Annotated in this window: 112 protein-coding genes, 3 tRNA genes and 1 pseudogene (1 of these 116 running past the window's edge); 79 read left to right on the top strand and 37 right to left on the bottom strand. The window is 55.6% G+C overall.

Annotated features, from left to right (window positions below):
• The first annotated feature begins 183 nt into the window (after positions 1-183).
• A complete protein-coding gene (locus tag N7V53_RS09405) occupies positions 184-3834 on the top strand; it encodes a glycosyltransferase (protein ID WP_279793193.1) in 3651 nt (1216 codons plus the stop codon).
• A gap of 66 nt (positions 3835-3900) precedes the next feature.
• Here N7V53_RS09405 and N7V53_RS09410 read toward each other — a convergent pair whose 3' ends face one another.
• Entirely contained in the window at positions 3901-7467 is a 3567-nt protein-coding gene (locus tag N7V53_RS09410) for a glycosyltransferase (protein WP_279793194.1), read from the bottom strand.
• 191 nt (positions 7468-7658) lie between these two features.
• Positions 7659-8456, bottom strand: coding sequence for a class I SAM-dependent methyltransferase (locus tag N7V53_RS09415; protein WP_235180448.1), 798 nt, complete (start codon positions 8454-8456; stop codon positions 7659-7661).
• Positions 8457-8759: 303 nt separating this feature from the next.
• Here N7V53_RS09415 and N7V53_RS09420 point away from each other — a divergent pair, with 303 nt between their 5' ends.
• Positions 8760-9911, top strand: coding sequence for a DegT/DnrJ/EryC1/StrS family aminotransferase (locus N7V53_RS09420; RefSeq protein WP_034813178.1), 1152 nt, complete (start codon positions 8760-8762; stop codon positions 9909-9911).
• 32 nt (positions 9912-9943) lie between these two features.
• Here the strand turns inward: N7V53_RS09420 and N7V53_RS09425 are convergent, their stop codons facing one another.
• The 9 genes from N7V53_RS09425 to N7V53_RS09465 all read right to left on the bottom strand — a co-directional run bounded on the left by N7V53_RS09425 (position 9944) and on the right by N7V53_RS09465 (position 18256).
• Complete coding sequence (locus tag N7V53_RS09425) at positions 9944-11068, bottom strand: FkbM family methyltransferase (protein WP_279793195.1); 1125 nt, start codon at positions 11066-11068, stop codon at positions 9944-9946.
• Positions 11069-11108: 40 nt separating this feature from the next.
• Positions 11109-12308, bottom strand: coding sequence for an acyl-CoA reductase (locus N7V53_RS09430; protein ID WP_279793196.1), 1200 nt, complete (start codon positions 12306-12308; stop codon positions 11109-11111).
• Positions 12292-13377 (bottom strand): acyl-protein synthetase, encoded by a 1086-nt coding sequence (locus N7V53_RS09435; protein ID WP_279793197.1) that lies wholly within the window; start codon positions 13375-13377, stop codon positions 12292-12294. Before N7V53_RS09435 ends, N7V53_RS09430 begins: the two co-directional genes overlap by 17 nt.
• On the bottom strand, positions 13361-14743 hold the full coding sequence (locus tag N7V53_RS09440; RefSeq protein WP_279793198.1) for an AMP-binding protein: 1383 nt from the start codon (positions 14741-14743) through the stop codon (positions 13361-13363). Before N7V53_RS09440 ends, N7V53_RS09435 begins: the two co-directional genes overlap by 17 nt.
• Positions 14740-15705 carry a transketolase C-terminal domain-containing protein gene (locus tag N7V53_RS09445; RefSeq protein ID WP_279793199.1) on the bottom strand — a complete coding sequence of 322 codons (966 nt, stop codon included), beginning with the start codon at positions 15703-15705 and terminating at the stop codon, positions 14740-14742. The genes N7V53_RS09440 and N7V53_RS09445 overlap by 4 nt, the downstream gene beginning before the upstream one ends.
• On the bottom strand, positions 15698-16516 hold the full coding sequence (locus N7V53_RS09450) for a transketolase (RefSeq protein WP_042717709.1): 819 nt from the start codon (positions 16514-16516) through the stop codon (positions 15698-15700). The genes N7V53_RS09445 and N7V53_RS09450 overlap by 8 nt, the downstream gene beginning before the upstream one ends.
• Positions 16513-17256, bottom strand: coding sequence for an SDR family NAD(P)-dependent oxidoreductase (locus N7V53_RS09455; protein ID WP_023480103.1), 744 nt, complete (start codon positions 17254-17256; stop codon positions 16513-16515). The genes N7V53_RS09450 and N7V53_RS09455 overlap by 4 nt, the downstream gene beginning before the upstream one ends.
• 68 nt (positions 17257-17324) lie before the next feature.
• The gene (locus N7V53_RS09460; RefSeq protein ID WP_023480037.1) at positions 17325-17567 is read right to left on the bottom strand and encodes a hypothetical protein; all 243 of its coding nucleotides are present in this window, start codon (positions 17565-17567) and stop codon (positions 17325-17327) included.
• A 41-nt stretch (positions 17568-17608) separates the two neighbouring features.
• Positions 17609-18256, bottom strand: a complete 648-nt coding sequence (locus tag N7V53_RS09465; RefSeq protein WP_279793200.1) for an acetyltransferase — start codon at positions 18254-18256, stop codon at positions 17609-17611.
• Between the two features lie 478 nt (positions 18257-18734).
• On the opposite strand from N7V53_RS09465, the gene N7V53_RS09470 reads away from it, so the two are divergent.
• The 7 genes from N7V53_RS09470 (at position 18735) to sdiA (ending at position 24472) form a co-directional block, all read left to right on the top strand.
• Positions 18735-19454, top strand: a complete 720-nt coding sequence (locus N7V53_RS09470) for an RNA polymerase sigma factor FliA (protein ID WP_023480141.1) — start codon at positions 18735-18737, stop codon at positions 19452-19454.
• 62 nt (positions 19455-19516) lie between these two features.
• Positions 19517-20068 (top strand): flagella biosynthesis regulatory protein FliZ, encoded by a 552-nt coding sequence (gene fliZ / locus N7V53_RS09475; RefSeq protein WP_042717714.1) that lies wholly within the window; start codon positions 19517-19519, stop codon positions 20066-20068.
• A gap of 80 nt (positions 20069-20148) precedes the next feature.
• Positions 20149-20949: a cystine ABC transporter substrate-binding protein gene (tcyJ, locus tag N7V53_RS09480; protein WP_124967959.1), complete on the top strand. Its 801-nt coding sequence runs from the start codon at positions 20149-20151 to the stop codon at positions 20947-20949.
• Between the two features lie 107 nt (positions 20950-21056).
• Positions 21057-22043 carry a D-cysteine desulfhydrase gene (dcyD, locus tag N7V53_RS09485; RefSeq protein WP_279793202.1) on the top strand — a complete coding sequence of 329 codons (987 nt, stop codon included), beginning with the start codon at positions 21057-21059 and terminating at the stop codon, positions 22041-22043.
• Between the two features lie 19 nt (positions 22044-22062).
• The gene (gene tcyL / locus N7V53_RS09490; RefSeq protein ID WP_279793203.1) at positions 22063-22731 is read left to right on the top strand and encodes a cystine ABC transporter permease; all 669 of its coding nucleotides are present in this window, start codon (positions 22063-22065) and stop codon (positions 22729-22731) included.
• Positions 22728-23480, top strand: a complete 753-nt coding sequence (gene tcyN / locus N7V53_RS09495) for an L-cystine ABC transporter ATP-binding protein TcyN (protein ID WP_279793204.1) — start codon at positions 22728-22730, stop codon at positions 23478-23480. Before tcyL ends, tcyN begins: the two co-directional genes overlap by 4 nt.
• Before the next feature lie 269 nt (positions 23481-23749).
• On the top strand, positions 23750-24472 hold the full coding sequence (gene sdiA / locus N7V53_RS09500; protein WP_042712095.1) for a transcriptional regulator SdiA: 723 nt from the start codon (positions 23750-23752) through the stop codon (positions 24470-24472).
• A 65-nt stretch (positions 24473-24537) separates the two neighbouring features.
• Here sdiA and N7V53_RS09505 read toward each other — a convergent pair whose 3' ends face one another.
• The gene (locus N7V53_RS09505; RefSeq protein WP_042712094.1) at positions 24538-24762 is read right to left on the bottom strand and encodes a DUF2594 family protein; all 225 of its coding nucleotides are present in this window, start codon (positions 24760-24762) and stop codon (positions 24538-24540) included.
• A 461-nt stretch (positions 24763-25223) separates the two neighbouring features.
• Here N7V53_RS09505 and uvrY point away from each other — a divergent pair, with 461 nt between their 5' ends.
• The 9 genes from uvrY (at position 25224) to N7V53_RS09550 (ending at position 30467) form a co-directional block, all read left to right on the top strand.
• Positions 25224-25880, top strand: a complete 657-nt coding sequence (uvrY, locus tag N7V53_RS09510) for a UvrY/SirA/GacA family response regulator transcription factor (RefSeq protein ID WP_042712093.1) — start codon at positions 25224-25226, stop codon at positions 25878-25880.
• Complete coding sequence (uvrC, locus tag N7V53_RS09515) at positions 25877-27709, top strand: excinuclease ABC subunit UvrC (RefSeq protein ID WP_124967963.1); 1833 nt, start codon at positions 25877-25879, stop codon at positions 27707-27709. Before uvrY ends, uvrC begins: the two co-directional genes overlap by 4 nt.
• A 56-nt stretch (positions 27710-27765) precedes the next feature.
• The gene (gene pgsA / locus N7V53_RS09520; protein WP_023480080.1) at positions 27766-28314 is read left to right on the top strand and encodes a CDP-diacylglycerol--glycerol-3-phosphate 3-phosphatidyltransferase; all 549 of its coding nucleotides are present in this window, start codon (positions 27766-27768) and stop codon (positions 28312-28314) included.
• A gap of 148 nt (positions 28315-28462) precedes the next feature.
• Positions 28463-28538: transfer RNA gene (locus tag N7V53_RS09525), tRNA-Gly, on the top strand.
• Positions 28539-28592: 54 nt separating this feature from the next.
• Positions 28593-28666: transfer RNA gene (locus tag N7V53_RS09530), tRNA-Cys, on the top strand.
• Between the two features lie 12 nt (positions 28667-28678).
• Positions 28679-28765: transfer RNA gene (locus tag N7V53_RS09535), tRNA-Leu, on the top strand.
• A 39-nt stretch (positions 28766-28804) separates the two neighbouring features.
• A complete protein-coding gene (locus tag N7V53_RS09540; RefSeq protein ID WP_279793206.1) occupies positions 28805-28936 on the top strand; it encodes a hypothetical protein in 132 nt (43 codons plus the stop codon).
• Between the two features lie 218 nt (positions 28937-29154).
• Positions 29155-30021: a DUF3289 family protein gene (locus tag N7V53_RS09545; protein ID WP_279793207.1), complete on the top strand. Its 867-nt coding sequence runs from the start codon at positions 29155-29157 to the stop codon at positions 30019-30021.
• Positions 30018-30467 (top strand): DUF943 family protein, encoded by a 450-nt coding sequence (locus tag N7V53_RS09550; RefSeq protein WP_279793208.1) that lies wholly within the window; start codon positions 30018-30020, stop codon positions 30465-30467. The genes N7V53_RS09545 and N7V53_RS09550 overlap by 4 nt, the downstream gene beginning before the upstream one ends.
• A gap of 47 nt (positions 30468-30514) precedes the next feature.
• Here N7V53_RS09550 and tyrP read toward each other — a convergent pair whose 3' ends face one another.
• The 3 genes from tyrP to yecR all read right to left on the bottom strand — a co-directional run bounded on the left by tyrP (position 30515) and on the right by yecR (position 33018).
• Positions 30515-31726, bottom strand: a complete 1212-nt coding sequence (gene tyrP, locus N7V53_RS09555; RefSeq protein WP_279793209.1) for a tyrosine transporter TyrP — start codon at positions 31724-31726, stop codon at positions 30515-30517.
• 252 nt (positions 31727-31978) lie between these two features.
• Complete coding sequence (gene ftnA, locus N7V53_RS09560) at positions 31979-32476, bottom strand: non-heme ferritin (protein ID WP_023480186.1); 498 nt, start codon at positions 32474-32476, stop codon at positions 31979-31981.
• Between the two features lie 209 nt (positions 32477-32685).
• A complete protein-coding gene (gene yecR / locus N7V53_RS09565) occupies positions 32686-33018 on the bottom strand; it encodes a YecR family lipoprotein (RefSeq protein WP_023480136.1) in 333 nt (110 codons plus the stop codon).
• A gap of 239 nt (positions 33019-33257) precedes the next feature.
• Here yecR and N7V53_RS09570 point away from each other — a divergent pair, with 239 nt between their 5' ends.
• Complete coding sequence (locus tag N7V53_RS09570; RefSeq protein WP_023480165.1) at positions 33258-33896, top strand: RpiB/LacA/LacB family sugar-phosphate isomerase; 639 nt, start codon at positions 33258-33260, stop codon at positions 33894-33896.
• A gap of 107 nt (positions 33897-34003) precedes the next feature.
• On the opposite strand, the gene N7V53_RS09575 is transcribed toward N7V53_RS09570, so the two are convergent.
• Both N7V53_RS09575 and N7V53_RS09580 read right to left on the bottom strand, forming a co-directional pair.
• Entirely contained in the window at positions 34004-34138 is a 135-nt protein-coding gene (locus N7V53_RS09575) for a hypothetical protein (protein WP_279793210.1), read from the bottom strand.
• Between the two features lie 13 nt (positions 34139-34151).
• Positions 34152-35573, bottom strand: coding sequence for an MFS transporter (locus N7V53_RS09580; RefSeq protein ID WP_279793211.1), 1422 nt, complete (start codon positions 35571-35573; stop codon positions 34152-34154).
• Between the two features lie 214 nt (positions 35574-35787).
• Here N7V53_RS09580 and azuC point away from each other — a divergent pair, with 214 nt between their 5' ends.
• The 8 genes from azuC (at position 35788) to otsA (ending at position 43188) form a co-directional block, all read left to right on the top strand.
• The gene (gene azuC / locus N7V53_RS09585; protein ID WP_017458329.1) at positions 35788-35871 is read left to right on the top strand and encodes a stress response protein AzuC; all 84 of its coding nucleotides are present in this window, start codon (positions 35788-35790) and stop codon (positions 35869-35871) included.
• A 117-nt stretch (positions 35872-35988) separates the two neighbouring features.
• Positions 35989-36240, top strand: a complete 252-nt coding sequence (locus N7V53_RS09590) for a DUF2766 family protein (protein WP_023480161.1) — start codon at positions 35989-35991, stop codon at positions 36238-36240.
• Between the two features lie 117 nt (positions 36241-36357).
• Positions 36358-36915 carry a DJ-1 family glyoxalase III gene (locus N7V53_RS09595; RefSeq protein WP_279793213.1) on the top strand — a complete coding sequence of 186 codons (558 nt, stop codon included), beginning with the start codon at positions 36358-36360 and terminating at the stop codon, positions 36913-36915.
• Between the two features lie 318 nt (positions 36916-37233).
• The gene (locus tag N7V53_RS09600) at positions 37234-38214 is read left to right on the top strand and encodes an arabinose ABC transporter substrate-binding protein (RefSeq protein WP_128482714.1); all 981 of its coding nucleotides are present in this window, start codon (positions 37234-37236) and stop codon (positions 38212-38214) included.
• Positions 38215-38284: 70 nt separating this feature from the next.
• Positions 38285-39799: an L-arabinose ABC transporter ATP-binding protein AraG gene (araG, locus tag N7V53_RS09605; protein WP_054803254.1), complete on the top strand. Its 1515-nt coding sequence runs from the start codon at positions 38285-38287 to the stop codon at positions 39797-39799.
• A 14-nt stretch (positions 39800-39813) separates the two neighbouring features.
• Positions 39814-40797: an L-arabinose ABC transporter permease AraH gene (araH, locus tag N7V53_RS09610; protein ID WP_023480059.1), complete on the top strand. Its 984-nt coding sequence runs from the start codon at positions 39814-39816 to the stop codon at positions 40795-40797.
• A 185-nt stretch (positions 40798-40982) separates the two neighbouring features.
• Positions 40983-41789 carry a trehalose-phosphatase gene (gene otsB, locus N7V53_RS09615; RefSeq protein ID WP_023480150.1) on the top strand — a complete coding sequence of 269 codons (807 nt, stop codon included), beginning with the start codon at positions 40983-40985 and terminating at the stop codon, positions 41787-41789.
• The gene (gene otsA / locus N7V53_RS09620; protein WP_279793214.1) at positions 41764-43188 is read left to right on the top strand and encodes an alpha,alpha-trehalose-phosphate synthase; all 1425 of its coding nucleotides are present in this window, start codon (positions 41764-41766) and stop codon (positions 43186-43188) included. The genes otsB and otsA overlap by 26 nt, the downstream gene beginning before the upstream one ends.
• A 41-nt stretch (positions 43189-43229) precedes the next feature.
• Here otsA and uspC read toward each other — a convergent pair whose 3' ends face one another.
• Positions 43230-43655, bottom strand: coding sequence for a universal stress protein UspC (uspC, locus tag N7V53_RS09625; protein WP_279793215.1), 426 nt, complete (start codon positions 43653-43655; stop codon positions 43230-43232).
• A 778-nt stretch (positions 43656-44433) separates the two neighbouring features.
• Here uspC and flhD point away from each other — a divergent pair.
• The 21 genes from flhD (at position 44434) to N7V53_RS09730 (ending at position 67247) form a co-directional block, all read left to right on the top strand.
• Positions 44434-44784, top strand: a complete 351-nt coding sequence (flhD, locus tag N7V53_RS09630) for a flagellar transcriptional regulator FlhD (RefSeq protein WP_023480187.1) — start codon at positions 44434-44436, stop codon at positions 44782-44784.
• 2 nt (positions 44785-44786) lie between these two features.
• Positions 44787-45365: a flagellar transcriptional regulator FlhC gene (gene flhC, locus N7V53_RS09635; protein ID WP_279793216.1), complete on the top strand. Its 579-nt coding sequence runs from the start codon at positions 44787-44789 to the stop codon at positions 45363-45365.
• A gap of 127 nt (positions 45366-45492) precedes the next feature.
• Positions 45493-46380, top strand: a complete 888-nt coding sequence (motA, locus tag N7V53_RS09640) for a flagellar motor stator protein MotA (protein ID WP_034813190.1) — start codon at positions 45493-45495, stop codon at positions 46378-46380.
• Positions 46377-47336, top strand: coding sequence for a flagellar motor protein MotB (motB, locus tag N7V53_RS09645; protein ID WP_023480067.1), 960 nt, complete (start codon positions 46377-46379; stop codon positions 47334-47336). The genes motA and motB overlap by 4 nt, the downstream gene beginning before the upstream one ends.
• Positions 47337-47346: 10 nt before the next feature.
• A complete protein-coding gene (gene cheA, locus N7V53_RS09650) occupies positions 47347-49380 on the top strand; it encodes a chemotaxis protein CheA (RefSeq protein ID WP_235180450.1) in 2034 nt (677 codons plus the stop codon).
• A gap of 22 nt (positions 49381-49402) precedes the next feature.
• Positions 49403-49906, top strand: coding sequence for a chemotaxis protein CheW (cheW, locus tag N7V53_RS09655; RefSeq protein ID WP_023480148.1), 504 nt, complete (start codon positions 49403-49405; stop codon positions 49904-49906).
• Positions 49907-50288: 382 nt separating this feature from the next.
• Entirely contained in the window at positions 50289-50858 is a 570-nt protein-coding gene (locus tag N7V53_RS09660; RefSeq protein WP_094420761.1) for a spore coat protein U domain-containing protein, read from the top strand.
• A 91-nt stretch (positions 50859-50949) separates the two neighbouring features.
• Entirely contained in the window at positions 50950-51423 is a 474-nt protein-coding gene (locus N7V53_RS09665) for a spore coat U domain-containing protein (RefSeq protein ID WP_050019360.1), read from the top strand.
• 13 nt (positions 51424-51436) lie between these two features.
• Positions 51437-52201 carry a molecular chaperone gene (locus N7V53_RS09670; protein ID WP_279793218.1) on the top strand — a complete coding sequence of 255 codons (765 nt, stop codon included), beginning with the start codon at positions 51437-51439 and terminating at the stop codon, positions 52199-52201.
• The gene (locus N7V53_RS09675) at positions 52177-54570 is read left to right on the top strand and encodes a fimbria/pilus outer membrane usher protein (protein ID WP_279793219.1); all 2394 of its coding nucleotides are present in this window, start codon (positions 52177-52179) and stop codon (positions 54568-54570) included. Before N7V53_RS09670 ends, N7V53_RS09675 begins: the two co-directional genes overlap by 25 nt.
• The gene (locus N7V53_RS09680) at positions 54570-55532 is read left to right on the top strand and encodes a spore coat U domain-containing protein (protein WP_279793220.1); all 963 of its coding nucleotides are present in this window, start codon (positions 54570-54572) and stop codon (positions 55530-55532) included. The genes N7V53_RS09675 and N7V53_RS09680 overlap by 1 nt, the downstream gene beginning before the upstream one ends.
• Before the next feature lie 90 nt (positions 55533-55622).
• A complete protein-coding gene (gene tar / locus N7V53_RS09685; RefSeq protein WP_023480126.1) occupies positions 55623-57284 on the top strand; it encodes a methyl-accepting chemotaxis protein II in 1662 nt (553 codons plus the stop codon).
• A 125-nt stretch (positions 57285-57409) separates the two neighbouring features.
• A complete protein-coding gene (gene cheR / locus N7V53_RS09690) occupies positions 57410-58279 on the top strand; it encodes a protein-glutamate O-methyltransferase CheR (protein ID WP_023480021.1) in 870 nt (289 codons plus the stop codon).
• Complete coding sequence (locus N7V53_RS09695; protein WP_023480154.1) at positions 58276-59325, top strand: chemotaxis response regulator protein-glutamate methylesterase; 1050 nt, start codon at positions 58276-58278, stop codon at positions 59323-59325. Before cheR ends, N7V53_RS09695 begins: the two co-directional genes overlap by 4 nt.
• 16 nt (positions 59326-59341) lie before the next feature.
• Positions 59342-59731 (top strand): chemotaxis response regulator CheY, encoded by a 390-nt coding sequence (gene cheY, locus N7V53_RS09700; protein ID WP_023480048.1) that lies wholly within the window; start codon positions 59342-59344, stop codon positions 59729-59731.
• A gap of 11 nt (positions 59732-59742) precedes the next feature.
• Complete coding sequence (cheZ, locus tag N7V53_RS09705; protein ID WP_054803260.1) at positions 59743-60387, top strand: protein phosphatase CheZ; 645 nt, start codon at positions 59743-59745, stop codon at positions 60385-60387.
• 208 nt (positions 60388-60595) lie between these two features.
• Positions 60596-61747 carry a flagellar biosynthesis protein FlhB gene (gene flhB, locus N7V53_RS09710; RefSeq protein WP_124968036.1) on the top strand — a complete coding sequence of 384 codons (1152 nt, stop codon included), beginning with the start codon at positions 60596-60598 and terminating at the stop codon, positions 61745-61747.
• Positions 61740-63818: a flagellar biosynthesis protein FlhA gene (gene flhA / locus N7V53_RS09715; protein WP_124968037.1), complete on the top strand. Its 2079-nt coding sequence runs from the start codon at positions 61740-61742 to the stop codon at positions 63816-63818. Before flhB ends, flhA begins: the two co-directional genes overlap by 8 nt.
• Complete coding sequence (locus N7V53_RS09720) at positions 63818-64231, top strand: flagellar protein FlhE (RefSeq protein ID WP_023480170.1); 414 nt, start codon at positions 63818-63820, stop codon at positions 64229-64231. The genes flhA and N7V53_RS09720 overlap by 1 nt, the downstream gene beginning before the upstream one ends.
• A 291-nt stretch (positions 64232-64522) precedes the next feature.
• Positions 64523-66097: an MFS transporter gene (locus tag N7V53_RS09725; RefSeq protein WP_279793222.1), complete on the top strand. Its 1575-nt coding sequence runs from the start codon at positions 64523-64525 to the stop codon at positions 66095-66097.
• 10 nt (positions 66098-66107) lie between these two features.
• Positions 66108-67247, top strand: a complete 1140-nt coding sequence (locus N7V53_RS09730) for a glycoside hydrolase family 105 protein (RefSeq protein WP_279793223.1) — start codon at positions 66108-66110, stop codon at positions 67245-67247.
• Positions 67248-67685: 438 nt separating this feature from the next.
• Here N7V53_RS09730 and argS read toward each other — a convergent pair whose 3' ends face one another.
• Positions 67686-69419: an arginine--tRNA ligase gene (argS, locus tag N7V53_RS09735; protein ID WP_023480142.1), complete on the bottom strand. Its 1734-nt coding sequence runs from the start codon at positions 69417-69419 to the stop codon at positions 67686-67688.
• 145 nt (positions 69420-69564) lie between these two features.
• Here argS and N7V53_RS09740 point away from each other — a divergent pair, with 145 nt between their 5' ends.
• On the top strand, positions 69565-70125 hold the full coding sequence (locus tag N7V53_RS09740; protein WP_279793224.1) for a VOC family protein: 561 nt from the start codon (positions 69565-69567) through the stop codon (positions 70123-70125).
• Positions 70126-70177: 52 nt separating this feature from the next.
• The gene (cutC, locus tag N7V53_RS09745; RefSeq protein ID WP_279793225.1) at positions 70178-70921 is read left to right on the top strand and encodes a copper homeostasis protein CutC; all 744 of its coding nucleotides are present in this window, start codon (positions 70178-70180) and stop codon (positions 70919-70921) included.
• Between the two features lie 82 nt (positions 70922-71003).
• Here the strand turns inward: cutC and cmoB are convergent, their stop codons facing one another.
• Genes cmoB through N7V53_RS09770 form a run of 5 tightly spaced genes read right to left on the bottom strand, consistent with a single transcriptional unit; the run spans position 71004 to position 74581 of the window.
• Positions 71004-71975, bottom strand: coding sequence for a tRNA 5-methoxyuridine(34)/uridine 5-oxyacetic acid(34) synthase CmoB (gene cmoB / locus N7V53_RS09750; RefSeq protein ID WP_279793226.1), 972 nt, complete (start codon positions 71973-71975; stop codon positions 71004-71006).
• Positions 71972-72712 (bottom strand): carboxy-S-adenosyl-L-methionine synthase CmoA, encoded by a 741-nt coding sequence (cmoA, locus tag N7V53_RS09755; RefSeq protein ID WP_042714256.1) that lies wholly within the window; start codon positions 72710-72712, stop codon positions 71972-71974. Before cmoA ends, cmoB begins: the two co-directional genes overlap by 4 nt.
• Before the next feature lie 39 nt (positions 72713-72751).
• On the bottom strand, positions 72752-73147 hold the full coding sequence (locus tag N7V53_RS09760) for an MAPEG family protein (protein WP_023480063.1): 396 nt from the start codon (positions 73145-73147) through the stop codon (positions 72752-72754).
• A gap of 52 nt (positions 73148-73199) precedes the next feature.
• Positions 73200-74018 (bottom strand): DUF72 domain-containing protein, encoded by an 819-nt coding sequence (locus N7V53_RS09765; protein ID WP_279793227.1) that lies wholly within the window; start codon positions 74016-74018, stop codon positions 73200-73202.
• Complete coding sequence (locus tag N7V53_RS09770; RefSeq protein ID WP_279793228.1) at positions 74015-74581, bottom strand: hydrolase; 567 nt, start codon at positions 74579-74581, stop codon at positions 74015-74017. The genes N7V53_RS09765 and N7V53_RS09770 overlap by 4 nt, the downstream gene beginning before the upstream one ends.
• Before the next feature lie 267 nt (positions 74582-74848).
• Here N7V53_RS09770 and aspS point away from each other — a divergent pair, with 267 nt between their 5' ends.
• The 6 genes from aspS (at position 74849) to ruvB (ending at position 80308) form a co-directional block, all read left to right on the top strand.
• Positions 74849-76627 (top strand): aspartate--tRNA ligase, encoded by a 1779-nt coding sequence (gene aspS, locus N7V53_RS09775; RefSeq protein ID WP_279793230.1) that lies wholly within the window; start codon positions 74849-74851, stop codon positions 76625-76627.
• A 1-nt stretch (position 76628) separates the two neighbouring features.
• Positions 76629-77072, top strand: a complete 444-nt coding sequence (nudB, locus tag N7V53_RS09780; protein ID WP_279793232.1) for a dihydroneopterin triphosphate diphosphatase — start codon at positions 76629-76631, stop codon at positions 77070-77072.
• A gap of 27 nt (positions 77073-77099) precedes the next feature.
• A complete protein-coding gene (locus N7V53_RS09785; RefSeq protein WP_023480072.1) occupies positions 77100-77840 on the top strand; it encodes a YebC/PmpR family DNA-binding transcriptional regulator in 741 nt (246 codons plus the stop codon).
• A 157-nt stretch (positions 77841-77997) separates the two neighbouring features.
• Entirely contained in the window at positions 77998-78519 is a 522-nt protein-coding gene (gene ruvC / locus N7V53_RS09790; RefSeq protein ID WP_023480016.1) for a crossover junction endodeoxyribonuclease RuvC, read from the top strand.
• Positions 78520-78677: 158 nt separating this feature from the next.
• Complete coding sequence (gene ruvA, locus N7V53_RS09795; RefSeq protein WP_279793233.1) at positions 78678-79289, top strand: Holliday junction branch migration protein RuvA; 612 nt, start codon at positions 78678-78680, stop codon at positions 79287-79289.
• An 8-nt stretch (positions 79290-79297) separates the two neighbouring features.
• Positions 79298-80308: a Holliday junction branch migration DNA helicase RuvB gene (gene ruvB, locus N7V53_RS09800; RefSeq protein ID WP_023480019.1), complete on the top strand. Its 1011-nt coding sequence runs from the start codon at positions 79298-79300 to the stop codon at positions 80306-80308.
• 43 nt (positions 80309-80351) lie between these two features.
• Here ruvB and znuB read toward each other — a convergent pair whose 3' ends face one another.
• Complete coding sequence (gene znuB, locus N7V53_RS09805; RefSeq protein WP_023480094.1) at positions 80352-81137, bottom strand: zinc ABC transporter permease subunit ZnuB; 786 nt, start codon at positions 81135-81137, stop codon at positions 80352-80354.
• Entirely contained in the window at positions 81134-81889 is a 756-nt protein-coding gene (gene znuC / locus N7V53_RS09810; protein ID WP_279793234.1) for a zinc ABC transporter ATP-binding protein ZnuC, read from the bottom strand. The genes znuB and znuC overlap by 4 nt, the downstream gene beginning before the upstream one ends.
• 78 nt (positions 81890-81967) lie before the next feature.
• Between znuC and znuA the strand changes: the two genes are divergently transcribed.
• From znuA to lpxM, 3 genes are all read left to right on the top strand, one after another.
• Positions 81968-82912, top strand: coding sequence for a zinc ABC transporter substrate-binding protein ZnuA (znuA, locus tag N7V53_RS09815; RefSeq protein ID WP_023480042.1), 945 nt, complete (start codon positions 81968-81970; stop codon positions 82910-82912).
• A 15-nt stretch (positions 82913-82927) separates the two neighbouring features.
• Positions 82928-84253 carry a murein DD-endopeptidase MepM gene (gene mepM, locus N7V53_RS09820; protein WP_023480075.1) on the top strand — a complete coding sequence of 442 codons (1326 nt, stop codon included), beginning with the start codon at positions 82928-82930 and terminating at the stop codon, positions 84251-84253.
• A 126-nt stretch (positions 84254-84379) separates the two neighbouring features.
• A complete protein-coding gene (gene lpxM, locus N7V53_RS09825) occupies positions 84380-85351 on the top strand; it encodes a lauroyl-Kdo(2)-lipid IV(A) myristoyltransferase (RefSeq protein WP_023480137.1) in 972 nt (323 codons plus the stop codon).
• 52 nt (positions 85352-85403) lie between these two features.
• Here the strand turns inward: lpxM and pyk are convergent, their stop codons facing one another.
• Together pyk and N7V53_RS09835 are read right to left on the bottom strand one after the other, a co-directional pair.
• Positions 85404-86846 carry a pyruvate kinase gene (pyk, locus tag N7V53_RS09830; RefSeq protein WP_023480062.1) on the bottom strand — a complete coding sequence of 481 codons (1443 nt, stop codon included), beginning with the start codon at positions 86844-86846 and terminating at the stop codon, positions 85404-85406.
• Between the two features lie 122 nt (positions 86847-86968).
• On the bottom strand, positions 86969-87838 hold the full coding sequence (locus N7V53_RS09835) for a MurR/RpiR family transcriptional regulator (protein WP_023480183.1): 870 nt from the start codon (positions 87836-87838) through the stop codon (positions 86969-86971).
• A 342-nt stretch (positions 87839-88180) separates the two neighbouring features.
• On the opposite strand from N7V53_RS09835, the gene zwf reads away from it, so the two are divergent.
• The 3 genes from zwf (at position 88181) to kdgA (ending at position 92377) form a co-directional block, all read left to right on the top strand.
• Positions 88181-89656: a glucose-6-phosphate dehydrogenase gene (gene zwf / locus N7V53_RS09840; RefSeq protein WP_023480117.1), complete on the top strand. Its 1476-nt coding sequence runs from the start codon at positions 88181-88183 to the stop codon at positions 89654-89656.
• 231 nt (positions 89657-89887) lie between these two features.
• The gene (edd, locus tag N7V53_RS09845; protein WP_279793237.1) at positions 89888-91699 is read left to right on the top strand and encodes a phosphogluconate dehydratase; all 1812 of its coding nucleotides are present in this window, start codon (positions 89888-89890) and stop codon (positions 91697-91699) included.
• A 36-nt stretch (positions 91700-91735) separates the two neighbouring features.
• Positions 91736-92377 (top strand): bifunctional 4-hydroxy-2-oxoglutarate aldolase/2-dehydro-3-deoxy-phosphogluconate aldolase, encoded by a 642-nt coding sequence (kdgA, locus tag N7V53_RS09850; RefSeq protein ID WP_279793238.1) that lies wholly within the window; start codon positions 91736-91738, stop codon positions 92375-92377.
• Positions 92378-92440: 63 nt separating this feature from the next.
• On the opposite strand, the gene purT is transcribed toward kdgA, so the two are convergent.
• Positions 92441-93619, bottom strand: a complete 1179-nt coding sequence (purT, locus tag N7V53_RS09855) for a formate-dependent phosphoribosylglycinamide formyltransferase (RefSeq protein WP_279793239.1) — start codon at positions 93617-93619, stop codon at positions 92441-92443.
• A gap of 128 nt (positions 93620-93747) precedes the next feature.
• On the opposite strand from purT, the gene N7V53_RS09860 reads away from it, so the two are divergent.
• From N7V53_RS09860 to ptrB, 4 genes are all read left to right on the top strand, one after another.
• Positions 93748-94086: a YebG family protein gene (locus N7V53_RS09860; RefSeq protein WP_279793240.1), complete on the top strand. Its 339-nt coding sequence runs from the start codon at positions 93748-93750 to the stop codon at positions 94084-94086.
• Positions 94087-94144: 58 nt separating this feature from the next.
• Complete coding sequence (gene yebF / locus N7V53_RS09865) at positions 94145-94495, top strand: protein YebF (protein WP_279793241.1); 351 nt, start codon at positions 94145-94147, stop codon at positions 94493-94495.
• 92 nt (positions 94496-94587) lie between these two features.
• Positions 94588-95253 (top strand): tellurite resistance TerB family protein, encoded by a 666-nt coding sequence (locus N7V53_RS09870; protein ID WP_279793563.1) that lies wholly within the window; start codon positions 94588-94590, stop codon positions 95251-95253.
• A 79-nt stretch (positions 95254-95332) separates the two neighbouring features.
• The gene (gene ptrB, locus N7V53_RS09875) at positions 95333-97387 is read left to right on the top strand and encodes an oligopeptidase B (protein ID WP_279793242.1); all 2055 of its coding nucleotides are present in this window, start codon (positions 95333-95335) and stop codon (positions 97385-97387) included.
• Here ptrB and exoX read toward each other — a convergent pair whose 3' ends face one another.
• Entirely contained in the window at positions 97388-98050 is a 663-nt protein-coding gene (gene exoX, locus N7V53_RS09880; protein ID WP_023480129.1) for an exodeoxyribonuclease X, read from the bottom strand.
• Positions 98051-98061: 11 nt separating this feature from the next.
• A complete protein-coding gene (locus tag N7V53_RS09885) occupies positions 98062-98292 on the bottom strand; it encodes a DNA polymerase III subunit theta (protein WP_034813210.1) in 231 nt (76 codons plus the stop codon).
• A 136-nt stretch (positions 98293-98428) separates the two neighbouring features.
• Here N7V53_RS09885 and yobA point away from each other — a divergent pair, with 136 nt between their 5' ends.
• From yobA to pphA, 4 genes are all read left to right on the top strand, one after another.
• Positions 98429-98803: a CopC domain-containing protein YobA gene (gene yobA, locus N7V53_RS09890; RefSeq protein WP_023480070.1), complete on the top strand. Its 375-nt coding sequence runs from the start codon at positions 98429-98431 to the stop codon at positions 98801-98803.
• 1 nt (position 98804) lies between these two features.
• Complete coding sequence (gene copD / locus N7V53_RS09895) at positions 98805-99674, top strand: copper homeostasis membrane protein CopD (protein WP_279793243.1); 870 nt, start codon at positions 98805-98807, stop codon at positions 99672-99674.
• A gap of 18 nt (positions 99675-99692) precedes the next feature.
• Positions 99693-100037 carry a YebY family protein gene (locus tag N7V53_RS09900; RefSeq protein WP_023480140.1) on the top strand — a complete coding sequence of 115 codons (345 nt, stop codon included), beginning with the start codon at positions 99693-99695 and terminating at the stop codon, positions 100035-100037.
• 500 nt (positions 100038-100537) lie between these two features.
• Positions 100538-101182, top strand: a complete 645-nt coding sequence (pphA, locus tag N7V53_RS09905) for a protein-serine/threonine phosphatase (protein ID WP_279793245.1) — start codon at positions 100538-100540, stop codon at positions 101180-101182.
• Here the strand turns inward: pphA and N7V53_RS09910 are convergent, their stop codons facing one another.
• From N7V53_RS09910 to yebS, 5 genes are all read right to left on the bottom strand, one after another.
• On the bottom strand, positions 101183-101374 hold the full coding sequence (locus tag N7V53_RS09910) for a YebW family protein (RefSeq protein WP_023480173.1): 192 nt from the start codon (positions 101372-101374) through the stop codon (positions 101183-101185).
• A gap of 105 nt (positions 101375-101479) precedes the next feature.
• Entirely contained in the window at positions 101480-101719 is a 240-nt protein-coding gene (locus N7V53_RS09915) for a YebV family protein (RefSeq protein WP_023480127.1), read from the bottom strand.
• A gap of 114 nt (positions 101720-101833) precedes the next feature.
• Positions 101834-103273 (bottom strand): 16S rRNA (cytosine(1407)-C(5))-methyltransferase RsmF, encoded by a 1440-nt coding sequence (gene rsmF / locus N7V53_RS09920; protein WP_279793248.1) that lies wholly within the window; start codon positions 103271-103273, stop codon positions 101834-101836.
• Between the two features lie 77 nt (positions 103274-103350).
• Complete coding sequence (locus N7V53_RS09925; protein WP_279793249.1) at positions 103351-105984, bottom strand: PqiB family protein; 2634 nt, start codon at positions 105982-105984, stop codon at positions 103351-103353.
• Complete coding sequence (gene yebS / locus N7V53_RS09930) at positions 105953-107236, bottom strand: membrane integrity lipid transport subunit YebS (RefSeq protein WP_124968062.1); 1284 nt, start codon at positions 107234-107236, stop codon at positions 105953-105955. The genes N7V53_RS09925 and yebS overlap by 32 nt, the downstream gene beginning before the upstream one ends.
• Positions 107237-107367: 131 nt before the next feature.
• Between yebS and N7V53_RS09935 the strand changes: the two genes are divergently transcribed.
• The 5 genes from N7V53_RS09935 (at position 107368) to kdgR (ending at position 112851) form a co-directional block, all read left to right on the top strand.
• Positions 107368-107865 (top strand): GAF domain-containing protein, encoded by a 498-nt coding sequence (locus N7V53_RS09935; RefSeq protein ID WP_034813241.1) that lies wholly within the window; start codon positions 107368-107370, stop codon positions 107863-107865.
• A gap of 96 nt (positions 107866-107961) precedes the next feature.
• Positions 107962-108657, top strand: a complete 696-nt coding sequence (proQ, locus tag N7V53_RS09940; protein ID WP_023480122.1) for an RNA chaperone ProQ — start codon at positions 107962-107964, stop codon at positions 108655-108657.
• 19 nt (positions 108658-108676) lie between these two features.
• Positions 108677-110725: a carboxy terminal-processing peptidase gene (gene prc, locus N7V53_RS09945; RefSeq protein WP_279793252.1), complete on the top strand. Its 2049-nt coding sequence runs from the start codon at positions 108677-108679 to the stop codon at positions 110723-110725.
• Between the two features lie 195 nt (positions 110726-110920).
• A complete protein-coding gene (htpX, locus tag N7V53_RS09950; RefSeq protein ID WP_094419640.1) occupies positions 110921-111802 on the top strand; it encodes a protease HtpX in 882 nt (293 codons plus the stop codon).
• Positions 111803-112059: 257 nt separating this feature from the next.
• Positions 112060-112851 (top strand): DNA-binding transcriptional regulator KdgR, encoded by a 792-nt coding sequence (gene kdgR, locus N7V53_RS09955; RefSeq protein WP_023480031.1) that lies wholly within the window; start codon positions 112060-112062, stop codon positions 112849-112851.
• Positions 112852-112899: 48 nt separating this feature from the next.
• On the opposite strand, the gene N7V53_RS09960 is transcribed toward kdgR, so the two are convergent.
• A complete protein-coding gene (locus N7V53_RS09960; RefSeq protein WP_023480149.1) occupies positions 112900-113139 on the bottom strand; it encodes a YobH family protein in 240 nt (79 codons plus the stop codon).
• Positions 113140-113301: 162 nt separating this feature from the next.
• Between N7V53_RS09960 and mgrB the strand changes: the two genes are divergently transcribed.
• From mgrB to N7V53_RS09980, 4 genes and pseudogenes are all read left to right on the top strand, one after another.
• Positions 113302-113445, top strand: coding sequence for a PhoP/PhoQ regulator MgrB (gene mgrB / locus N7V53_RS09965; RefSeq protein ID WP_023480134.1), 144 nt, complete (start codon positions 113302-113304; stop codon positions 113443-113445).
• A gap of 74 nt (positions 113446-113519) precedes the next feature.
• Positions 113520-113810, top strand: a complete 291-nt coding sequence (locus tag N7V53_RS09970) for a YebO family protein (RefSeq protein WP_023480174.1) — start codon at positions 113520-113522, stop codon at positions 113808-113810.
• Between the two features lie 18 nt (positions 113811-113828).
• The gene (locus tag N7V53_RS09975; RefSeq protein ID WP_279793255.1) at positions 113829-114818 is read left to right on the top strand and encodes an MBL fold metallo-hydrolase; all 990 of its coding nucleotides are present in this window, start codon (positions 113829-113831) and stop codon (positions 114816-114818) included.
• A 511-nt stretch (positions 114819-115329) separates the two neighbouring features.
• Positions 115330-115343 (top strand): annotated as a pseudogene (locus N7V53_RS09980) (DUF2627 domain-containing protein) (its annotated part continues 98 nt past the right edge of the window); the annotation flags it as partial.

Genomic DNA, 115343 nt, shown 5'->3' on the forward strand with positions numbered 1-115343 from the left:
GCACAGTACAAAAAGCGCCGCTTGCCGGCGCTTTTTTTATGCAACACGCCAGACAATCGCCAGATTTAAGCCCTTTTCAATAACGTTATTTCCCCCTCGAAACGCAGCCATTCCCGCACAATAACCATAACTACACTTGCGCCCGCCGTAGCGGGACGAGGTAAAACCGGTTGAGGATGACGGATGCACACCATATTAATCAGTATTGATAGCTTCGACGCGTTCACGCAGCCTGCGGCTGAACTTATTGATATTGCTGACGCGCTAATCGAATCCGGCTGGCGAGTCGAGGTCATTTGCCCGACGGCGGGTAAAGCGTTGGGTCACGAAATTGCGCGTCTGACGGCAACAGGCCGCTTCGCGCTTATCACCGATAAGCAGGGCGAGCCTGCCAGCCATTACCACGTTATCTGGATTTACCGCGGCTTTTTCAGTGAGAAGTTACTCGACGCTTTGAGCGCCGGACGTCTGAGCGGCGCGATGATCTTCCGGCACTACAGCGATTACAATGACATCTACATTCCCTGGGGTGTCGCGCTGGAAAACCGTCTCGCTGCCGTGACGCTCAATCTCTCGCCGCGCACCTCCGCCATGTTATTGCAAACGGGGATCGATCCGGCCCAGCTTAAAACCATGCCGTGGTGCGTGCCGCGCCGCTTTGCGCAATATGTGCGTACGCGTGAGCCGCAAAAACTTACCCGTGCGCTCTTTATGGCACCGTCGATGTCAACAGAGATGTATGAGGTTCAGTCCCGGGCGTGGGAAGCGGGCATCAAGATTGAGTGGTTCGATCTCAGCCAGCAGGTTGAGCGTATCGAGCCCGCCGGGCTGGAGCAGTACGACGTCATCATCGGCAACGAAGAGAGTGTGGCGAAAGCGCTGGCGCTCGGCATTCCGCTGTTTCTGGTCAACCAGGGCTATGTGGAAGGCTACCTGGGTGACAATAACGTCGCTCAGCATGAGGCGGAACATTTTAGCGCGCTCACGCTGCGCAACTGTCCGGATGCCGAGGAGTGGGTCGACCTGCTGCAAAACGGCTATGCCGAAGCACTGAAATGGACCCAGGCTCAGCGGGTGCATTTCGCCACTAAATGGACACTGGAGACCCAGCTCGACAGCCTGCTGGCGCAACCTTTGTCAGAGAAGCCGCTGCTGATCGATGATAAAGAGCGCTACACCCTGCATTTTCACAGCAAAGCGGTGCTGGCCCAGCAGCAGACCAGCGATTACTCTCTTACCCGCTGGTTTGACGATCGTAAGCTCAGCGATGCCCGCCGCGAGGCGCTGCTCTCCTTTGCCGCAGCGTATCCGCACAAAGCCACCCTCGGCGTCATTATTCTTGGCGAAGGTGCGCAGGCGGCGAAAACCAGAGCGTCGGTTGAGAGCCAGTCGCTGTCACCCCTCAGCATTGATGTGATTGCCGAAGAGAGCGGCTGGCCTGCGGCCGTGAACGCGCTGCTTACCACGCGCGAAGCCGGGGCGATGCTGTTTATCCCTGCGGGCTATACCTTACGCGACGACGCGCTGTTGCGTTTCGTCGGGCAAGCGCTGCATCAGCCAGACGCCTTGCTCTTCTACTGCGATGAGATGACGCAGGGTGAGGGCAACGATCCTGAGCTGACGCTGCGCCCGGAAGTGAATATTGATTTACTGCGCGGTTTTCCCTATATCGGGCGCGTGCTGCTCTTCTCACGTGAAGCGGCGCAACAGTTGGGTGGCCTCAATTCACACTATCCGCAGGCGGCGATGATCGATCTGCTGTGGCGCTTTGTTGAAGCGCAGGGGGCACAGGCGCTGGGGCGCGTGGCGGAAGTTCTGGTGGAGAACCCGCAAAAAGCAGCAGCCTGGTATGCGGATCCAGCGGTGATCGACGAGTGCGGCGAGGTGCTGCTTGCGCATTTGCAGCGCCTCGGTATCAACGCCTCGCTGGAGGAGGGCAACGCCCCGGCGATAAAACGCCTTCGCTACCACTGGGGTGTCACGCCGCTTATCTCCATTATTATTCCGACCCGCGATCGCTTTGCACTGCTTAAGCGCTGCATTGAGAGCCTGATGGAGAAGACGCGTTACCCGCACTATGAAGTGCTGATCGTAGATAACCAGTCTGTCGAGGAGGATGCCTGTCGTTTTCTTAACGATCTTGCCGGGCTTGGCATCGATCAGGTGCGCATTCTGCGTTATGACGCGGCGTTTAACTACGCGGGGATCAATAATGCTGCGGCCCAGCAGGCGCGCGGCGATGTGCTGGTGTTCCTCAATAATGATTGTGAAATCATCGACGGCGACTGGCTTGATAGCTTACTGGAGCAGACGCTGCGCCCGGAAGTGGCACTGGTTGGCGCCAGGCTTGAGTACCAGGATGGCCGTATTCAGCACGGCGGGTATCTCCTCGGCGTACAGCATGGCGTTGAAGTTGCTTTCGACGGTGCCGACAGCCAGAGCAGCGGGTTTAACCACTTCCTGAAAACGCCGCGTAACCTGGCGGCGGTCAGCGCGGCCTGCATGATGGTGCGTAAAGAGGTGTTTTACGCCCTTAATGGCTTTACCGAGGAGAAGTACCCGCTCTATTTTGCCGACGTTGATCTTGGCTTGCGGGCGCAAAAGCTCGGCTATCTCAATGTCTGGACACCTTACGCCCGCGTCAAACATATGGGCGGGGCGACGCGTCTGCTGGGCAGTAAAATCGGCGTGCAGGAGCGCCCGTTGCTGGAGGATTATGCGACGCTGCGCAAAGAGTGGCAGCAGGGGCTGCTGGCAGAACCCTCTTACCATCCGTTAATGCAAAAGATGGGCAAAGCCTTCACCCTCAGCGACAGCATGGCCCGGCTACACCCGCCATTGCCCGGGCGGCCGCTGCCGGTGGTAATGGCGCATCATATTAACTGGGTTGGCGGCGGGCATCACCGTGTCATGCAGCCGTTTAAAGCGATGGAGCGCCATTTGATGCTGGAGGGCGGACTGATCAACACCATTCCCGGTGTGATGGAGGCCGCACAATTACAGCCGGATGTTATTCTGCTGGAACTGATTACCGGCAGTCGCTTCCCGGATATTTTCAGGCAGTTACGCGAAGTAAGCGCTGCAAAAATCGTGCTGGAGTATGATGACTACCTGCTGAACGTACCGTTAAAGAATGGCAACCGGCAGCATTTCCCTCAGCAAATGATTAAAAGCTTCAGAAAAGTGGTGGACAGCGCCGACTGGCTGGTGGTCTCGACCGCCCCGCTGGCGGAGGCTTACAGCCGTTTCCATTCTGACATCCGTATTGCGCAAAACCGCCTGGCACCTCATCAGTGGGGGCATTTACGCAGTGAACGCGGGGTGGGGAAAAAGGTGCGCGTCGGCTGGGCAGGCGGCAGTTCGCACAGCGGCGATCTGGAGATCCTGCTGCCGCTTATCAAGGCGCTTGAAGGGCAGGTTGAGTGGGTCTTTATGGGCATGAAGCCGCGCAATGTGCAGTGCGAGTTCCATCCCGGCGTGCCTTTCGAACTCTACCCGGAAAAGCTGGCGAGTCTCAATCTTGATCTCGCGCTGGTGCCGCTGGAAATCAACCAGTTCAACGAGTGTAAAAGTAATCTGCGCCTGCTGGAGATTGGCACCTGTGGCGTGCCGATTATTGCCACCAATATTGAACCGTACCGCTGTGATCTTCCGGTGACGCTGGTGGAAAACCGCTTTAAAGAGTGGATGAACGCCGTGCAGGCCTATATTAACGACGCGGATTTACGCCATCGCCATGGCGACGCGCTGCGCGAAGCCGTGCATCAGCACTGGTATCTACGTGACAGCGGGCTGGACGAGTGGCGTCACGCCTGGTTGCCGACAGAAAAGTAGCGCGCTAATACGTAAAAAGGGAGGCCAGATGGCCTCCTTTTTTATTAGCGTCTATCGCAACCTGGCTTAATCAGGCAGCCAGATACGGGCCTGCTGAAGCAGCGTCTCCTCATCCCAGAACCCCTTCTCCCGCACATACGCATGCAATGCATCACCAAGGGCTGCTGAGGCAGCGCGATCGTTGAGGTGGTTTTCAATTGCCTCGCGCCACAGTTTAGGTTTGTTCTCCACGCGCGTAACGGCAGCAACATCCCGGGTAGAGAGAAGATCGCTACAGATAACCGGCACGCCGCAGGCACCATATTCCAGCACCCGACGCGGGCTGATAGTGCGATTCCACAGATTATCCGCCATCGGCAGTAAAGCGAGATCCAGATTGAGGCTGGCCAGCTTCTGCGCAAAAAAGGGCGCTTGCACCGTGACGTGATACTCGGTCACCAGCGGGCGCAATGAGGGCGGGCAGTAGCCATAGAAGACCCACTCAACGCGATCCGCCAACTGACCAATCACCTTGTGAATCACTTCCAGATCGCCGACATCGGCGGCGCTGCCGATCCAGCCAATGCGCATTTTATCGCCGGTAGCGCGCAGCGTATTGAGCGCTGACCACAGGCGCGGATCGAGGCGAGCGGGCATAACGCGGATATCGCTATGCAGACCCGCGCACTGCTCCGCCAGCACATCGCTGGCGACCACCAGCCGATCAACATGGCTTAAAGTGGCGCGCAAGGCTGCCGCTACCGCCTGCGGCGGATCGTTGCGCTCCGCCGCGTTCGCCGGCATGGCGGGCAACCAGCCGTCGAGGTCGAACACTTTAAAAAGGGCATCCCCCTGCGGCAATCGTCTTAACCACTCCTGCGTACCGTCACTGATCTGGCGATGAACAATTAACGCATCGGGCGCGAAGCGAGCCAGGTCGACGTAGCTACTGGCACGGTAATTGATCTGCCCTTCAACCAGCCCCACTTCATGCATCAGCGAGAGCGGCATATCAAGACGCTGCTGACTCTCGGGCAAGCTGCGTAGCGGGAAAGAGACCAGGCGCGGGATCGGTTTCCAGTGCAGCGGCTGCCAGCTGTTATGGCGATCTACCTCAAACTGGAATCCGGCGCCATCCTGGGAGAGGTTAGGGTTATAAGCCGGATCGTTGGCGATGATCGGCAACCATTTGCGGTACATGGTGTCCTGTTCAGCCATAAAACGCTGGCGCTTTTTCTCCTGCACCGTTTTATCGACGTGAGTCTGGCTGACGCTACCCTCATGCATCACCACCGCGTGCGGTGTCCATACCTCTAAATAGCCCGCTTCACGTACTTTCAGACAGAGATCAACATCGTTATAGGAGACGGTAAATTGCGCCTCGTCTAACCCGCCGACCTGCTCATACACAGATTTGCGGATCAGCAAACAGGCGGCGGTCAGCACATTGTAGTTCTGGTCGACACGCAGACGGTTCATGTAGCCGCTGCGATCGTTTTCGCTACCGATAAAGGGGTGATCCGCCGGGCCACGCAGCCCGAGCACCACGCCAGCGTGCTGAATCTTTCCGTCGGGGTAGAGCAGTTTTGCACCGGTGATACCCACTTCCGGTCGCAGAGCGTGGTTGAGAAGATTATCCAGCCAGTCGGGGTTAATGATCGCGGTATCGTTATTCAGCAGTACCAGGTAGTCACCGCGTGCTTCCCGCGCCGCCATATTGTTGATGGCAGAGTAGTTAAAAGGATGCGGATAGCGCAGAACGCGGATGCGTTCAGGATCGATGACCGAGATCCCCTCCAGCCACTGCAATGCTTCCGGGGTTTCGCTGTTGTTATCGACAATCAGCAGCTCGTAATTACGGTAGCGCGTTTTTTCCAGCAGGCTGGTGACACAGGCGATCAGGATGCGCAGCTGATCTTTGGTCGGGATGATAATCGACACCAGCGGCTGTTCCTGATGATGGTAGCGCAGAGCGTAAAGCCCTTCGCCGGTCACCGCCACCTGACCCTGAGCGTAGCCGCGCTGGTGCAAATGCCCGGTTAAAATGGCCAGCTCTTCCGGCCGGGTGACAATCTCCGGCAGGTGGCCGAGAAGAAATGGCTCCGGAAGGTGTCCGGCAAAACCGATCCCTTTCTGCTCAATCAGGCGCACGATGTACTCAAATTGCCACGCCTGCGCATAGTGCGGGTTGAAACCGCCCAGCTCACGCAGCGTGCGGGTACGAAATAGCCAGTGGCGAGCCATTTCCGCCGGGTAGCTCAGCAGTAAATCGAGATTAAAGTCAGGGCGAAACGCCGTGGAGTGGATATCGCCTTCATGCTGATAGAGTTCGTCACCGTAGAGCGCATCACAACTTTCCGCACCGTCCAGCGCCAGATCGAACATCAGCATGCCGCTGGGAAGCAGCGTTTCGCCAGCCTCAAGGAACAGCACCCAGTCTGTTGCATGGTCGTTAAGAAAGGCGTTAATGCGCTGCACCGTTTGCGCTTGCGCCGCGACAACAGTGATGGTGTCCGGCGCGGTATGTGGCGCGGTTTCGCCTACCGCAACCGCTTCAAGCGTTAGCCCGTAGCCGGTGTAGCCGTTGATGCTGTCAAGCGTGCGCCGGGTAGCCACCGGATCGCGGTCAGCGTGCAGGATAAACACCGTCAGGGTTTGCGCAATGCCGCGCGCCTTTGCATACGCTTCGGCATAACCGCAGTGCTGGGCAGGAAGCGTACGCTGTTGCAGCCACTGCTGAATTTGATAGCTCTGATAATGGCGGTTTGAGAGATGCGTTGCGTGCAGCATGCCGTGAATGATGTTTTCCGACTGGAACGCTTCAGGGGCGTTCAGCGGTGCCACTTTGACGACGCAGTTCTCCTCTTTGTTGCCTTTGTACCACCCCATTTCGCGAATAAGCTGCGGGAAGCGGGTGTAGGTACGGTTGATCATCTCACGGTACTTCTCTTCGCGTGCCCACTGGCTGCTCTGATTTTCCGAGATGCGAAACGCGGCGAGAGCGTCAGCAACAAACGCCAGATTGCCATGGCGCAACAGCTTGACGTAGAGGGCGACATCGGCGAGGAAAGGCATCGATTCGCCATTTAATTTAAACAGCTCATCTTTATATGCCAGCAGATCGTCGCGATAGCAGAGCACGGTGCTCGGCTCACCGATAAAGTTCACCTGGTGATCGCCAAGGAAAGCCACTACGTCCGCGCCATCTATCACCACGTCGCAACCGAAAGGGAAGGCGGTGGCATTAATATCAGCAAGCGGTTTACCCGCTTCGTCGATACGCGTACGTCGGCAGGAAGCCAGACGGTTTATCGGGGAGGCCTCTATCGCCGCGACCAGCCGGGTTACACACTCCTGATAAATAATGTCATCGTCGTAGAGAAATTTAATGTATTTCCCCTGGGCTTCCTGAATACAGCGACGGACATTGTTCTCTTCACCCAGCTGCGTCTCATTTTTAAAGTAACGGATGGGCATTGCGGCCTGACGCGCGTAACGCTCTGAGAGAAGGCGGATGGTGTCATCGCGACTGTCGTCGCAGATAATAATCTCGCAGTTTGGCCAGCTTTGATTGAGCGCGCTAAGAAGCGCCGTTTCAAAAAAGTCAGGCTTATAAGCTGGAATGGTAATACTTACCAGAGCGTGTTGGTTCATTCTGTATCCGTGTCGAGCCACCTGCGGGCGCAGGGGGCATGATGGGTTCAGAATGAACGCTGTCATACGCCCCTTTATTCAGCCGCTACATCGCTGAATGTTTCTGCGCCTGTTCTGCTGATGGTGGGTAACAAACATTGCCAGTCAGTCGCCTGGCTGGCTGTGAAGGCGCGCAGTTGCGGCCTTATTGATTAGCGGGTTTTCCAGTAATCCATAAAGCCCTCTTTGCCGAACAGCCAAAGGGTTTGCAGTTCATTATTGATGTTGTCGACCAGCGGTTTGATTTCGCTATAGGGCTGGCGCAGCAATACCCAGGATTTACTTTTCGGGCTGTAGAGAGAGGATTGATACCCCCACTGCTCCATCAGAATGCTCATACTCTTATTGGTGTGCACCACCGTATGTACCGGGACATCGGTGTAGAACCAGTCCGGATCGCACGGCACGCGATCCACCACCACGGTATGAATCAGCAGCGAGCCATTATCCGCCACCAGCGCGTTGACATCGTCGAGATCCTGGCGGGTCAGCACATGTTCGAACATGGCGGAGTTGATCACCATTGACCAGGCACCCTTCTGCGGCTCATCAATATAGCGGTGTTCCGGGTTGCGCACATATTTGTCGTAGCAGGGGATTTCACGGTTGAAATATTTGCGCTGAATATGGCTCAGCGTGCCATAACCGGAGGCGTAGTCGAGCATGCTGGTGGTATCGATAATGTTATTGCGTGCCAGCAACTCAATCATTAATGCTTGCTCAACATAGGGCGGCTGATTAAACCCTGTGGTATCGCGGCCACCGGTTTCGCTGTAGTGGTGGAAATCAATATTTAATTTTTCCCACTCTTCATGGCTCAGCTCTTTATGCGTCTGTGAACTCAAAAAGCCGCAATGGGGACACTCATAAAACTGCACCGGCACCAGCTTGCGGGTAAAACTCTCGGTTGACGGCGCGCAATAGTTATCTTTTTGAAAATAAAATTTCATTTCCGTGTCGCAGATAAGGCAAGTGTTTGTTTTCATGAAGATCCTGATAATTTCGCCATAAGGGTGAGAAAAGAGGGTGGCGGTAGCGGAGTGTACTCAGTCAGCCTGGTCGCCAGTCTATAGGATGAATTTGACATAATTTGCGCATATTCAGCCGCTAAATATCCGCTGTTTTGCCCCTCTTTTTATGGGATAGCGCGCTCGTATCGATAATTAGCACCTGAAATAGGGTTTGTTTTACCGATAAGCCCGCCGGGCTCTCGCTATGATGCATATCTACCCTTTATTCCTGTAGGTCCGCGTATGGGCGATAACATCTTTGTCACAAGTCCTCTGTTGCCTCCTCTTGAGGAGTTCATTCCTTATATGGAGCAGATTTGGCGTAATCGCATCCTCACCAACGGGGGGGATTTTCACCAGCAACTGGAGGCTGAGCTTGCCGACTATCTGGGGGTGAAACATGTATGCCTCTTTTCAAACGGTACGCTGGCGCTGCTTACCGCGTTACAGGCATTGCGCGTGACGGGCGAGGTGATTACCACCCCTTATTCGTTTGTCGCCACCTCACATACGCTGCTGTGGAATGGGTTAACGCCTGTCTTTGCGGACATCAATCCCCAGACGTTTAATATCAGCCCGGAGTGCATCGAAGGGCTCATCACCCCGCAAACCACCGCGATCATGCCGGTGCACTGTTACGGTATTCCCTGCGAAATCGACAAGATCCAGCAGATTGCCGATATCTATGGCCTGAAAGTTATCTATGATGCTGCCCACGCTTTCGGCGTTCGTCAGAATGGCACCAGCATCCTCAATCACGGCGACTTATCCGTGCTGAGTTTCCATGCCACCAAAGTGTTTAACACCTTTGAAGGCGGGGCGATCATCTGCCACGATGCGCGGACAAAACAGCGCATTGATTACCTGAAAAACTTCGGTTTTGCCGGCGAGACACGCGTTGTCGCCCCCGGTATCAACGCCAAGATGAATGAGATGGAAGCGGCATTTGGTCTGTTACAGCTGAAATATATTGATGGCGCATTGGCCGCGCGCAAAACGATCTACCAGCGCTACTGTGAAGGCTTGCAGGATGTGGCGGGTATTACGTGGTTTGATGCTGGTGGACGTTTTGAGTGGAACCACGCTTATTATCCGGTGCTGGTCGAAGGGGATTACCCCATGGCGCGCGACGCGCTCTACGAGGCGCTGAAAGAGGAGGGGATCTACTCCCGTCGCTATTTTTACCCGCTGATTAGCTCCTTCGCCATGTATCGCCACTTACCGTCAGCGGCACCTGAACACCTGCCGGCGGCAAACGTTATTGCCGAGAAGATCCTCTGTCTGCCGATCTACCCCGACTTAACGGAAGCAGAACAGCAGCGCGTGATTGATGTGGTGCGTAAACATGCGCACCATAAAGGTAAGCCAGGCGGCCCGGTAAAAGAGGTGGCCTGAACAAAAAAGCTCTGTTTTCACAGAGCTTTTTTTTATCCTTTTATCCTCGCCGGTGGCACCGCATAGAGCACCAGTTCATAGGCCAGCCGCGGATGGTGCGCACGCAAATAGAAGCGATAATCGCTGTGCAACTGCTGGATAAAGTGCGGAATGGAGAGCAGATCGCCCGGTTTATGATAAAGGCTGATGGCCAGTATCGGTTGCCAGCGAGCGATCGTCTCCTGCGCCCCCTCGAGCGCAGCCAGCTCAGCCCCTTCGATATCCATCTTAATAAAGCTCACCCGCTCACCTGCGGTAACATCATCAATTTTCATCAAATCGATCTTGTCGCCATCCGCACTCTCGCTCAATGACGAGGAGAAGGAGTTAGAAGCATTAAAATAGAGCGTGGTGGCTTCATTCCATACACCGGCCTGGAAATGGAGACACTGCGGCAGCGCGGCGGTATTTTTTTTCAACTGGGCAAACGTCGTGCTGTCCGGCTCGAAAGCGTAAATTCGCCCGGCATCGCTCGCGCCAACGCGGGCCAGCGCGCGGGTAAACGCGTTGATGCTGTCGCCGTCAAAGGCCCCGCAGTCAATAAACACTTCATTATCTTTCAGAGCAATAATCTCTTGCGGAAAGTAGTGCTGCGGGTGGTACAGCGCGCCATATTCGCCTTCGCATGCGCTGATGCGCTGGTTCAGGTAGGCCAGTAAAGTCGCTTTTGAGGTTTCATCCGCCAACTGCTCATAGAGTGCGGTTAACGGCTGCTGCTGCGCCTCGCACCAGGCGAAAGTAAAGTACTCTTTGGTGTTCACGCCCATAAACGCGCAATCAAAGAACAGCATCTCGTGGGCGTTCTGGCTCAGGCTGGCTTTCAGCGCCTCGTCGACAAACTGCATGGCGACAATGTAGTTATAGCGTCTGCCCGTCTGCGCCAGCGCTTCAAAGGAGACCAGCGGGCGGCCATTAAACTCACTGCCAGGGCGCAGGTAGTCGCGGCCAATCGCCACTTCATCAACGGGCATCTGTTCACGCTGCATAAATGCCCAGGTCTCTTGTGCCGCATAGCCCGCGCCGCAAAGCACAATGGGATCGCCATTGGCCTGCATCCGCGCCACGCTATCGATAAAGGTGTTACGGCGGGCAGAAATCAGATTCAGGATTGAGGTCATCGCCATCTCCGGGGCATGAATTAAAAAAGTAGAGCCGGGCTTAAATGCCGGCGGCAATGCGTCTGGTCAGCATCGCGACCAGATCATAGCCATCCCAGTGCAAAGTGAAGTCCAGCGTATGGCCAAACGGGACAATGCGATCCACCCCTTTCGGCCTGTGGGTGGCAAGCCACTGATCAACGCTCTCTTTCTCGACGCCGAACAGCGCCAGCGTTTGGCAACGTTCGCCGCAGATCGAGGTGATCTCATCCAGCGAAGCCGCCTCAAACTCCATGAAAAAACCGCAGTTGCCGCGCAGCGCCATGACCTCTTCTGTCAGTTCCGGCAGGTCTATGCGAAGCAGTAAATTATCGTCGTCAGAGGCCTTTCTGACCCCCGGGTAGTGCGCCGCCAATTGATACAGACGACTCAGTTTATCGACGGCCGCCACCGGCTCCAGGGTATAACGCGGTGCGGCATAGTCGCGAAAGTGTTGCCAGAAGAGCGTCCGGGCGTGAGCTGCATCTTGCCCCAGCCACACCACCAGCGCAGGTGAGGAGCAGGCATTCTGATCGTTGAGCAGGGTATCGTTAAAGAACGCCTGCGCCAGCGCGGCTTTGTTCTCATGCGCCAGGTAGCGTTCGGCGTCGATCACCGCCAGCGAGTAGCGATCGGCAAAGGCGATATCGAGCGCACGCACCGGGAGCGGCGAGCGGCGAATCTGGGCGATGGTTTCATCCCCACCCCAGATAATCCGCGTATCGCACAGCGCCGAGAGCGCATCATTAATGGCTTGTTGACGCCCGTAGCGCAGCAGACAAATCCAGGGTGCAAGCGCCGGGTGTTCTGCCAGCGCGGCGGATAATAAGCGCACAATTATCGTCACCTGCGGGTGATCGCGCCCCGGTAAGCGCACGATATTGGCATTGCCGGTCAGCAACCCGCTAAACAGCGAATAGGCAAAATTCGCCGCGACATTGCCCGGCGCGATATGAAATGCCACGCCGCGACCAAAGCGCTGGGCGAGATCGCCGCTACTGGCGCGCATCTGCGCCAGCGACGCCGGTCGACACCAGAAGCCGAGGCTCACCACATCGGGCCACGCCTTCGCTTCGCTGTCTCGCAGCGTCAGGCGCGAAAAGGTGTGCAGAAATTCCAGCACCGGCGCGGCAAAGGGAGCAAACGGCGCCAGTGTCGGCATCGCCCGCAGCTGTGCTTCATCGCCAATGGCAAAGGTTATGCCGTCAAAATGTTGCTGCATACGTGTCGCTACACCCTCGTAATTCCGCTTTTTTCAGCCGGCCAAACAGGTGGAAATACTTCCCTTTGCGCCCGCAGGGGCAGTCATCTTCACCCAGCAGCACGCCCTCATCTTCCGTCAGCAGGGAGTGACCCGGATAGGACTCCGGGAGCAGGGAGAGCACCTGAACGATCCCGCGCTCTCCGACCGGCGCGCAGGAGAAATCGGCTGCGTTACGGATAATCACATCGGAGAAAATGGAGCTGTGCAGATGTCCCTCTTCGCACTGCATCGAAATAGAGCCGGTCTGCTCCACCATGCCGTAGTAATCATGCACCGCGGGCAGCCCGCAAACAGCCTGTAAACGACGGGCAAACTCAGCCGGTGAGACCGCTTCGTTTTGCAGCTTTTTCCAGCCGCCGCCATGGATCAGCAGCGCGTTATCCAGCGCCAGTCTCTTTCCGCTGGCCGCCAGCGCTTTATAAAAGTGCTGCCAGACCATAAAGGTGAAGCCAAACATCAGGATGCGCTTGCCGCGATGTTTTTCCAGGAACGCCTCGATCGCCGCAACATTCAGGTTCATCTCTTCATCCAGCGCCCATGCGCGATCGGCACCAAAGAGGGAGAAACCGAGAATGCCTGCGCCGCGCGCCGAGAAGTGCAGGCGATCTTTAAGCACCTCCGGCGAGTCGATAATCAGCATCGGCATCCGTCCGGCACCGGTAAAGTGACTGACAATCTTTACCAGCGTTTTTTGCTGCATCGCCGCGGTGGTCTTATCGAGAAAAATGCGCGACACCTGCTGGCCGGTGGTGCCGGAAGAGGTCATGGTTTTTACCACCTCTTCATCCGCCACGCTTTTGAGCGTTAACGTTTTAAACAGCGAGACCGGCAGGAAAGGGATCTCTTCAGGCGCGTTAATCGCCTGCGGCGCAATACCCTGTGCATCCAGCATCCGACGATAGGGCGCGCAGTGCGCATAGTGATGGGCGGTCAACGCTTTCAGCCGCGCCAGCTGCAACGCGCGTTTCTCCTCGCGCGCCAGCGAGTAGGGGGCGATGGCCAGCATCTCATCAAGAGTGAGGGACATGTTCTTTCAGCCTGTGATAGAGCGTCTTACCCGCCGGGTTTTTGGGAATGTCAGCCAGGATAGTTGTCTGAAACGCGCTGGCATGCAGATGGCTTACCTGGGCGGCATACTGTTTCACCGCGGCGGCCAGCGACGTATCGGTAAGAAAGATACAGAGCAGATCGTCGCGTCCATCGCAGGCGAGGCTGACATCCGGGAAGGCGGTTTTTAACAGCGCTTCCATCTCATCCAGACCCACGCGGTTACCGAATATTTTCAAAAAACGCTTTTTGCGCCCGACAATGCGATAGAAGCCCGCCTCATCAAAGGTGGCGATATCGCCGGTGTGCAACGTGCCTGCAAACTGGTCGCCGAGCGCTAAATCTTCGCCCCGTTCGGCGTAGCCCAGCGCCACGTTATCGCCGCGATAAATCAGTTCACCCTGCGTATTCGGCGTGGTGATGGGTTGGTTTGTCTCATCCAGCAACAGAAACTCGCCGCCCGGAATCGGTTTACCGATAAAACCGTAACGCGCGTCGGCCTCTTCCGGCGGCAGCCAGGCCATACGCGAGGTCGCTTCTGCGGCACCGTACATCACGATAAAACGCTTTCCGCTCTGGCGGGCAAACTCGGTGTACTCCTGCTGCAACGCTGGCGAAAGCTTGCCCCCGGCCTGGGTCAGGGTGCGCAGATCCGGCAGATCCATGCGCATAAAACGCAGCTTGCGCAGCATCTCCCAGGTGTAGGGCACCCCGGCGAAGGAGCTGGCGCGCATCTCGCGGACAAAGTTCCACAGCTCGCGCTGCATCACACTATGCCCCGTCAGGAGTAGGGTAGCGCCAGCATGTAAATGGCTGTTGATGATCGATAAGCCGTAGACATAGTTGATCGGCAGGCTTACCAGCCCGCGCTCATCGCCATCAATCTGTAAATAGTGCGCGATACTGGCGGCGTTGCTCTGCAAATTATGTTTACTCAGGCGCACCAGTTTCGGGCTGCCGGTCGAGCCGGAGGTCGACATTAGCAGCGCCAGATCGTCATGCAGCGGCCAGGGCGTGAGCCCGGTGGCCGTCAACTGATAGCCCGTCTCCTGCGGTTGCCAGAGCAGTGCCGGGCGGTAGGTATCAATTAATTGTTGCGCCAGCGACTCATCAAGCGCGCTGTCGAGCAGCAGGGCGACCGCATCTGCTTGCAGGCAGGCGAGATAGCCGATTACCGCGTCGGCCTGGTTCTGGCAAAAGAGAAAAACCAGCGAGCGGGCGGGAAGCTTACCGGCCAGCGCATTAACTCTGGCAGTCAGCTCGCCATAGCTGAGTTGCTGCCCGCGATCGTCGATCAGCGCCAGCCGCGCAGCATCGTGTTGTTGCGTCTGCCAGAAGGGGATCATTGCAGTGCGTCCACAATCCGCTCGCACACCTGCCCGGCGGTCAGGCCGCTCTGCTCCAGCATCCAGCCGTAGTCGCCAGCGTGCGGATAACCCTGCGGGATACCGAAGATCATCTGTCGCGGCCGCTGCGCCTGATTAGCGATGCACTCCGCCACGGCGCTGCCAAGACCACCGATCACGCTGTGCTCTTCCAGCGTTACCAGTAATTTTTTCCCCAGCTGCGCGCTGATGGCGGCTTCATCCAGCGGCTTGATGGTGTGCATATCAATCACCGTGGCGTCAATGCCGCGTTCGGCTAATTGTGTGGCGCAGGTGAGGGCAACATGCACCATGCTGCCGGTGGCGATAAGCGCAATGTCGTCGCCTTCGCGCAGGGTAATCGCTTTACCGGGGATCAGTTCAAAATCTTCTTTATAGACGATGGGCGCGCGCATACCACCGGTAAGGCGGAGATAGACCGGGCCATCGTAGGCCAGCGCCGCCTGGGTCATTTTGACCGTGGCGGTACAATCTGCCGGGGAGAAAATGGCGATGTTGGAGACCGAGCGCAGCATTGCCAGCTCTTCGATACCGTGGTGCGTGGCACCAAACATGCCTGTCGCCAGACCTGAGGCCAGCCCGACCAGCTTAACGTTCTCCTGCATATAACCGAGGTTAAGACGCACCTGTTCTGCCGCGCGCAGCGTCAGAAAGTTAGGAAACGAGGTGGCGAACGGCACAAAGCCGCTGGAAGCCAGACCTGCGGCGACGCCCACCAGATTCTGCTCAGCGATGCCGGTATTAAAGAAGCGTTCGGGATACGTAGTGCTAAAACGATCGAGGCCCGAGGATTTACAGAGATCACCGGAGAGCGCCACGATGCGCGGATCGTCGTGCGCCAGCTCAAGCAGCGTCATGCCAAAGGTGCCGCGCGAGCCGAGCATTGACCAGGAGCGGATAGCCGCAGGTTTAAACTCAATCATCTTCGCCTCCGTGCAGCCCGGTAAGCGCATCAGAGAGCTGCTGTGCCGAGACGCGGTTACGGTGAAACTCTTTACTGTTTTCCATAAACGACACCCCTTTGCCTTTGACCGTGTTGGCGATAATCACCTTCGGTTTACCGTTGTGCGGTGCGGCGAAGGCCGCTTGCAGTGCGTCAATATCGTGCCCATCACAGACAATGGTTTCCCAGTGGCAGGCGCGCCACAGCGCTTCCAGATCCATCTGCATCACCTCGGCGGTAAAACCATCGGATTGCAGGCCATTACGGTCAACGATCAGCGTCAGATTATCGATCTTATGATGCGCTGCCATAAACGCCCCTTCCCAGATAGCCCCCTCGTTGCACTCGCCGTCGCCGACCAGCACATAGGTGTGCCACGTTTCGCCGTTCAGGCGGCGTCCAAGCGCCAGCCCGGTCGCGAAGGAGAGCCCCTGCGCCAGGCTGCCGCCGGAGAAGTCGATACCATATTCCGGGTGTTTGGTCGGGTGAACCTGTAGCACCGAGCCGTTGATCTCAAACTCATTGAGCTGCGCCTCGGTAATAATGCCGAATTCGCACAGCGTGGCGTATAGCCCCAGCGCCGCGTGGCCTTTACTGAGGATAAAAACATCCCGTTGCTTGCTGGTGATCTGCTGCGCATCGTAACGCATCACGCTGCCGTACAGCGTACTCAGGATGTCGGTCATCGACAGTGCAGGGGAGACATGCACGCCATCGCTCGGCGCGTGGTGTGCCACATTAACGATACGGCGACGGATGCGTCGCGCCGCGTTCTGAATTTTATGCGTCATTTGAGACCACCATCGACACGAATTGTTTGGCCTGTGATATAGCTCGAGAGATCGCTGGCGAGAAAAAGCGCTAGCTGGGCAATCTCAGAAGGGGAACCTGCCCGGCGCAGATCGGTGCGTTTTTTCGCCTCTTCTACCACTTCAGCGGGCATGGTTTGCAGCATATCTGTTTCGGTTATGCCGGGGGCAATGGCGTTAGCGCGGATGCCTTTTTCGCCCAGCTCCGCCGCTATCGATGCGGTCATGGCAACCAGCGCGGCTTTTGAAGCGCCATAGGCTGCTTTACCGGGGTTGCCATCTTCCGCTGCCGTTGAGGCGATATTAATGATGCTGCCGCGCTGCTGGCGCAGCATGAGTTTTGAGATGTATTGCGTGAAGAGAAAAACAGAGAAAAAATTCACTTCAAATTGCGTACGTAACTGCGTCTCGCTGGTCATCTGAAAGAGGCTATTGCAGGCCACGCCAGCGTTATTGATAAGCGCATCAATGGGACGTTTATCCGCCATGATCTGCCTGACCGCTGTTTTCATCGCCGCGGTGTCGGTGATATCAAAGCCGAGTGGCCAGATATTAACCTGATGCAGGTCGGCAATCTCACTCATCTGGCCGGTAAACGCGTCATCAGCCTGTCGGGCATGGGCATAAATATTTGCCCCGTTCGCGGCGAAGAGTTTGACCATCTCCAGCCCCATCCCCCGGCGACAGCCAGTGATAATTACGTTTTTTCCTTGCATCAACATTTCTGGCTTCCTCAACGACCGATGCGTTAGCGACATGCGGGGTCTGGACGAATCAACGTGTTAACTGATTAGCTTTGCAGTTCAACATCATATTTTTTCAGGATCGCTTTGCCTTTTTCCCATGAGGAGAACTCAATGATGTCATCGGTATCCATCATGATTTCAAACGCATCTTCCAGAGAGGCGATAAGGGTCATATGACCTACGGAGTCCCATGAGGGAGTATCCTGGTACTGATAGCCCGGCAGGATCTCTTCAGTAACCTCGAAGGTTTCAATAAAAATACGGTTATACGTTTCCAGATTGGACATCACGGTCTCCAGATGGCAGCAAGCTTGATGACTATTCAGGTTTACCTGAATACTTTTTTATCTTCATTTGCGCGCATGACGCGCGCCGGATTCCCCAGTGCAATTACCGAGGAGCCAATATCATTAAAAACAATCGCGCCCATACTGATGATGGTATCGTCGCCGATAGTTGTCGTTTCCCGGATAGCCGCATTGAGGCCGATGTAGGTGCGGGTACCAATCAGGCAGTTGCCGCCGAGATTGGCGTACGCGGAGATCACGCTATCGTCACCAATCACACAATCATGGCCGACGTTGCAGTTAGGCTGCAGATAGACATTTTTACCGATGGTACAGTCGCAGGAGACATAGGCGCGATCGCAGACGATCGTCCCTTCGCCGAAGGTGACATCATCACTGACGCGTGCCAGAGGATGGATCAGCGTCGCCAGTCGGAATCCTGCATTCAGGGCTTTTTGCGCCATTTGATGACGCACATTAGGCTCGCCCACGCCGACAACCACCTCATACTCCTCGGGCGAGATATCCTGCAGTGTGACGACAGGTTGGCCCTTTAACTGGCGATGGGGATCAATATCATCAATAAAGCAGACGCCGCTCCAGCGTGATTCGGCTGCATTGAGCTGTTTGACCAACTCATACACTTCTCTGCCGAGACCACCTGCACCATAGATTGCCAGTTTCATCATATCCTCGAGATGCGGTATTGCCGGGCGATGATTTGGCGAACAATGCGTCACGCTGTCGCGTTCGCTCGCGCGCAAAGAGTAATAGCCCGGATCAGGGCTTTAATGTAAATGAGCGGAGGGGGGAGTCAGGGGAGGAATAACCATCATTTTTCCTCGCTTATCAACGGATAGGGCAGGGTGAAAAAACGCGATTTTATGAATAATTTCATTTAAGTCAGCGGCTTTGGCTGATGACTTAGTAAAAACAGGCGTATCGTTGAATGGTTTTGTGCCATGAGGGAAAAATTTTTTATATGCGCAAGCGCTTCTATTATCTCCTTGATTGATTGGATTTTTCTTCAAGGGAGGTAGGTTTTAAAGGGCGAAATTTCTCTATTGGTGTAAATAACCTGCCATTTCACCCACTATTCATCCGATTAAAACAACTATAGAAACGGATAATTACGCCGATAACTCAATTAACGCAGGGCCGTTTATCGTGAATTCACTCTATACCGCTGATGGTGTAATGGATAAACACTCGCTGTGGCAACGTTATGTTCCTCTAGTGCGTCATGAAGCATTGCGCCTGCAGGTGCGTTTGCCAGCAAGTGTGGAACTGGACGACCTGCTACAGGCGGGCGGCATCGGTCTATTGAATGCAGTAGATCGTTATGACGCTCTGCAAGGAACGGCATTTACCACTTACGCAGTACAGCGTATTCGTGGGGCTATGTTGGACGAGTTGCGCAGCCGCGATTGGGTGCCACGCAGTGTCCGACGTAATGCCCGCGAAGTGGCGCAGGCAATGGGGCAACTAGAGCAAGAGCTGGGACGTAACGCGTCGGAAACTGAAGTGGCGCAGCGTCTTGGTATTCCCGTTGAGGAGTACCGTCAGATGTTGCTCGATACGAACAATAGCCAGCTTTTCTCCTATGACGAATGGCGGGAAGAGCACGGCGACAGTATCGAGCTGGTGACGGAAGATCATCAACAGGAAAACCCGTTATTCCAGTTAATGGAGAGTAATTTACGCCACCGGGTGATGGAAGCGATTGAGTCGCTGCCCGAGCGTGAACAACTTGTCCTGACGCTGTACTACCAGGAGGAGCTGAATCTCAAAGAGATCGGTGCCGTACTGGAAGTCGGGGAATCGCGTGTCAGCCAGCTCCATAGCCAGGCCATTAAGCGCTTACGTACCAAGCTGGGTAAGTTATAGGTTGGTGATACTGCATCGCCCCTGGTAAATGCCGAACAACGCATTGACAACCAGGAGTTATCATGACGGTGCAGCAATCGAAAAGACGGCCATTAAGCCGCTACCTGAAAGACTTTAAACACAGCCAAACGCATTGTGCTCACTGCCACAAACTGCTCGACCGCATTACACTGGTACGCCGCGGCGAGATCGTCAACAAAATTGCGATTTCGCGGCTGGACATGCTGCTGGATGAAGCCGCGTGGCTACAAGAGCAAAAAGAGTGGGTTGCACTCTGTCGCTTTTGTGGCGATCTGCACTGCAAAGAGCAGAGCGACTTCTTCGATATCATCGGCTTTAAACAATACCTTTTCGAACAGACTGAGATGAGCCACGGTACGGTGCGCGAATATGTCGTGCGTCTTCGCCGCCTCGGCAACCATCTCACTGAACTGAATATCTCCCGCCAACTGCTGGAAGAGGGGTTCCTTGATGAGAACCTCGAACCCTGGCTACCTGCGACCAGCACCAATAACTACCGCATCGCTTTGCGCAAATATGCCCAGTTTAAAGCCCAACAACGCTTTACTGGCGCGCAAAAGATCGCTGTCGGCGCGACATCTGATATATATTAAAAAAGAACGTGTTATCAGGCCGCGGCTGGGCTTCACGCTCAGACGCGGCGCGCTATAGCGAATCTCTTAGTGGGGGAAGAATGAAACTAGCACTTTTGGGTCGTCAGGCATTGATGGGTGTTATGGCTGTCGCGCTGGTGGCCGGTATGAGCGTCAAAACCTTTGCCGCAGAAAATCTGCTGAATAAAGTCAAAGAGCGCGGCACATTATTAGTTGGGCTGGAGGGCACCTATCCGCCGTTCAGCTTTCAGGGTGATGATGGCAAGCTGACCGGGTTTGAAGTGGAGTTCGCCGAAGCACTGGCGCAGCATCTGGGCGTAAAAGCATCGCTGAAGCCCACAAAGTGGGACGGCATGCTGGCCTCGCTGGACTCAAAGCGCATCGACGTGGTGATAAACCAGGTGACCATCTCCGACGAGCGCAAGAAAAAGTATGACTTCTCAACGCCTTACACCGTGTCCGGTATTCAGGCGCTGGTGAAAAAAGGCAATGAAGGCAGCATCAAAACGCCTGCCGATCTGAAAGGCAAGAAAGTCGGCGTTGGTCTTGGCACCAACTACGAAGAGTGGCTGCGCAAAAACGTGCAGGGTGTCGATATTCGTACCTATGATGATGACCCGACCAAATACCAGGATCTGCGCGTAGGCCGTATTGACGCCATTCTGGTCGACCGCCTGGCGGCGCTGGATCTGGTGAAGAAAACCAAAGATACGCTGGCGGTCGCCGGTGATGCCTTCTCCCGTCAGGAGTCTGGCGTGGCGGTGCGCAAAGGTAATGATGACCTGCTGAAAGCGATCGATGCGGCCATTGCCGAGATGCAGAAAGATGGCACCATGAAGGCGCTGTCGGAAAAATGGTTTGGCGCAGATGTAACGAAGTAATCGTGCTCTGCTAAAAAAAGGCGCTTAATCAAGCGCCTTTTTTATTGCGGCGGATATTTCCGTGCATAATAAAACCATTACGTATCTTTGCGGCTTCAGGAGGTTGTATGCCCTTACACAATTTAACCCGCTTTCCCCGCCTCGAGTTTATCGGCGCGCCGACGCCGCTCGACTATTTGCCGCGCTTATCGGATTACGTTGGACGCGACATTTATATCAAACGCGATGATGTGACGCCGCTGGCAATGGGCGGCAACAAGCTGCGCAAGCTGGAGTTTCTTGCCGCCGATGCGCTGCGCGAAGGGGCCGATACGCTGGTCACCGCTGGCGCGATCCAGTCCAACCACGTGCGCCAGACGGCGGCGGTTGCGGCGAAGCTCGGCCTGCACTGCGTCGCGCTGCTGGAAAACCCGACCGGCACTCGTGCGGAAAACTACCTCACCAACGGCAACCGCCTGCTGCTCGATCTCTTTAACGCGCAGATTGAGATGTGCGACGCACTTACCGACCCCGCAGCCCAACTTGGCGAACTGGCAACGCGCATTGAAGCGCAGGGTTTTCGCCCCTATGTTGTGCCGGTGGGCGGCTCTAACGCGCTGGGGGCGATGGGCTACGTCGAGAGCGCGCTGGAGATCGCACAGCAGTGTGAAGGCGTGCTCGGGCTCTCCTCGGTGGTGGTCGCCTCCGGCAGCGCCGGTACCCATGCCGGGCTGGCGGTGGGGCTTGAACAGCTGATGCCGGACGTAGAGCTGATTGGCGTTACCGTCTCGCGCAGCGTCGCGGAGCAAAAACCGAAGGTGGTAACGCTGCAACAGGAGATTGCCCGTCAGCTTGAGCTACAGGCGCAGGCGGAAATCCTGCTGTGGGATGAGTACTACGCGCCGGGCTACGGGCTGCCGAATGATGAAGGGATGGAAGCGGTAAAACTGCTGGCGCGCCTTGAAGGGATCCTGCTCGATCCGGTTTATACCGGCAAAGCGATGGCCGGTCTGCTTGATGGCATTGAGCAGAAGCGCTTTAAAGATAACGGCCCTGTTTTGTTTGTGCATACGGGCGGCGCACCGGCGCTCTTTGCCTACCATCCTCACCTTTAACGCAGGCAGAAAAACCAGAATGCAAGAGAGCCTACAACTCGTTATCGACTCCGCCCCCTATTTACTAAAGGGCGCGGTCTTCACGCTACAGCTCAGTATCGGCGGCATGTTTTTTGGCCTGTTGCTCGGTTTTTTACTGGCGCTGATGCGCATGTCGAAGCTGCTGCCGCTGCGCTGGCTGGCGCGTTTCTATATCTCTGTATTTCGCGGTACGCCGCTTATTGCCCAGCTGTTTATGATCTACTACGGTCTGCCGCAGTTCGGTATCGAACTCGACCCGATCCCGTCGGCGATGATTGGCCTGTCGCTTAATACGGCGGCCTACGCGGCAGAAACCCTGCGCGCGGCGATCTCGTCGATCGATAAAGGGCAGTGGGAAGCGGCAGCCAGTGTCGGCATGACGCCGTGGCAAACTCTGCGCCGCGCCATTCTGCCGCAGGCGGCGCGCGTGGCGCTGCCACCGCTCAGTAACAGCTTTATCAGCCTGGTGAAAGACACCTCGCTGGCGGCAACCATTCAGGTGCCGGAGCTGTTTCGCCAGGCGCAGCTTATCACCTCGCGCACGCTGGAGGTCTTCACCATGTATCTGGCGGCATCGCTAATTTATTGGGTGATGGCGACGGTGCTCTCGACGTTGCAGAACTACTTTGAAAACCAGCTTAACCGGCAGGAGCAGGATCCGAAATGAGCGCAATCGATGTAAAAAACCTGGTGAAGAAGTTCCAGGGGAAGACGGTGCTGCACGGTATCGATCTGCAGGTGGAAGAGGGCGAAGTGGTAGCGATCATCGGCCCGAGCGGCTCGGGGAAAACCACCTTGCTGCGCAGTATTAACCTGCTTGAGCAGCCGGAGAGCGGCTCTATTCGTGTGGGGAATATCACCATTGACGCCACCCGCTCTGTTGGTCAGCAGAAAAGTGCCATCCGCGAACTGCGACAGCATGTCGGTTTTGTCTTCCAGAACTTCAACCTCTTTCCCCACCGCACGGTGCTGGAAAACATTATTGAAGGCCCGGTGATTGTTAAGGGCGAACCGAAAGAGGAGGCGCAGGCACGGGCGCGGGAACTGTTAGCGAAAGTGGGGCTGAGCGGGAAAGAGAACAGCTATCCGCGCCGTTTATCCGGTGGTCAGCAGCAGCGCGTGGCAATAGCCCGCGCGCTGGCGATGCGCCCGGATGTGATCCTCTTTGACGAACCTACCTCGGCGCTTGATCCAGAACTGGTGGGCGAAGTGTTAAACACTATTCGTCAACTGGCGCAGGAGCGACGCACGATGGTGATCGTTACCCATGAGATGAGCTTTGCCCGCGATGTCGCGGATCGGGCGATTTTTATGGATCAGGGGCGCATTGTAGAGCAGGGTGCGGCGAAAACGCTGTTTGCTGAACCAAAGCAGGCGCGCACGCAGCAGTTCCTTGAAAAATTCCTCACCCAGTAAAACAGGTCGCGCGATTCAGCAGTGCCAGGCGCTGAATCGCGACGATTTTACTTAAAGCCTTTATTAAAGTAACCAATTAGCCCACCTATGCCAGGGAAATAATGTTGTCTTTTACGCCTTATTTCCCGCCACTCGCCGTGCTTTAATTCGGCAATAAAGTGAACTCCTTACCAATTATCCCGATATTTTATATTTATAATTAAGTTTTATGTGTTAGCTTATTGTATACAAAAATATGATTAATAAGTGCAGGGGTATTACCGGTCGGTATGCAGCAAAAAGATTTTTTAACCTGGCGTCGTGAAATGATTTCGCGTTTTCAGGAAATGACTGTGGCACAGGACGTTTATACGGAGATCCAGCAGCAGACACAGCTGTTGGAGTTTGACTATTACTCGCTTTGCGTGCGGCATCCGGTGCCTTTCACCCGGCCGAAGCTGAGCGTGGAAACCTCATATCCGCCTGGATGGATGGAGCACTATCAGGCAGAGAATTACTTCGCTGTCGATCCGGTGCTGAAGCCTGAAAACTTCATCCAGGGACACTTGCCGTGGAATGATAAACTGTTTCATGATGCGATGACATTGTGGGATGCCGCACGCGACCACGGCCTGCGCAAAGGGGTTTCGCAGTGTTTAATGCTGCCTAATCATGCGCTCGGCTTTCTGTCGGTCTCGCGCAGCAGCCTGTTTGGCAAGACGATGGCCGATGATGAAATAGAGATGCGTTTGCAGACTCTGGTGCAGTTGAGCCTGCTGGCACTGACGCGCCTTGCGGACCATACGGTGATGACACCGGAGATGAAATTCAGTAAACGCGAGCGCGAAATTCTGAAGTGGACGGCAGAGGGGAAAACATCGGCGGAAATAGCGATGATTCTCTCTATCTCCGAAAACACGGTCAATTTCCACCAGAAGAATATGCAGAAGAAATTTAACGCGCCGAATAAAACGCAAATTGCCTGCTATGCGGCGGCAACGGGAATAATTTAATAGATTATGCGACGGAAGTCGCAAAGTGATTCCGGCTGTCAGAGCGCCTGACAGCCGGCGAGTAATTACTGGCGGTAAGCTTGTTTAATTTGCTTAACGGTGCTGGAAAATACGTCGGCCTGAGCTTCATCTTCCATCTGTGCAATTAATCTTTCCATTTTAATAATGACGCGGCCTGCATCAGCCTGGCCCATCGCTTGCAGCATCAGGGTAATCATCGACTTCAGGCAAGCGACTTCCTGCGCCAGTTCTTTTGCGTTTTCGGCGGTAGTGAAATCAGGTGTGCTCAATTTATTTTCCTCATTACATTGTCACGGACTTTCGCGACGATTGCTGTTAAGGCCGCGAAGTATACCACAAGGCTTATAAAAAAAAGCAGTGGTTGTTTTTTCACCGCTATAGAAAGTAATTGATTGAGGTCTGGTTGAAAATTAAGACTGTTATATTGTTGCACATCAAATATATGTTTAGCGCGCGTTAAGCGTGGTTAATTGCTGTAACAACTCTATTAGGGTAATTTCTTCTGCATAATCCTGCGTATTTTGCTAACTTTCTGAAAAGAAAGAAATTATGATTTTACCGCTTCGTTTTTTATATTGAAAAAAGTTTCCAGCTTATGTACAACTTCATTTCCAAAAACGAGAACAAAATTGGCGTTCGTTGTTTTTTTGCCTTTCATTATGGGCTAAAAAAAAGCTAATATATGCCGAATTAGTTTTCGCAGCGTTATCCCTTTTCCGGAGATACTCCTTTGATCAACGTACTACTTGTTGATGACCATGAACTGGTGCGCGCAGGGATACGACGCATTCTCGAAGATATTAAGGGCATAAAAGTGACGGGTGAGGTCAACTGCGGTGAAGACGCCATTAAATGGTGTCGTACCAATGCGGTTGATGTTGTTCTCATGGATATGAATATGCCCGGTATCGGCGGCCTTGAAGCGACGCGTAAAATCGCGCGCGGCAGTGCCGACACAAAAGTCATCATGCTTACCGTTCACACCGAAAACCCCTTGCCCGCCAAAGTGATGCAGGCTGGCGCTGCGGGTTATCTCACGAAAGGCGCTGCGCCGCAGGACGTGGTTAACGCCATTCGCTGCGTTCACTCAGGCCAACGCTATATCGCTTCTGACATTGCACAACAGATGGCGCTTAGCCAAATCGAGCCAGAAAAGACAGATTCACCGTTCGACAGTTTGTCGGAACGTGAATTGCAGATTATGCTGATGATCACAAAGGGCCAGAAGGTCAATGAGATCTCAGAGCAGCTGCATCTGAGCCCGAAAACGGTGAACAGCTATCGCTATCGGATGTTCAGTAAACTGAACATTCACGGTGACGTCGAACTGACGCACCTCGCCATTCGCCATGGTTTGTGCAATGCGGAGACGTTAATAAGTCAGTGACTGAAGTTTTTGATTCCAGAGCCTTTCTGAAAACGGTAACCAGTAAGCCCGGTGTCTATCGCATGTATGACACCGGCGGTACCGTTATCTATGTCGGTAAAGCAAAAGACCTGAAAAAACGTCTTTCCAGCTACTTCCGCAGCAATCTTGCCTCGCGCAAAACCGAAGCGCTGGTCGCGCAGATCCAACAGATCGACGTGACCGTCACGCACACGGAGACCGAAGCGCTGCTGCTGGAGCACAACTACATCAAGCTTTACCAGCCTCGCTACAACGTTCTGCTCAGGGACGATAAATCTTATCCGTTTATCTTCCTCAGCAACGACACGCACCCTCGTCTGGCAACCCATCGCGGCGCGAAGCATGCGAAAGGGGAGTATTTCGGCCCCTTCCCGAACGGCTACGCGGTGCGGGAAACGCTGGCGTTGTTGCAAAAAATCTTCCCTGTTCGCCAGTGCGAAAACAGCGTCTATCGCAACCGCTCTCGTCCGTGCCTGCAATACCAGATTGGCCGCTGCCTTGGCCCGTGCGTCGAGGGGCTGGTGAGCGAAGAGGAGTACGCGCAACAGGTTGACTACGTGCGGCTGTTCCTCGCTGGTAAAGACGATCAGGTGCTGACCCAGCTTATCGCGCGAATGGAGAAAGCCAGCCAGGCGCTCGATTTTGAAGAAGCCGCGCGCGTGCGCGATCAAATCCAGGCAGTACGCCGCGTAACGGAGAAACAGTTCGTTTCCAATAATGGCGACGATCTGGATGTTATTGGCGTGGCGTTTGATGCTGGCATGGCCTGCGTCCATGTGCTGTTTATCCGCCAGGGCAAGGTTCTCGGCAGCCGCAGCTACTACCCGAAAGTGCCGGGCGGCACCGAGCTTGGCGAAGTGGTCGAAACCTTTGTCGGCCAGTTTTATCTGCAGGGCAGCCAGATGCGCACGCTGCCGGGCGAAATCCTGCTTGACTTCGACCTTACTGATAAAACCCTGCTGGGTGATTCCCTCTCAGAGCTGGCCGGGCGCAAAGTCAATGTGCAGACCAAACCGCGTGGCGATCGCGCCCGTTATCTGAAGCTGGCTCGCACCAATGCTGCGACGGCGCTCAGTACTAAGCTTTCTCAGCAGTCGACCGTCCATCAGCGGCTTGCCGCGCTGGCGAGCGTGCTTAATCTGCCTGCGGTCAAACGCATGGAGTGCTTCGATATCAGCCATACTATGGGCGAGCAGACGGTCGCCTCCTGCGTGGTGTTTGACCCCAACGGGCCGGTGCGCGCCGAGTATCGCCGCTATAACATCACCGGCATTACGCCGGGCGACGACTATGCGGCGATGAACCAAGTGCTGCGCCGCCGCTATGGTAAAGCCATTGAAGAGAACAAGATCCCCGATGTGATCCTGATTGATGGCGGTAAAGGGCAACTGGGTCAGGCGAAAACCGTATTTGCCGAGCTGGATGTGCCGTGGGATAAACATAAGCCGCTGTTGCTGGGGGTGGCGAAGGGCGCAGATCGTAAAGCCGGTTTAGAGACGCTCTTTTTCGAGCCGGAAGGGGAGGGCTTCAGCCTGCCGCCGGATTCGCCCGCGCTGCATGTGATTCAGCATATTCGCGATGAATCGCACGATCACGCCATTAGCGGACACCGTAAAAAACGGGCGAAGGTGAAGAACACCAGTTCGCTCGAAACCATCGAAGGGGTGGGGCCGAAACGCCGGCAGATGCTGCTGAAATATATGGGCGGTCTGCAAGGGTTACAGAACGCCAGCATTGAGGAAATTGCGAAAGTGCCGGGCATCTCGCAAGGTCTGGCAGAAAAGATCTTCTACTCGTTGAAACATTAGGGGCTCTGTAGCAACATAGAGCGAAATTTTACGGACAACAGACAGTTAACGCCAACATGCGATTCAATATTCCTACGTTGCTCACCCTTTTTCGCGTCATCCTGATCCCGTTTTTCGTTCTGGCGTTCTATCTGCCGTTCAACTGGGCGCCGTTTGTCTGCGCCCTTATTTTTTGCTGCGCGGCGGTAACTGACTGGTTTGACGGTTATCTGGCGCGCCGCTGGAACCAGAGCACGCGCTTTGGCGCTTTTCTCGATCCGGTGGCCGATAAGGTGCTGGTCGGGATCGCGATGGTGCTGGTGGCGGAGCACTATCACAGCTGGTGGGTGACGCTGCCTGCGGCAACGATGATCGCCCGTGAAATTATCATCTCCGCCCTGCGCGAGTGGATGGCAGAGATGGGCAAGCGTAGCCGTGTGGCGGTCTCCTGGATTGGTAAAGTCAAAACCACGGCGCAGATGGTGGCGCTGGTGTGGCTGCTGTGGCGACCGAACCAGTGGGTTGAGTACGCCGGCATTGCGCTCTTCTTTGTCGCCGCAGTGCTGACGCTGTGGTCGATGCTGCAATATCTCAACGCTGCGCGCGGCGATCTGCTCGAACCGTGATCGTTTCGTCGCAAATTTCAGCAAACGATCGTGCTTTTGAAAAATATCGTTGACTCATTGCGTCAGGTAAGTAGAATGCAACGCATCGGAAGGCGGCATAGCTTGCCAGAAGATAATAAAATCAAGCGATTACAACACGCTTGATGACGCGGGAATAGCTCAGTTGGTAGAGCACGACCTTGCCAAGGTCGGGGTCGCGAGTTCGAGTCTCGTTTCCCGCTCCAGTTTTACGCATCGGCTGTTACAGCGGGTGCTGGCTGAAAAGCCTGAAGGATTTTGGCGCGTTAGCAAAGCGGTTATGTAGCGGATTGCAAATCCGTCTAGTCCGGTTCGACTCCGGAACGCGCCTCCAATTTCTTCCCGAGCCCGGATGGTGGAATCGGTAGACACAAGGGATTTAAAATCCCTCGGCGTTCGCGCTGTGCGGGTTCAAGTCCCGCTCCGGGTACCATGGGGAAAAAGCAGAATAATCAAAGCAATAAGCAGTGTCGTGAAACCACCGAAAGGTGGTTTTTTTGTGCCTGAAATCTGGCTTCGTCAGGCTTTCGCCATCTCAAGTCAGGAACATTGCCATCCCGCAACCGTGGCTGACGAAATTCTGCTGTTTTATCTCATTGCATAAAGGGTATTTGACTGACCCTAATTAGTCCGAGTCGCTAGCTACCTTGATATCGAAGGCGTTATATTTATGCTGTTAGTACACTTAGCCCATTCCTGATACGATCTCACTTCTTCTCTCTGAATGAACGATTCTCGTAGAAATTTAAGTTGCAGGTACCAGATTTTGGAGTTTCACTGATGCATTTTTTTCGCTAATCTATTCATTAATGGATGTGATTTATGGAGGTATCTGTGGTGGCTTTAGGATTGCCTGTGACTATCTTTGCTACAAAACGCCAGATGGATCATAGGTCAGCAGCGGATATGAAATGTGGTGATTTAACCGAAGAACAGTTAAAAAGAGACTTTCGTTTAACAGATGTTTCTACAAAAGTTGATCCATACAAACTTGAGCAGACTCCGACGTTAATAACTCCTCGCCCCGCTTATTACGATGGCCTTCTGAGTGGTGCTTTAAAAAAAGGTAAGACTATATCCCGTCTGGAATGTAGCAATATTATGTTTGATGAAATGCGTTCTCTATCAAGTCAGTTCGCCATGTACGGTGCATACAGGCAGTTGATAACTAAAATGATCACGCATTGGCAAACACAAAATGGTGCTGCTTTTCAGGACGCCGCTTTGAACATGGCCTTAAGAAATCAGATAGTAAATGATAGTTCGGAGCAGAGTTCTTTAAAGGCTATAGTAGACGCTATCAACGATAAAGTTAACTATAAAGATAAAACATTGCACGAAAGTTCCTTTTATAGTATTGAATCATCTATTCAGAACTCTATTTTACCGAAATTCTCACGTTTTAAAGATAATTTGAATGGTTTAGGTATTACTGTGCACGATATTTATGCAATAAATATCAAATTGATTTCAATGAATGTTTATGAAAATAAATGGCAGGCTATAGTCAAATACACGGCACAAGATCATTTCGGGCTTGATGACGAAGATATAAAGAAAAGTTTATTTTTTGGACATCGGTTTTTCAGGATTTGGTTTGTATTACAGCGCTACAATGTTTTCGGCTTTAAGCCTTTTTTTACTAACATGGAAACAGTGATCAAGATTCATGGAGGAATGTTTCAATGAGAAGAAAAAAGGTTGTTATAGTAGCAATATTATTTTTTATATTTATTGCAGTATATATTTATCTGAATCACCGTCCCGTCAAAATCATTGCCGTTCATCAGGATAAAGCTTATTCAAGCATCATAGTCGATCATATGCCTCTGACAGCCAAAGGAAAAATAGAATGGTGGATGGATCATAAGGACAGGCTTTTCAAGGAGTACAAGGTTCCCAAAGTCGATAGCGATGGGTTATTTCGTGTTTACTTTTGGGCTTTTGGTGAAGGTTACAAAGAATTAGGGAAATATGATCGACTCTGCTTTGATGATATGCCTGAGCCTAAGAATTGTATTGATAAAGACAACCTGATGATTGTTGCTAAGACGCGTGAGGGAAACATGCGATACACATTCGATGACTCCGTCTATATCCAAGCCCCTGATGGTGCTCTCAAAAAAAGAAAATAATCTTTCTGATCACAAAAATAAGGCGCTCCAGTCAGAGCGCCCTCGTATTAACCCACTTCCGGCAACCATCCTGCCACAATCAAAAACTGAATAGTAATAATGGCGATACCGCAGGCGAAGATCAGGCACAGCGCCGGTTTCCCGCCCAGCACGCGGTAACCGCTTTGCGGGTGGTGTTTGCGGCTCTGCCACGCCAGCATCGACGGCAACAGCAGGGCTAATACCGCAAGCGCAACGCCTGCGTAACCGAGCGCCATCACAAAACCGCGCGGGTAGAAGAGGGCAAACGCCAGCGGCGGCAGAAAGGTGATGATGCCGGTTTGCAAGCGGCCGCTGACACTATTGCGGCGACGGAACAGATCGGCGAGGTAATCAAACAGGCCCAGCGAGACGCCGAGGAATGAGGTAGCCAGCGCCAGATCGGCAAAAAGGTGGATCGCCAGTTCGACATGTGCGGAGGCGACGACATCGCGCAGCGCCAGCAACAAGCCATTCAGCCCTGACTGGCTGGCAAGCAGGCCCATAAAGGTATGAGAGTCGATGCTGCCAAGGGTCGCCAGCTGCCAGAAGATATACGCCACCAGCGGAATAGCGCTACCGGTAATAAACACTTTGCGCAGCTGGCGAATGTTGCCGCCCATATAGCTGACAATGCTCGGCACGCTGCCGTGAAAACCGAACGAGGTAAAAATCACCGGCAACGCTGAGAGCGCCAGCCCTTTTTCCAGCGGCATAGTCAGCAGGTTAGCCTGATGAACATGCGGCATTAACAATGCCAGCATAACCACCAAAAAGAGGATTTTGGCGCTGAAGAGAAAACGGTTGAAGAGATCGACCAGCGAGGTGCCAATGCAGACAACGCCGCCAGCCACCAGCGTAAAGATCAGCACGCCCGCGCTCGACGAGAGCGAAACGTTAAACCACTCGCTGATACTTGAAGCAAGCAACTCGCCAGCACCGCTGATATAGGCAGCCGTTAGCGCATACATCAGAAACATCATGCTGAAGCCGGTGATCAACTGTCCGTAACGACCCAGATAGCGCTGCGCCAGCGAGCCCAGCCCGGTCTCAGCCGGAACATGCTGATAGACTTCAAGCAGCAGCAGCGCGGTGTAACACATCACTGCCCATAAGATGAAAAGCAGCCCCAGCGTCGTTGCAAACCCTACGCCCGCTGCTGCCAGCGGCATCGCCAGCATGCCCGCACCAATGGTGGTGCCAGCGACAATAAATACACTTCCAAGTGCCCGATTTTTCACACTTTCCTCTATTTCTGAACTCACTGCACACGCAATACGCGGCGCAGAGTAAGATAATTCCACCGTTTCGTCAAATGACCGTTACATCTGATGTAATCTTTTGTTTACGCTTTATCGTGCGGACGAAAAAGAGCAACCCCCGCTGGTGTTAAGTGCGGAATCAGGCATTTTGTGACAGAGGATAATCAGAGAGGAGTGTTGTGGAGCAGAAAGAAAAAAGGCGGTACAGAATTAACTGCACCGCCCTTATTATTAATTTTGTGCGTCGAGGGTCGCCAGCTCTTTATCAATAAAGTAGAGGCCTTCACCACTTTTACCCGCCAGCGTTAATTTATCAATTACCGATTTAAAGAGTTTCTCTTCTTCATGCTGCTCGGCAACATACCACTGCAGGAAATTAAAGGTCGGATAATCCTGCGACATCATCGCAACATGCGCCAGCTCATTAATTTTTTGCGTAATATGCTGCTCATGTTCGTAAGTCGCGCGGAACAGTTCATCAAGGGAGGCATACTCTGCGACCGGTGAAGCAATATTTGCGATGCGCGGCAGGCTGCCAGTGTCCGTCAGGTAGTCGAACAGGCGCTGCATATGGGTCATCTCTTCCTGCGCGTGGCGGCGCAGAAACGCGGCGGCGCCTTCAAAACTGTGATAGCTGCACCATGCGCTCATCTGTTGATAGAGCAGGGAGGAGAAGAGTTCCAGATTCATCTGTTCGTTGAGTTTTTCGATCATCTCTGCTTTTAACATCGCACGGCTCCGGAATTAAAAAAATAACAGGGGAAAGTGCCGCCACTATAATTTGTTATTTAATTATTTGCAAAAGGTAAAATAATAAAGCGTTTGATTAATAAAGAGAATGCGAATAACACGCATTGCCGGAAGGATATTTAAATGAATGAGAATTGTTTTGATTATTAATAAAAGAAAAAGCCAGCAATAATAGCTGGCTTCAGAATTTACCAGGCCGCGCGGTTGGGGTCGATAGCGATACCGCGACACTGATATTGAATGGTGATTTTGGTGTTCATGCAGCCCGAACCGCTGATCAAACTACAGGTCTGCACCGGTTGGCCAAATGCCACGGCGGTAGCGTAACCCAACTGCTGGCACTGTTTGTTGGCGGTGCCCTGTGCGACATACTCATCATAACGCGCGGTCTGCATCATCTGCTGATTAAAGCTCAGACGCACCACGCCGCTGGTGGTGTCCACACTGCTCACTTCTGCTTCTTTGGTGATGGTGCACCCGGCAAGGAGTAACAGCGTGGCGGCAATAACGACTCTCTTCATGACGTTGCTCTGCTTCATTTTTTGCATCTTCTCATCTTAATCGCCCCCTTTGTGCGGCAATCGACGGAATAACCCCCCGAACACCCTCTACTAATCAGGACGGCAGGAGCGGGTCGCTCAAAACTGTGAGGCGGCTTTTGATTTTTAAAACCATTTTTCACTAAATTTGAAAGTATGTTTGTGAGGTAGTAAGGTTTAGGTAACCTTTGCTATCCGAAGCACGTCCACAGGAGATGAAAATGAAAATTGCACTGATGATGGAAAACAGCCAGGCGGCGAAAAACGCCATCATTCTCAAAGAGCTGAAAACCGTAGCCGATGAGAAAGATTTCCCGGTGTATAACGTCGGCATGAGCGACGAAAATGACCATCATCTGACCTATATCCACCTCGGCATTATGGCCAGCATTCTGCTCAACTCTAAAGCGGTGGATTTCGTGGTGACCGGCTGCGGCACCGGGCAGGGCGCGCTGATGTCGCTGAACATCCATCCGGGCGTGGTCTGCGGTTACTGTATCGATCCGGCCGACGCCTTCCTGTTCGCGCAGATCAACAACGGTAACGCGCTGGCGCTGCCGTTTGCTAAAGGCTTTGGCTGGGGCGCAGAGCTGAATGTGCGCTTTATCTTTGAGAAAGCCTTTACTGGCCGCAACGGGGAAGGTTATCCGCCGGAGCGTAAAGAGCCGCAGGTGCGTAACGCCGGGATCCTGAACCAGGTGAAAGCAGCGGTGGTGAAAGAGAACTATCTCGATACGCTGCGCGCCATCGATCGCGAACTGGTGAAAACCGCCGTTTCCGGCGAGCGTTTCCAGCAGTGCTTCTTCGAGAACTGCCAGAATAAAGAGATCGAAGCCTTCGTGCGTGAAGTGCTGGCCTGATAGTCATCTTGCCTGATGGCGCTGCGCTTATCAGGCCTACGGGAGCAAATTTCGCTATGCGCACCCGTAGGCCGGATAAGGCGTAAGCCGCCATCCGGCATCTCTGTTTAACGACTTTTCTGCGACACCGCGCTGCCGGCATCCTTCGTCAAGCGCAGCGTATCAATCATTCCCACCAGACAGATCAACGCAATAAAGACAAACGCCAGTACGCGTAGGCCGGATAAGGCGTAAGCCGCCATCCGGCATCTCTGTTTAACGACTTTTCTGCGACACCGCGCTGCCGGCATCCTCCGTCAAGCGCAGCGTATCAATCATTCCCACCAGACAGATCAACGCAATAAAGACAAACGCCAGCCGGAAACTGATCCCTTCCATCCCGCCGAGCCCTAACCAGCCGCTGATATGCTCGCCAAGGCGAATGCCAATCGCGCCAAGCGTAATGCCAAGCCCCACCGCCAGCTGTGTCGCCGTGCTAAACAGCGTATTGGCATAACTCATCTGCGCGGCAGGCACATCGGCAAACGCCAGCGTGCTGACGCCGGTAAACTGCACCGAGCGAAAGACGCCGCCAAGGTAGAGGATGGCAAAGATCAGCCACACCGGCGTATCGGCGGTAAGAAACGCGCAGGCCAGCAACGCAATCACATTTAGCGCGCCGTTAATCAACAGCAGCTTACGAAAGCCGAGCCAGCGGATAAGCGGCGTGGTCGCCGGTTTAATGGACAAATTCCCGGCAAACACCGCCAGCACCAGCAGCCCGGCGTGGAAGGGATCCATACCAAACCCGACCTGAAACAGCAGCGGCAGCAGAAACGGCACCGCGCTGATCGAGGCGCGGAACAGCGAACCGCCATACATAGTGACGCGAAAGGTCGGCACCTGCATCGCGTCGAGGCGGATCATTGGCCACGCGTGGCGGCGGAAATGGCGCAGCGTAAAGGCAAACATCACCGCGCCAAGCGTCAGCAGTGCCAGCGTCAATCCACCCTGTGGGTGTTGCGAACCGAGCGCTTCCATTGCGTACACCAAGCTCACCATCGCGATGCTGGTGGTGAGAAAGCCGGTTAAGTCGAAGGGGCGGCGCTCCTCTTCACGGATGTTGGGAATAATGCGCAGTGCCAGCGCCATCCCCAGCAGTCCGAGCGGCACATTAATAAAGAAAATCCAGCGCCAGTCCGCGTAGTGGGTAATAAACCCGCCGAGCGGCGGGCCGATAATCGGGGCCACCAGCGCCGGCCATGTCAGCGTAGCGATAGCGGTAATCAGCTGATGTTTGGGCGTGGTGCGCAGCACCGCCAGCCGCCCGACCGGCACCATCAGCGCGCCGCCCATGCCCTGCAAAATGCGCATCGCCACAAACATCTCGACGCTGGTGGAGAGCCCGCACAGCACCGAGGCGAAGGTGAAGATTGCCAGCGCCAGCGTAAAGATGGTGCGCGCGCCGAAGCGATCGGCGATCCAGCCGCTGGCGGGGATCAGTACAGCAAGCGTAATCAGATAGGCGCTGATACCGATATTGAGCGCCACCGCTTCGACGCCAAAGGTTTTTGCCATATCCGGCAGCGCGGTGGCGATCACCGTGCCATCAATAAACTCCATAAAGAAGGCGCCCGCGACCAGTAATGCAGCGGGAGAAACCGCGCCTCGCGTTTGCGCAGGGGAACTTTCGGTCATTGAGAGTCTGCCATCCACAAAAATAATTGAAGAAGCTAAAAATATTTTTAGCGCGCTAACTGTCGGATTTGACATCAGATTGCTCATAAAACTACGCCAGTTTCATTTTTTGAAACGTGATTTCGCTCTCAGATAGATTGATTTTTGTGACGGGCGTCATATTATGTCGCCCATTGAGGCTCAGCACCTGCCTGACTATTTGCCGGAGTGAAAGATGAAACTGCGTAAAATCCTGAAGCATATGTTTGAAACCTATTGCAAGACCTTCAAAGACGTACCGCCTGGCGCGATGTTCTGAGAATAAAAAAACCTGCTGCGGCAGGTTTTTTTGTCTCTGCGCAACGCGGCCGCGCGCAAAACTACTCATGCCCGCCGTTTCCCGCTACTATGGCGCCCTTTCAATAAGGAGCTTCCCATGTCGCAAAACACCCCCGCCGACCAGGAGCTGGTCTCTGACGTTGTCGCCTGCCAGCTGGTCATCAAACAGATCCTTGATGTGATTGACGTGATCGCGCCGGTCGAAGTGCGTGAAAAAATGGCTAACCAGCTTAAAACCATCGACTTCTCGACCCATCCCGCCGCCGCCGATCCGGTGACGCGCCGGGCGATTCAAAAAGCCATTGCGCTGATCGAACTGAAGTTCACCCCGCAGGGCGAAGCGCACTAACGCGCATATTATCGACATCCGGCCACGGGTCTGTGACGCAGCGAGGATTTTGAAACGCTGTTTTGATCAACAATAACGCCACCTGTTTCACCTGACCTCAACGGCAAGGAGTCGGTCATGAAAAAAGTGGCGGTATTGTTAGCGCCGGGTTTTGAAGAAGCGGAAGCGATTATCACTATTGATATTTTGCGCCGCTTAGAGATTGAAGTAGAGACGCTGGCCTGCGCGGATTACCGCGCGGTGGTCAGCTATCACGCCATTCCTATGGTGGCAGACAGCACCTTGTCCGAGCGGCAAGGGACGCTGTTCGATGCCATCGTCCTGCCCGGCGGGCCGCAGGGGAGCGTCAACCTCGCGGCCAGCAGCGATGTCGTGCAATTTGTTAAAGCCCACGATGCGGCAGGTAAACTGATCTGCCCCCTCTGCTCCGCCGCTGCGCGCGTGCTGGGCGGCAACAATCTCCTCAACGGGCGTCGGTATGTCTGTTCCGGCGATCTCTATCAACAGGTGCAAGATGGCGAGTATGTCGATGCGCCGGTCGTTGAAGATGGCAACCTGATCAGCGGCAAAGGTCTGGGACACGCTTTCGACTTTGCCTTTACGCTTGCCGCGCGCCTGCTGGGCGACGAAAAACCCGTTCGCGAACACGCCGATCACATCTACTACCGCTGGTAATCGTTTCGCCCGGCCGCGCCCTGTGGCCGGGTACAAGGATAAGCTGGCTGACGTTATGGATTATCCTGCTTTCACCCTTGCGATTTGTCTGACAAAAGCCGCCGACTTTATGGCTAAATCCGCTGAATTTATGTACGGAATTACTGTAATTCAGCCGTGTGATGCCGCTCTCCTATGGAGAATCAATTTCCCGCTAAAACTATTTCCAGCACAGATGTCCATCTGATGCATGGGCGCTAATGCCTTGTTTTTTGAACTTTTAACAATAGCAATTATTTCTGTTCCCTACATAAAAGCGTGTTTAAGCCGGAGTTTACCATGCACAAATTCACTAAAGCGTTGGCGGCCATCGGCCTGGCTGCCGTTATGTCACAATCCGCTATCGCTGAAACCATGAAGCTCGGGTTTCTGGTTAAACAGCCGGAAGAACCCTGGTTCCAGACTGAGTGGAAATTCGCTGACAAAGCGGGCAAAGAGTTAGGTTTCGAGGTGATTAAAATCGCCGTCCCGGATGGCGAAAAAACGCTGAACGCCATTGATAGCCTGGCGGCCAGCGGCGCGAAAGGGTTTGTCATCTGTACGCCGGATCCGAAACTGGGCTCCGCTATCATGGCGAAAGCACGCGGTTACGACATGAAAGTGATTGCCGTCGATGACCAGTTCGTCAATGCCAAAGGCAAGCCGATGGAGACCGTTCCGCTGGTGATGATGGCGGCCAGCGAAATCGGCGCGCGTCAGGGCGAAGAGCTTTATAAAGAGATGCAAAAACGCGGCTGGGACGTAAAAGAGACCGGCGTGATGGCAATTACTGCGAACGAACTCGACACCGCCCGTCGCCGTACCTCCGGCTCGATGGACGCGCTGAAAAAAGCCGGCTTCCCGGAAAAACAGATCTACCAGGTGCCGACCAAATCTAACGATATCCCCGGCGCATTCGATGCCGGTAACTCCCTGCTGGTACAGCACCCGGAAGTGAAACACTGGCTGGTGCTCGGTATGAACGATAACACCGTGCTGGGCGGCGTGCGCGCCACTGAAGGCCAGGGCTTTAAAGCGGCAGATGTGATTGGCATCGGTATTAACGGTGTCGATGCGGTGAGTGAACTGTCGAAAGGGCAGGCCACCGGCTTCTATGGATCTCTGCTGCCAAGCCCGGACGTGCATGGCTATAAAACCAGCGAGCTGCTCTACAACTGGGTGACCAAAGGCGTTGAGCCGCCGAAGTTCACCGCGGTGACCGATGTGGTGCTGATCACCCGTGATAACTTCAAAGAAGAGCTGGCGAAGAAAGGACTGTAAGGCTCTGTCGGTTGCGCTCCCCGTGCAAACGGGGAGCCTGTCGTACCCTCAACTGCTTCACGGAGACGTTATGCAACACTCCACTCCCTATCTTTCGTTTCGCGGCATCAGCAAAACCTTTCCCGGCGTCAAAGCGCTGAGCGATATCACTTTTGACTGTTATGCCGGGCAGGTGCACGCGCTGATGGGCGAAAATGGCGCGGGGAAATCCACCCTGCTGAAGATCCTCAGCGGTAACTACGCCCCCACCGGCGGTACGCTGGCGATCAAAGGCGAAGAGGTGGTGTTTAGCGACACCACTGCGGCGCTGAATGCCGGCGTGGCGATCATCTATCAGGAGCTGCACCTGGTGCCGGAGATGACCGTCGCGGAAAATATCTACCTTGGTCAACTGCCGCAAAAAGGCGGCATTGTGAACCGCTCGCTGCTCAACTACGAAGCGGGCCTGCAATTACAGCATCTGGGGCTGGATATCGATCCCCAGACGCCACTTAAGTATCTCTCTATCGGTCAATGGCAGATGGTGGAGATTGCCAAAGCGCTGGCGCGCAACGCCAAAGTGATCGCCTTTGACGAACCGACCAGTTCCCTTTCGGCACGTGAAATTGACAACCTGTTCCGCGTGATCCGCGAACTGCGCAAAGAGGGCAGGGTGATCCTCTATGTTTCGCACCGTATGGAGGAGATTTTTGCCCTCAGCGACGCCATTACCGTCTTTAAAGATGGCCGCTACGTGCGCACCTTTAGCGATATGCAGCAGGTCAACCACGATCAGCTGGTACAGGCAATGGTCGGGCGCGAACTGGGCGATATCTATGGCTGGCAACCGCGCCCCTGTGGCGAAGAGCGTCTGCGTCTGGAGCAGGTGAAAGCGCCGGGCGTACGCACGCCCATCAGCTTAAACGTGCGCAGCGGCGAAATCGTTGGCCTCTTTGGTCTGGTCGGTGCCGGGCGCAGCGAACTCATGAAAGGGCTGTTCGGCGGGACGAAGATCACCGAAGGGCAGGTCTTTATCGATGGCGAAGCGATCAACATCCAGAAACCCGCCCACGCCATTCGCGCAGGGATGATGCTCTGCCCGGAAGATCGTAAAGCCGAAGGGATTATCCCGGTGCACTCGGTGCAGGAGAACATCAATATCAGCGCCCGGCGTAAATACATTCGCGCAGGCTGCCTGATAAACGATGGCTGGGAGAGCGAGAACGCCGCGCACCATATTCGCGCGCTCAATATCAAAACCCCCGGTGCCGAACAGCTGATTATGAATCTCTCCGGCGGCAACCAGCAGAAGGCGATCCTCGGTCGCTGGCTGTCGGAGGAGATGAAAGTGATCCTGCTCGATGAGCCGACGCGCGGTATTGATGTGGGTGCCAAGCATGAGATTTACAACGTGATATACGCGCTGGCCGCGCGTGGCGTCGCGGTGCTCTTTGCTTCAAGTGACTTACCCGAAGTGCTCGGCGTTGCCGACCGCATCGTGGTGATGCGCGAAGGGGAGATTGCCGGTGAGGTGCTACACGGACAGAGTGATGAACAGCAGGTGTTGAGCCTGGCTATGCCAAAAGTGAGCCAGGCGGTCGCCTGAGTGAGGAGAAAACGATGTCATCTTTAACAACGGCCCGCGCGCCGAAAAAGTCGCCCTTTAGCGTCGGACGCATCTGGGATCAGTTTGGCATGCTGGTGGTCTTCGCGGTGCTGTTTATCGGCTGCGCGGTGTTTGTGCCGAACTTCGCCTCCTTCGTCAATATGAAGGGGCTGGGGCTGGCGATCTCAATGTCCGGAATGGTTGCCTGCGGCATGCTTTTCTGCCTCGCCTCCGGCGATTTCGATCTCTCGGTCGCCTCGGTGATTGCCTGCGCCGGTGTGACCACGGCGGTGGTGATTAACCTCAGCGAAAGCTTGTGGATCGGCGTTGCCGCCGGTTTGCTGCTCGGTGTGGTCAGCGGCTTTATTAACGGTTTCGTCATTGCCCGCTTAAAGATCAACGCCCTGATCACAACCCTTGCGACCATGCAGATTGTACGCGGGCTGGCTTATATCATCTCTGATGGTAAAGCGGTCGGCATCGAAGATGAGCGTTTCTTCGAGCTTGGCTACGCTAACTGGCTGGGTTTGCCTGCGCCAATCTGGCTGACGGTTGGCTGCCTGATTATCTTCGGCTTTCTGCTTAATCGCACCACCTTTGGTCGCAATACGCTGGCGATTGGCGGTAATGAAGAGGCCGCTCGGCTGGCTGGTGTGCCGGTGGTGCGTACCAAAATCATCATCTTTGTGCTTTCCGGGCTGGTGTCGGCGGCGGCGGGGATTATTCTCGCTTCGCGCATGACCAGCGGACAGCCGATGACCTCCATCGGTTATGAGCTGATCGTCATTTCGGCCTGCGTATTGGGTGGGGTTTCGCTCAAAGGCGGCATAGGAAAAATCTCGTATGTAGTGGCAGGTATTCTGATTCTTGGCACCGTTGAGAACGCCATGAACCTGCTCAATATCTCCCCCTTCTCGCAGTACGTCGTACGCGGTCTGATCCTACTGGCAGCAGTGATCTTCGACCGTTACAAGCAGAAAGCGAAGCGCACGGTATAACGCTAACTGCTTAAATTATCGACACAACCTTTCAGTGTAATTCCCCCTTTAACCAGCCGCGAATGCGGCTGGTCTTTCATTGTTAAAATGGCGAGCGGCGTCACACTGTCTATACTTACATAGCTAATGATAATGGGCCGCAGCGAAATATCGGCTCACATGATGAATGTAAGGAGGAAACAAGGGTGGACGACGCGTTATCAAAACCGCCTCTCTTTTCCGGTGATTTTGCCTTTTTTTTCGATTTGGATGGCACCCTCGCTGATATTAAACCGCGCCCGGATGAAGTTTTCATTCCGGAACAGGTGCTGACCAGACTTTCATTGCTTGCAGAGATGAATAACGGCGCGCTGGCGTTAATTTCAGGGCGCTCTATTAGCGAGCTTGATGAGCTCGTTAAACCGTATCGTTTCCCGCTTGCCGGTGTTCACGGGGCAGAGCGGCGCGATATCTCCGGTCAAACGGAGCGGGTGACATTACCGAAAGAGGTGCTTATTCCGCTGGAGCAGGCGCTTCGGCACGGGCTGGCGTCGCTTGACGGCGTCGTGCTGGAAACCAAAGGGATGGCATTCGCACTGCACTATCGCCAGGCACCGCAGCATGAAGAAGCGGTCTTTGCCCTGGCCCAACAGATGGTTGATACCTTCCCGCAACTGGCCATGCAGCCAGGCAAATGTGTGGTTGAACTGAAACCGTCAGACATTCATAAGGGCGCGGCCATTGAAGCCTTTCTGCGCACGCCGCCCTTCACCGGCAGGAAACCGGTGTTTCTTGGTGACGATCTTACTGATGAACATGGTTTTGAAACCGTCAATAAACTGGGCGGTATCTCGATTAAAGTCGGTTCAGGCGAAACCCACGCACAGTGGCGGCTGAACGACGTTCGGGATGTTCATCACTGGTTGGAACGTATGTCCGAGTATCAAAAACAAGAAGAAAAGGCGCTAACAAACAGGAGAGATGGCTATGAGTCGCTTAGTCGTAGTATCTAATCGAATTGCACCGCCTGATGATAAAAAAGCCAGTGCTGGCGGACTGGCAGTCGGTATTTTGGGCGCACTGAAAGCCGCAGGCGGCGTCTGGTTTGGCTGGAGCGGCGAAATCGGCGATGAAGATCAACCGTTGAAAGAGGTGAGCAAAGGGAACATTACCTGGGTCTCCTTCAACCTCAGCGAAGAGCATCACGAGCAGTATTACAATCAGTTTTCTAACGCCGTGCTGTGGCCCGCTTTCCACTACCGTCTCGACCTGGTGAAATTCCAGCGCGAAGCGTGGGATGGCTATCAGGAAGTGAACGCCTTACTGGCCGATAAGCTGGTGCCGCTGCTGAAAGAGGATGACATTCTCTGGATCCACGATTATCACCTGCTGCCGTTTGCCAACGAGCTGCGTAAACGCGGCGTGAAAAACCAGATTGGCTTCTTCCTGCACATTCCTTTCCCGACGCCGGAGATCTTCAACGCCCTGCCGCCGCATGCGGAGCTGCTGGAGCAGCTGTGCGATTACGATCTGCTCGGCTTCCAGACCGAGAGCGATCGCACCGCGTTCCTCGACAGCGTGTCGATGCAGACGCGCCTCAGCACGCGTAACAGTAAAGAGCATATGGCGTGGGGCAGAAATTTCCGTACCGAAGTCTACCCGATCGGTATTGAGCCGAATGAGATTGCTCAGCAGGCATCCGGCCCGCTGCCGCCTAAACTGGCGCAACTGAAAGCGGAGCTGAAGAATGTGAAGAACATCTTCTCCGTTGAGCGTCTGGACTACTCCAAAGGTTTACCGGAGCGTTTCCTCGCTTATGAGACGCTGCTGGAGAAATTCCCCGAGCACCACGGCAAAATCCGCTATACGCAGATTGCGCCGACCTCGCGCGGTGAAGTGCAGGCTTATCAGGATATCCGTCACCAGCTGGAGACGGAAGCGGGGCGTATTAACGGTAAATATGGCCAGCTTGGCTGGACGCCGCTCTACTACCTCAACCAGCATTTCGATCGCAAAGTGCTGATGAAGGTCTTCCGTTACGCCGAAGTGGGTCTGGTGACGCCACTGCGTGACGGTATGAACCTGGTAGCGAAAGAGTACGTGGCGGCGCAGGATCCGGAAAACCCGGGGGTGCTGGTGCTGTCGCAGTTTGCCGGTGCGGCGAACGAGCTGACTTCCGCATTGCTGGTTAACCCTTACGATCGTGACGATGTGGCTGCGGCACTCGACCGTGCGCTGCGCATGCCGCTGGCAGAGCGTATTTCGCGCCATGCGGAGATGCTGAAGATCATTCAGGATAATGATATCGACCACTGGCAGCAGAGGTTTATCAGCGACCTAAAGCAAATCACGCCACGTAGCGCGCAGAGCGAGCTACAAAACAAAGTGGCGACCTTCCCGAAACTGGCTTAAGCCGTAAAACAGAACGCTCCCGCGAAAACGGGAGCGTTTTTTTATCCCTTCAGCGACACCAGCAGCACATCTACCTCGCTGTTCTTCACAATACTCTTCGCCGAACAGGCCGCCCGCGAGAAAAAGGTCTGGTTATGGTTGCCGCATATCACCAGATCGACCCCCCTGGTGCGGCAGACATGCGCGATATGCTCACACAATTCGCCCGTGGCGATCAGCGTCTGCTCAATCGGATAAGTTGTATTGGTTACCAATTCGTTAAGAAACTGTTGCAATTCTTCTTGTAAGAGGGTTCGGACACTCTCCATCATCGGTGCAGCAAGCTGATTGTAGAGTTCGGGGTCGGCGGCAAGGGTAATTAATGTGATGCGGGCGTGAGAAGGGCGAGCAATATCAATCGCTTTGGCGAGTAGCTGATGACTTTCCGGGGTCATCGCCACCGCAACCAGAAGATGCGCGTAGGCCATTGCGTTCTCCACGAGGTATTCCAGTTTTTCTCACCATTACTCTGTTTCACGCTCCAGCGCAAGCCACGAACATTGCCACTCTGTGAAGGTAATCATAAATATTCATTAATTATTCTTACGTAACAGAGCGTACATATAATAAGCATGTTAACCAAAATTGAATACCTAACTGAAATTTAAAGAATATATCGCTAAATTCCTCCGCAGTTCATCAGGCTCATTAACGAAATCGAAATGGTAACTTAAGTCAACTAATTAGCAGCACTAAAATCTTAACTTATTGTTTTGTAAGTATATTTATTTATGTGTCTGCAATAGATACGTTTTGCTGAATCGAGGCTTTCTAGCATGTCATACCTCTGACCAGTAGCGCTTTTTTGCGGTTGGTACTGCATTAGTATTCGTACTAGTGGAATAAAAAAGGGTTCAATCGAGCAATAAAACATCAAATCACAAGCGAGACTGATAGATTTCTGATCAATAATCACGTAAATTATGTGACGTGGATCACAAAAATTTCAAATTCCCGCTCTGTTCAGATTGTATGTCTCAGCACCTACGAGTACAGTTGCGTCGAATTAGGAAAAATCTTAGTTCTTTGTAAGAAATGATTAAGAGAGCAGCAAGGCATTAACATCTCAACGAAGCGCCTTGCTCGCGAGATCCTGAGTCAGTTATGCATTTAGCCTTTCTTTTTTATACCGGGTTTTTTCCCGGCGACATCACGGGGTGCGGCTTAGCCGCATAAGATTCAAGTTGGTTATTCTGGATGGGAAAAATGCATACATCCGAGTTGCTGAAACACGTTTACGATATCAATCTGTCATATTTACTCCTTGCTCAGCGTCTGATTAGCCAGGACAAAGCCTCCGCCATGTTCCGTTTAGGGATTAATGAAGAGATGGCAAACACGCTGGGTGAATTAACCCTGCCGCAAATGGTGAAATTGGCTGAAACCAATCAGCTTATCTGTCAGTTCCGTTTTGACAATCATCAGACAATCACTCGTCTGACCCAGGAATCGCGTGTGGATGACTTGCAGCAAGTCCATACCGGTATTTTGCTTTCAACCCGCCTGCTCAACGAATCATCTAAAAACGGCGACGCGGCCAGGAAGAAAAGGGCTTAACTATGAGTGAGAAAAGCATTGTTCAGGAAGCACGCGACATTCAGTTAGCAATGGAACTGATTACGCTGGGTGCGCGTTTACAGATGCTGGAGAGTGAGACGCAGCTTAGCCGCGGTCGTCTTATCAAACTCTATAAAGAGTTGCGTGGTAGCCCGCCGCCAAAAGGCATGCTGCCATTCTCCACCGACTGGTTTATGACCTGGGAACAAAACATCCACGCGTCGATGTTCTGCAACGCCTGGCAGTTTTTGTTAAAAACCGGTCTGTGCAGCGGCGTTGACGCAGTCATTAAAGCTTACCGACTCTACCTCGAACAGTGCCCTCATTCTGATGAAGGCCCGCTGCTGGCGCTGACTCGCGCCTGGACGCTGGTCCGTTTCATGGAAAGCGGAATGCTGGAGTTGTCGCGCTGTAACTGCTGCAGCGGTAACTTTGTTACCCATGCTCATCAGCCTGTTGGTAGCTTTGCCTGCAGTTTATGCCAGCCGCCGTCCCGCGCGGTAAAAAGACGTAAACTTTCGCCGGAAGCTGCCGATATTATTCCACAACTGCTGGAAGAACAGATCGATCAGGCTGTTTAACCGAATAAGGTGGAATCAAAACTCCAGCAGCGGTGCTTTAATGCCGCTGCTTTTTTTTGCCCGCCGTTCGTGAAAACCCTCCGAAATGTTTCTCTTAAGCCTTAGTCATTAGCAGAAGGATGATGTCGTGCTTATCGTAATAGGTTACCTGATAGTAGTTGGTGCAGTCTTAGGCGGTTATATGATGACCGGCGGTCACCTTGGGGCACTGTATCAACCCTCTGAACTGATTATTATCGGCGGGGCGGGTGTGGGTGCATTCATTGTGGGCAACAACGGCAAAGCCATCAAAGGCACAATGAAAGCGTTGCCGCTGCTGTTTCGCCGCTCTAAGTACACCAAAAGTATGTATATGGACCTGCTGGCGCTGCTCTATCGCCTGATGGCGAAATCACGTCAGCAGGGGATGTTCTCCCTCGAAAGAGATATTGAGAACCCGAAAGAGAGCGAGATTTTCGCCAGCTACCCGCGCATTCTGGCTGATGCCACCATGCTGGAGTTTATTGTCGATTATCTGCGTCTCATCATCAGCGGCAACATGAACACCTTCGAGATCGAAGCGCTGATGGATGAGGAAATCGAGACCCACGAGAGCGAGGCTGAAGTACCTGCCAACGCCCTTGCGGCGATTGGCGATTCGCTTCCGGCATTCGGTATCGTTGCGGCGGTAATGGGTGTGGTTCACGCACTCGCCTCGGCGGATCGTCCGGCGGCAGAGCTGGGCGCACTGATTGCCCACGCGATGGTGGGGACGTTCCTCGGCATCCTGCTGGCGTACGGTTTTATCTCGCCGCTGGCAAGCGTGCTGCGCCAGAAAAGTGCGGAAACCGCCAAGATGATGCAGTGCGTCAAGATCACGCTGCTGTCGAACCTGAACGGTTATGCACCGCCAATCGCGGTCGAGTTTGGTCGTAAAACGCTTTACTCAAGCGAGCGTCCATCGTTTGTCGAGCTGGATGAGCACGTACGTGCTGTCCGCAACCCTAACCAACAGACGACAACCGAGGACGCATGAAAAATCAGGCCCATCCTATCGTCGTAGTTAAACGAAAAAAACATAAAGGCCATGGTGGCGGCGGTCATGGCTCGTGGAAAATCGCCTATGCCGACTTTATGACGGCGATGATGGCGTTCTTCCTGGTCATGTGGCTGATCTCCATCTCCAGCCCGAAAGAGTTGATTCAGATTGCGGAATATTTCCGCACGCCGCTGGCAACAGCGGTCACCGGTGGGCCGCGTATTTCCAATAGCGACAGCCCCATTCCGGGCGGTGGCGATGACTACACACAGCAACAAGGCGAAGTGCAAAAACAGCCGAATATTGATGATTTGAAACGCCGCATGGAGCAGTCGCGCCTGAGCAAACTGCGCGGCGATCTGGACCAGCTGATCGAAGCGGATCCGAAGCTGCGCGCACTGCGCCCGCACCTGAAGATCGATCTGGTACAGGAAGGGCTGCGCATCCAGATTATCGACAGCCAGAACCGGCCGATGTTTAAAACCGGCAGTGCCGAAGTCGAGCCTTACATGCGCGATATTTTACGGGCGATTGCCCCGGTGCTTAACGGCATCCCGAATAAAGTGAGTCTTTCCGGCCATACCGATGATGCCCCGTACGCCAACGGCGACAAAGGGTACAGCAACTGGGAGCTCTCAGCCGATCGTGCAAACTCATCGCGCCGCGAGCTGGTTGCCGGTGGGCTGGATGATGGCAAGGTAATGCGTGTTGTCGGCATGGCCGCCACCATGCGCCTGGTCAACCGCGGACCTGATGAAGCCATCAACCGCCGAATAAGTCTTTTGGTGCTCAACAAACAGGCAGAAGCGGCCATTCTGCATGAGAACGCCGAGAGTCAAAGTGCGCCAATAAGCGCCATTACACAGCCTGAGCCCGCAGAGCCGGCAGCCCCCGCGCCAGCCCCTGCGTCTCCGGTAGCAGTTCCCACATCGCCACAAGCCAATCCGAGGTGATAGCGTGAGCATGGATATTAGTGATTTTTACCAGACATTCTTTGATGAGGCCGACGAACTGTTGGCCGATATGGAACAACATTTATTGGACCTGGTGCCGGAAGCACCTGATTCAGAACAGCTCAACGCCATCTTCCGCGCCGCTCACTCTATTAAAGGTGGTGCGGGAACGTTTGGCTTTACCATTCTGCAGGAAACCACGCACCTGATGGAGAACCTGCTGGATGAGGCACGGCGTGGCGAAATGCAGCTCAACACCGACATTATCAACCTGTTTTTGGAAACCAAAGATATTATGCAAGAACAGCTCGACGCCTATAAAAGCTCGCAAGAGCCGGATGCTGCCAGCTTCGAATATATCTGCAACGCTCTGCGCCAGCTGGCGCTGGAAGCGAAAGGCGAAGCCGCTCCGGCTGCCGGCAGCGCGAAGCTCTCTGTTGTTGAAAGCACCGCGCAGGCTGTCGACGCTGCCCCGGCTGCGGCGAACGACGGCAAACTGCGCGTCGTGCTTTCGCGCCTGAAGGAGAGCGAAGTTGCCCTGCTGGAAGAGGAGTTGGGTAACCTCGGTACGCTGAGCGATGTGGTCAAAGGCAGTAATAGCCTGAGCGCCACCATCGATGGCGGTCTCGGTGAAGATGACATTATTGCGGTGCTCTGCTTTGTTATCGAAGCGGATCAGATCGCCTTTGAGAAAGCCGCTGCGCCAGCTGCCGTTGACACGGTTGCCGACGCTGCGCCAGAAGAAGAGGCCGAAGCCGCTGTTCCTGCCGTTCAGGCAGCTGCCGCACCAGCGCTGAAAGCCGTTGCCAAAGAGCCGCAGCCTGCTGGTCGTGAAAAACCGGCGCGCGCCGCCAGTGAGTCCACCAGCATCCGCGTAGCGGTAGAGAAGGTTGACCAGCTGATTAACCTGGTCGGCGAACTGGTGATCACCCAGTCAATGCTGGCCCAGCGCTCCAACGAGCTGGATCCGGTGACCCATGGCGACCTGATCACCAGCATGAGCCAGCTGCAGCGTAACGCCCGCGATCTGCAAGAGTCGGTAATGTCGATTCGTATGATGCCGATGGAGTATGTCTTCAGCCGCTTCCCGCGTCTGGTACGCGACCTGGCCACCAAGCTGGATAAACAGGTAGAACTGACCCTGCAGGGTAGCTCGACCGAACTCGATAAGAGCCTGATCGAACGTATTATCGATCCGTTAACGCACCTGGTGCGTAACAGCCTCGACCACGGTATCGAAACGCCGGAAAAACGCGTTGAAGCGGGTAAATCGCCGATTGGTAACCTGATCCTCTCCGCAGAACATCAGGGCGGCAACATCTGCATCGAAGTGACCGATGATGGTGCTGGCCTTAACCGCGACCGTATCCTTGCCAAAGCGCTTTCTCAGGGCATGGCCGTGAGCGAAAGCATGACCGATGAAGAAGTTGGCATGCTGATCTTTGCTCCGGGCTTCTCCACCGCAGAGCAGGTGACAGACGTCTCCGGCCGCGGCGTGGGCATGGACGTGGTGAAACGTAACATCCAGGAGATGGGCGGCCACGTTGAGATCAAATCGAAGCAGGGCACCGGTACCACTATCCGTATCCTGCTGCCGCTGACGCTGGCGATCCTCGACGGCATGTCAGTGAAAGTGAATAACGAAGTCTTTATCCTGCCGCTCAACGCCGTCATGGAGTCGTTGCAGCCGCGCGAAGAAGATCTGCATCCGCTGGCGGGCGGCGAGCGCGTACTGGAAGTACGTGGCGAATACCTGCCGCTGGTTGAGTTGTGGAAAGTGTTTGACGTGGCCGGGGCAAAAACCGAAGCCACGCAGGGAATTGTTGTCATTCTGCAGAGCGCAGGTCGTCGCTATGCGCTGCTGGTCGATCAGCTGATTGGTCAGCACCAGGTGGTGGTGAAAAACCTGGAGAGCAACTATCGCAAAGTGCCGGGGATTTCTGCCGCCACCATCCTTGGTGATGGTAGCGTCGCGCTGATTGTGGACGTCTCAGCGCTGCAGGGATTGAATCGTGAACATCGTATGGCGCACACAGCCGCCTGATTTAGTTAAGAAGGTATAAAACATGACCGGTATGAGTAATGTAGCAAAACTGGCGGGCGAGCCATCAGGTCAGGAGTTCCTGGTCTTCACTTTGGGCGATGAAGAGTACGGCATCGATATTCTCAAAGTGCAGGAGATTCGTGGCTATGATCAGGTTACCCGCATCGCCAACACCCCTGATTTCATCAAGGGCGTCACCAACCTGCGCGGCGTGATCGTGCCCATCGTCGACCTGCGCGTGAAGTTCAGCCAGGGCGAAGTGGAATATAACGAAAACACCGTGGTGATCGTGCTGAATCTTGGTCAGCGTGTGGTCGGTATCGTGGTTGACGGCGTTTCCGACGTACTGTCGCTCGCCTCTGACCAGATCCGCCCGGCACCGGAATTCGCCGTGACCCTGTCGACCGAATACCTGACCGGCCTCGGCGCGCTCGGCGACCGTATGCTGATTCTGGTAAACATCGAAAAACTGCTCAACAGCGACGAGATGGCGCTGCTGGACATCGCGGCGACCCACGTCGCGTAACGCACCCGGCGGGTGAAGCCCTTCACCCGCCCGTTTCTTCCTTCTGCGCTCGCCACTTCAGTTACCCTTAAGTGACTATTCAACCTTCCTAACTGCATGATTTTGCGGTGATATCATATATGGTGATATTTATCACAAATTCAGACATATATTTGTTACATTTTCAGCACTTTTACCTCGGTTTTGCCATTAACCCTCTGATGCAATTCATTAAAAATGCTTACCTGTCCGTTACATTTTATCGCCCGGATAAAGTGGTTGGTTTTCAGCGCCTCATCTAAATTTCAGTTAAACCGCTTTTTACGACTGATTTTATTGACTCTTTTCCGGCCGCCTCATTGATTGGGCAATGTGGCGCGCGCGGGATCGCTGGAGATGACACATGAACAGAAAACTTCTTTATGTACTGGCTGGCGGCGCGTTAATGGTGGCCGGACAAAGTGCCTGGGCGGTCACCAGTAGCGGGACGATTGGCGCAACATTGACCCTCACGAATGGGTGTCTGATTAACGGCTCGCCGAGCCAGAACGGTATCAACTTCGGTACCCTCGATTTTGGTACCCACCCGGCAACCTTCTCCCAGCTCACCACACAGCTGACCGGCGCCAACGGCGGCAACAGCTTCACGGTGCAGTGCACCACCACCGACTACACCGTGCAGGTCACCGGCAACACTAACTCCACCGCGCCGGGTAACGTCGTCGGTACACCGGGCACACCGGCCCGTTATCTGGTGAATACCGCCGATACCACCCGCGGCGTGGCATACAGCCTCTACAGTGATAGCGGCTTCAGTAACGTTATTGCCAACAACACCAATATTCCTCGCGCCTCTACGTCCGGCGGCGTTGATAACTACACCCTTTACGGCCGTATCACCGGCGGCGGCAACAGCGTCACCGTGGTGCCGGGTACCTACACCGACGTGATCAACGTGAGCGTCACGTACTAGTCCTCCGCCAATGAAAAGGGAGAGCGTGCGAGCCGCCCGGCAGGGTGGCCGGGCAGTGCTGCGCGCATTATCAGGAGGAGTGGTGCTGGCTATGCTGGCGCAACCGGCTGCGCTGGCGGTCACCACGCAGACTTTTACCGTTGGCGCAACGATTACGCCAGGTTGCGCCGTGGTCACCGGCAGCGGCGCGGCGCTCGGCACGCTCAATTTTGGCACCCGCTCGGGCGTTGAAAAAGGGCAGGTGACCAGCGCCTTTGTCCCTAATGCCTCCCTCTCACTGGGCTGCACGCCCGGCGTGGCGCTCAGTATGAGTATCAGCGGCGGCAACTACTATTCGACGGTGCGCAATATGCAGCGCAGCGGCGGCGTAGAGCGGGTGCCATACCGCCTCTACACCAGCAGCACGCTGGCACCTAATACGGAAATCGGCGTCAACCAGCCGGTTCCGGTCACTATCACCGATAGCAATAACATTTCGCTCGCCATCTTTGGCGCAGCGCAGCTCACCGGCTTCAGCCCGGCGGGAACCTACAGCGATCAACTCACCGTGACATTGTCATGGTGATAAGGGAGAGGGAATGAATGTCAACCTGGGCCGCCGCGCGGCAGGATGTATGCTGGCGGGGGCGTTGACCCTTGCAGCGGGAAACGCGCAGGCCGCGGCCACAATTCTGATCTGGCCAATCGATCCCTGGCTGGATGCAACCACTAACGCCACCGAGTTGTGGATCCAGAATCAGGGTGAAACCCCCACCACTATGCAGGTGCGTATTGTCCGCTGGACGCAGGAGGGCGGGCTTGAGCGTTACCAGCAGCAGGGCGACGTGGTCGCCAGCCCACCAATTGTGCAGATCGCACCCGACAGCAAACAGCTGATCCGCCTGATTAAGCAGGCCGCGATCCCGGCCGGTAAAGAGCAGGCTTACCGCATTATTGTCGATGAGATCCCGCAGCCGGACGATCCGAACAAACCGAAGATTGGCCTCAAGCTACAGATGCGTTACTCCATTCCGCTGTTTGTTTACGGGCAGGGCGTTAAGACGGAGGCCGAAGGGGCGCACCACGCCTTTGTGCAACCGGCAAAACTACACTGGCGCGTGGTTCGTGAAGGGGGGCAGGCACAGCTGGAAGTGCGCAATGATGATGATATCCACGTCCGGCTGAGCAAAGTGCGCGTGCGCCAGGGGGGGCAGATGCGGCAGGTCGCCGACGGGCTATTAGGCTATGTGCTGCCGCACAGTGCCCGGCGCTGGCCTCTGCCCGCCGGAGTGAGCAATCCATCGGCGCTGGAAGCATCGATTAACGCACGGGATGAGCAATGGCAGCCGTCAGCAGGAAACTGATTATTGCAGCCGCAATAATGTTACCCGGCGCAGCCGCCTGGGGTCAGCCGGGAGATGATGGTTTACCCCCGCCGCCGGATGCGCAGAGCATCAACCAGCAGGCGGAGTTTCACCTTGCGCTGGTGATCAACTATTACGATACCCAGCAAGTGGTGCCGGTAACGCGGCGGCTCAACGATTTTTTTCTTAAGCGTGCCGATCTGCTCCACGCCGGGCTGCCGCCGGATCATCTGCCCGAAGGTGAGGTGAATGTTTCTGCACTGCCCAACGTGCGCGTCGAGTATGACAGCGCCGGGCAGCGCCTGCTGCTGTTTGTCCCGCAGGAGTGGGTTCCGGCGCGTTATACCTCATTCAATGAAGGTGGCCGACGCAGCGAGCCAAAATATGGCCGCGGCGCGGTGCTCAACTACGACCTTTATACCAGCACGACTGAACATATTGGCAGCCAGGCCGCGTTATGGAATGAGTTCCGCTTCTTTACCGGCAATGCGGTTTTCTCCTCCACCGGCGCGCTGCGCCAGACGCTAAGCGGCTCCCTGCGTCAGCGGGAGGGCTATATGCGCTATGACACTTCGCTGATGTTTAATAACGAAGAGGATGCCACGCAGTGGGAAGTGGGGGATGTGATCTCGGAAGCCCTCAGCTGGAGCAGCAGCGTGCGCGTCGGCGGGATCCGTTACGGGCGCGACTTCACATTACGTCCGGATCTCGTCACCTGGCCGCTGCCCTCTTTCTCCGGCGAAGCGGCGGTGCCCACCTCGGTTGACCTTTTTATTAACGGCTACCGCGCCGGTAACCGGCAGCTCCAGCCGGGGCCGTTTACCCTCACCAACATGCCCTATATCAACGGCGCGGGGGATGCGGTGCTGGTCACTACCGATGCCCTCGGGCGGCGCGTCAGCACCACGCTGCCCTTTTATGTCGCCAGCGAGCTGTTAAAGCCAGGGCTGAGCGACGGGGCGATCACCATCGGTTCGTTACGGCGCAACTACGGCATTGAAAATTTTGATTACGGCCCGCTGGTGGGCAGCGGCTCATACCGCCATGGCATCACGGACTGGTTAACGCTGGAGGGGCACGCTGAAGGGGCACAATCGCTGACGCTCGGCGGCGCGGGCGCGGTTGTGCGCCTGGGGCGTCTCGGCGTGATGAACGGTGCCTGGACCGAGAGCCGCATGTTCGGCGATGCAGGCAACCAGCTCAACTGGGGTTACCAATACAACACCAGCCTGTTTAGCATCAACACTCAGCACAGCCGCCGCAACCGTGAATTTGGCAACCTTGCGCTCTACGACCAGCGCGCCAGCTACGACGATATGCGCCAGAACGGGCGCTGGCCGGTCGCCAGCTACAGCCGCAATACCGACCAGTACTCGCTCTCTTTCAACATGGGCGATTATGGCAACATTGGCGCGGCGTGGATCGGCGTGCGCAGTTTTGACAATCAGAAAACCGAACTGCTGAACTTCTCCTGGAGCCGCAATCTGTGGGGCTCCAGCAGTATGAACCTCGCCGCCAGCCGCGATAACCAGCGCGGCGACTGGACCTTTGGTCTCTCGGTGCAGATCCCGATTGGCGAGCGTGACAGCGCCGCCTTCAGTATGGAGAGAACCCCGGATGCCGGCTCCACGCAGCGCGTGAACTACAGCCATGCGATGCCCACCGATGGCGGCCTGAGCTGGAATATGTCGCTGGCGCACCAGTCGCAGGCGAGAAGTTACCAGCAGGGCACGCTTGGCTGGCGCAATAACAACGTCGAATTGCAGGGCGGTGGCTATGGCGAGCGCGGCAAGATGACCTGGTGGGGTGAAACGATTGGCGCGGTGGTGCTGATGGACGGTCAGCTGTTTGCCGCTAACCGTATCAACGATGCCTTCGCGGTGATCAGCACCGGCGGCCATGCAGGCGTACCGGTTAACTATGAAAACCAGCCGGTAGGCGAAACGGATAAGAATGGCTACCTGCTGGTGAGCGGCGTGTCGGCTTACTATCCGGCGAGTTACAGCATCAACACTCTCAATCTTCCCGCCGATACCCAGCTTAAGAATACGGAGCGCAAAATCGCGCTACGCCGCCAGAGCGGTTACCTGATTGAGTTCCCGATGGTGCAGGAGCGCGTCGCCAGCGTCATCCTTCATGATGAGCAGGGGCTGGCGATCCCGGTCGGCAGCCAGGTGGAGCGCAGCGGTAAAGCGCCCGCGGTGGTGGGGTATGACGGTATCGCCTGGCTGGAGAACCTTGAGAACGTCAACCCGCTGCTTATCCGCCTGCCGGAAGGGGGAGAGTGTAAAACCGAGTTCACCCTTAGCGCCAACCCCGAACATAAATTGCAGACCTACGGGCCGCTTACCTGTCAGAGGAATCCATAATGCGTCGGCTACTTTTCCTGTTTCTGCTGCTCTGCGCGGCCCCGGCCTGGTCGGCCTGTACGGTCAGCACCGTCAATGGCGCGTTCGGTACCGTCACATCCTTTGTCCTCAACGCCGGGGCACAAACCACGACCGGCAGATTGCTGGTGCGCTGCGATGCGATACTGAACCTGCTGACCAATGACTCCGTCACCTTAACCCTGACGGGGGCGACGGTGACGGCAACTAACCGGGCGGCAATGAAGCGCAGTGATAACGCCGCGATCACTGATACCATTCCGGTGCGGCTCTGCGGCCAGGCCAACTGCGCAAACAACAGTGAGATGACCATCGGTGGCAATAGCTACACCTGGAGCGGTGCCGCGCTGCTCGAACTGCTCGGCTCGCGCACCTACAACTTACCGCTCTACTTTCTTACCGTGCCGGGGCAGCATGTCAGCGCCGGGCCTTACCAGGTGACGCTTAACTTCAGCGTCGCGTATAACGTCTGTTCTGCGGGCGCGGTCGGTATCTGCTTATCCTCGCAGCGGGGCACCGCGGTCACCAGCCTGCAACTAACCGGCACCATCACTAATGATTGCACCACCATCAGCGCGCCGAACGTCAATTTCGGCAGCGCGCCGCTGGTGCGAAATTTCCAAACCGTTTCGCAATCTGTCTCCATTACTTGCACCAAAGGGAGCAGTTACACTGTCGGAATTAATAACGGTCTCTACGCCAACGGCAGCGTGCGTAATATGGCGAGCGGCACTAATCGTCTCAGTTATGAGATTTATAAAGCCGGCACCACCAGCCGCTGGGGCAGTATCGGCGCCGAGCGCTGGGCCAGCGATGCTTCATCGCAGATGAGCGCCGATGGGCTGCTGCGCACCTACAACTACACCGCGCAGGTGCTGACCACGCAGACCACGCCGCCTGGCGGAACCTACAGCGATACCTTAACGGTGGATATTGTGTTTTAAGCGCAAATTTATTTCCTTTTCGCAAATGTAAAGTTCCCAGGCCGGATGCCGATAACACCGTTAATAACTCATCAATAAGGTGTTTGTTGCATGTTGAACCGTATCCGCGTCGTTACTCTGCTTATGAGTGTGCTGGTGGTCTTTGCCCTGTTACAGCTCGTCTCTGGCGGACTCTTTTTTTCGTCGCTTAAACAGAACCAGCAAAGTTTTGCGGTCTCCAACGATCTGCGTATGCAACAAACAGAACTGGGCAAAGCCTGGGAGCTGATGCTGCAAACGCGTATCAACCTGAGCCGCTCCTCCGCGCGGATGTTGCTCGACCCGAACAACCAGCAGAGCAGCGCCAAAACCGACCTGCTTAACAGCGCAAAAGCGTCGCTTGCCGATGCTGCCAAACATTACGATGCCTTCCGCCAGCTGCCGACGATGCCGGAGATGGATAGCGCGCGTCAGGCCCTTGATGAGAAATACCAGACTTACCACGCCGCCCTGAGCGAGCTGGTGCAGTTCCTCGAAAGCGGCAATATGAACAGCTTTCTCGCCCAGCCGACCCAGGGGATGCAAAACGCCCTCGGCGCGGCGATGAGCAACTATGCCACTCTGAGTGACAGCCTCTATCGCAATGCCTGGGAGCAGAGCGTCAGCGACTACAACTTCGCCAAATGGCAGATGGCGATCCTCGCCCTCGCGCTGGTGATTGTGCTGGCTGGTGTCTGGTATGGCATCCGCCGTATTCTGCTCTCGCCGCTCTCCTCGGTGATTGCCCATATCCGTGAAATTGCTGGCGGTAACCTTGCCCACACGCTGCGCATTGATGGTCGCAGCGAGATGACCGAGCTGGCGCAGAGCGTGGACCATATGCAGACCGCGCTGATCGATACCGTCACCAACGTGCGTCAGGGGTCGGATGCGATCTACTCCGGCACCAGCGAAATCGCCGCCGGTAACAACGATCTCTCCTCGCGTACCGAAGAGCAGGCCTCTGCGCTGGAGCAAACCGCTGCCAGCATGGAAGAGCTGACCGCAACGGTGAAACAGAACGCCGAGAACGCCCGTCAGGCTTCGCTGCTGGCGCAGAGCGCCTCCGAAACCGCCGAGCGCGGCGGCAAAGTGGTCGACGGCGTGGTGAAAACCATGCATGAGATCGCCAACAGTTCGCAGAAAATCGCCGACATTATTAGTGTTATCGACGGCATTGCCTTCCAGACCAACATCCTCGCCCTTAACGCGGCGGTGGAGGCAGCGCGCGCCGGTGAGCAGGGTCGCGGCTTTGCGGTGGTTGCGGGCGAAGTGCGCAATCTGGCCAGCCGAAGTGCGAACGCCGCCAAAGAGATCAAATCTTTAATTGAAGATTCTGTCTCCCGTGTCGATACCGGTTCTGTACTGGTTGGAAGTGCAGGGGAGACGATGCTCGATATCGTCAACGCCGTAACGCGCGTCAATGACATCATGGGCGAGATTGCTTCCGCCTCCGATGAGCAGAGCCGCGGTATCGATCAGGTGGCGCTGGCCGTCTCCGAGATGGACCGCGTGACGCAGCAGAACGCCTCGCTGGTGCAGCAGTCCGCTGCCGCGGCGGCGGCGCTGGAGGAGCAGGCGAGCCGACTGACGCAAGCCGTCTCCGCCTTCCGTCTGACCGCGACAGTGGGCAAAGCGCAGGCCGCACTGCAACCGGCGATGAGTGCGACGCTCGCTCCGGCACGCAGCCGCGCTGTTGCCGCCGGGAAAGAAGAGAACTGGGAAACGTTTTAAGCAGGGTTGCAACGCCGGGTGGTCACGCCCGGTAACAGAATAAAGATGAAAAATATGTCACACCACAAAAGTGGCACCGCCAAAAGCCGTGCTCGTTGCATCCTGAACTGAGTTGAGAAGGCGCTATGACAACATCTATCCCTAACGGGCAAACGTCATCAATATTGCAGCAGATGACCCAGCGCCTGGCGCTCTCCGATGCGCATTTCCGTCGGATATGCCAATTGATTTACCAGCGCGCCGGGATCGTCCTTGCCGATCATAAACGCGACATGGTCTACAACCGCCTCGTTCGCCGCTTGCGCACGCTGGGGTTAGATGATTTTGGCCGCTATCTGAGCATGCTGGAAGCGAACCAGAACAGCGCCGAGTGGCAAGCGTTTATCAACTCGCTGACCACCAACCTCACCGCGTTTTTCCGCGAAGCGCACCACTTTCCGGTGCTGGCCGAGCATGCGCGTAAGCGTACCGGTGAGTATCGCATCTGGAGTGCGGCGGCCTCGACCGGTGAAGAGCCCTATTCGTTGGCGATTACTCTCGCCGATGCGCTGGGCATGGCGCCTGGCCGCTTCAAAGTCTTTGCCAGCGATATCGACACCGAAGTGCTGGAGAAAGCACGCAGCGGGATCTACCGGCTCGATGAGCTTAAGACCCTCTCGCCGCAGCAGATGCAGCGCTACTTTATGCGTGGCACCGGGCCACACGCGGGTCTGGTGCGTGTACGCCAGGAGCTGGCGAACTATGTTGAGTTCACCACCCTCAACCTGCTGGATAAGCAGTACAACGTTCCGGGACCGTTTGACGCGATCTTCTGCCGTAACGTGATGATTTATTTTGATAAAACGACGCAACAGGACATTCTGCATCGTTTCGCTCCGCTGCTTAAACCGGACGGATTACTGTTTGCCGGGCATTCGGAGAATTTCAGCAACCTCGTGCGCGAGTTTAGCCTGCGTGGGCAAACAGTTTATGCGCTGAGTAAGGATAAAGCATGAGTAAAATCAGGGTGTTGTCCGTCGATGATTCCGCATTGATGCGGCAAATCATGACCGAAATTATCAATAGCCACAGCGATATGGAGATGGTGGCAACCGCGCCGGATCCGCTAGTGGCGAGGGATTTGATTAAGAAATTCAATCCGGATGTTTTAACCCTGGACGTGGAAATGCCGCGCATGGATGGGCTGGATTTTCTTGAAAAACTGATGCGTCTGCGTCCGATGCCGGTGGTGATGGTCTCCTCGCTGACCGGTAAAGGTTCAGAAGTGACGCTGCGCGCGCTGGAGCTGGGGGCGATTGATTTCGTCACCAAACCGCAAATCGGCATTCGCGAAGGCATGCTGGCCTACAGCGAAATGATCGCTGAGAAAGTACGCACCGCATCGCGCGCCCGTATCGCGGCGCACAAACCGATGCCGGCACCGGCAACGTTAAAAGCCGGTCCGCTGCTTAGCTCGGAAAAATTGTTGGTGATTGGCGCGTCAACGGGCGGAACAGAGGCAATTCGCCATGTACTCCAGCCATTGCCGCTCTCAAGTCCGGGTATTCTGATTACGCAGCACATGCCGCCGGGCTTTACCCGCTCGTTCGCTGAACGCCTGAATAAGCTCTGTCAGATCAGCGTGAAAGAGGCAGAAGACGGTGAACGTGTATTGCCAGGGCACGCGTATATTGCGCCCGGTGATAAGCATATGGAGCTGGCCCGCAGCGGAGCCAACTACCAGATTAAGATCCACGATGGCCCGCCGGTAAACCGGCACCGGCCATCGGTAGATGTGTTGTTTCATTCGGTGGCGAAACATGCGGGGCGCAACGCCGTGGGGGTTATTCTCACGGGCATGGGCAACGATGGTGCCGCCGGGATGTTAGCGATGCACCAGGCGGGCGCCTGGACCATCGCACAGAACGAAGCAAGTTGTGTGGTGTTCGGCATGCCGCGTGAGGCCATCAATATGGGTGGCGTCAGCGAAGTGGTCGATCTTAGCCAGGTAAGCCAGCAGATGCTGGCGAAAATCAGTGCCGGACAGGCAATACGTATTTAACGAGGAGTGAAGTTATATGGCGGACAAAGAGCTCAGATTTCTGGTTGTGGACGACTTTTCCACTATGCGTCGAATTGTGCGCAACCTGTTAAAAGAGCTGGGATTCAACAACGTCGAAGAAGCTGAAGACGGCGTTGATGCGCTCAATAAACTCCAGGCCGGTGGTTTTGGTTTCGTCATCTCTGACTGGAACATGCCAAACATGGACGGTCTGGAACTGCTTAAAACCATTCGTGCTGACAGCAACATGGCCTCAATGCCGGTGCTGATGGTCACGGCCGAAGCGAAAAAAGAGAACATCATTGCTGCAGCGCAGGCGGGTGCAAGCGGCTATGTCGTGAAACCGTTCACGGCGGCAACCCTCGAAGAGAAGCTTGGCAAGATCTTCGAGAAACTTGGCATGTGAGGACTGGACAAATGATGCAACCTTCAATTAAACCCACGGAAGAGCATTCACCCAGCGAGATCATTGCCCGCATTGGTAGCCTGACGCGTATGCTGCGCGACAGCCTGCGCGAACTGGGTCTTGACCAGGCGATTGCTGAAGCAGCGGAAGCGATTCCGGATGCCCGTGACCGTCTCGACTATGTGGTGCAGATGACCGCCCAGGCGGCAGAGCGCGCGCTGAACAGCGTTGAAGCCTCACAGCCGCACCAGGATGAGATGGAAAAAGGCTCGAAAGCGCTGACCAAACGTTGGGATGAGTGGTTTGAAAACCCCATCGAGCTGACGGATGCCCGTGAACTGGTTACTGACACGCGTCAGTTCCTCGCAGAAGTACCGGGTCACACCAGCTTTACCAACGCCCAACTGCTCGACATCATGATGGCGCAGGATTTCCAGGACCTGACCGGTCAGGTAATCAAGCGCATGATGGATGTTATCCAGGAGATTGAGCGCCAGCTGTTGATGGTGCTGCTGGAGAACATGCCGGAGCAGTCCGCGCGTCCGAAACGTGAAAACGACAGCCTGCTCAATGGCCCACAACTCGACGTAACAAAAGCGGGTGTTGTGGCAAGCCAGGATCAGGTGGACGATCTGCTGGACAGCCTCGGCTTCTGATTTCGCATCAGCCAGGGCTTTAAAAGCGGGAAGGGGAGAGCCTTCCCGCTTTTTCAAAATCGATGTATTTCCCCCCCTTTACGTGGCCTGCGCGTGAATCATTCCTGCCCAAAAGGCGAAAACCCCCTCTTTTTATGCCTTACTCCGCCCATTAGACCCGCTTGACTCTGGCAATATGACGTCACACCTGTAACCCCGGACGTTGAACGTGGCCTCTGAAGATAACGACGACAAAACAGAATCGCCCACCGCGCAACGATTGCAAAAAGCGCGTGAAGAGGGGCAGATCCCCCGATCCAAAGAGCTGACCTCGGTGCTCATTATGCTGGTCGGCGTCTGTATTCTCTGGTTTGGCGGCGCCTCGTTTGGTCATCGTCTCTCATCGGTGCTCTCATCCGGGCTACGTTTCGATCACAAGATTATTAGCGACCAGAACCTGATCCTCGGCCAAATCATCATCATGCTGAAGACGGCGCTGATCGGCATGTTGCCGCTGCTGGTTGGCGTGGTGATTATCGCGCTGGTCGCACCGGTAATGCTTGGCGGGCTGGTATTCAGCACCAAAACGCTGGCGTTTAAGTTCTCCAAGCTCAACCCGATTAGCGGCATTGGTCGTCTCTTTTCTGCTCAGGTTGGCGCAGAGCTGGTTAAAGCGTTGATGAAAGCCCTGCTGATGGGCGGGGTGGCCGGGCTGTTTCTCTGGCAGCACTGGCCAGAAATGATGCGCCTGATGAGCGAATCGCCGATGACGGCGATGGCCAGCGCCATGAATCTTGCCGGGCTGTGCGCGCTGCTGGTTTCGCTGAGCATCATCCCGATGGTCGGCTTCGACGTTTTCTGGCAGATCTACAGCCACCTGAAAAAATTACGTATGTCACGCCAGGATATTCGTGACGAATTTAAACAGAGCGAAGGCGACCCGCATGTGAAGGGGCGTATTCGCCAGATGCAGCGCTCCGCCGCCCGCCGTCGCATGATGGCGGACGTGCCAAAAGCGGATGTGATTGTCACTAACCCGACGCACTACTCCGTGGCGTTGCAGTATGACGAGAACAAAATGAGCGCGCCGAAAGTGGTCGCCAAAGGCGCGGGTGCTGTGGCGCTGCGTATTCGTGAGATTGGCACTGAAAACCGCGTGCCGATCCTCGAAGCACCGCCGCTGGCGCGTGCGCTCTATCGTCACGCTGAAATTGGTCAGCAAATCCCGGGCCAGCTCTATGCGGCAGTTGCCGAAGTGCTGGCGTGGGTATGGCAGTTGAAACGCTGGCGTCTGTCCGGCGGGCAACGACCTGTTAAACCTGAGAATCTCCCGGTGCCAGAGGCGCTGGACTTTTTGAAAGAGAAGGACACTGATGGCTAATCTGGTGGCAATGCTGCGTCTGCCGAACAATTGGAAATCGACCCAGTGGCAAGTGCTCGCCGGGCCGGTGCTCATTTTGCTTATTTTGTCGATGATGGTGCTGCCTCTGCCAGCGTTTGTCCTCGACCTGCTGTTTACCTTTAACATTGCGCTGTCGATCATGGTGCTGCTGGTGGCGATGTTCACCCAGCGCACCCTCGAATTCGCCGCGTTCCCGACCATTCTGCTCTTTACTACGCTTTTGCGTCTGGCACTGAACGTCGCCTCTACCCGTATCATCCTGATGGAAGGGCATACCGGTGGCGCGGCGGCAGGTCGGGTGGTGGAAGCGTTCGGCCACTTCCTCGTCGGCGGTAACTTCGCCATCGGTATCGTGGTCTTTATCATCCTCGTGATCATCAACTTTATGGTTATCACCAAGGGTGCGGGGCGTATCGCCGAAGTGGGCGCGCGTTTCGTACTTGACGGGATGCCGGGTAAACAGATGGCAATCGATGCTGACCTTAACGCCGGGATTATCGGCGAAGATGAGGCCAAGCGTCGTCGTAGCGAAGTGACCCAGGAGGCGGATTTCTACGGCTCCATGGACGGTGCGAGTAAATTCGTACGTGGTGATGCCGTCGCCGGGATTTTGATCATGGTGATCAACGTCATCGGCGGCCTGATGGTCGGTGTGATTCAGCACGGCATGTCGATGGGCGATGCGGGGTCAACTTATACCCTGCTGACTATCGGTGATGGCCTGGTTGCGCAGATCCCGGCGCTGGTGATCTCTACCGCTGCGGGCGTTATCGTGACCCGCGTGAGTACCGATCAGGACGTTGGCCAGCAGATGGTCGGCCAGCTCTTCAGCAACCCGCGCGTCATGATGCTGAGCGCCGGCGTACTCGGTCTGCTCGGTATGGTGCCGGGCATGCCAAACTTCGTCTTCTTACTCTTTACCGCCGCGCTGCTGGGGCTTGCCTGGTGGCTGCGTGGCAAAGAGCAGAAAGCGCCGCTGGACGCCGCGCCGGTGAAATTGCCGGAGAACACCCAGGCGGTGGAAGCCACCTGGAGCGATGTGCAGCTGGAAGATAACCTCGGGATGGAAGTGGGCTATCGCCTGATCCCGATGGTCGATTTCCAGCAGGATGGCGAACTGCTCGGGCGTATCCGCAGTATTCGTAAGAAATTTGCGCAGGATATGGGCTTCCTGCCGCCGGTGGTGCATATCCGCGACAATATGGATCTGCCGCCCGCGCGCTACCGTATTCTGATGAAAGGGGTAGAGATTGGCAGCGGCGAAGCCTATCCGGGGCGCTGGCTGGCGATTAACCCTGGCACAGCGGCAGGTTCACTGCCGGGCGAAGCGACTGTCGATCCGGCCTTTGGCCTGGCGGCAATCTGGATTGAGAGCGCCCTGAAAGAGCAGGCGCAGATCCAGGGCTTTACCGTAGTCGAAGCGAGTACGGTGGTCGCGACCCACCTCAACCACCTGATTGGGCAGTACGCGCCTGAGCTGTTTGGCCGTCAGGAAGCGCAGCAGCTGCTTGACCGTGTTAGTCAGGAGATGCCGAAGCTGACCGAAGATCTGGTTCCGGGCGTAGTGACGCTGACGACGCTGCATAAAGTGCTGCAAAACCTGCTGGCAGAGCGCGTGCCGATCCGCGATATGCGCACCATTCTGGAAACGCTGGCCGAGCATGCACCGCTGCAAAACGATCCGCACGAACTCACCGCCGTGGTGCGCGTGGCACTGGGCCGCGCCATTACCCAGCAGTGGTTCCCGGGTACCGGTGAAGTGCAGGTGATTGGTCTTGATACGCCGCTGGAGCGCCTGTTGTTACAAGCCCTGCAGGGCGGTGGCGGCCTTGAGCCGGGTCTGGCGGATCGTCTGCTGGAACAGACTCAGGAAGCGCTCTCCCGCCAGGAGATGCTCGGCGCGCCGCCGGTGCTGCTGGTCAACCATGCGCTGCGTCCGCTGCTGGCCCGCTTCCTGCGCCGTAGCCTGCCACAGCTGGTGGTGCTGTCGAATATGGAGATGTCCGACAACCGCAGCATTCGCATGACCGCGACCATCGGAGGCAAATAATGCGCAAGCTCGCTTTGCTGCTTTTGACACTGCCGATGCTGGCGCACGCCATGGGCGAAGGGACCTGGCAGGCGAGCAGTATCGGCATCACGCTCGCCAACCGTGGCGTAGTTGCCTCCTCATCGCAGCTCGGCCCGACTGAGCCGGTTAGCGGGCTGATGACCGATGTCTCCTGGCGTTACGAGCTGAATGGCCCGACGCCCGCCGGTCTGATTGTGCGCCTCTGTTCCCAGGCGCGCTGCGTTGCGCTGGATGGCCAGAGCGGCACCACCCGCGCGTTTAATGGTGTACCGGCTCTGGAGCCGCTGCGCTATGTCTGGGAAGTGCCGGGCGGTGGGCGCTTATGGCCCGCGCTGACGGTGCGCAGCAACCAAGTTATCGTTAACTATCGCCGTCCTCCGGCGCAGCCCTGAGCTGTAAACTCAATCAGTTAGCTCAATCTTTTACCGATAATCCCGCCGTTCGCGCGGGATTTTGCTATCCGCCCCGCAATTTTGACCTCTCCTTTTGATGCAAAAGAAACGCTGTTTTATAAATCAGTGAAGCGAGTATTGGCACTCTTTGCATTTTTGCCAGATGACGCATGTTGATGGCAGAAACAGAAAGGTTTCCCCTTGCGCATCCCCTTACTTTAGCCGTGTAAGAAATTCCTTTGACTCAGCCGGATCGTCAAAGGTCCCCCAAAATGAACAGGGTTGACGGCAATGAAAACACAAAAAATTGGACTGGCTAATTACCTGGCCTACGGGTCAGGCGATTTTCTGGGTGCAGGCACGACGGCGCTTACCGCCGCATGGTTACTCTACTTCTACACCACCTTTTGTGGCCTGACGCCGATTGAAGCGACCTTTATTTTTGCCGCCGCAAGGGTGGTGGATGCGGTGGTCAGCCCGCTGATGGGCTTCCTCACCGATAACTTTGGCTCGACGCGCTTAGGCAAGCGCTTTGGTCGGCGTAAATTCTTTATTTTGCTCGGTATTCCCTGCGTATTTAGTTACTCAATCATGTGGGTAGGGGATATGAGTTTCTGGTACTACCTGCTCACCTATCTGCTGTTTGACGTGGTCTACACCATGATCCTCGTGCCGTATGAGACGCTGGTGCCGGAGATGACCGATGATTTCAAACAGAAAACCAAATTTTCCGGCGCGCGCATCTCTATGGCGCAGATGTCGGCGATCCTCGCCTCGTTCCTGCCGGGCGTGCTGCTGACGCACTTTGGTAAAGACAACGCCGTCTCCTTCTTCTATGCCAGCCTGGTCTTCTCGGTGCTGTGCGCCATTATGCTCACCTTTGTCTGGATCTTTACCTGGGAGCGTCCGCGCGAGGAGTGGACAGAAGCCGCGCTGCGCGCTGAAGAGGAGAAGAAGAGTTTGACGCTCGGGCAGAGCCTGCGCCGCCTGGTGGTGGAACTGAGCTCGACGCTGCGTATTAAGATTTTCCGCCAGCACCTTGGCATGTATCTCGGCGGTTATATCGCCCAGGATGTCTTTAACGCTGTCTTCACCTACTACGTGGTGTTTGTGTTGATGCAGGAGGCGTCATTAGCCTCGAACCTGCTCGGCACGATGGCGATTTTCCAGTTCATCGCGGTGATCGCCATGATCCCGCTCTGCATCCGCTTCGGACCGGCACCCTCCTACCGCATGGTGGTGGTGCTGTTTGGCCTCAGTGCCGTCTCTTACGCGGTGCTCTACTACGCAGGCTTAAGCGATGTCTACTCGCTGCTACTGCTGATGTCTGCCGTGGCGGGTCTGGGACGCGGCGGCATCAACTATGTGCCATGGAATACCTACACCTATATCGCCGATATCGATGAAGTGGTCACCGGCCAGCGCCGCGAGGGGATCTTTGCCGGGATCATGACGCTGACCCGCAAAGCGTCTCAGGCGGGTGCAGTGATGCTGGTCGGCATCGTGATGCAGGCCTCCGGTTTTGTCTCCGGGCAGAAAACCCAGCTGCCGGAAGTGAGCCACACCATTTTGATGGTCATGTGTTTCGGCACCGTCGCCGTGCTCTGCTGCGGCTTCCTCGTCTCGCTGCGCTTTAAGCTCAACCTGAAAACTCACAGCGTGCTGCGTGCTGAGACGGCAAAAATGCGCCAGAACGGTCGCGCGATGCCGGAGAACATCACGCCAGAGGCGCGTGAAACCGTCGAGATGCTGGCGGGGATGCCGTATGAGTCCCTGTGGGGCAATAACAACATTGGTTTCCTGAATCGCAATAAACCGGCTGCGCCCACGCTGGAAGAGGCGCATCTGAAATCGACTTATAACTGAGGTTAATACTATGAAGGTTTGGCCTGTCAAACAGAGCCCGTTACTGCGTCAGCCAGAGCGTTTTATCGCCCGTGATGAACTGAAAGCGTTGATCCGCAAGGTGACGCACAATCTCGTCAACATTCACGATGATAGCGGCGAATTTTTACTCCGTCTCGACGATGGTCGTGTGATTGACACTAAAGGCTGGGCCGGATGGGAGTGGACGCACGGTGTCGGGCTGTATGGGATGTATCAGTATTATCGCCAGACCGGCGATGAGTACATTCTTGGCGTGATTGATAGCTGGTTTGCCGATCGCTTTGCCGAGGGGGCAACCACCAAAAACGTCAATACCATGGCGCCGTTCTTGACGCTGGCGTACCGCTATGAAGAGACGCGCAACCCGGCGTTTCTTCCCTGGCTGGAGAGCTGGGCCGAGTGGGCGATGAGTGAGATGCCGCGCACCGATCACGGCGGCATGCAGCACATCACGCTAGCGGAAGAGAATCACCAGCAGATGTGGGACGACACGCTGATGATGACGGTGCTGCCGCTGGCTAAAATCGGCAAATTGCTCAACAAGCCCGAGTATGTGGAAGAGGCGATCTACCAGTTCCTGCTGCATGTGCAGAATCTGATGGATCGCGAAACCGGGCTGTGGTTCCACGGCTGGAACTACGAGGGGATGCACAACTTCGCGAAAGCGCGCTGGGCGCGTGGCAACAGCTGGCTGACAATCGTCATCCCTGATTTTCTCGAGCTGGTGGATCTGCCAGAGAATAACGCGGTGCGGCGTTATCTGGTGCAGGTGTTGAATGCGCAGGTTGCGGCGCTGGCAAAATGTCAGCATCAGAGCGGGCTGTGGCATACGCTGCTGGACGATCCCGACTCTTATCTGGAAGCCTCCGCCACCGCCGGGTTTGCCTACGGAATATTGAAGGCGCTGCGCAAGCGGTATATCAGCGCCGATTACGCGCCGGTCGCCGAGCGGGCGGTGAAAGCGATTGTTGAAAATATCTCACCGGAAGGGGAGCTGTTGCAGGTCTCATTCGGTACCGGAATGGGCAGCAATCTCGAGTTTTATCGCCAGATCCCGTTAACCTCCATGCCCTACGGTCAGGCGATGGCGATGCTCTGTTTGACCGAGTATCTGCGCAAATATTTTTGAGTACGATGAAAAGAAAAACCCCGGCGAGCCGGGGTTTTTTATTGGGATAGTGTTGGAGATGTTATCCATCACCAGCCACTCTGCGCAACCTGATGCCGGATGGCGGCTAAAGCCTTATCCGGCCTACGCGTTCATATTGGCTGGGTAAACCGTAGGCCTGATAAGCGAAGCGCCATCAGGCAATGATTTTTATGCCTGAACCGGACGTAACACCCTGCCGGATGGCGGCTAAAGCCTTATCCGGCCTACGCGTTCATATTGGCCGGGTAAACCGTAGGCCTGATAAGCGAAGCGCCATCAGGCAATGATTTTTATGCCTGAACCGGACGTAACACCCTGCCGGATGGCGGCTAAAGCCTTATCCGGCCTACGCATTCATATTGGCCGGGTAAACCGTAGGCCTGATAAGCGAAGCGCCATCAGGCAACGGCATGGCAATTACATACGCTCGACGGTTTCGATGCCCAGCGTCTCCAGACCCAGCTTCAGGGTTTTCGACGTCAGCAGCGCCAGCTTCAGGCGGCTCAGGCGGATCTCATCGCTTTCAGCGGTGAGGATCGGGCAGTGCTCGTAAAAGCCGGAGAAGAGACCAGCGACATCGTAGAGATAAGCGCACATCACGTGCGGCGTACCTTCACGGGCAACCACGCTCAGGGTCTCTTCAAACTGCAGCAGACGCGCGGCCAGCTGCGCTTCACGCTCTTCGCGGATCGCCACCTGCGCGTTTTCCAGCACCTGCTCTTCAATGCCCGCTTTGCGGAACACCGACAGCACGCGGGTGTAGGCGTACTGCATATACGGCGCGGTGTTACCCTCAAACGCCAGCATATTGTCCCAGTCGAAGACGTAATCGGTGGTGCGGTTTTTCGACAGATCGGCATATTTCACCGCGCCAATACCGACCGCATTCGCCAGCTTCTCCAGCTCGTCCGCCGGCATTTCCGGGTTCTTCTCCGCCACCAGGCGACGGGCACGCTCCAGCGCTTCATCCAGCAGATCGGAGAGTTTCACCGTCCCGCCCGCGCGGGTTTTAAACGGCTTGCCATCTTTGCCCAGCATCATGCCGAACATGTGGTGCTCCAGCGGCACCGACTCCGGCACATAGCCCGCTTTACGCACGATGGTCCATGCCTGCATCAGATGCTGGTGCTGACGAGAGTCGATGTAGTAGAGCACGCGATCGGCATGCAGGGTTTCATAACGGTACTTGGCGCAGGCGATATCCGTGGTGGTGTAGAGGTAGCCGCCATCCTTCTTCTGGATGATGACGCCCATCGGTTCGCCCTCTTTGTTTTTGTATTCGTCGAGGAAGACCACGGTAGCACCTTCGCTCTCGACCGCCAGCCCTTTGGCTTTCAGATCGGCGACGATACCCGGCAGCATCGGGTTGTAGAGGCTTTCACCCATCACGTCTTTGCGCGTCAGGGTAACGTTCAGGCGCTCATAGGCCTGCTGGTTCTGGCTCATGGTGATATCGACCAGCTTGCGCCACATTTCGCGGCAATACTCATCGCCACCCTGCAGCTTAACCACGTAGCTGCGCGCGCGCTCGGCAAAGGCGGCATCTTCGTCGTAGTGCTTTTTCGCTTCGCGGTAGAAACCTTCCAGGTCCGCCAGCGCCATTTCGCCAGCGTTCTCTTGCTGCTTAAGCTCGAGGAAGGCGATCAGCATGCCGAACTGGGTGCCCCAGTCGCCGACATGGTTTGCACGGATCACATTGTGACCGAGGAACTCAAGAGTGCGCACCGCGGCGTCGCCGATGATGGTGGAGCGCAGGTGGCCAACGTGCATCTCTTTCGCCACGTTCGGCGCGGAGTAGTCCACGACAATGGTTTGCGGCTGCGGAACACTGACGCCAAGGCGATCGGATTTCAGCGCCTGATCAACGTTTTCAGCGAGAAACTCCGGCGCGAGGAAGATATTGATAAAACCAGGACCGGCAATCTCAACTTTATGAGCAATGCCATCAAGAGAGAGGTGAGTCAGAACTTGCTCAGCGAGTTGTCGCGGGGCCATACCCAGTTTTTTTGCAACTGCCATCACGCCGTTAGCCTGATAGTCGCCAAACTGAACTTTTGCTGACTGCCGCACCTGCGCTTCGCACTCTGCGGGGGCGCCTGCCGCAATCATGGCCTGACTGACTTTTTCTGAGAGAAGTGCCTGAATATTCACCGGGATACCTTACATTTGCGACGCCGCGAAAGAGGGCGGCGTCCGGGTGTTTATGAAAGGCGGGAGTATACTGCAAATGCCCGGTGGCGTCAGCACCGCATAACACGGTAGATTATGCGCTTTGTTATGAGTTGCGAGCACTGTTATGCGCCATTGGCAAACTATCGAAGAGTTGCAGGATATCGTGGAAGATCTGCCGCGTTTTACGACGGATCTGCAAAATTTCACTTCCCGTCTTGGGCTGGCTATCGCACCCTTAAATGCCGACCATATCTCCCTGCGTTGTCACCAGAACGCCACGGCGGAGCGCTGGCGGCGCGGGTTTGAGCAGTGCGGCGAACTGCTGTCGGAAAATATCATTAATGGTCGCCCCATCTGCCTGTTTAAATTGCACGAACCGATCTGCGTCGCTCACTGGCAGTTCAGCGTGGTGGAGCTGCCCTGGCCGGGTGAGAAGCGCTATCCCCATGAAGGGTGGGAGCACATTGAGATCGTCCTGCCGGGCGAGGTGGAAGCGCTGAATGCCCGGGCGCTGGCGCTGCTGGGCGATGAAGGGCTGAGCCAGCCGGGGATCGCGGTGAAAACCAGCGCGCCAAAAGGCGAGCGCGAGCGGCTGCCTAACCCGACGCTCGCGGTGACTGACGGCAAAGTGACGGTGAAATTTCACCCATGGAGCATTGAAGCGATTGTTGCCAGCGAGCAGTAAAGTCAAGGCGTGAGGCCAGCTTGCGCGGGCGATAAGAGGAAAAGGAGAAGTGATGACATTACTGGAGATCTGCTGTTACGGCGTTGAGGATGCGCTTATCGCCGCGCAGCACGGAGCCGATCGTATTGAGTTTTGCGCCGCGCCGAAAGAGGGCGGGCTGACGCCATCGTTTGGCGCGTTGCAGGCGGTGCGTGAGGCGGTGACCATTCCCGTCCATCCGATTGTGCGGCCACGCGGCGGCGATTTTTGCTATCGCGACGATGAGTTTCAAGTGCTGCTGGCGGATATCGCGCGGGTGCGCGAACTGGGCTTTCCGGGCGTGGTGACCGGCGTGCTGAATGAGGACGGCGAAGTCGATGTGGCGAGAATGGCGCAGATAATGCGCGCCGCAGAGGGGATGGCGGTGACCTTTCATCGCGCCTTTGATATGTGCGCTAATCCGCACCAGGCCGTTGAAATCTTGGCAAAATCAGGCGTGGCGCGCATCCTGACATCCGGACAGCAGGCGACGGCGGAAAAAGGAGTTTCACTTATTACGGAACTAAATGCACTTCCCGGTGTTCCAATCATTATGGCTGGCGCAGGCGTGCGTCCTGACAACCTTGAACTGTTTCTTCGCGCCGGTGTGAAAGAGGTGCATAGCTCGGCAGGACGCTGGACAGCGTCGCCGATGCGCTATCGCAACAGCGGATTATCGATGTCATCCGACGCGAGCGCTGATGAATATGCCCGCTACGGCGTCGACAAAGAGGCCGTAGCAGAGATGAAAGCGCTGATTGTTAACTACCGGCAGTAACCGTTTTTACCGCCGCATCATGTCGCCCAATGTGATGCTTGCTTGTACCAGGCCCCTGCCATTAACAGGGGTCTTTTTTTGTCTACGGTTTACGGGCAATCAGCACCGCGCGCAGCGGCGCAGGGTAGCCTTCCACCGTTTTAGTTCGATCGTTCGGATCGAGGAAATCGGCCAGCGATTCGGTCACCATCCACGACGTTCGGCGCTGCTCATCGCAGCTTGTCACGTTGGCATCGACGATGCGCACATCGACAAAACCACACTTCTCCAGCCAGTTTTTCAGCGCCAGCGCGGAGGGGATAAAGTAGACGTTGCGCATCTGCGCGTAGCGGTCGCCCGGCACCAGCACGGTGTTTTCGTCACCTTCCACCACCAACGTTTCCAGCACCAGTTCACCCTCTTTAACCAGCTGATCTTTCAACTGCCAGAGATGCTCCAGCGGCGAGCGGCGATGGTAGAGCACGCCCATGGAAAAGACCGTGTCAAAGGCGTTAAGTGCAGGCAGTTGCTCAATGCCGAGCGGCAGCAGATGCGCGCGGCGATCGTCGCCTAATAACTTACGCACCGCTTCAAACTGGCAGAGGAAAAGCTGCGTCGGGTCGATACCGACTGCCAGTTGCGCACCCGCGCCGATCATGCGCCACAGGTGATACCCGCTACCGCAGCCGACATCCAGAATAGTGCGGCCGCGCAGGTCAGAAAGGTGCGGCAGAACGCGATCCCACTTCCAGTCCGAGCGCCATTCGGTGTCGATATCAAGACCGTAGAGTGAAAACGGCCCTTTACGCCACGGCATCAGGTTACGCAGCAGCGTCTCCATCCCTTTTAACTGCCCGGCACTTAACGGTTCGGCACTGCGCGCGGTGACGCCGTTGACGAAATCGAGCGAATCCGGCGTCAGGCTGGGCAGGAACTCAACGGCGTTGTTCCACTGCTTGAACTGCCCGTGCAGGGTTTCGCGCTGCCAGGCGGCGATTTGCGCCGGTAAGGTCTCCAGCCAGTGGGCGAGGGGACCGGTGGCGATCTGCTGATAAAAACGGCCAAACTCAATCATGACTGCGCCGCCTTCAGTGCCACCAGTGAACCAAAGTTAAAGCACTGGAACCACAATTCGCTGTGCTCAAAACCCGCGGTGCGCAGGCGCGCTTTGTGGGCTTCGACGGAGTCCGTCAGCATCACATTCTCCAGCATGCTGCGCTTCTGGCTGATCTCCAGCTCGCTGTAACCATTGGCGCGTTTGAAGTCATGGTGCATGTTGAACAGCAGTTCGCCGACGGTGTGATCTTCAAAACTGAATTTCTCCGACAGCACCAGTGCGCCGCCCGGGTTAAGCCCCTGGTAAACTTTTTGCAGCAGCTTCAGACGGTCGTCGGGTTCGAGAAATTGCAGAGTGAAGTTGAGCACCACCAGCGAGGCGTTGTTGATCTCGATATCGCGAATATCGCCTTCAATCACCTCAACCGGCGTCGGCGCTTTATAGGCGTCGATATGACGGCGGCAGCGTTCAACCATCGCGGGCGAGTTGTCGACGGCAATAATTTTGCAATTCTCATGATGAATATTGCGGCGCACCGAGAGCGTGGCGGCGCCCAACGAGCAGCCGAGATCGTAAACCTGCGTGCCGGGCTGCACAAAGCGCTCCGCCAGCATGCCGATCATCGAAATAATATTGGAGTAACCCGGAACGGAACGCTGGATCATATCCGGGAAGACTTCAGCTACCCGTTCATCGAAGGTCCAGTCGCCGAGGCGGGCGATAGGCGCGGAAAAAAGCGTGTCGCGGTGAGACATAGTGTAAATATCCGGGAAAACAAAGGGGCGTATTGTGCGCTAACGCAGGGAGAAAACCAACTCCCAGGGCATATACCACACATTCGCCAGCACCATCAGCAGCAGGGAGCAGAGCGTTGCGCCCATCCCGTAACGCCGCCAGTAGAGAAGCCGGTGATGCAAACCGTAGTAGTGCATCAGGCGGCCGACAATCAGCATCATGCCGCAGAGATGCACCATCCAGTTTTGCGCGCCGTTCATCTCCATAAACAGCAGCAGGATCATGGCAATGGGAATGTACTCAACGGCGTTGCCGTGAATACGCATCGCGTTCTGCAACTCACTAAACCCGCCGTCGCCAAAGCTCACACGGTACTGCATACGCAGACGAATCACATCAGAAGCAAATTTAACCAGTAACAATGCACCCAGCACGGCATACAACGCGCTTACCATACAAACTCCCTTTAAGGTTACGGCGATGGCCCATCAATGATAGGTGCTGCGCTTAAAAAAGAGAAGATTGTAACGGCAGGGAGGGGGCTTCGCCGACGACCGGCATCGCAGTGCGAAGATCCTGCCACAGCGTTTCGACCAGCTCGGGAGCCTGGGCGATATCGGGCGTGTGCAGAAACAGATAGGGCGTGGTGGTCTGCTCCCAGATTGGCAGCTTGTTTAACCAGACGGCGAAGAGTTCGCGGTTTTGCGCCATATCCTCACTGCCGATAAAGCGCACCATCGGATGCCCAGCAGTAACCAGCGCGTGCACCGGCACTTTCGGCTTCTTGCGCTGGGCTTCACGCACTGCTTCGCTGTGCGGTTTCGCGCTGTGCACCGGGCGGCTGTCGAGCATCACGCGGTTGACTTTACGGGCGTGCAGCCCCTGATTAAGGGCTTTCTCCTCTTCGCCTTTTTCAAAGAAGGCGGGGTGACGCACCTCGACACCGTAGGTAAAGCCTGCGGGCAGCGCATCAAGAAAAGCCCACAGCGCGGGGAGATCGCGCGGGCCAAAGGTTGCTGGCAACTGGAGCCAGTATTGGCCAATCCTGCCGGCGAGCGGCGACATACGGCTAAAGAATTCGTGGGTTAAATCATCACAGTTTCGCAGCGCCGCCTGATGGGAAATGGTGGCGGGAAACTTAAAGCAGAAGCGGAAATCATCGCTGGTCTGATCGTGCCAGCGCGCAACTATCTCCGCTTTCGGTAGCGCATAGAGCGTGGTGTTGCCTTCGACACAATTGAAGTGACGGGCATACTCCTCAAGAGAGGTGATCCCAAGGCGCACCCATTTCGGGTGCGACCACTGCGGCAGGCCGATATAGATCATAACGCGGCGATAATCTCCTCGCTGCTGCGCACGCGACCGATGCGCGGGAAGATGTTTTTCATGCTGCCCTGATGCTGCTCGGCATCGGCGGCGCTGCAGGCATCTTCAGCGATCACCAGCGAAAAGCCCATCTCCCAGGCGTTGCGGGCGGTGGATTCGACGCCGATATTGGTCGAAATGCCGCACAGCACGATGGTGTCGATACCGCGGCGGCGCAGCTGCATTTCCAGATCGGTGCCATAGAAAGCGCCCCACTGGCGTTTTATTACCTCAATATCGCTCGGCTGTTTGCCAAGCGCTGCCGGGTAATCCCACCAGTTTTCCGGCAGGCTGTGACCGCCCATCGCGGCATCCACCGGCTGTTTCAGTGCTTCAGCAAAATCCGCTGACCAGCCGACGCGCACCAGCACCACCGGCGCGCCGTTGGCACGAAACTTCTCGGCCAGCCGTGCCGAACGTGTTACGACGTCCTGTGCGGTATGCGGGCCGCCGGCAAAGGGCAGAATGCCTTCCTGAAGATCGATAACTACCAGTGCCGTTTTCGCCGTGTTGAGTTCCAGCATGTTCACTCCTGAAAAAATAATCGCATTGGGGCGTTACCTTACGCGCTCTTTCCGCGCGCCGGGTTTACAATTTTTGTTAAATTTTGTGAGAATGCGCAATAAGCGCGCAGCAAACGTGCGTACAGTCGGTAGCGGGCTTATCGTGGGTCATTATTTCCAGTATAATAGCCCCCTTTTTTCATCCAGATGTGACATACGAAAATAGCTGCCCCCAGCGCGCCTGCGCCGCAGGTGGTGGGTGATGCGCAGCTAATTAAGGGATATCTCATGCGTACAGTATATTGCGGGCAGCTCAATCAGTCCCATGTCGGACAGCAAGTAACGCTTTGTGGGTGGGTCAACCGCCGTCGTGACCTCGGTAGCCTTATCTTTATCGATATGCGCGATCATGAAGGCATCGTGCAGGTGTTTTTCGACCCGGACCGTCAGGATGCGTTCCAGCTCGCCTCTGAACTGCGTAATGAGTTCTGCATTCAAATTACCGGTACTGTCCGCGCCCGCGAAGGCAAAAATGCCAACAAAGAGATGGCCACCGGTGAAGTAGAAGTTTTCGCCACCGAACTGACCATCATCAACCGCGCCGACGCGTTGCCGCTCGATTCTAACCACGTCAACACCGAAGAAGCGCGTCTGAAGTACCGCTACCTCGACCTGCGCCGCCCTGAGATGGCGCAGCGCCTGAAGACCCGTGCGAAAATCACCAGCTTCGTGCGCCGCTTTATGGATGACCACGGTTTCCTCGACATCGAAACGCCGATGCTGACCAAAGCGACGCCGGAAGGCGCGCGTGATTACCTGGTCCCGAGCCGCGTGCATAAAGGCAAATTCTACGCGCTGCCGCAGTCCCCACAGCTTTTCAAACAGCTGCTGATGATGTCCGGCTTCGACCGTTACTACCAGATCGTTAAATGCTTCCGCGATGAAGATCTGCGCGCTGACCGCCAGCCGGAATTTACCCAGATCGATGTGGAAACTTCCTTTATGACCGCGCCGCAGGTGCGTGAAGTGATGGAAGCGCTGGTTCGCCAGCTGTGGCAGGAAGTGAAAGGCGTCGATCTCGGTGAGTTCCCGATCATGACCTTTGCCGAAGCCGAGCGTCGTTACGGCTCCGATAAGCCGGATCTGCGTAACCCGATGGAGCTGGTGGACGTTGCCGACCTGCTGAAAGCGGTCGAGTTTAAAGTCTTCTCAGGCCCGGCCAACGATGCCAAAGGCCGCGTTGCCGCACTGCGTGTGCCGGGCGGCGCGCAGCTTAGCCGTAAGCAGATTGATGACTACGGCAAGTTCGTCGAAATTTACGGCGCGAAAGGTCTGGCCTACATCAAAGTTAACGAAGCGGCGAAAGGCCTCGAGGGCATTACCAGCCCGGTAGCGAAATTCCTCAACGCTGAGATCGTAAGCGAAATTCTGTCGCGCACCGGCGCGCAGGATGGCGACATGATCTTCTTCGGCGCCGACAACAAGAAAGTGGTTGCCGATGCGCTGGGCGCGCTGCGTCTGAAGCTGGGTAAAGACCTGAGCCTGACCGACGAAAGCAAATGGGCGCCGCTGTGGGTTATCGACTTCCCGATGTTTGAAGACGACGGCGAAGACGGCCTGACGGCGATGCACCACCCGTTCACCGCGCCGCGCGACATGAGCCCGGCTGAGCTGAAAGCGGCACCGGAAACGGCGATCGCTAACGCCTACGATATGGTTATCAACGGCTACGAAGTGGGCGGCGGTTCCGTACGTATTCATAACGGCGAAATGCAGCAGACGGTGTTTGGCATTCTCGGTATCAATGAGCAGGAGCAGCGCGAGAAGTTCGGCTTCCTGCTTGACGCCCTGAAATACGGCACGCCGCCGCACGCGGGCCTGGCGTTTGGTCTTGACCGCCTGACCATGCTGCTGACCGGCACCGACAACATCCGTGACGTTATCGCATTCCCGAAAACCACGGCTGCGGCCTGCCTGATGACCGAAGCGCCGAGCTTTGGCAACCCGACCGCGCTGGCGGAACTCGGTATCTCTGTTATCAAAAAAGAGACGCCGGAGAATAAATAAGATGTCCTTTAAGCATCCCGTTTCTGTGCTGGTGGTGATTTATGCCGAAGAGACAAAACGGGTGCTGATGTTGCAGCGACGCGACGATCCCGATTTCTGGCAGTCGGTTACCGGCAGCCTGGAGCCAGGTGAAAGCGCGTTGCAGGCCGCCGCGCGCGAAGTCATGGAAGAGGTCAATATCGATGTCGGCGCAGCGCCGCATCGTCTGATTGACTGCCAGCGCACGGTGGAATTTGAAATTTTCAGTCATTTACGTCATCGCTACGCGCCGGGTGTAACTCGCAACACCGAATCCTGGTTTTGTTTAGCGCTGCCCCACGAATGCCCGATTGTGTTTACCGAACACCTGGCATACCGCTGGCTTGATGCGCCCGCTGCGGCGGCATTGACCAAGTCGTGGAGCAACCGGCAGGCGATTGAAGAATTTGTTATTAACGCCGCCTGAACGGCGGTTTTTTCTGGAGAATTTTTTATGGCAGGTCACAGTAAATGGGCCAACACCAAACACCGCAAAGCGGCACAGGATGCCAAACGCGGTAAGATCTTCACCAAAATTATTCGTGAGCTGGTAACAGCAGCACGTCTGGGCGGCGGCGATATCGCTTCTAACCCGCGCCTGCGCGCGGCGGTAGATAAAGCGCTCTCCAACAACATGACCCGCGACACCCTGAACCGCGCCATCGCACGCGGCGTCGGCGGCGATGACGACGCGAACATGGAAACCATCATTTATGAAGGTTACGGTCCTGGCGGCACCGCGGTGATGGTCGAGTGTCTGAGTGACAACCGTAACCGTACCGTTGCTGAAGTGCGTCACGCCTTCAGCAAGTGCGGCGGCAACCTGGGTACCGACGGTTCCGTTGCCTATCTGTTCAGCAAGAAAGGGGTGATCTCTTTCGAAGCGGGCGACGAAGACACCATTATGGAAGCGGCGCTGGAAGCGGGTGCGGAAGACGTCGTGACCTATGACGACGGCGCGATTGACGTTTACACCGCCTGGGAAGAGATGGGCGCCGTGCGCGATGCGCTGGAAGCTGCCGGTCTGAAAGCGGACAACGCTGAAGTGTCGATGATCCCATCGACCAAAGCGGATATGGATGCGGAAACCGCGCCGAAACTGCTGCGCCTGATCGATATGCTGGAAGATTGCGACGATGTGCAGGAGGTTTACCACAACGGTGAGATCTCCGACGAAGTGGCGGCAACCCTGTAATAGCTGGCATCTTTCAGCCCGCCGGGCGTTAGCTCGCCTCGCGCCCCGGTCACATTGTTAATCTGTGTGGCCGGGAACGCACTGAGTAGCCGGCTTCCTGCGAACTGTTTTGAGTATCCAGCATCACCAGGATTATTGCGTTAAGCGGAGAGGAATAATGGCGATTATTCTCGGGATCGACCCGGGTTCACGTATCACCGGTTATGGTGTTATTCGCCAGACAGGCCGCCAGTTGACCTACCTTGGCAGCGGCTGCATCCGCACGAAAGTTGACGATCTGCCGTCGCGCCTGAAGCTGATTTACGCGGGCGTGTCGGAGATCATCACTCAGTTTCAGCCGGACTTTTTTGCTATCGAACAGGTATTTATGGCGAAAAATGCCGACTCGGCGCTGAAACTGGGGCAGGCGCGCGGCGTGGCGATTGTCGCCGCCGTCAATCAGGACTTACCGGTTTTTGAGTATGCCGCTCGTCAGGTTAAGCAGACGGTGGTCGGCATTGGTAGCGCGGAGAAGAGCCAGGTGCAGCATATGGTGCGCACGCTGTTGAAACTCCCGGCCAACCCGCAGGCAGATGCCGCCGATGCGCTGGCGATCGCCATTACCCACTGTCATGTCAGCCAGAACGCATTACAGGTGAGCAGCACAAGGCTCAATCTGGCACGCGGTCGGTTACGTTAAACCCGAATAAAACGCTGCGAGTGTGATGGGTAATATTCTCTGTTACTTCCATTCCGGAAGCACGCTCGCGCTTTTTCCTTCATTATCGGCTGGATATCTATCCAGCCTTTTTTTATGATACAGCATTACTTTTTTAGCACTTAGCGCAGGAGCGTCACGTGATAGGCAGACTCAGAGGCATTATTGTCGAAAAACAACCCCCGCTGGTCCTGCTCGAGGTCGGTGGGGTAGGGTATGAAGTTCATATGCCAATGACCTGCTTCTACGAATTGCCGGACGCCGGCAAAGAGGCGACCGTCTTTACGCAGTTTGTGGTGCGCGAAGACGCGCAACTGCTGTACGGCTTTAACAACAAGCAGGAGCGCACCCTGTTCCGTGAGTTGATCAAAACCAACGGCGTTGGGCCGAAGCTGGCGCTGGCGATCCTCTCAGGTATGTCTGCGCAGCAGTTTGTGAATGCCGTTGAGCGTGAGGATCCCGCCGCACTCATCAAGCTGCCGGGCATTGGCAAGAAAACCGCTGAGCGCCTGATTGTTGAGATGAAAGACCGCTTTAAAGGGCTGCATGGCGATCTCTTTACCCCGGCGGCAGATTTGGTGCTGGCGTCGCCGGCAAGCCCCTCTACGGATGATGCTGAGCAAGAAGCCGTTGCCGCGCTGGTGTCGCTGGGCTATAAACCGCAGGAAGCGAGCCGGATGATCAGCAAGATCGCGCGTCCGGACGCCAACAGTGAAACCCTGATCCGTGAAGCGCTGCGTGCAGCGTTGTGAGGTAGAGGATGATTGAAGCAGACCGCCTGGTTGCCGCCGCCAGCACAATTGTAGAAGAAGTTGCGGATCGGGCGATTCGACCAAAGCTGCTGGATGAGTATATCGGTCAGCCGCAGGTGCGCTCGCAGATGGAGATCTTTATCCAGGCGGCGAAACTGCGCGGCGATGCGCTGGATCACCTGCTGATTTTCGGCCCGCCGGGTCTGGGTAAAACGACGCTGGCAAATATCGTCGCTAACGAGATGGGCGTTAATCTGCGCACCACCTCCGGCCCGGTGCTGGAAAAAGCGGGCGATCTGGCCGCCATGCTCACCAACCTTGAACCTCATGACGTGCTGTTTATCGATGAAATTCATCGCCTGTCGCCGGTGGTGGAAGAGGTGCTCTACCCGGCAATGGAAGATTACCAGCTCGATATCATGATTGGTGAAGGCCCGGCCGCGCGCTCCATCAAAATCGATCTGCCGCCCTTTACGCTGATTGGCGCAACGACCCGTGCCGGTTCGCTGACTTCGCCGCTGCGCGATCGCTTTGGCATTGTCCAGCGCCTGGAGTTTTACCAGGTGGCCGACCTGCAACATATCGTCGGGCGCAGCGCGCGTTTTATGGGGCTGGAACTGAGCGAAGAGGGTGCGCTGGAAGTGGCGCGCCGTTCACGCGGTACACCGCGTATCGCCAACCGCCTGCTGCGGCGCGTACGCGATTTCGCGGAAGTGAAGCACGATGGCGATATCAATGCAGAGATTGCCGCCCAGGCGCTCGATATGCTTAATGTCGATGCCCAGGGCTTCGACTATATGGACCGCAAACTGCTGCTGGCGGTGATTGATAAATTCTTTGGCGGTCCGGTCGGGCTGGATAACCTCGCTGCGGCGATTGGTGAAGAGCGCGAGACCATTGAAGATGTGCTGGAGCCTTATCTGATTCAGCAGGGCTTTTTACAGCGCACACCGCGCGGCCGCATGGCGACGCCGCGCGCCTGGGATCACTTCGGCATTACGCCGCCGGAAATGCCCTGATACGCAGAGCCAGCGTCGTGCGGCGCTGGCAGAGGATGAGAATTTAGCTGGCGCTCTTTTTCAACATGCTGAAGATAAACAGCACCGCGGCGCAGAGCACCACAGAGGGGCCTGCTGGCGTGTCGTAGAAGGCGGAGAAGGTGAGCCCGCCGGTGACGGCAATTATTCCTACGCCGACAGCCACTGCGGCCATCTGCTCCGGCGTGCGGGCAAAGCGCCGCGCCGTGGCGGCCGGGATGATCAGCAGGGAGGTGATGATCAGCGCGCCGACAAACTTCATCGCCACGCCAATGGTCAGGGCGGTGACCAGCATCAGCAGCAGCTTCACGCGCTGTAATTTCACGCCGTCGACAAAGGCCAGCTCCGGGCTGATGGTCATCGACAGCAGGTTGCGCCACTGCCAGAGTAAGATCCCCACCACCAGCACCACACCGAGGGCGATAACAATCAGATCCTCGGGCGTAACGGCCAGCAGGTCGCCAAACAGATATGCCATCAAATCCACGCGGATGTTGGACATCAGGCTGACCACCACCAGGCCAAGCGAGAGCGCGCTATGCGCCATAATGCCCAGCAGCGTGTCGATCGCAAGATGGGGACGCTTCTCCAGCCATACCAGGCCTGCGGCCAGCAGTAACGTTACGGCAATCACCGCGTAAAACGGATTAACATCCAGCAGCAAACCAAATGCGACGCCGAGCAGAGACGCATGCGCCAGCGTATCGCCGAAGTAGGACATCCGTCGCCAGACGACAAAAGAGCCAAGCGGCCCGGCGGCGCAGGCGAGCATAACCCCGGCCAGCCAGCCGGGTAGTAAAAGTTCAATCATGAGTGTACGTTACCCTGGCGTAAAATAATGCGGCCCTGAAGATCGTGGCGGTGATTATGGTTGTGGCGGTAAATGCCAAGCTGCTCCGCGCCGCGATGGCCGAACATGGAGATAAATTCGGGATGCATGGAGACCACTTCCGGCGTGCCGGAGCAGCAGATATGGTGGTTGAGGCAGAGAACTTCATCGGTCTTTGCCATCACCAGGTGTAGATCGTGCGACACCATCAGCACCGCGCAATCCAGCTCTTTGCGCAACTCGTCGATTAAATTGTAGAGCGAGACCTGGCCGTTAACGTCAACGCCCTGGGTCGGCTCGTCCAGCACCAGCAGTTGAGGTTGATTGAGCAGGGCGCGGGCGAGCAGCACGCGCTGCGTTTCGCCGCCGGAGAGTTTCTGCATCGGGGCGTCAATCAGATGTGCGGCCTGCACGCGTTTCAGTGCCGGAATAAGATCGTCTTTACGCGTGCCGGGGCGCAAACGCATAAAGCGGCCTACAGTAAGAGGAAGCGTGGCGTCGAGCTGTAATTTTTGCGGCACATAGCCGATGCGCAACGCTTTGTCGCGCTTGATAACCCCCGCGTCGGGTGCTACCAGGCCAAGGACGACGCGCACCAGCGTCGATTTACCCGCGCCGTTAGGTCCGAGCAGCGTCAGAATTTTACCTGGACGCAAATTTAAAGAGATGTCAGAGAGCACGCGGCGTTGACCGAAAGCGACGCTGACATTTTCAAGCGTTATAAGATTCGTCATAGCATTTAAGGGGTTGCAGAAGTTGTAGAATGTTATAATATCACATTCCATACACTACTTACGATGAATAGACGCATTATGTTACATAAAAATACGCTTCTTTGCGCAGCGCTTTCCGCTGCGTTTCTCACCCTAACAGCACAATCCGCTAACGCCGCCGTCGTCACTTCTCTTAAGCCGCTGGGCTTTATTGCATCCGCTATTACAGATGGCGTGACCACCACCGAAGTTATCCTGCCAGATGGTGCCTCCGAGCATGATTATTCTCTGCGTCCGTCTGATGTAAAACGCTTGCAAAACGCGGACTTACTTTTTTGGGTTGGTCCGGAAATGGAAGCGTTTATGGTACGTTCTGCTCAGCAGGTACCTGCGCAAAAACAGGTGGTGATGGCGCAACTCGACGGCGTGAAATCGCAGCTGATGAAAGGCGCGGATGAAGATGAGCATGAGGGTCATGAAGGTCACGATCACGACGAAAATAGTGAGCATCATCACCATCATGGCGAATACAACATGCATTTGTGGTTAAGCCCAGAGATTGCACGGCTTTCGGCGGTTGCAATCCACGATAAATTAGTGGAAGTTATGCCGCAAAGTCGAGCCAAGCTGGACGCCAACCTGAAGGCATTTGAGGCATCATTAGCCCAGGCCGATAAGCAGGTCGGTAACGAGCTGGCACCGCTGAAAGGGAAGGGGTATTTCGTTTTTCATGACGCCTACGGCTACTTTGAAAAACAGTACGGTCTGACTCCGCTGGGTCACTTTACCGTCAACCCTGAAATTCAGCCTGGTGCGCAGCGTTTACATGAAATCAGAACACAGTTGGTTGAGCAAAAAGCGGTCTGCGTTTTTGCTGAGCCACAGTTCAGGCCAGCGGTCGTTGAAGCTGTTGCACGAGGAACCTCCGTTCGCATGGGAACGCTGGATCCACTCGGCATCGGTATCAAGTTGGGTAAAGAGAGCTATCCCCAGTTCCTTACACAACTCTCTTCCCAGTATGCGAGCTGCCTGAAAGGAGAATAACGAGGAAGTGAACACGTGCAACAGATAGCCCGCTCTGTCGCCCTGGCATTTAACAATTTGCCGCGACCCCATCGCGTGATGCTGGGGTCGCTCACCGTACTGACCCTCACGGTCGCCGTCTGGCGGCCCTACGTTTATCACCCCGAAAATAACGCGCCGATTGTCAAAGCCATCGAGCTGCCTAAAAGCGAAATCCGCTCGCTGCTGCCTGAAGCCAGTGAACCTATCGACCAGTCCACGGCGGATGATGTTGACGATATTCCGCAAGATGAGCTGGACGAGAAAACCGCCAACGAAGCTGGTGTGCACGAATATGTTGTCTCGACCGGCGATACGCTCAGCAGCATCCTGAACCAGTACGGCATTGATATGGGCAACATCAGCCAGCTTGCCGCCGCGGATAAAGAGCTGCGTAATCTGAAAATCGGCCAACAGCTCTCCTGGACGCTGACCGCTGATGGTGATTTACAGCGTCTGACGTGGGAGATGTCACGCCGCGAAACCCGCACCTATGACCGCACCGAAAACGGCTTCAAGATGTCCAGCGAGATGCAGCAGGGCGACTGGGTCAATAAGATGATGAACGGCACCGTCGGCGGCAGTTTTGTTGCCAGTGCGAAAGAGGCCGGCATGAGCAGCGGCGAAATCAGCGCCGTTATCAAAGCGATGCAGTGGCAAATGGATTTCCGCAAACTGAAAAAAGGCGATAAGTTCTCAGTATTGATGTCCCGTGAGATGCTTGACGGCAAGCAGGAGCAGAGCCAGTTGCTCGGCGTGCGTTTGCGCTCCGACGGTAAAGATTACTACGCGTTCCGTGCCGAAGATGGCAAGTTCTACGATCGTAACGGCACCGGCCTTGCGAAAGGGTTTATGCGTTTCCCGACCGCGAAGCAGTTCCGCGTCTCCTCTAACTTCAACCCGCGTCGCCTTAATCCGGTCACCGGGCGCGTTGCGCCGCACAAAGGCGTCGACTTTGCTCTGCCGCAGGGCACGCCGGTGCTGGCCGTCGGTGACGGTGAAGTGGTGATTGCGAAGCGCAGCGGTGCGGCGGGTAACTATGTTGCTATCCGCCACGGGCGCACCTACACCACGCGTTACATGCACCTGCGTAAGCTGCTGGTGAAACCGGGGCAGAAAGTGAAACGTGGCGATCGTATCGCGCTCTCGGGCAACACCGGGCGCTCCACCGGGCCACATCTGCACTATGAAGTATGGATCAACCAGCAGGCCGTGAACCCACTGACCGCCAAACTGCCAAGAACGGAAGGGCTGAGCGGTTCGGATCGTAAGGATTACCTGGCACAGGTGAGAGAGGTATTACCTCAGCTGCGACTGGAGTAATTCGCGTAATAATCAGGCGTTCAAAGCCGGTGCTTGCTTAGCATCGGCTTTTACTTTTGTGCGAAAGATAACGCATCGCTACACTATCCCCTTATCTTGTTGAGATTTTTGACCAGCGGACGATGCATGGAAACGAAAAAAAATAACAGTGAATACATTCCTCAGTTTGAGGGCGAGTTTCGCCATCCGCGTCACTGGGGCGCCTGGCTTGGGGTGCTGGCTTTTGCCGGCGTCGCCCTGATCCCGCCCTCTGTTCGCGATCCGCTTCTGGCGAAACTGGGACGTTTTGCCGGACGACGCGGAAAAAGCGCCCGTCGTCGTGCGCAGATTAACCTCTACTACTGCTTCCCGGAAAAGAGTGAAGCCGAGCGCGAAGCGATCATTGATCATATGTTTGCTACCGCACCGCAGGCGATGGTGCTGATGGCTGAAATGGCGCTGCGCGGCACGGAAAAAGTTGCCTCCCGTATTGAGTGGCAGGGCAAAGAGATTATCGACGAAATGCACCGCAACGATGAGCGCGTCATTTTCCTTGTGCCCCATGCCTGGGGTGTTGATATTCCGGCAATGCTGATGTCTTCGCAGGGCAAGCGCATCGCGGCGATGTTTCATAATCAGGGCAACAAAGTTTTCGACTACATGTGGAACAAGGTGCGCCTGCGTTTCGGTGGCCGCTTGCATGCGCGCAATGACGGCATCAAGCCCTTTATCCACTCAATACGCAACGGCTTCTGGGGATACTATCTGCCGGATCAGGATCACGGCCCCGAGCAGAGCGAGTTTGTCGACTTCTTCGCCACCTACAAAGCGACGCTGCCGGCGATTGGTCGCCTGATGAAGGTGTGCCGCGCCCGCGTGGTGCCGCTGTTCCCGGTTTACGATGCCGAAACGCACCGCCTGACGATTCTGGTGCGCCCGCCGATGGACGATCTGCTGACGGCGGATGACACCACCATTGCGCGGCGGATGAATGAAGAGGTGGAGAACTTTGTCGGCCCGCATCCGGAGCAGTACACCTGGATCCTGAAGCTGCTGAAAACGCGCAAGCCGGGCGAGATCGAGCCCTATAAGCGCAAAGAGCTCTACAAAAAGAAATAGCCAAAAACAAGGCCTCTCACTGTGAGAGGCCTTTTGCGTTGTGAGCAATCCTTTATTCGACGGTCAGAATACGCGTGGTGTTGGTGGTGCCAATGGTGCTCATCACGTCACCCTGGGTCACAATCACCAGATCGCCGGAGAGCAGGTAGCCTTTATCACGCAGCAGGTTCACCGCGTCGTTAGCCGCAGCAACGCCGTCGTTATGGCTGTCGAAATAGACCGGCGTCACGCCGCGATAGAGTGCTGTCAGGTTAAGAGTGCGCTCGTGGCGGGAGAGGGCAAAAATCGGCAGGCCGGAGCTGATACGCGAGGTCATCAGCGCGGTACGCCCTGATTCAGTCATTGAGATGATCGCCGTAACGCCTTTCAGGTGGTTAGCGGCATACATCGCTGACATGGCAATCGCCTCTTCGACATTGTCGAACTGAATATCGAGACGGTGCTTGGAGACGTTAATGCTCGGGATCTTCTCTGCGCCCAGGCAGACGCGCGCCATCGCGGCAACGGTTTCAGAAGGGTATTGCCCGGCAGCGGTTTCCGCTGAAAGCATCACCGCATCGGTGCCATCGAGCACGGCGTTCGCTACGTCCATCACTTCTGCGCGGGTCGGCATCGGGTTAGTGATCATCGACTCCATCATCTGCGTGGCGGTGATCACCGCACGGTTCAGCTGGCGCGCACGGCGAATCAGCGCTTTCTGGATGCCGACCAGTTCCGGGTCGCCAATTTCAACGCCGAGGTCGCCACGGGCAACCATCACTACGTCGGAGGCGAGGATCACATCGTCCATCGCATCCTGGCTACACACCGCTTCCGCACGCTCAACTTTGGCGACAATCTTCGCATCACAACCTGCATCACGCGCCAGACGACGTGCATAGTTGAGATCTTCCCCGCAGCGCGGGAAGGAGACGGCGAGATAATCGACGCCAATCAGCGCGGCGGTCACAATATCCGCTTTATCTTTATCGGTCAGCGCTTCTGCAGAGAGGCCGCCGCCCAGTTTGTTGATGCCTTTATTGTTAGAGAGCGGGCCACCGACGGTCACTTCGGTGAACACCTTCATGCCCTGAACGTCCAGCACTTTGAGCTGCACGCGACCATCATCCAGCAGCAGGATGTCGCCCGGTACCACGTCAGCCGGCAGGCCTTTATAGTCGATACCGACTTTCTCTTTATCGCCTTCACCTTTGCCAAGGTTAGCGTCGAGCAGGAATTTGTCGCCGATGTTAAGGAAAACCTTACCTTCCTTAAAGGTGGAGACGCGAATCTTCGGTCCTTGTAGATCGCCAAGGATAGCAACATGACGTCCCAGTTTTGCCGCAATCTCACGCACTTTGTCCGCGCGTAATTTATGATCTTCCGGTGTTCCGTGTGAGAAGTTCATCCGCACCACGTTAGCGCCAGCAGCGATAACCTTTTCGAGGTTGTTATCGCGGTCGGTGGCCGGGCCTAAAGTGGTGACGATTTTGGTTCTGCGAAGCCTTCTGGACATGTAATACTCCGTTGACTGAAATAACGAGGTGTTGCGTGAACATGAATTCGGGTTACGCGCGCCGTGACAGGCAGGGCCGCTAACCGAATAGCGTAAGTAACTACCGTTTTTGTTATGGTCTATTAATGATTATCGTCTTTGATAAGCAGTTCCTTATCAAAGCGCGATTCTTTGAGCGCTTCTTTGACTCGCTTCAAGTTATCCCGGAATTTCGCCCCGCGGCGCAAAGTGAATCCGGTCGCCAGCACATCAATGACCGTCAGTTGCGCAAGCCGGGACACCATCGGCATATAGATATCTGTATCTTCAGGGACATCCAGCGTGATAGCAAGGGTTGCTTCGCGCGCCAGCGGCGTGCCCGCTGAGGTCAGCGCAATCACCATGGCATCGTTTTCACGCGCCAGATGCGCCAGCTCCACCAGGCTTTTTGTGCGACCGGTGTGGGAAATCAGCATAACGACGTCATCATCGCTACAATTCATACAGCTCATGCGTTGCAGCACAATGTCATCGGAGTAGACCACCGGCACGTTGAAGCGGAAAAACTTGTTCATCGCATCGTGGGCGACGGCCGCGGAAGAGCCCAGACCGAAGAAGGCGATTTTTTTCGCCTGCGTCAGCAGATCGACGGCGCGATTAACCGCTGCCATATCAAGGGACTGACGCACATGATCGAGGCTTGCCATCGCCGACTCGAAGATTTTGCCGGTGTAGGCTTCTACACTGTCATCTTCATCGACATTTCGATTAACATAGGGCGTGCCGTTGGCGAGGCTCTGGGCCAGATGCAGTTTAAAGTCAGGAAAGCCGCGCGTATCGAGGCTGCGGCAAAAGCGGTTTACCGTCGGTTCGCTGACCTCCGCTTGTTGCGCAAGCGCGGCGATGCTGGAGTGGATAGCCAGCTGCGGCGCGGTGAGGATCACTTCCGCGACTTTTCGTTCTGATTTGCTAAGGTGTTCCAGTCGGGACTGGATTTTTTCCAGCATATTCATAGGCGTTAATGCGCTCCTGGTGAAACGATTACACTGATTGCGCGAATCGTTACGCAGTTTGCGTCGATATTACGCCTGCGCAGGGTAGAAAGGTAAGTGATACGCTGAAATGTTGTTGTTTTTTTTCATAACATGATCAGAGTCGGATTTTCGCCAGCGGCTGGTGGGCAAATAAGCCGCGCAAACGGCGCAAATATGCGCATTTTTCATGACAACCCAATAACGCACTTCCTGACAAGGCCTGATAGTTTCGGGAATTACGTAAAAGCAGTACAGTGCAGTGTAATAAAATTACAACTGAAGCGGATGACAGCTTCAGGATAGCTAACTGAGGAGAGTGACATGGCGGTAGTCCAAACAGCCCAGGCGTGTGACCTGGTCATTTTCGGCGCGAAAGGCGATCTCGCACGCCGGAAATTGCTGCCTTCCCTGTACCAGCTGGAAAAAGCCGGTCAAATTCATGATGAGACGCGGATTCTCGGGGTCGGCCGTGCCGACTGGGATAAAGCAGCCTACACCAAAGTGGTCCGTGAAGCGCTCGAAACCTTTATGAAAGAGAAGATCGACGAGAGCTTGTGGGACAAGCTGAGCGGTCGTCTCGATTTCTGCAATCTCGATGTTAACGACACTCCCGCTTTCAAACGCCTCGGCGCGATGCTGGATCAGAAAAACCGTACCACCATCAACTACTTCGCGATGCCGCCGGATACCTTTGGTGCTATCTGTAAAGGGCTGGGCGCCGCGAAACTTAACGCCAAACCGGCTCGCGTCGTGATGGAGAAACCGCTCGGTAACTCCCTTGAGACCTCCCGTCAGATCAACGATCAGGTAGGCGAGTATTTTGAAGAGTGCCAGGTTTACCGTATTGACCACTACCTCGGTAAAGAGACGGTGCTCAACCTGCTGGCGCTGCGTTTTGCCAACTCCCTGTTCGTCAATAACTGGGATAACCGCACGATTGATCATGTGGAGATCACGGTTGCGGAAGAGGTGGGTATCGAAGGGCGCTGGGGCTATTTCGACCAGGCCGGGCAGATGCGCGACATGATCCAGAACCACCTGCTGCAGGTGCTCTGCATGATCGCGATGTCACCGCCGTCCGATCTCACTGCTGACAGTATTCGCGACGCGAAAGTGAAGGTGCTGAAATCCCTGCGCCGTATCGATCGTACCAACGTGCGTGAAAAAACCGTACGCGGTCAGTACACCGCCGGTTTCGCCCAGGGCAAGAAAGTGCCGGGCTACCTGGAAGAAGAGGGCGCGAACAAGTCGAGCCATACCGAAACATTTGTCGCGATCCGCGTGGATATCGACGACTGGCGCTGGGCGGGCGTGCCGTTCTATCTGCGCACAGGTAAACGTCTGCCAACCAAATGTTCAGAAGTGGTGGTCTACTTCAAAAACCCGGAACTCAATCTGTTTAAAGAGTCCTGGCAGGAGCTGCCGCAGAACAAGCTGACCATTCGCCTGCAGCCGGATGAAGGGGTGGATATCCAGATCCTCAATAAAGTGCCGGGGCTGGATCATAAACACAATCTGCAGACCACTAAGCTTGATCTGAGCTACTCCGAAACCTTCAATGAGACCCATCTGGCGGACGCTTACGAGCGCCTGCTGCTGGAGTCGATGCGCGGTATTCAGGCGCTGTTTGTACGCCGCGATGAAGTGGAAGAGGCGTGGAAATGGGTCGACTCCATTACCGAAGCCTGGGCTGCGGATAACGACTCACCGAAACCGTATCAGGCCGGCACCTGGGGCCCGGTAGCCTCGGTTGCGATGATCACCCGTGATGGCCGTTCCTGGAACGAGTTCGAGTAAGCATAGGGGCCCATGTTGCGCAATTTTACCGGTAACATGATCTAACACAGCTCTGCGAACAATTTTTCTTTTTCAAAGCCCTGCTGGATTCACCAGCGGGGCTTTTTTTATTACACTGGCTGCAGTGATTTTGCCTTTGGGGCGCGGCGCTCTGGTGTTTTCAGCTTGTTACGCATAATGAAAAACACGGTTAGCGCGGTGTACCCGAACAGATAAATTTCAGGAGCCTCTATGAATCCAGTAATGTTACGCGTAACAAATCGCATTATTGAACGTTCACGCGAAACCCGCTCAGCCTACCTGGCGCGCATTGAGCAAGCCAAAAGCAATACCGTGCGTCGTTCGACGCTCGCCTGCGGTAACCTGGCGCACGGTTTTGCCGCCTGCCAGCCTGAGGATAAAGCCTCCCTAAAAAGTATGTTGCGCAACAACATCGCCATCATCACCTCCTACAACGACATGCTCTCTGCGCATCAGCCATATGAAGTCTATCCCGACATTATTCGCAAAGCGCTGCACTCGGTGAATGCGGTCGGCCAGGTGGCGGGTGGTGTACCGGCAATGTGCGATGGCGTGACGCAGGGTCAGGATGGGATGGAGCTGTCGCTGCTGAGCCGCGAAGTGATCGCCATGTCCGCCGCGGTGGGGCTCTCTCACAATATGTTCGACGGCGCGCTCTATCTTGGCGTTTGCGACAAAATTGTCCCGGGGCTGGCGATGGCGGCACTGTCGTTTGGTCACTTGCCCGCGCTGTTTGTGCCGTCAGGGCCGATGGCGAGCGGCCTGGCTAACAAAGAGAAGGTGCGTATTCGCCAGCTCTACGCGGAAGGTAAAGTCGATCGCATGGCGCTGCTGGAGTCAGAAGCTGCTTCCTATCATGCCCCAGGCACCTGTACCTTTTACGGCACCGCCAACACTAACCAGATGGTGATTGAGTTTATGGGCATGCAGCTGCCCGGCTCCTCCTTTATTCACCCGGATGCACCGCTGCGTAAAGCGCTGACTGAAGCCGCTGCCCGCCAGGTAACGCGTTTGACCGGCAACGGCAACGAGTGGATGCCGCTCGGCAAAATGATCGATGAAAAAGTGGTGGTTAACGGTATCGTCTCCCTGCTGGCAACCGGCGGCTCCACCAACCACACTATGCACCTGGTGGCGATGGCGCGCGCGGCAGGCATTATCATCAACTGGGATGACTTCTCCGAACTCTCTGAAGTGGTGCCGCTGCTTGCCCGTCTCTATCCGAACGGCCCGGCAGACATCAACCACTTCCAGGCGGCGGGCGGTGTACCGGTATTGATGCGTGAACTGCTGAAGGGCGGTTTACTGCATGAAGAGGTGAATACGGTGGCCGGTTTCGGTCTGACGCGCTACACCCAGGAGCCGTGGCTCAACAATGGCGAGCTCGACTGGCGTGAAGGCGCGGCGGCGTCGCTGGATGATTCGATTATCGCTACCATTGATAAACCGTTCTCGCAGCATGGCGGCACCAAAGTGCTGAGCGGCAACCTTGGGCGCGCGGTGATGAAGACCTCCGCCGTGCCGGTGGAGAACCAGGTTATTGAAGCGCCTGCGGTAGTGTTTGAGAGCCAGCATGACGTGTTACCGGCCTTTGAGGCTGGTTTGCTGGATCGTGATTGCGTGGTGGTGGTTCGTCACCAGGGGCCGAAAGCCAATGGCATGCCAGAATTACATAAACTGATGCCGCCACTTGGTGTATTATTGGACCGCCGTTTCAAAATTGCCTTAGTTACCGATGGACGGCTGTCAGGGGCATCAGGTAAAGTGCCGTCGGCAATCCATGTGACACCTGAAGCTTACGACGGTGGGTTGCTGGCAAAAGTGCGTGATGGCGACATTATCCGGGTTAACGGGCAGACAGGTGAGTTGACCCTGCTGGTTGCTGACAACGAACTTGCCGCACGTCAGCCGCATATTCCTGACCTTAGCGCGATGCGCGTGGGCACAGGCCGTGAAATGTTCGGCGCGCTGCGAGAGAAGCTCTCCGGCGCAGAGCAGGGCGCAACCTGTATCACTTTTTAAGACGACAAGATTTTATTCTGGCGAGAGAAAAGATTGATGAAAAACTGGAAAACAAGTGCAGAAGCCATCCTGAAAACCGGCCCGGTTGTACCGGTGATCGTGGTAAACAAACTGGAGCACGCTGTTCCGATGGCGAAAGCGCTGGTTGCAGGTGGCGTTCGTGTCCTGGAAGTGACGCTGCGCACCGCATGCGCGATTGACGCTATCCGCGCCATTGCAAAAGAAGTTCCTGACGCCATTATCGGCGCTGGCACCGTGTTGAATCCGCAGCAGCTGGCGGAAGTGACTGAAGCGGGCGCGCAGTTCGCCATCAGCCCGGGCCTGACCGAGCCGCTGCTGAAAGCCGCCACCGAAGGCACCATTCCGCTGATCCCGGGGATCAGCACCGTTTCTGAACTAATGCTGGGCATGGATTACGGCCTGAAAGAGTTCAAATTCTTCCCGGCGGAAGCGAATGGCGGCACCAAAGCGCTGCAGGCGATTGCCGGCCCCTTCTCCCAGGTGCGTTTCTGCCCGACCGGCGGCATCTCTCCGGCTAACTACCGCGACTACCTGGCGCTGAAAAGCGTGCTCTGCATCGGCGGCTCCTGGCTGGTTCCGGCCGACGCGCTGGAAGCAGGCGATTACGATCGCATCACCAAACTGGCGCGCGAAGCCGTTGAAGGTGCGAAGCAGTAATCAGCAGGCGGGTATGAAACCCGCCTGATAACAAGCCCGGACGCACTGCGCACCGGGCTTTTTTTATCCGTTGACCTGCACCGCGTTAGCTGAGGCCACGGCGCGGGCGACCGCACTCTCCACATTCTCAGCCACCGCCAGCGCCACGCCCAGACGGCGCGATCCTTCAATCTCCGGCTTGCCGAACAAGCGCAGCTGCACACCTGCATCAACGGCGTGGTGCAGATTATCAAAGGTGACATTCTGGCTATGCAGGCGCGGCAAAATCACCGCAGAGGCGGCCGGGCCGTACTGGCGGATCGCGCCAATCGGCAGGCCTAAAAAGGCGCGCACATGCAGGGCAAACTCGGAGAGATCCTGCGAAATCAGCGTCACCATTCCGGTGTCGTGCGGGCGCGGAGAAACTTCGCTGAAAATGACCTCATCGCCGCAGACAAAGAGTTCGACGCCGAACAGGCCATATCCGCCGAGCGCCAGCACTACTTCACGGGCAATCTGTTGAGCGCGCGCAAGTGCGGTCGCCGACATCTGCTGCGGCTGCCAGGACTCACGATAATCACCCTCCTCCTGGCGGTGACCCACCGGCGCGCAGAAGTGGACACCATCTACCGCACTAATGGTCAGCAGGGTGATCTCAAAATCAAACTTCACCACGCCTTCGACAATCACGCGACCAGCACCGGCGCGACCGCCCTGTTGCGCATAGGCCCACGCTGCTGCTAACTGGTCGGCGGATTTAATAAAGCTCTGTCCTTTACCTGAGGAGCTCATCACCGGCTTGACGATACAAGGCAGGCCAATTTCGTTCACCGCGTGGCGGAAGCTCTCTTCGCTATCGGCAAAACGGTAGGTTGAAGTAGGGAGCTGCAACTCTTCAGCGGCGAGGCGACGGATCCCTTCGCGGTTCATGGTCAGTTTTGTGGCGCGCGCGCAGGGAACCACACGCTGACCGGCCGCTTCCAGTTCAATCAGCGCATCGGTGGCGATGGCTTCGATCTCCGGCACGATAAAGTGCGGCTTCTCCTCGGCAACCAGCGCTTTTAACGCTTCGCCATCCAGCATGTTAATCACATGGGATCGGTGTGCCACCTGCATCGCGGGCGCGTCAGGATAGCGGTCAACCGCAATCACTTCGATACCGAGCCGCTGACATTCGATAGCCACTTCTTTGCCCAGCTCGCCTGAGCCTAATAACATCACACGCGTGGCTGCCGGACGCAGCGCAGTTCCTAAAAGAGTCATAGCGAAGTACCATTAGAAAAAAGTGGGCGCAGTATAACGAAAACGTTTGCGTCTGTCTTTTTCACTTGCGGTGGTTTTTTCATCGCGCTATTATACTGTACAAATACACAGTAAAACGAGGCTGCATCATGGCGGTAGAAGTTAAATACGTAGTCATTCGCGAAGGTGAGGAAAAAATGTCTTTTGCCAGCAAAAAGGAAGCCGATGCTTACGACAAAATGCTCGACCTGGCTGAAGTGCTGGGCGACTGGTTAGGCACCGGTCCGGTAGCTCTGGAAGAGGAGACCCGTGAACGCATGGCGATGTGGCTCGCCGAGCAAAAAGATGCCCTTAACGGCATTCTGAAATCCGGCAAACTCCCCGGCACAGAGAGCGAAGAGGATGCGCCCTCGGCAAAATCCGCTGAGGATGAGTCCTCTGACGCAGTCGATATTAAAAGCGCCAGCAAGCGAGCGAAAGTCGCCTGATCTTGCACCGCCAGCAATTTGTACCATGCTTTGAATGGGTATTAACCAGGAGATAAGCATGAAAATAGCAGGGGTAGCAACCGGTCTGTTTTTGCTGGCGGGCAGTATGGCGGCTCATGCCGCCACAGAGAAGGTGGTGAAGTTTCCTTCCTGTGAAGGGCTTAACGCTGAGGGCATTTCCGCCAGCGTTAAGCGCGACTATCTGCAAAACCGCATTGTGCGTTGGGCAGACGATCAGAAAAAAATTGGTCAGGCGGATCCTGTGGTATGGGTTAATCCGCAAGAGGTGACTGGCAAAGGTGATAAGTGGACGGTGCCGCTCACCGTGCGGGGTAAAAGCGCGGATATACATTACCGCGTAATGGTCGACTGTCCGGCAGGCAGCGCGGAGTACAAACCGCAGTCGTAGCGCCGAAATTTTCCTGATCTTTCCAGATACAGACACTTCCTGACATCCCCCTCGCTTACTCTTGCCTGACAACAGAGCTTAAGCGAGGGAAAATTATGAACTGGTTAAATCAATTACAGTCGCTGCTGGGTCAGAAAGGCGGTGCGTCGACCTCATCCTCCTCAGAAGGACAGGGGCTAAATAAACTTCTGATGCCGGGAGCGCTGGGCGGCCTTGCCGGTCTGCTGGTTGCCAATAAATCATCACGCAAATTGCTCGCCAAATATGGCACGGGCGCGCTGCTGGTGGGCGGCGGGGCGGTTGCTGGTACGGTGCTGTGGAATAAATATAAAGATCGTATTCGCGAAACCCATCAGGATGAGCCGCAGTTTGGGCAGCAGCAGTCGCCGCTGGATGTGCGCACCGAGCGCCTGATTCTGGCCCTGGTCTTTGCGGCGAAAAGCGACGGTCATATTGATGAGCAGGAGCAGGCGGCAATCGAGCCGCAGTTGCGCGAAGCGGGCATTGAAGACCAGGGGCGCGAGCTGGTGGCGAAAGCGCTGGAGCAGCCTCTTGATCCGGCGCGGCTGGCGCAGGGGGTCAAAAATGAGGAGGAGGCGCTGGAGCTCTACTTCCTCAGCTGTGCGGTTATCGACATCGATCACTTTATGGAGCGCAGCTATCTTAACGCGCTGGGCGATGCGCTGAAGGTGCCGCAGGACGTCCGTGAAGGCATCGAGGAGGATCTTCAGCAGCAAAAACGCGCCCTTACATCCTGAGTGCTCCAACGTTTCGCTTGCAACGCGCGTTTGTTTTGCCACCCTTATAGGTATGGAAAACAGAAAAAAGATAAGTGCTATGTTGCCGAAAGCAAAACAGATCCCCCACGCCATGACCGTTCATGGCGATACCCGTGTCGATAATTACTACTGGCTGCGGGACGACACGCGCTCCCACTCAGAGGTGCTTGATTATCTGCATCAGGAGAATGACTACGGACGGGAGGTGATGGCCTCCCAGCAAGCCCTGCAGGATGACCTGCTGCAGGAGATCATCTCCCGTATTCCTCAGCGCGAAGTCTCCGCGCCCTATATCCGTAACGGCTATCGTTACCGGCACATTTATGAGCCGGGCAATGAGTACGCCATCTATCAGCGCCAGTCGATGCTCAGTTCCGAATGGGATGAGTGGATCACTCTGCTGGATGCCAACCAGCGCGCCTCGCACAGCGAGTTCTACACCATGGGTGGCCTCGACATCTCGCCCGACAACACCATTATGGCGCTGGCGGAGGATTTCCTCTCAAGGCGGCAGTATGGGTTACGTTTTCGCAATCTGGAGACCGGCAACTGGTATCCGGAGGTGCTGGATAACGTCTCGCCAGATTTTGTCTGGGTGAACGACTCCGAGACCGTCTACTACGTGCGTAAACATGCCACCACGCTGCTGCCTTACCAGGTCTGGCGGCACACGGTCGGCTCGCCGATGCAGCAGGATGAGCTGGTCTACGAAGAGAAAGATGACACCTTTTATGTAGGGCTGAGCAAAACTACCTCGCAGCACTACATCACCATTCACCTTGCCAGCGCCACCACCAGCGAAGTGCTGCTGCTCGACGCCGAACTGCCGGATGCGCAGCCGCTCTGCTTTTTACCGCGGCGCAAAGAGCATGAGTACAGCCTCGATCACTACCAGCACACCTTCTATCTGCGCTCCAACCGCGATGGCAAAAACTTCGGCCTCTATCGCACCAAAGTGCGCGATGAGCGGCGCTGGGAAGCGCTAATCCCCGCTCGCGATCACATTATGCTGGAAGGCTTCACGCTGTTTACCGACTGGCTGGTGGTTGAAGAGCGACAGCGTGGTCTGACAAGCCTGCGGCAGATCAACCGTAAAACCCGGGAGGTGATCGGCATCGCCTTTGACGACCCCGCCTATGTCACCTGGCTTGCCTACAATCCCGAGCCGGAAACCTCGCGGCTGCGCTACGGTTACTCCTCAATGACCACGCCAGATACTCTGTTTGAGCTCGATATGGACACCGGCGAGCGGCGCGTGCTGAAGCAGACGGAAGTGGCGGGCTTTGATGCGAGCGACTATCGCAGTGAGCATCTTTGGGTGGTGGCACGGGACGGCGTGGAAGTGCCCGTCTCGCTGGTATACAACCACAACCATTTTCGCAAAGGCGAAAACCCGCTGCTGGTCTACGGCTACGGCTCCTACGGGGCGAGTATTGATGCCGACTTTAGCAGCAGCCGCCTGAGCTTGCTGGATCGTGGCTTTGTCTGCGCGATAGCGCATATTCGCGGCGGCGGCGAGCTGGGGCATGCCTGGTACGAAGAGGGCAAGTTCCTTAAAAAGCAAAATACCTTCAATGACTTTATTGACGTTACCGACAGTTTGCTGGAGCAGGGCTACGGCTCGCCACAATACTGCTATGCGATGGGCGGCAGCGCGGGCGGCATGCTGATGGGCGCGGTGATCAATATGCGTCCCTCTCTCTACCATGGCGTGATCGCCCAGGTGCCCTTTGTCGATGTGGTGACCACCATGCTCGATGAGTCGATCCCCTTAACGACCGGCGAGTTCGAGGAGTGGGGTAATCCGCAGGATGAGGCTTACTATCACTATATGAAAGGCTACAGCCCGTACGACAATATTGGCGCGCACCCCTATCCGCATATGCTGGTGACCACCGGCCTGCATGATTCGCAGGTGCAGTACTGGGAGCCGGCAAAATGGGTGGCGAAACTGCGGGAATATAAGACCGACAATAATCTGCTGCTGCTCTGCACCGATATGGATTCCGGGCACGGCGGTAAATCGGGGCGTTTTAAATCCTATGAAGGCGTGGCGCTGGAGTACGCGTTTCTGATCGCGCTGGCGCAGGGGACGCTGCCCGGCAAAGGGTAATTACCCCTCGCCAAGGTAGTGTTTGAGCGTTAAACGCAGCTCCGGGCTCATGCTGTTAAGGTTGTTAAACAGCCAGCGCAGGTAGCCCGGATCGCGGTCAGCGATCTCGGCAACCGGTTTGCCGCGGTATTTACCAAAGGTAAAAGTGGTCATCAGCGCCGGGCGTCCGGTGATGGTGGCCATCTGCTCCGCTGTCCAGCCAGAGACCTGCATAATGTCAATCAACAGGGCGGCGGTGATATAGCAATCATAGAGCGCGCGGTGGTGATGCAGACCGGCAGGCGTTTCTACGCTGAGCTTGCGCGAGTTATAGAGCGCCATATTGCTGTATTTGATCCCCGGCCATAAACGACGCGCCAGCTTCATGGTGCAGATCCACTCACCGGACATCTCTGGCAGCACGCGGCGGTCAAAGCTGGCATTGTGTGCCACATACCACTCGCTGCCGTGATAATAGGGGACAACTTCTTCGATCCAGGGCTGATCTGCGACCATCGCTTCTGTGATGCGGTGGATGGCCATCGCCTGCGGGCTGATGGGGCGATCCGGGCGAACCAGGTGGCTCTGCGGGTTCACGATTTTCCCGTCGACCACGTCCACCGAAGCGATCTCGACGATACCTCCCTGCAAATCGCAGGTTTCTGTATCGATAACACGTAACATAGTCGGCTCCATTATTTCACTTTCGGCTCATAGGGGAGGCGAGAGAGCGAGACGGAGGCCAGCCGGTGGGCAATCAGACGCTCGCGAAACCATCCGCGCAGATGTTCGGGTTGTTCGCGCTCAACCGCTTCGGCAATCACCGGCATATTGTAGCGCTCTTTGAAGGCAACGCCCGCGGCGGCCAGATCGACATTCACCTTATCCATCTCTTCTTGTTCGAGCTGCGCAAGATTGGTCATTATAAAGTTCTCCTCAGTTCAGGCGGCAAAAGTTACTAAGGCTGTCGCAGAAAGACAAGCGTGGCGGCGATGAGACTCGACTCAACTATTGTACAGGTTTATCCTCTATATCGTATGCATAACAAAAAGGAATGATTCTATGCTTATCTCCCCGACGCAGCGCTTACGCGCTTTTGCCCTCATTACCACACTTTTTGTCGCCCCGGCGGTGCTGGCGCATGCCCACCTCAAAGGGCAGTACCCGGCTGCGGATGCCGATGTGACGGCGGCACCGCAGGCATTAACGCTCAACTTTTCAGAAGGGATTGAGCCTGCGTTTAGCGGCATTAAAGTGACAGACGCGCAGCAGAAGCCGATCAAAACCGGGGCGGTAAAGCGCAACGAAAAGGATAAGACCCAGATGATTGTGCCGCTTGAACAGCCCCTGACTTCCGGTAAGTACACCGTCAGCTGGCATGTGGTCTCGGTCGACGGCCATAAAACTCACGGGCAATACAGCTTTTCTGTGAAGTAACATGCTGTCATCGCTCTTTGTCGGGCTGCGCTTTCTCCACTTCGCCGCCCTGATGCTGTTATTTGGCAGCGCGCTGTTCAGCGCCTGGCTGGCCCCGCACGATCTGCGCCGGACACTCACCCAACACTTCCTGCCGCTACAGCGCGTCTGCCTGATTTTGACAGCATTGAGCGCGCTGTTGCTCTATGCGGTGCAGGGCGGGATGATGGCTGGCGGCTGGCCGGAGGTGTGGCAGCCCGCGATATGGCGCGCGGTTGTCGGTACGCAAGCAGGCTCGCTGCTGGCCTGGCAAATCTTCCTCGCGCTACTGACCCTCTTTGCCGGGCTGTTGCAGCCAGCGCAGCAAAGAAAGCTGCTGCTGTTAACGACGCTGCAGTTTCTGCTGGCCGCAGGTCTCGGTCACGCAGCGATGCGCGAAGGGGTGCCCGGTGTGCTGCAACACCTTAACCATGCGCTGCATCTGCTGTGCGGGGCGATGTGGCTGGGCGGCCTGCTGCCGGTGCTGTTTTGCATGCAGCTGACGCGTGAGGGGAGCCAGCCTGCGGCTATTGGCGCGATGATGCGCTTCTCCCGTTATGGTCACCTGGCGGTGGCGGGCGTTATCCTTACCGGCATGGTTAATGCCGTGTTGATTCAGGGGCTGGCGTGGCCGTGGCAAAGCGCCTGGGGGCGCATGCTGTTGCTCAAATGTGCGCTTGTCGCGTTGATGGTGGCAATCGCGCTTGTGAACCGGTATGTTCTGGTGCCACGCTTGAGCCTGGGCGATATAAGTGCGCGGCAGCGCTTTATAACGTTAACCCGGGCAGAATTGATAATCGGTGCGCTGGTGCTGGCGGCGGTAAGCCTGTTTGCCACCTGGGAGCCTTTTTGAATAAATCTGGTGAAAAGAATGAAAAAGAGTGTGATTGCAGTATTAATGCTGACCAGCTCAGCCGCCGCGCTGGCTGCGCCGCAGGTGATAACCGTCAGCCGGTTCGAGGTTGGCAAAGAGAAATGGGCCTTCAATCGCGAAGAGATAATGCTGACCTGCCGACCGGGCAATGCCCTGTTCGCCATCAATCCCAGTACGCTGGTGCAGTATCCGCTCAATGATATCGCGCAGAAGCAGGTCGACAGCGGTAAAAGCACCGGTCAGCCGATCAGCATCATTCAGGTTGACGACCCAGACCATCCCGGCCAGAAAATGAGCCTCGCCCCCTTTATCGAGCGCGCAAAATCCCTCTGCACGGGCTGATGAAAATCGCCTGATCCAGCATAAAAAAACGCAGGTCCGGTTAACACCGCCTGCGTTTTTTTATGATAAACGTGACAATTACCGGATTTTTCTGACCACATTTGTCGCGGACTGGAAAAGCTGGTGTCGTCATCTATATTCTTAAGATGCAAGGCGACTTAGCCTGCATTAATGCCAACTTTTAGCGCACGGCTCTCTCCCAAGAGCCATTTCCCTGGACCGAATACAGGAATCGTATTCGGTCTTTTTTTATCTCTCTGGAATATGGCGTTTTTAGCGAGAGTTTCCCGAAAACATCATATTCGCTGCAAACCATAACATAACCCGCTATACGAGCGTCTAGCTATTTTTGTCATTGATGAATTGCAGCGGACTGCCCCTCCTTCTCAGGCAGATAACTGACAACTTCATGCCTTTTTCGCAACGCTACTCTCAAAACCTTCAATCGTTCAGGGGGAGTACGTCGCCTGTTTTCTATACTGAAAAGAGGGGGAGTGATTATGTATCAACGTATCGACGGCGCGCAGTGGCGGCATATCTGGCTGGTCGGCGATCTGCACGGCTGCTATCAACGCTTAATGCAGGCGCTGCGGGAGCGTCACTTCAACCCTTATGAGGATCTACTGATCTGCGTCGGTGACCTGATTGACCGGGGCCCGCAGAGTTTGCAGTGCCTTGCGCTGCTTAATCAACGCTGGTTTATCACCGTCCGTGGCAATCATGAACAGATGGCCATCGACGCCCTGCGGGAAAACAACCGCACGCTGTGGCAGATGAACGGCGGCGGCTGGTTTGCAAAGCTTAGCGAAGAGGAGCAACAGCAGGCGCTTGATGCTCTACGCAAATGTGAACAGTTACCCTATATTCTCGAGCTTCAGACGTCCGGCGGGCTGAATGTCATTGCGCACGCCGATTATCCGGCGAGTGAGTATGGCTGGCAAAAAGAGGTGGATAGCGAGTCGGTGCTGTGGCGGCGGGAGCGGCTTAACCAGCTTCTGTGCGGGAAAGGGGAGCGCATTATGGGGGCGGATGAGTTCTGGTTCGGGCATACGCCGCTAAAAACGCGCTTCGATGCCCATAACCAGCACTATATCGACACCGGCGCGGTGTTCGGCGGTGAGTTAACGCTGGTGCAATTGCAGTAGTTAAAAGTCGCTATAGTCGCGCGCCGGATGCCAGAAGCCATCGATAAAATCTTCTACGGGAAAACAACCGCCGTGACGCATACGCTGATCGTCCATCGCAGCCAGGCACTGTTGCTCACTATTAAAGACATCAACCACGATGTCGTCACATCCACCGTCCAGGTAGCAAACAAATAAGACCAGCGCGAACATTCCATCCTCGGTTCTGTACAACGTAACGATAAGTGTAGGGGATGAATGGGGGCAGGGGAAATCAGGCAGGTAAATAACCCGTCTCACGGACGGGTTCCCATAGGATCAGGCAAGACGCATGATCCAGGTATCAGACTGCTCGTCATAATGTTCGCGATAAAGGACAGAATGCTCGCCGTTAAGGATCGCAGGAATGCTGGTTTCCGCGTCCCAGGCATCAAGCTGCATACATAAATCGGGGTCTGAACTGCATGGAATATGCAGTTTGCGCTCACCCTGACTCTCTCCCTGCAACTCGGCATCATCGATTTCGAATGCGCCAATGCGCACGCTGGTTTTCGTCATAATGCTCTCCGTCGATCGTTAAAATGTGGTACGACCAGTAAAGCCGCCCACATTTCAGCCTGGTACAACAGCCGGAAAGTCGCCAGTCAAAAAATGCGTTTTTTATGCGCTCCGTCACGCCTTGCCGGCGAAAAGCTGACCGTCGCGCACCAGCTCGCGCGGATAGCTGTTTTTCAGCCGTGACCCCACTTTTTTCGCAAGCCCCAGCGCCTGCCCCTGGAAGGTCACAATCGCTTCATCCCCGGCTGGCAAGGCCTGCGGGTAAATATCGCGGCCGCGATACCACGCTTCCGCTTCCTCTGTCGTCAGCTCAAAGGCCAGCGGATTGTTATCACCTGCCAGGGCGATCACCGCCTCATGCTGCCAGCGATAGCCCTTGTTATGGGTCTCCGCGAGGCGCATGCCGAGGCGGGAAAAGCGGACTTTTCCGATCAGATCTTCAATGGCGGCAGGGAATAACCAGATCTCTTTATCACGCTGCCACAGACGCAGAGAATCACCCCAGCGTAAGCCGACCTCAGCCGCTGCGGCGGTGACGGCAGCGCTTTCGCGCGTCTTCAGCGGCGCAAACGGAAATTGACCAACTTTGTAGGTCGGGGCCGGTAAGCGCTCTACCGCTGCGGTTTTACGCAGGCGGGCGACGAAGAACCCTTCGCAGTCAAAAATTTGCGGAAAGACATGCAGAAAGCCCTCTGCCGTCAGCGCCTGCTCTGCGCCCTCGAACAGCTTGCCGAGCGGTTCGAACTCAACGGCATCAGGGTACTGCTGCGCTAACCAGTGGCAGACGGCTTCGTTTTCGTCGCGGTTCAGCGTGCAGGTGGAGTAGACCAGCACGCCGCCAGGGCGCAGGGCATGAAAGGCGCTGTCGATAAGCTCGCGCTGGGTGGCGGCAATCTCCAGGTTGCTGGCGTGGGACCAGTTTTTCAGCGCATCGGCATCTTTGCGCACCACCCCTTCGCCGGAGCAGGGCGCATCCAGCAGAATGGCGTCAAACATTTCGGGTAACGCAGCACCAAACACGCGGCCGTCGAAATGGGTCAACGCCACATTCTGGATGCCACAGCGGCTGATATTCGCATGCAGCACTTTTACCCGGCTGGCAGAGAACTCATTCGCAAGGATGGCACCCTGATTCCCCATGCGGGCGGCAATCTGCGTGGTTTTCGATCCCGGCGCGGCGGCGACATCCATCACGCGCAGCGGCATCGCTTCTCCGGCAAACAGCGCGGCAACGGGTAGCATTGAGCTCGCTTCCTGGATGTAAAACAGGCCGCTCAGATGTTCCGCCGTGCTGCCTAAAGGCAGGCTCTCCTCCTCGTCGCGTTCGATCCAGAAACCCTCCGCGCACCATGGCACCGGCGTTAACTGCCAGCCATAGGGCGCGACCAGCGAAAGGAAGTCATCGACGGAAATTTTCAGCGTATTGACGCGAATACTGCGGCGCAGCGGGCGCTGGCAGGCGGCAATAAACTCATCAAAATCGAGATGCTCAGGCATCGCCAGGCGCATCTGGGCGAGAAATTCTTCAGGAAGGTAAACAGCGTTTTGAGCCACGGGGCGCCCCAGAAGGAAAAAAAGAGGCGCGCAGTGTAGCATAAAGGCTCCGGCGCGGGCACGCCGGAGCACTCAGGTTAACGTGGCAGCGCGGTACCCCACTGTCGCCACTCTTTCGGTTCGCTCTCCAGCAGCAGGAAGTGTTTGCCCGGCTGCGCTTTCGGGGCCAGCGGCGTTTCCGGTGGCGTCGCAAAGGCGATCCCGCCGCGAATAAACTGATTAAAGGTGCCGGTTTTCACAACCCCGCCGGTCAGGCCAAAGTCCAGCGTATAACCGGAGGCTAACCAGAAGACCGAGTTATTGCGCACCAGATGCTGGTAACGCTTACTGACGCGCATGGCGATCATCACGCGGTCGGAGAGGGTACCCAGCGCAAGGCCGGTCACCGTTCCCACTTCAATACCGCGGAACAGCACCGGTGTGCCGATATTCATTGAACCCACTTCCGGCGCTTCAACCACAATGTTCAACCCATCAAGGTAACGGGAATCAGTAATCGTCGCTTCGGCGAGCTCAAAATCGCGGCGCGCATCGCCATGCCCAGGCTCGACGTTGATATAGGGCTGCAAAATAGTGTCGAGATGTTCAACACCACCGGCGGAGATCTGCGGCGTGATCACCGAGAAGCGCGATCCGGCGCGGGCGAAGTTGCGCACATATTCCGGATAGAGCACGGCGCTGGCCTGCACTTCGTTTTTATCCGTCAGCAGATGCAGCTCCTGCACCTGGCCGATATCGATGCCGAGGTAGCGAATCGGCATCCCTTCTGCCAGCTTGCCGGCGTCGAAAGCATGCAAAGTGATCTTGCCGCCGACGGCGCGCGCTTCGGTTTCTGAGGCGTAAAGGATACGTTTATCGCCTTTACGCAACCGCGCACCCGCACCGCTGCGGTTATCGAAGCTGATGGCACCCTTGATCGCGCGCGAAAGGGGCGAAGCCTGCACCGTTAATCCGCTGCCGTTAAGCTGCACCTTCGCGCCGCCTTCCGCCCAGAAGACGCTGTCGGCGGTGAGCAAGTTGCGATACTCCGGCTTGATATGCAGATCGATATCAAAGGCATTGGCGCGCGGACGCACGGTGATCACTTCACCCACTTCAAATTTACGATAGAGCACCACCGATCCCGCCTGCACATCCGGCAGGGTATCCGCCGTCAGCGTCAGGGTGGTGGTAGGCAGATCGCTAAGGCTGTTCTCCAGCGCTTTATCAAGGTTGGCGAAGAGCGGGTAGGTGGGTTTCATCTCCCCTTTATCACCCGGAAGAATGCGGATGCCGCCGCTGATCCACTCACTGGCGCTGGCGGCGAGGAATTCCACGCCATCCAGCCCCAGCTTCACATCTACGCGACTGTTGACCACAAACTTGCTGTCGCCATGCACCAGATCGCGATATTGCGGATCGATGGCAACGGCAAACGAGACGCCTTTGTTGGTTAGCTTACGCTCCAGTACCTGGCCGACCTGCACACCGTGCAGCACCAGCGGCTGCCCGGCATCGATGCCATAACTCTCCGGCGCGGTGAGCGTCAGGGTGATGACGCCCGGCTCCTGCAGCAGATTTTTATCCGCGGGCAGCACAACGAACTGATCGCGCGGCTGGCCTTCGCCGGGAATAAGCTCCAGCGTGCTGCCGGTCAGTAGCGAGCTGAGATTGGTATTGCTTAGCGAGACTTTCGGGTTGCGCATCTCAATGCGCGTATTATCACGCAGGAGATTGACGACACCCGGATCGACGGTCAATTCACCGGTTACTTTGCCACCCGGATTAAGGGTGATGTCTGTCAGTTCGCCCACTTCCAGCCCCTGATACATCAGCGGCGTTGAGCCGGCTTTCAGCCCCTGACCGCCCGGCAGATCGAGCTTGATGATCACGCCGCGCTGGCTGTGGGCCAAATCTTTGTATAAGCCAAATTCATCATCGACTGACGCCGGTTCCGAGTTATCCGGCGAGTCGAAGGCAATAGCGCCGTTAACCAGCGCAGCCAGGCTCTCCAGCTCCACTTTCGCCCCGCTCAGACCGACGTCCGCTTTCACACCCGAGATATTCCAGAAGCGGCTGCCTTTTTTCACCAGATTGGTAAAACGGCGCTCAATCAGCACATCTACTGTGACGCCCTGTTTATTTTTGTTGATGGCGTAATCATAAACGCGGCCAACGGGGATCTTGCGGAAATAGACCAGCGAGCCGCTGTTGAGCGAACCAAGATCCGGTGCGTGCAGATGAATCATCAAATCGCCATTATTGAGGCGGTATTTCGGCTGCGTGTCGAGGGCAGTGAAGTGATCCTGCGGTTCACCTTTGCCTGGCATCATACCGATATAGTTACCGCCGACCAGCGCATCCAGCCCCGAGACGCCCGCCAGCGACGCTTTCGGCGTCACCAGCCAGAACTGCGTTTCGTTGCGTAGCGCATCTTTCATATCGGCTTTGATGCTGGCGCGCACCTGAATCTTCTTCAGATCGTCGCTCAGGCTAATATCCTGCACCGTCCCGACTTCCACCCCCTGATAGCGAATGGGCGTACGTCCGGCGACGATGCCGTCAGCGGACATAAAGTCGATGGTGATAGTGTTGGCGCGATCTTCATAGCTACTCCAGACCAGCCAGCCGGCGATCAGCAAAGCGATCACCGGCAGCAACCAGAACGGTGAAATGCGTCGTTTTGTTTTAATGCGCGCTTCAGTCGGCGAAGCGTGGTTTTCCTGACTCATGTGCATCCCAAAGTAAGCGGCTGTCCAGCCATTCCACAGCAAGAATAGTCAAAATAACCGCCGCGCCGAAATAAAACGCAGCGGGTCCCATAGTAAAGGCGAGAAGCTGGTCGCGATTGATCAGTGACATTGTCAGCGAGATGACAAACAGATCGAGCATCGACCAGCGCCCAATCCAGGTCACAAAGCGCAGAAGAAGGATGCGAGTGCGTAGCCCCTGTTCAAATTTGAAATGAATACTGACCAGCAAAGTGAACAGTACGATCACCTTGGTAAACGGCACCAGAATACTGGCGATAAAAACGATTCCCGCCACGGCGATATTGCTATTACCGAGTGAAATAATGCCCGACATAATGGTATCGGCCTGCCGCGAACCGTTGATGTAGACCACCGAAATCGGTAGCAGGTTAGCGGGCAGCAGAAAAATCATCGAGGCAATCAGCGCCGCCCAGCACTTCTGCAGGCTGTGTCGGCGGCGATACCGCAGCGGAATATGGCAGCGCGGGCATCTGCCGCGAGCATCAGGCAAGCCGGTGAAGTGGCAGCCGAGGCAGGCACGCAGTTGCGGGTCGGGGCGCTTAGCCGGGCGCTGCGGGTAAAAACGCTCCCACAACTGCTCAACGTTCAGATGGATAAGCGTCATCACGCTGAGAATGGTTAACGCCACAAAGGCAACAAGGCCGACGCCGGGCTGCAGGTAAGCGTAATCCTGCACTTTGATTGAGGCGACGCCAATCCCTACCAGATAGATATCGAGCATCACCCACTCTTTCAGGCGCTCAAGCATCAGCAAAACCGGGCGCAGATTCATCCCGAGCCGGTTGCCGAACCATAAATAGGCGATTGCACTAACCAGCACCAGCGGCGCGCCAACGGTACAGAAGAGCACCATCGCCCCGGTAAGCGCATCGCCCTGGGCGGTCATTTGCCAGATCCCCTGCAGCAGGTTGGCATCAATACGCACGCCCAGCAGGTAAAAGTGGAGCAGCGGTTCGCCCCAGGCAAAAGGCATCAGCATCAGCATCGTCACCGCCATAGCAGCGAGACGGGTTAATGACCAGTCGCGTCCATCGCGGATCTTGGCATCGCAGCAGGGACAAAATGCACTTTGGTGCGATTTCATAACCGGTAACGCAAAAAGCGTATCGCATTGCGGGCAGCGCTGATAATGTGCCCGTGGCAAAGCTTCGCCGACATGATGGATCGCAATTTTTTTGTTAAGCGAAATGTGTTGTATCTTTAGTGCCATCGGCCGGATCAGAAAAGGGTTAGATGCATCTATATTAACTCATGATGAGAACATCTTGAGCATCAACGCATTTAATGCTTATTTTATTAGGCTTAGCCGTTTACTCAGTAAGACACCAAAGTGGTTGGATAATGAACAAAGCAGAGTTTTACGCGGATTTAAACCGCGATTTTCAGGCATTAATGGCAGGTGAAACCAGTTTTTTAGCGACGTTGTCGAATACCAGCGCGCTGCTGTTTGAACGTCTGGATGGGGTCAACTGGGCCGGTTTCTATTTACTGGAGGGCGACACGCTGGTGTTAGGGCCGTTCCAGGGCAAAATCGCCTGTGTTCGCATTCCTGTCGGGCGCGGTGTCTGTGGTAGCGCGGTCGCGCAAAACCGTGTGCAGCGGATTGAAGACGTTCATCAATTTGACGGACATATCGCCTGCGATGCGGCCAGCAACTCTGAAATTGTGCTGCCGATCACAGTAAGTGGTCAGATCATTGGCGTGCTGGACATCGATAGCGTCGAATTTTCGCGCTTTAGCGAAGAGGATGAAAAGGGCCTGCGCGAGCTGGTTTCTCATCTGGAACAGTGCCTTGCGGCAACCGATTATCAAAAATTCTTTGCGACAGTCGCAGGATAATCAACGGATAACGTAGCATTTACTGTTAGCGTCATTATAATGACGCCTGTTCATGCCTGCGCTTGTTGGCAACGTCCGTTGTAATCAGGAAATTTCATGGAAAATCAACCTAAGTTGAATAGCAGTAAAGAAGTGATCGCTTTTTTGGCCGAACGTTTCCCTCACTGTTTCAGTGCTGAAGGCGAGGCACGCCCCCTGAAAATCGGTATCTTTCAGGATTTAGTGGCGCGTGTTGAGGGTGAGATGAATCTCAGTAAAACCCAGCTTCGTTCCGCTTTACGTCTTTATACTTCGAGCTGGCGTTACCTGTACGGTATCAAAGCTGGCGCGACGCGTGTCGATCTCGACGGCAACGCCTGTGGCGTGCTGGATGAGCAACACGTTGAGCATGCCCGCAAGCAGCTTGAAGAAGCGAAAGCCCGTGTTCAGGCGCAACGCGCTGAACAGCAAGCCAAAAAACGTGAAGCTGCCGCTGCTGCTGGTCAGGAAGACGCACCGCGTCGTGAGCGCAAACCTCGTCCGGCTCCGCGCCGTAAAGAGGGCGCAGAACAACGCAAGCCTCGCGCCGATAAGCCGGCGGCTAAACCGCAGCGCGAACGCGCACCGCAGCAGGAAGAGCGCCATACGCCAGTTTCTGATATCTCCGTGCTGAGCGTGGGTCAGGACCTGAAAGTGAAAGCGGGTAATAACGCGATGAGCGCAACCGTGCTTGAAATCACTAAAGACGGCGTTCGCGTACAGCTTAGCTCGGGTATGTCGATGATTGTACGCGCAGAACATCTCTTGTTCTGAAACGGAGGCCTGGCCTGGCATGAACACTTTGTTTAAGCGCACAGCGTTGGCAGGCCTGTTATTCGTAACAGGCCACGCCCTGGCTGTGGAAGATATTACCCGGGCCGATCAAATCCCGGTGTTAAAAGAAGAGACGCAGCACGCCACGGTGAGCGAGCGCGTCACTTCGCGTTTCACTCGCTCCCACTATCGCCAGTTCGATCTGGACAACGCCTTCTCTGCGAAGATTTTCACCCGCTATCTTAATCTGCTTGATTACAGCCACAACGTCCTGCTGGCCAGCGACGTTGAGCAGTTCTCGCAGAAGAAAAATGAGATTGGTGACGAGCTGCGCAGCGGCAAGCTGGACGTCTTTTACGACCTCTACAATAAAGCGCAGCAGCGCCGTTTTGAGCGCTACCAGTACGCTCTTAAAGTGCTGGAGCGGCCGATGGATTTCACCGGTAACGACTCGTTTAACCTCGATCGCAGCAAAGCACCATGGCCTAAAGATGAGGCCGAGCTGAATGCGCTGTGGGACAGCAAGGTTAAATATGACGAACTGAGCCTTAAGCTCACCGGTAAAGATGAGAAAGAGATCCGCGAGACCCTCTCTCGTCGCTATAAGTTCGCCATTCGCCGTCTGGCGCAAACCAACAGCGAAGATGTCTTCTCGCTGGCGATGACCGCCTTTGCGCGTGAAATCGATCCGCACACCAACTACCTGTCGCCGCGCAATACCGAGCAGTTCAACACCGAAATGAGCCTCTCGCTTGAGGGGATTGGCGCGGTGTTGCAGGGCGATGATGACTATACGGTCATCAACTCGATGGTTGCTGGTGGTCCGGCGGCGAAGAGCAAAGCCATTACCGTCGGCGATCGCATCGTTGGTGTCGGTCAGACCGGGCAGAATATGGTCGATGTGATCGGCTGGCGTCTTGACGACGTCGTTGCGCTGATTAAAGGGCCGAAAGGCAGCAAAGTGCGTCTTGAGATCCTGCCTGCGGGCAAGGGGACGAAAACGCGCATTGTTACGCTGACGCGCGAGCGCATCCGTCTTGAAGATCGCGCAGTGAAAATGTCGGTTAAAACCATCGGCAAAGAAAAAGTCGGCGTGCTGGATATTCCTGGTTTCTACGTTGGCCTGACCGATGACGTGAAAGTGCAGCTGCAAAAGCTGGAAAAACAGAACGTCAAGAGCGTGATTATCGATCTGCGTGCTAACGGTGGCGGGGCGCTGACGGAAGCAGTGTCGCTCTCCGGCCTGTTTATCCCGTCCGGCCCGGTAGTGCAGGTACGCGATAATAACGGCAAAGTGCGTGAAGATAGCGATACCGATGGCGTGGTCTACTACAAAGGACCGCTGGTGGTGCTGGTTGACCGCTTCAGCGCCTCGGCATCGGAGATCTTCGCGGCGGCAATGCAGGATTATGGCCGCGCGCTGATTGTCGGCGAACCGACTTTCGGTAAAGGCACCGTGCAGCAGTACCGCTCCCTTAACCGTATCTACGATCAGATGTTGCGCCCGGAATGGCCAGCGCTGGGTTCGGTGCAGTACACCATCCAGAAATTCTATCGTGTGAACGGCGGCAGTACGCAGCGTAAAGGCGTAACGCCGGATATCATCATGCCGACCGGCACGCAGGTAACGGAAACCGGGGAGAAATTCGAGGATAACGCACTGCCGTGGGACAGCATCAATGCTGCCACTTTTGTGCGCGCCGGCGATTTGAAACCTTTCGGTCCTGAGCTGCTGAAAAAGCACGATGAGCGTATCGCCAAAGATCCTGAGTTCCAGTACATCAATAAGGACATTGCGCGTTTTGAAGCCCTGAAAGCGAAACGCGATATGGTCTCGCTGAACCTGGCGCAGCGTGAAAAAGAGAATGCTGAAGATGATGCTATTCGTCTTTCGCGTCTCAACGATCGCTTCAAGCGCGAAGGCAAGCCGCCGTTGAAGAAACTGGACGATTTGCCGAAGGATTATCAGGAGCCGGATCCCTATCTTGATGAGACGGTGCATATCGCGCTCGACCTGGCGCATCTTGAAAAAGATCAGCCCGCGGAATCAACCGCCTCTGCTAAGTAACTCCTCCCAACAGGCACAAGAAATTGTGCCTGTTTTTTTAACAACACCTCCTCCTCGTAAGCATCCTGCTACAAAGTGTAAAGTTGTGTTTTTCTCGTGACTTACGCGGCATTGTTGCTTGAAAATAGCCCGCACGCCCATACGATGTGGATAACCGCATAGTGCGTTTTGTTAAATCGAGGTTAAAAGAAAATTATGATGCGAATCGCGCTCTTCCTGTTGACTAACCTGGCTGTCATGTTGGTGTTCGGCCTTGTGCTTAGCCTGACGGGCATTCAGTCGAGCAGCGTTCAGGGGTTAATGATTATGGCGCTGCTGTTCGGTTTTGGCGGCTCGTTCATTTCGCTGTTGATGTCGAAATGGATGGCGCTGAAATCTGTAGGTGGTGAAGTGATTGAGCAGCCGCGCAACGATATGGAGCGCTGGCTGATGGAGACCGTTGCACAGCAGTCTCGCCAGGCAGGCATTGCGATGCCGCAGGTGGCGATTTATCACGCGCCGGATATTAACGCCTTCGCCACCGGTGCCCGCCGTGATGCTTCCCTGGTCGCCGTCAGTACCGGCCTGTTGCAAAACATGAGCCGCGATGAGGCCGAAGCGGTCATCGCTCATGAGATCAGCCATATTGCCAACGGTGACATGGTGACCATGACGCTGATTCAGGGGATTGTGAACACCTTCGTTATCTTTATCTCCCGCATTATTGCCCAGATTGCCGCAGGCTTCATGGGTGGAGACCGCGATGAGGGCGAAGAGAGCAACGGCAATCCGCTGGTCTACTTTGCCGTCGCGACGGTGCTCGAGCTGGTGTTTGGTATCCTGGCGAGCGTTATCACCATGTGGTTCTCCCGCTACCGTGAATTCCATGCCGATGCGGGTTCAGCCCGTCTGGTAGGTCGCGAGAAGATGATTGCTGCGCTGCAAAGGCTGAAAACCAGCTATGAGCCGCAGGAAGCTAGCAGCATGATGGCGTTTTGCATCAACGGTAAGTCAAAATCGCTGAGCGAACTCTTTATGACGCACCCGCCGCTGGATAAACGTATTGAAGCGTTACGTTCCGGGGCATACCTGAAGTAATTACCGCCACCAAAGATAAAGCGCGTCCATTGACGCGCTTTTTTATTGTTATAAACAGCGCTGACCGGCAGGAATACCAGGAGTAGTACGCAGCGAATCCAGCAGATTATCGCGTAATACTTTCTGCCAGCATGGTATCAGGCGTAATGTCGCAGATTTGTAACGAACCAGGCATTCGCGCATTGCGGCGGATGGTCGACGAATTTATAATAAAAACCTATTCTGATTTTTATAAAACACAGGCGATGAGGTAATTAATGGCAATCGCGGATTTGGACAAGCAGCCAGATTCTGTCTCTTCTGTACTGAAGGTCTTTGGCATTCTGCAGGCTTTGGGCGAAGAGCGTGAAATCGGCATTACCGAGCTTTCACAGCGCGTCATGATGTCAAAAAGCACCGTTTATCGCTTTTTGCAGACCATGAAATCGTTAGGTTATGTGGCACAGGAAGGGGAGTCAGAGAAATATTCCCTGACGCTGAAGTTATTTGAACTTGGCGCGCGTGCGCTGCAAAACGTTGATTTAATCCGCAGCGCGGATATCCAGATGCGTGAACTCTCTCGCCTGACGAAAGAGACCATCCATCTGGGTGCTCTCGATGAAGACAGCATCGTTTATATTCACAAAATCGATTCGATGTATAACCTGCGCATGTATTCGCGTATCGGGCGTCGCAATCCGCTCTATAGTACCGCGATTGGTAAAGTGCTGCTGGCCTGGCGCGATCGCGATGAAGTGAAACAGATTCTGGAAGGCGTTGAATATAAGCGCAGCACCGATCGCACCATTACCAGCACTGAAGATCTGCTGCCGATGCTCGATATCGTTCGCGAGCAGGGCTACGGCGAAGATAATGAAGAGCAGGAAGAGGGATTACGCTGCATCGGTGTACCGGTGTTTGACCGTTTTGGCGTGGTTATCGCCGGTCTGAGCATCTCTTTCCCGACCCTGCGTTTCTCCGAAGAGCGTCTGCACGAATACGTTGCAATGCTGCATCAGGCAGCGCGCAAAATTTCTGAACAGATGGGTTATAACGACTATCCGTTCTGATAATTGTCAAAAAAGCCGCCCCGAAGGGCGGCTTTTTCATGGCAAAAATCAGCCGTTATCAATCACGTTTTCGCTTTTACGCATCAGCGGGCAGTTGGCAAGGCCAAAAAATCCGTTATTTGAATGAACATATTGCGCCGTGCTGGTGCCGCGCGCGGTCGCATATTTACACTGTAAACCAAGGCCTGCTGCATTCTCTTTACTGTTAATCAGCACGCCATAACCGCTCAGCAAGAGCCCGATCCACAACAGCGCGATAACGACAACGCCTCGAATAAGTGTACGCATGTTTGCTCCTTGCACATCGATTAAGTCTGGCATTAAGGCTACGTCTTTTATTGGCTGAAACAAGTCACACATTCCTAAAAATACCGAAAGGGGGTACAGTTACCCGCTGTTTAAGGAAGCCGTGTTAGTGTGGTTACACCTTGAAATGTTTCGGAGAGTGGAGTGAGAAAATTTAGATGGCTGTTGCTGATTGCCGTGGTGGTGGTCTGCCTGCTGCTATGGACTCAAATGATCAATGTGATGTGCGATCAGGATGTACAATTTTTCAGCGGCATCTGTGTCATCAATAAATTCATCCCCTGGTAAGCGCATTTCTGCAGTGAAAGATTTCCTTCCTGAGTGCCAGTGGTAAAATGCCGCGTCTACTTTGAGGGTGTGAAATGAACGAAATCTTAAATTCTGGCGCGTTAAATTTTGCGTCTATGCTGGTTTCTGTGGTGGTTCTGGTTATTGGTCTGGTGCTGTGGTTCTTTATCAATCGTGCCAGTTCACGTACGAACGAGCAGATTGAACTGCTGGAAGCGCTGCTCGATCAGCAAAAACGGCAAAATGCGCTGCTGCGCCGACTTTGTGAAGCGAATGAGCCAGAAAAAGCTGCTCTCCCCGATGTCGAAAAAAGTAAGACTAAGGGTGAAGACGAGGAGTTTATCCGGCTGGTGGCTGAACGATAACCTGAAAGGAGGGGAGAGATGGCCTGGAAAAACCCCTGGTATGACCCCGCGCTCTCCCACCATACGCCCGATGGTTTTTGTAACCCGACGGCAGTAGCGCATCAACCCGGCGATGTAAAACGCTGGCGTCAGGAACGCAAAGCTGCCGGGCTTCCCCGTCCACCACTCGCAGGATATGACGCCTTTACTGAAGCCTGGTGGCAAAAAGCCGAGATTGCAGCGGGTGACGATGGCCTCTGGTGGCTTGGTCATGCCTCTGTGCTTTTACGCATGCAGGGAAAATATGTGCTCACCGACCCTGTGTTTTCCCGGCGCGCCTCCCCGCTGCGTTTCGCCGGGCCTCAGCGGCGTACGCCGCCGGCATTGGCCATTGACGATCTTCCCGCCCTGGATGCCATACTTATCTCTCACAACCATTACGATCATCTGGACCGCTGGACAATCCGCGCACTGCTTCGCCGGTTTCCTGAGGTAAAGCTTTTTGTCCCTCTCGGGTTGGGTGACACGCTCCGTCGTTTCGGCGCGCGTTTTGTCACTGAACTGGACTGGTGGCAGCAAGCCTCGCTTGATGACTTACATTTAACCGCTGTTCCCGCTCAGCACTGGAGTATGCGCACCCCGTGGGATCGTAACCGCTCGTTATGGTGCGGCTGGGTTGTTGAATCACGCGCATCGCGTTTCTGGTTTGCAGGTGACACCGGCTACAGCACCACGCTTCTGCAGATCCCGCAACGTCTTGGAGAAATTGATGCGATCGCGCTGCCCGTTGGTGCGTATGCACCGCGCTGGTTCATGTCGATAAACCATATGGATCCCCAAAGTGCGGTGTCGCTGTGGCAGCAATTAGGTTCACCGCTGGCTTTTCCCATCCACTGGGGCGTATTTGAACTGGCCGATGAATCACTGGACGAGCCGGTGCTGGAGTTACGCCGCGCTTTAAGCGAAGCGGGTGAAGAAAATGATAACTTCAGGATCCTGAAAATTGGTCAATATTTATCCCTGCCGTAATTTAAGCCGAGCGCCATAAAAAGTAAGCCGTATTAAAATTGTGCGCTTTTGTTTTACGCGAAACGTTTTATTGCCTTTAAATGATGCAGTGTCATCATAATTTCATTATTTTGGTGCACGCCTGCGCTTATTCGCTCAGTAATTATTCATAGTTAACCTGAGCAATAGTTTCGTCCCGGCTCATTAATCATTTAAGAATCTTCCTAATCGAATAAACAGCATAACTATTCGCAGAAAGTTCTTAGCATATAAGCGAAACGCATGAGGGTTCCGGCCACCCGGTAAGTGCATGGAACTGCTTGATGAATAGAAAGAAATGGTCTACGTTTAGCGGGTAAACCTGCTGGTGCAGCGGCTGCTATAACGGTCATTGAAGTGAATAAATGAACAGTGGTTGTTTCGATACCCTTAGAATTTGTGCGGTGGATCGAGACATATCTAAAAATGGCTTGCCATAGTTTACGTATTATGTGATAACACGTTGTGGGTCAATCGAGGTACAATTCTGTTTATGTGTGGCATTTT

The sequence above is a fragment of the Kosakonia sp. HypNH10 genome (assembly GCF_029850615.1).
In the GTDB taxonomy this organism is placed as follows: domain Bacteria; phylum Pseudomonadota; class Gammaproteobacteria; order Enterobacterales; family Enterobacteriaceae; genus Kosakonia; species Kosakonia cowanii.

Bases quoted from the DNA above. Each gene is read 5' to 3' on its own strand.
- N7V53_RS09740 (WP_279793224.1), top strand. From the start codon at position 69,565: ATGCGCCATTGGCAAACTATCGAAGAGTTGCAGGATATCGTGGAAGAT.
- pphA (WP_279793245.1), top strand. From the start codon at position 100,538: ATGTATCAACGTATCGACGGCGCGCAGTGGCGGCATATCTGGCTGGTC.
- tcyN (WP_279793204.1), top strand. From the start codon at position 22,728: ATGAGCGCAATCGATGTAAAAAACCTGGTGAAGAAGTTCCAGGGGAAG.
- N7V53_RS09465 (WP_279793200.1), bottom strand. From the start codon at position 18,256: ATGATGAAACTGGCAATCTATGGTGCAGGTGGTCTCGGCAGAGAAGTG.
- N7V53_RS09435 (WP_279793197.1), bottom strand. From the start codon at position 13,377: ATGTCCCTCACTCTTGATGAGATGCTGGCCATCGCCCCCTACTCGCTG.
- N7V53_RS09420 (WP_034813178.1), top strand. From the start codon at position 8,760: ATGGGCGATAACATCTTTGTCACAAGTCCTCTGTTGCCTCCTCTTGAG.
- fliZ (WP_042717714.1), top strand. From the start codon at position 19,517: ATGACGGTGCAGCAATCGAAAAGACGGCCATTAAGCCGCTACCTGAAA.
- uspC (WP_279793215.1), bottom strand. From the start codon at position 43,655: ATGGCCTACGCGCATCTTCTGGTTGCGGTGGCGATGACCCCGGAAAGT.
- cheR (WP_023480021.1), top strand. From the start codon at position 57,410: ATGACAACATCTATCCCTAACGGGCAAACGTCATCAATATTGCAGCAG.
- prc (WP_279793252.1), top strand. From the start codon at position 108,677: ATGAACACTTTGTTTAAGCGCACAGCGTTGGCAGGCCTGTTATTCGTA.
- N7V53_RS09975 (WP_279793255.1), top strand. From the start codon at position 113,829: ATGGCCTGGAAAAACCCCTGGTATGACCCCGCGCTCTCCCACCATACG.
- kdgR (WP_023480031.1), top strand. From the start codon at position 112,060: ATGGCAATCGCGGATTTGGACAAGCAGCCAGATTCTGTCTCTTCTGTA.
- N7V53_RS09670 (WP_279793218.1), top strand. From the start codon at position 51,437: ATGAATGTCAACCTGGGCCGCCGCGCGGCAGGATGTATGCTGGCGGGG.
- nudB (WP_279793232.1), top strand. From the start codon at position 76,629: ATGTCCTTTAAGCATCCCGTTTCTGTGCTGGTGGTGATTTATGCCGAA.
- flhA (WP_124968037.1), top strand. From the start codon at position 61,740: ATGGCTAATCTGGTGGCAATGCTGCGTCTGCCGAACAATTGGAAATCG.
- N7V53_RS09410 (WP_279793194.1), bottom strand. From the start codon at position 7,467: ATGAACCAACACGCTCTGGTAAGTATTACCATTCCAGCTTATAAGCCT.
- tar (WP_023480126.1), top strand. From the start codon at position 55,623: ATGTTGAACCGTATCCGCGTCGTTACTCTGCTTATGAGTGTGCTGGTG.
- cheA (WP_235180450.1), top strand. From the start codon at position 47,347: ATGGATATTAGTGATTTTTACCAGACATTCTTTGATGAGGCCGACGAA.
- kdgA (WP_279793238.1), top strand. From the start codon at position 91,736: ATGAAAAACTGGAAAACAAGTGCAGAAGCCATCCTGAAAACCGGCCCG.
- cutC (WP_279793225.1), top strand. From the start codon at position 70,178: ATGACATTACTGGAGATCTGCTGTTACGGCGTTGAGGATGCGCTTATC.
- yebF (WP_279793241.1), top strand. From the start codon at position 94,145: ATGAAAATAGCAGGGGTAGCAACCGGTCTGTTTTTGCTGGCGGGCAGT.
- znuB (WP_023480094.1), bottom strand. From the start codon at position 81,137: ATGATTGAACTTTTACTACCCGGCTGGCTGGCCGGGGTTATGCTCGCC.
- N7V53_RS09600 (WP_128482714.1), top strand. From the start codon at position 37,234: ATGCACAAATTCACTAAAGCGTTGGCGGCCATCGGCCTGGCTGCCGTT.
- araG (WP_054803254.1), top strand. From the start codon at position 38,285: ATGCAACACTCCACTCCCTATCTTTCGTTTCGCGGCATCAGCAAAACC.
- N7V53_RS09765 (WP_279793227.1), bottom strand. From the start codon at position 74,018: ATGATCTATATCGGCCTGCCGCAGTGGTCGCACCCGAAATGGGTGCGC.
- N7V53_RS09440 (WP_279793198.1), bottom strand. From the start codon at position 14,743: ATGATCCCCTTCTGGCAGACGCAACAACACGATGCTGCGCGGCTGGCG.
- motB (WP_023480067.1), top strand. From the start codon at position 46,377: ATGAAAAATCAGGCCCATCCTATCGTCGTAGTTAAACGAAAAAAACAT.
- htpX (WP_094419640.1), top strand. From the start codon at position 110,921: ATGATGCGAATCGCGCTCTTCCTGTTGACTAACCTGGCTGTCATGTTG.
- N7V53_RS09545 (WP_279793207.1), top strand. From the start codon at position 29,155: ATGGAGGTATCTGTGGTGGCTTTAGGATTGCCTGTGACTATCTTTGCT.
- azuC (WP_017458329.1), top strand. From the start codon at position 35,788: ATGAAACTGCGTAAAATCCTGAAGCATATGTTTGAAACCTATTGCAAG.
- N7V53_RS09925 (WP_279793249.1), bottom strand. From the start codon at position 105,984: ATGAGTCAGGAAAACCACGCTTCGCCGACTGAAGCGCGCATTAAAACA.
- N7V53_RS09430 (WP_279793196.1), bottom strand. From the start codon at position 12,308: ATGCAGCAACATTTTGACGGCATAACCTTTGCCATTGGCGATGAAGCA.
- N7V53_RS09460 (WP_023480037.1), bottom strand. From the start codon at position 17,567: ATGTCCAATCTGGAAACGTATAACCGTATTTTTATTGAAACCTTCGAG.
- proQ (WP_023480122.1), top strand. From the start codon at position 107,962: ATGGAAAATCAACCTAAGTTGAATAGCAGTAAAGAAGTGATCGCTTTT.
- N7V53_RS09970 (WP_023480174.1), top strand. From the start codon at position 113,520: ATGAACGAAATCTTAAATTCTGGCGCGTTAAATTTTGCGTCTATGCTG.
- lpxM (WP_023480137.1), top strand. From the start codon at position 84,380: ATGGAAACGAAAAAAAATAACAGTGAATACATTCCTCAGTTTGAGGGC.
- cheW (WP_023480148.1), top strand. From the start codon at position 49,403: ATGACCGGTATGAGTAATGTAGCAAAACTGGCGGGCGAGCCATCAGGT.
- edd (WP_279793237.1), top strand. From the start codon at position 89,888: ATGAATCCAGTAATGTTACGCGTAACAAATCGCATTATTGAACGTTCA.
- N7V53_RS09580 (WP_279793211.1), bottom strand. From the start codon at position 35,573: ATGACCGAAAGTTCCCCTGCGCAAACGCGAGGCGCGGTTTCTCCCGCT.
- aspS (WP_279793230.1), top strand. From the start codon at position 74,849: ATGCGTACAGTATATTGCGGGCAGCTCAATCAGTCCCATGTCGGACAG.
- N7V53_RS09445 (WP_279793199.1), bottom strand. From the start codon at position 15,705: ATGATTGAGTTTAAACCTGCGGCTATCCGCTCCTGGTCAATGCTCGGC.
- araH (WP_023480059.1), top strand. From the start codon at position 39,814: ATGTCATCTTTAACAACGGCCCGCGCGCCGAAAAAGTCGCCCTTTAGC.
- N7V53_RS09900 (WP_023480140.1), top strand. From the start codon at position 99,693: ATGAAAAAGAGTGTGATTGCAGTATTAATGCTGACCAGCTCAGCCGCC.
- cmoB (WP_279793226.1), bottom strand. From the start codon at position 71,975: ATGATTGAGTTTGGCCGTTTTTATCAGCAGATCGCCACCGGTCCCCTC.
- N7V53_RS09785 (WP_023480072.1), top strand. From the start codon at position 77,100: ATGGCAGGTCACAGTAAATGGGCCAACACCAAACACCGCAAAGCGGCA.
- N7V53_RS09660 (WP_094420761.1), top strand. From the start codon at position 50,289: ATGAACAGAAAACTTCTTTATGTACTGGCTGGCGGCGCGTTAATGGTG.
- purT (WP_279793239.1), bottom strand. From the start codon at position 93,619: ATGACTCTTTTAGGAACTGCGCTGCGTCCGGCAGCCACGCGTGTGATG.
- tcyL (WP_279793203.1), top strand. From the start codon at position 22,063: ATGCAAGAGAGCCTACAACTCGTTATCGACTCCGCCCCCTATTTACTA.
- N7V53_RS09725 (WP_279793222.1), top strand. From the start codon at position 64,523: ATGAAAACACAAAAAATTGGACTGGCTAATTACCTGGCCTACGGGTCA.
- N7V53_RS09450 (WP_042717709.1), bottom strand. From the start codon at position 16,516: ATGACGCATAAAATTCAGAACGCGGCGCGACGCATCCGTCGCCGTATC.
- N7V53_RS09720 (WP_023480170.1), top strand. From the start codon at position 63,818: ATGCGCAAGCTCGCTTTGCTGCTTTTGACACTGCCGATGCTGGCGCAC.
- yebS (WP_124968062.1), bottom strand. From the start codon at position 107,236: ATGGCACTAAAGATACAACACATTTCGCTTAACAAAAAAATTGCGATC.
- pyk (WP_023480062.1), bottom strand. From the start codon at position 86,846: ATGTCCAGAAGGCTTCGCAGAACCAAAATCGTCACCACTTTAGGCCCG.
- dcyD (WP_279793202.1), top strand. From the start codon at position 21,057: ATGCCCTTACACAATTTAACCCGCTTTCCCCGCCTCGAGTTTATCGGC.
- N7V53_RS09730 (WP_279793223.1), top strand. From the start codon at position 66,108: ATGAAGGTTTGGCCTGTCAAACAGAGCCCGTTACTGCGTCAGCCAGAG.
- exoX (WP_023480129.1), bottom strand. From the start codon at position 98,050: ATGTTACGTGTTATCGATACAGAAACCTGCGATTTGCAGGGAGGTATC.
- N7V53_RS09680 (WP_279793220.1), top strand. From the start codon at position 54,570: ATGCGTCGGCTACTTTTCCTGTTTCTGCTGCTCTGCGCGGCCCCGGCC.
- zwf (WP_023480117.1), top strand. From the start codon at position 88,181: ATGGCGGTAGTCCAAACAGCCCAGGCGTGTGACCTGGTCATTTTCGGC.
- N7V53_RS09835 (WP_023480183.1), bottom strand. From the start codon at position 87,838: ATGAATATGCTGGAAAAAATCCAGTCCCGACTGGAACACCTTAGCAAA.
- cheY (WP_023480048.1), top strand. From the start codon at position 59,342: ATGGCGGACAAAGAGCTCAGATTTCTGGTTGTGGACGACTTTTCCACT.
- ptrB (WP_279793242.1), top strand. From the start codon at position 95,333: ATGTTGCCGAAAGCAAAACAGATCCCCCACGCCATGACCGTTCATGGC.
- N7V53_RS09550 (WP_279793208.1), top strand. From the start codon at position 30,018: ATGAGAAGAAAAAAGGTTGTTATAGTAGCAATATTATTTTTTATATTT.
- N7V53_RS09595 (WP_279793213.1), top strand. From the start codon at position 36,358: ATGAAAAAAGTGGCGGTATTGTTAGCGCCGGGTTTTGAAGAAGCGGAA.
- sdiA (WP_042712095.1), top strand. From the start codon at position 23,750: ATGCAGCAAAAAGATTTTTTAACCTGGCGTCGTGAAATGATTTCGCGT.
- cheZ (WP_054803260.1), top strand. From the start codon at position 59,743: ATGATGCAACCTTCAATTAAACCCACGGAAGAGCATTCACCCAGCGAG.
- cmoA (WP_042714256.1), bottom strand. From the start codon at position 72,712: ATGTCTCACCGCGACACGCTTTTTTCCGCGCCTATCGCCCGCCTCGGC.
- yobA (WP_023480070.1), top strand. From the start codon at position 98,429: ATGCTTATCTCCCCGACGCAGCGCTTACGCGCTTTTGCCCTCATTACC.
- N7V53_RS09665 (WP_050019360.1), top strand. From the start codon at position 50,950: ATGCTGGCGCAACCGGCTGCGCTGGCGGTCACCACGCAGACTTTTACC.
- tcyJ (WP_124967959.1), top strand. From the start codon at position 20,149: ATGAAACTAGCACTTTTGGGTCGTCAGGCATTGATGGGTGTTATGGCT.
- N7V53_RS09770 (WP_279793228.1), bottom strand. From the start codon at position 74,581: ATGCTGGAACTCAACACGGCGAAAACGGCACTGGTAGTTATCGATCTT.
- znuC (WP_279793234.1), bottom strand. From the start codon at position 81,889: ATGACGAATCTTATAACGCTTGAAAATGTCAGCGTCGCTTTCGGTCAA.
- N7V53_RS09455 (WP_023480103.1), bottom strand. From the start codon at position 17,256: ATGTTGATGCAAGGAAAAAACGTAATTATCACTGGCTGTCGCCGGGGG.
- N7V53_RS09590 (WP_023480161.1), top strand. From the start codon at position 35,989: ATGTCGCAAAACACCCCCGCCGACCAGGAGCTGGTCTCTGACGTTGTC.
- yecR (WP_023480136.1), bottom strand. From the start codon at position 33,018: ATGAAGAGAGTCGTTATTGCCGCCACGCTGTTACTCCTTGCCGGGTGC.
- N7V53_RS09695 (WP_023480154.1), top strand. From the start codon at position 58,276: ATGAGTAAAATCAGGGTGTTGTCCGTCGATGATTCCGCATTGATGCGG.
- N7V53_RS09570 (WP_023480165.1), top strand. From the start codon at position 33,258: ATGAAAATTGCACTGATGATGGAAAACAGCCAGGCGGCGAAAAACGCC.
- znuA (WP_023480042.1), top strand. From the start codon at position 81,968: ATGTTACATAAAAATACGCTTCTTTGCGCAGCGCTTTCCGCTGCGTTT.
- N7V53_RS09915 (WP_023480127.1), bottom strand. From the start codon at position 101,719: ATGACGAAAACCAGCGTGCGCATTGGCGCATTCGAAATCGATGATGCC.
- N7V53_RS09415 (WP_235180448.1), bottom strand. From the start codon at position 8,456: ATGAAATTTTATTTTCAAAAAGATAACTATTGCGCGCCGTCAACCGAG.
- N7V53_RS09860 (WP_279793240.1), top strand. From the start codon at position 93,748: ATGGCGGTAGAAGTTAAATACGTAGTCATTCGCGAAGGTGAGGAAAAA.
- N7V53_RS09910 (WP_023480173.1), bottom strand. From the start codon at position 101,374: ATGTTCGCGCTGGTCTTATTTGTTTGCTACCTGGACGGTGGATGTGAC.
- N7V53_RS09575 (WP_279793210.1), bottom strand. From the start codon at position 34,138: ATGGCGGCTTACGCCTTATCCGGCCTACGCGTACTGGCGTTTGTCTTT.
- ftnA (WP_023480186.1), bottom strand. From the start codon at position 32,476: ATGTTAAAAGCAGAGATGATCGAAAAACTCAACGAACAGATGAATCTG.
- N7V53_RS09405 (WP_279793193.1), top strand. From the start codon at position 184: ATGCACACCATATTAATCAGTATTGATAGCTTCGACGCGTTCACGCAG.
- N7V53_RS09960 (WP_023480149.1), bottom strand. From the start codon at position 113,139: ATGCGTACACTTATTCGAGGCGTTGTCGTTATCGCGCTGTTGTGGATC.
- ruvB (WP_023480019.1), top strand. From the start codon at position 79,298: ATGATTGAAGCAGACCGCCTGGTTGCCGCCGCCAGCACAATTGTAGAA.
- otsA (WP_279793214.1), top strand. From the start codon at position 41,764: ATGAGTCGCTTAGTCGTAGTATCTAATCGAATTGCACCGCCTGATGAT.
- ruvC (WP_023480016.1), top strand. From the start codon at position 77,998: ATGGCGATTATTCTCGGGATCGACCCGGGTTCACGTATCACCGGTTAT.
- flhD (WP_023480187.1), top strand. From the start codon at position 44,434: ATGCATACATCCGAGTTGCTGAAACACGTTTACGATATCAATCTGTCA.
- flhC (WP_279793216.1), top strand. From the start codon at position 44,787: ATGAGTGAGAAAAGCATTGTTCAGGAAGCACGCGACATTCAGTTAGCA.
- pgsA (WP_023480080.1), top strand. From the start codon at position 27,766: ATGCGATTCAATATTCCTACGTTGCTCACCCTTTTTCGCGTCATCCTG.
- N7V53_RS09675 (WP_279793219.1), top strand. From the start codon at position 52,177: ATGGCAGCCGTCAGCAGGAAACTGATTATTGCAGCCGCAATAATGTTA.
- N7V53_RS09425 (WP_279793195.1), bottom strand. From the start codon at position 11,068: ATGACCTCAATCCTGAATCTGATTTCTGCCCGCCGTAACACCTTTATC.
- N7V53_RS09760 (WP_023480063.1), bottom strand. From the start codon at position 73,147: ATGGTAAGCGCGTTGTATGCCGTGCTGGGTGCATTGTTACTGGTTAAA.
- copD (WP_279793243.1), top strand. From the start codon at position 98,805: ATGCTGTCATCGCTCTTTGTCGGGCTGCGCTTTCTCCACTTCGCCGCC.
- N7V53_RS09935 (WP_034813241.1), top strand. From the start codon at position 107,368: ATGAACAAAGCAGAGTTTTACGCGGATTTAAACCGCGATTTTCAGGCA.